This is a genomic window from Pseudonocardia alaniniphila, from assembly GCF_022524485.1.
In the GTDB taxonomy this organism is placed as follows: domain Bacteria; phylum Actinomycetota; class Actinomycetes; order Mycobacteriales; family Pseudonocardiaceae; genus Pseudonocardia; species Pseudonocardia alaniniphila.
On record NZ_JAKXMK010000036.1, the window covers coordinates 1 to 114,182 of the forward strand.

Below are 114,182 nucleotides of genomic sequence, written 5' to 3' on the forward strand. Positions count from 1 at the left end.
GGGGGGGGGGGGGGCGGGGCCGGGGCGCCCGGGGGGGGGGGGCCGCGCCCCCCCCGGCCGCGGGGGGGGGGGGGGGGGGGGCCCCCCCCGCCCCCCCCCCGGGGGGCCCCCCCCCCCGGGGGCGCCCCCCACCACGGTGGCGTTCAGCGGTCGAAGACCTCGCGCTTCCAGGCATCGCGGCTGGTGAGCTCCGGCAACGCGGCACGGTAGCGCCGGCGCAGCTCCGGCCACGCCTTGGCGATCTCACGGTGCTGTGCCACCGCGTGCTTGATCATCGAACGGAACAGCTCCGGGTTGCGGCGCCGGAACGTCACCCCGCGTCCGTCTGGCGTGGAGACGGTGGCCGAGTCGAGCTGGGACAGCACGAACCACTGCGCCTGCCGGGACGGGATGTTGCGCTGGGGCACCATCTGGTGCTCCGGGTTGGGCGTCCGCAGGTTGTGCAGGACGCTCCGCGCGAGGCCCTTGGCGATCGGGATCTTGCGTGTGGGCGGTGGCGGGAACACCTGCGCCGCGAGCGCGTCGAGCTCCGACAGCGGCACCTGGGTGGCCGAGTCGAGCGGCCTGCCGTCGTCGTACCTGGCGCGCTCGGCACGCACCTCGCCCAGCACCGTCGACAGCGTCGGGAACAGCGCCTCCGGGCCGGCCAGGAAGTCGCGCAGGGCCATCGCCTGCAGTGCGACCGCCGAGTACTCCATCAGCAACAGGTGGCGCAGCGTGCGCTTGAGCGTGTCGCGCAGCAGCGCCTTGGGGCTGTCAGGCCCGTGCAGCGCGGCCGCGACCAAGCGGTTGCGGTAGTGGAAGTAGGCCTGCCAGTCGCTCGTGTCGTCCTTCTCGAGGAACGACATGTGCCAGATCGCGATCCCCGGCACCGTGGCCGTGCGATAGCCGCGGCCGCGGGCCCGCAGGCCGTACTCGGCGTCGTCCCACTTGATGAACAGCGGGAGCGGCATCCCGAGGTCCTCGGCCACCACACGCGGGATCAGGCACATCCACCAGGCGTTGTAGTCGACGTCCGTGCGCCGGTGCAGCCACGGCGTCTGGCGCAGCGGGTACTCGGCCAGGTCGTGGTGCGGCTCGGTGCCGGGCGCGTTGCGCCACAGGAAGGCGTTGCGGTCGACGACCTCGCCCATGGTGGACAGCTGCGAGCGGGCCTGCAACGACAGCATCTGCCCGCCGACGAGCATCGGCTCGCGGGAGAAGCGGGAGAACGCGATGGCCCGCAGCACCGAGTCGGGTTCGAGCAGGATGTCGTCGTCCATGAAGAGGATCTGCTCGCAGTCGGTGTCGAGCGCCTCGTACATCGCGCGCGCGTAACCGCCGGACCCACCGAGGTTGGGCTGGTCGATGATCCGCAGCTTCTCGCCGAGCACCGCCGCGGCAGCCTCGAAGCCGGGCTCGTCACGCACCTTCTGCGTTCCCTGGTCGGCCAGTATCACCGCGGTGACGGCCTCCAGCACCAGGGGGTCCTCACCGATGGCGGTGAGGGTGGCGACGCAGTCGGCGGGCCTGTTGAACGTCGGCATGCCGATCGTGACCGCGGCCCGGCCCGCGGCCTTCTCCGCCGCGTACCAGCCGCCCGAGTGCAGCGTGAGGTCGTCGGTGTCGGTGGTGAGGTCGAACCAGTACCACCCACCGTCCTCGAACGGGCGCAGATCCAGGTCGAGGTCCAACTCCTGGCGCCTCGGCCCGGTGATGACGACGCCGCGCACGAAGATCTGCGAGCCGTCGGCCTTCGTCCGGTAGACGTCGACCCGGCCGCTGCCCTCGACCTCGAGGCGCAGGTGCACCTCGGTGAGCCGGCTCCAGCGCCGCCAGTAGCCGGCGGCGAAGGCGTTGAAGTAGGCCCCGAACGACACCTCGCTCTGCTCCGGCACCGTCAACGAGGTGCGCGAGACGACCCGTAGCCGCCGCGCGCTCACCGCCGATCCGGTGAGGTCCACCTTCCGGGTGGGCGCCGCTCCGACCGGCCCGGGCTGGGTGGTCAGGCGGATCCCGGTGCGTTCGTCCATGTAGAGCGAGCGGACGCTCATCGGGTCGCCGGAGCGCGGCATGATCACCCGCTGCAGCAGGCTGCCGGCGGCCGCCTCCCCGCTGGGCGTGGCGATCTCCTCGGCGGTCACGATCGTCTGGGTCATCGGTTCGGGCCCTGCATGCTCGTCGTCAGTCCTCAGTGCTCTCGGTGCCGGCAAGCGCCCGGCCGTCGGTGAAGTAAGGAGCGATGCGGTTGTCGAACATGGTGAGCGCCGACCCGATCGCCATGTGCATGTCGAGGTACTTGTACGTACCGAGCCGCCCACCGAACAGCACGTTCGCGTTGGCGGTCTCCTTGCGCGCGAGGTCGCGGTAGCGCTGCAGCTTGAGCCGGTTGTCCGGGGTGTTGATCGGGTAGTACGGCTCGTCGCCGGACTCGGCGGACCGGGAGTACTCCCGCACGATCACCGTCTTGTCCGTGGGGTAGTCCCGCTCCGGGTGGAAATGGCGGAACTCGTGGATCCGCGTGAACGGAACGTCCTCGTCGTTGTAGTTCATGACCGAGGTGCCCTGGAAATCGCCGGTGTCGTGGAGGACCTCCTGCTCGAAGTCCAGCGTGCGCCAGCCGAGCTCGCCCTCGGAGTAGTCGAAGTAACGGTCCAACGCTCCTGTGTAGACGACAGGGGTGCCGGCCGGGATCTGATCACGAACATCGAAGTAGTCGACGTCGAGGCGCACCTCGATGTTCGGGTGGTCGGCCATCTTCTCGAGCCACGCCGTGTATCCGTCGACCGGCAGGCCCTCGTACGTGTCATTGAAGTACCGGTTGTTGAACGTGTAGCGCACCGGTAGCCGAGTAATGATCGAGGGATCGAGCTGCGTGGGATCCGTCTGCCATTGCTTCGCCGTGTAGCCCTTGACGAACGCCTCGTAGAGCGGCCGCCCGACCAGCGAGATCGCCTTCTCCTCGAGGTTCGTCACGTTCTTCGGGTCGATCTCACCGGCCTGCTCGGCGATGAGCGCGCGGGCCTCGTCCGGGGTGTGCGACTTGCCGAAGAACTGGTTGATCAGCGCCAGGTTCATCGGGAACGCGTAAACCTGATCACTCACACGTGCGAACACGCGGTGCTGGTAGCCGGTGAAGTCGGTGAAGCGGTTGACGTAATCCCAGACGCGCTCGTTCGACGTGTGGAACAGATGTGCTCCGTAGCGGTGGATCTCAATGCCCGTCTCCGGCTCGGGCTCGGAGTAGGCGTTTCCACCGATGTGCGAACGCCGCTCGAGCATCAGGACGCGCTTGTCCAGCTCAGAGGCGACCCGCTCGGCCACGGTCAGGCCGAAAAAGCCCGATCCGACGATGACGAGGTCGTATCCCGCGTAACTCACGACTGCCGAGGGTAGCGGCGACCACACATGCGACGGGCGCCACCCTGCCCGCTGCGGGTCCGCTGCAGACACGCTGCTCCCGGCCTCACGCTCATGCGTACCCGTGCCTGCCCGCCCCCTGAGGGCCGGGCCGACTCGCCGTAACCGCGTATGACCTCGGTCACTCACGGCGAGTGCTGGGCAGGCACCTCAGGCGTACACCGCGAGGACGAGGGTGCCCACCCAGAGCAGCGCCAGCACCTGCAGGACACGGTCGGCGAGCGCGATCTCCTCCGGCTCGCCGCCGTTGCCCGAGTCGACGTCCACCGAGTAGCGCAGCACGGCGATCACGAACGGCACGATCGAGATCACCGACCAGACCGTGTTGTGCTGCTCCTCGCGGATCTCGAAGGCCCACAGGGAGTACGTCGTGATCAGCACGGTGGCCGAGAGCGCCCAGACGAACCGCAGGTACGACGAGGAGTAGCTCTCCAGCGACTTGCGGATCTTCGCGCCGGTGCGCTCCGCCAGCATCATCTCCGCGTAGCGCTTGCCGGCCACCATGAACAGCGACCCGAAGCCCGCCACCAGCAGGAACCACTGCGAGAGCGCGATGCCGGTGGCCGCGCCGCCCGCGATCGCCCTGAGCAGGAAGCCCGAGGCGACGATGCAGATGTCGAGCACCGGCTGGTGCTTGAGGTAGTAGCAGTACGCCAGCTGCACCGCGATGTAGACGGCGAGCACGATCACCAGCTGCACGCTGGCCAGGAAGCTCAACGCCAGCGCGCCCAGCAGCAGCACGACGGCCACCGACTGCGCCAGCCGGGGAGCCACGATCCCCGCGGCGATCGGCCGGTTGCGCTTGGTCGGGTGTGCCCGGTCGGCGGCCACGTCGTTGGCATCGTTGACGAGGTAGATGCCCGATGCGGCGATCGAGAAGGCCACGAACGCGATTGCGAGGTGGATCGCGATGCCCGTGGTGAACAGGTCGCCACCGACGAAGGGCGCCGCGAGCACCAGGACGTTCTTCACCCACTGGCGCGGCCGCATCGTCTTGAGCACGCCGCGGGTGACGCTCACCGGCGTGCGCGGCGGTACGGCCTGCTGCTCGGTTGGCGCGTCGGTGCTCGTCATCGGTTTCCCTTCCGGGGACGCTGTGCGGTGGAGCGGTTCGCCAGACGCCGGGCGCCGACCGCCACCGCGGCGCCTAGCACGGACCCCGCCACGACGTCGGTGGGGTAATGCACGCCGAGCACCATCCGGGACAGCGCCATCGGTGGCACCAGCGCTGCCACGAGCGGCTTGCGTAGCAGCGCCCCGAACACCACTGCCGCCGCCGTGGTGGACGTGGCATGAGCCGACGGGAAGCTCAGCCTGCTGGGCGTGCCGACGAGCACCTTCACCCGAGGGTGCTGTGGGCGAGGCCTGCGCACCACCCGCTTCACCCCGACGGACGCGCCGTGCGCGAGCGCAACGGCGGCGGTGGCCGTCACCCAGTCGCGGCGCCGGCGGCGGTCGAGCATCGCGCCCACGGCGCCGAACAGGAGCCATCCAGCGGCGTGCTCACCGAACAGCGACATGCCGCGCGCGACCCGCACGACCGGCGGACTGGCGATGTTGTCCTGCACGGCCTCCAGCAGGCGCACCTCGAATGAGGCGGGTGAGACGTCGTCGGTACCCCCGGGAATGACGGCCGGGGGGCGCGTCGGGCCAGGGCGGTCGAGGAGCTCGGCCACGGGCGGGGGCCTCCAGTGCGGCGTGGCGGGGCCTGGCCCGCGCCGGGTCAGTGCGTGTGACGGCGGCGCGGGGGTGGGCCGCCGATGCACAGGTGCGATGCGCTATCCGAGGCTGATGCTACGCCCGGTCACCTGGAGTAGCCGGGTGCGGTGTCCCCGGAGTGTCCTCGCTGCCGACTCCCGTGCTCAGAACCAGCGCTCGAGCACGAGCGCCAGGCCGTCGTCGCGGTTGCTCGCGGTGATCTCGTCCGCAATCTCCAGCAGTGCTGGATGCGCGTTCCCCATGGCCACGCCGTGGCCGGCCCAGCGCAGCATGTCCAGGTCGTTCGGCATGTCACCGAACGCGATGACGTCCGCCGCATCGACCGCGTCACGCTCCGCCACCTCCGCCAGCCCGGTGGCCTTGGTGACGTTCGGTGACGAAATCTCGACGAGCCCTCGTGGATGCGAGTAGGTGAGATCGGCCGCGTCCCCCACCACCGGGGCGAGCGCGGCCACCATGGCGTCGCTGGAGAGGCCCGGGCAGCGGACGAGCATCTTCACCGCAGGCCGCGAGACCACCTCCGAGCGGGTGACCACCGCGGCGTCGGACTCCGGCCAGGCATGGCGGTACTCGGGCTCGGCCACGAACGCCGAGGGCTCGTCGGACCCGGTGGCCCCGACCCGCTCGACGGCCAGCCCGCAACCCGGCAGGGCCACCGTGACCACCTCCGCGAGGTGCGCGAGGGCGTCCGGGCCGAGGGCGCGTGACCAGAGCACACGGTCCGCAGCGGCGTCGTAGAGCACGCCGCCGTTGGAGCACACCGCGAGACACGCCACCCCGAGCTCCGCCACGACCGGCGGGATCCAGCGCGGCGGCCGCCCGGTGACCAGTACGAAGCCCACTCCGCCTGACACCAGCCTCTTGATCACGGCGGCGGCGCGCGCCGAGACCCGATCGTCGGGATCCAGCAGCGTGCCGTCGACGTCGGTCGCGACCAGTCGGGGAGCCTGCACGACGTCCAGAGTACGGACACGGCGCCCACGGACCGCGTTTCTCGCCGGAGGAGCCCGGAAGGCGCAGACGGGGTGGAGCGGGTCAGGCCGGCCCCAGCTCGGTCCGCAACCGGACGACCCCGCCCCGGATCATGTCCGCGTAGCCGCCCGGGGGTAGATCCGGCAACGCGGCCTCCGCACCGGAGAGATGCTCCAGCGCCGCCTGCCGGTCCCCGAGCTTCGCGTGGTCGGCGGCGAGGTTCAGGTGCAGCGACGCGAGGAAGCCACGGACGGACAACCCCTCGTGGTAGCGCCGCGCCCGCTCGTCGGTGAGCCGCTCCGCCGCGCGCAGCGCCACCTCGTCCCAGGCCAGCTCCTCGCGCGGGTCGTCCTGGACATCGGCCGCGTAGTGCGCGAGCGAAACCACGTGCAGGGCGTCGCCCTCCTCCCCGAGGTCGGCCCAGACGGCGGCGAACGCCTCTCGCGCACCCTGCCGGTCGCCCGCCACCGCGCGCTCCTGCGCGGCGACGATCCGCGCCATGACCGGATCCGGAACGGGGTTTCCCCCGGTCACGACCGCACCGGCATCAGCAGCGACACCGACCGCGGGGAGCGGACCACCAGTGGGCTGATCGGGCCGTCCAGCGAGAGCAGGAGCTGCCCCTCTCCGCCCGCGTCGAGCGCCTCCAGCAGGAACTCGCGGTTCACAGCGACGCCCTCCCCGTCGGCGCCGACCGCGATCCCGTCCGGGCCGGGGCGCAGCACCGCGACCTCGTACTCCACGCCGTCCGCGTCACGGCGCAGCGTGCGCGTGGGGGCTGCGGCGAGGGCGGCGCGCAGAGCGGCGTCGACCGGCACCGCCCGGTCGTGCTCCGGGACGAGGCGGCGGTAGTCGGGGAACGCGTCGGGGATCAGGTGACCGGTCAGCTCCTCGGCACCGGCTCGCACACCGATCGTCGCGCCGTCCACGGTGATCACAACGGTCCCGGTCTCCGGGAACCGGTCGGAGAACGGAGCCGGAACGACGGCACCGACGGCAGGCCCGTCGAGCGCGATGACGGGCACGGAGGCGATGGCCAGCCGGTAGCGGTCGGTCGCCACGAGGGTCACGGCATCGGCGGTGACGTCCAGCAGCACACCGCCCAGCACGGGAAGATCGGGATCCGAGCCGACGGCGAACCGGACGGCGCGCAGCGCGGCGGCCAGCTCGGGGCCTGCGACGGTGACGGTGGTCGGGGACATGGGTCGCTCCTCCTGCTCGATCAGTGACCGGACCGAGGAGAGCGCGCGGCGGGCCTCGACGAGCCCCTGCTCCAGTTGGTGCAGGTGCGCGGCCAGCAGTTCGTCGACACCGGCGGGATCGTGCCGGCGGGCCAGCAGCTCGCGGATCCCGGCGATCGGCATCCCCACCCGGCGCAGCACGGCGACCAGCCGGGCGACGACCACCTGCTCGGGTGCGTAGGAGCGGTAGCCGGTCCGCTGATCGACGTGGGCCGGCACGAGCACCCCGGCACCGTCGTAGAACCGCAGGGCACTGACGCTGAGGCCGCTCTCCCGGGCCATCCGCCCGATCCCGCGCAAGCTCTCCACGATCAGCGACCCTCGTGTCTCGACATGGTCGAGAGTCAACCGCGCACGGCGTTCAGTTCCGGCATTCGCTCCACGAGCTCAGCAACGATGTTCGCTCCACAGGTTCCGCTCGGCAACGATGTTCGCTCCACAGGTTCCGCTCGGCAACGATGTTCGCTCCACAGGTTCCGCTCGGCAACGATGGTCGCTCCACAAGTTCCGCTCAGACCCGAACCACCTCCAGGCCCCCGATCCCCTCCACCGGACCGAAGTCGTCGTCCTGCGTCACGACGGGCAGGCCGCGCGAGGCGGCGACGGCTGCGATCCACAGATCGTTGACGTTCAGCCGGCGACCGCTCTGCGCGAGGTGAACCCGCATGCGCGCCCACATCAGCGCGGCACGCTCGTCGATGGCCAACAGTTCGATGTCGGCAACAGCATCGAGAGTGGCCAGCCGGCGCGCTCGCACGTCCACGTCGGCTGCGGCCAGCACGCCCGCCTGTAGTTCGGCGACCGTCACCACGGAAACCGCCGCCTCATCCGGGATCCGCTGTTCGTCCAGCGGGCGCCCACTCTCCGCCGCGATGAACACGCTGGTGTCCAGCAGCCCTCTCATCGGATCGGTCCGAGGTCGTCCGTCGTCTCTCCGGCGAGCCGCGCGAGATCGGCGCGTAGCCCCGGATCGGCCTGGGCACGCCGCAGTCTGGCCACCAGGTCGTCACGCCTGATCCAGGATCGCCGGGCGCGCTGGAGCGGCACGAGCTCGGCCACCGCTCTGCCGTTGACCGTGATCGTCAACCGCTCTCCGGCCTCGACCCTGCGCAGCAGACCCGCTGTGTCGTTCCGCAGCTCACGGGAGGCCACCATGTCGTCCGACATGCTACGACCGTAGCACTCGTGTAGCCGCATGTAGCCGCACGCCAGGGGGTACGCCGGGATCGTGAGCGACGCCCGTGCCACCGTCCGCGCGCTGCTCGGTCGCGCGGGCACCACCTACGCCGAGGACGCCGGGATCCGGCTGCACGACACCCCCGCGCCGCTCTACCGGCTCCTGGTCCTCTCGGTGCTGCTCTCCACCCGGATCCGCGCGGAGATCGCCATCAAGGCGGCGCGCGAGCTCGCTGTCGCCGGGATGGGAACGCCGGAGAAGATGCTCGCCGCGTCGTGGAAGCAACGGGTGGACGCGCTCGGGAGCGCGGGCTACAGGCGCTACGACGAGAGCACCGCCACGGCCCTCGGGAAGGGCGCGGAGCTGGTGCAGTCGCAGTACCGGGGCGACCTGCGGCGGCTACGCGACGCAGCGGAGGGCGATCCGGCGCGCGTCCGCACGGCCCTCACGACGTTTCCCCGGCTCGGGCCGGTCGGCGCCGACATCTTCTGCCGGGAGGCTCAAGACGTCTGGCCGTCGCTGCGGCCCGCCTTCGACGGGAAGGTGCTCGACGGGGCACGCGCACTCGGCCTGCCCACCGACCCGGATGAGCTCTCCCGGATCGCGCCGGGCGCCGAGCTCGCGCCGCTCGCCGCGGCGCTGGTGCGGGTGGCGCTCCACCGTGAGCTCGCCGAGGAGATCACCCGGGCGACCTGAGCACCGTTGGGGACTCGCGGGGTCAGAGGATCGCTACCGCCACCACCAGGCCCAGCGCGAGGTGCGCGGCACCCACCACGTACGCCTGGGGGCTGATGCGGTCGGCCGCCAGCACCGCACCGATGTCGATGCCCGTGATCCACTCCAGCAGCCGCACCCCGCCGACCTGGGCGATGATGCCCACCAGGCCGAAGATCAGCGATGCGAGCAGCCCCTCGACCAGCAGGCCGGAGGACGTGTAGATCGCGACCACCACGATGAACGCCATGCTCACCATGCCTGCGGCGGTGACGATCACCGCGTTCGGCTTGCCGTCACGCACGAGGCGGTTGAGCTTGCCCGGCGTGGTGATGTCCACGCCCCAGAAACCGACGAGCATGAGCAGCACGCCGATCACCGCATATAGCAGGATCGCGCCGATCCCCCGTCCGACCACCGAGAAGAACCCCGGATCGATCTGGGCCAGCGTCACGAGAACCTCCAGGGAGCGTCAGGATTCGGGGATGCGGTGCGGGACGAACGCGGCCCCGTCGTCGGTCACCAGACCGACGGTCTCTCGGATGCCGAGCCCGGCCGCGGAATCGCCGACGATCCAGGCACCCAGCGCGGGCCGGAAACCGTCGAACTCGGGGAGCGGGTCGAAGAGCTGGTAGACGTACCCTTCCTCGCCGTACACGCCGCCTGTCTGGTGCTCCATGCCCGGCGCGACGATCGAGATGTTGGCGCCCTCACGGCCGAGGCGGGGCTTGCGGACGTACTCGGTGAGAAGGCCCGGCTGGTCGAGGTGGGCCGGCAAGAGGTTGGGGTGCCCGGGGTACATCTCCCACAGCACGGCGAGCAGCGCCTTGTTCGACAGCAGCGTCTTCCACAAGGGCTCGACCCAGAGCGTCTCGGGGAGGCTGCGCAGAACGTGTTTGCCGAACTGGTCGGACAGCACCCACTCCCAGGGGTAGAGCTTGAACACCGCCCCCATCGGCGATTCCTCGAGGTCGACGAAGCGGTCGAGCGCGACGTCCCAGCCGATGTCCTCGATCGCGAGACCGACCGTGTCCAGACCCGCCTCGGCGGCCGTCTCCTGCAGGTAGCCGACCGTGACATGGTCCTCGCCCGTCGAGTCGCCACTCGACCAGGTGAAGTACACGTCGTCGGCGGGCAGGCGGCTCTTGATCATGCCCCAGCGCTCCACGAGCTTCTCGTGCAGCGAGTTCCACTGGTCGTCGCCCTCGTGGGTGTCCTTCAGCCAGTTCCACTGCAGGATCGACGCCTCGAGGAGCGTGGTGGGGGTGTCGGCGTTGTACTCCAGCAGCTTCGCCGGGCCGCCGCCGTCGTAGCGGAGATCGAACCGGCCGTAGACGTGCGGGTCGCTGCGCTTCCAGGACGCCGCGACGCCCTCCCACGCCCACTCCGGCAGCGCGAAGTCGCGGAACCGCTCCGTGGTGACGACGTGGTCGACGGCCTCGAGGCACATCGAGTGCATGACCTCGACGTCGGCCTCGAGGGAGAGGATCTCGTCCATCGAGAAGACGTAGTGCACCGACTCGTCCCAGTACGCCCGGGGTGCGCCGCCCTCGCCGCGGCCGGGCGTCCCGTACACCATTCCCTGGTCGCGGACCGTGGTCTCCCAGTCCGGCCGCGGCTTCCCCCTGCGCCGTTCCATGTGCGTCCGTTTCCGCCTATGAGCCGCTCGAGCCGCGGTTCGAGACGCCGAAGCCGCCGCGTGACACCGAATCGCTCCCCGAACCGGCAACGGTCTTCCCGGACGGCGTGGAGATCCGGGTGCCCGACTTCGGCACCGTCGCGGTGCCGCCGCTCACCGGTTGGCCGATGTTGCCGCTACCGCCGTAGTTGTAGCGGTACTGGCGGCCGCCGCCGCCGATGAAGATCGGGTACGGGATGATCCCGCCCCCGGCGTGGTAGTTGGTGCCGGAACTCGCCGGCGTCGCGCAGTTGGCGTCGTCGACGACGACGTTCGTCTCCTCGTCGACGCAACGGGCCTGCACGTCCTCGTCCGGCTGTGCGACCTGGTAGCCGATGGCGATCAGCGCGACGATCCCGACCGTGGCCCCCGCACCGATCAGGATGCGTTTGCGCTTCTTGCGCGAGCGCTCGGCCTCCTCGGCCTCGCGGCGCTCGGCCTCCTCCTTGCGGCGCGCGGCCTGCTCGCGCGCGCGGCGCTCGGCAAGCGTGGGTTCGCGCGGAGTGGTGGACTCGTCCTGGAAGCGCATGCGCCCGGTGGGTCGCTCGGGTGACCCCTCGGAGCGCTCGGGGGACTTCTCAGAGCGCTCGGGTGACTCGTCGGGCTCGCCGCCGCCGGGACTGTTGTCATTCGTCGACATGCGATCCCCCTCGGCCGTACCAGTCCGCCGTTCACAGTCTCCCCTGCGCGCGCACCGTACCGGGACCACGCTCAACGGCAAACGTTGACGTTCGCAGCACGCCACCGACCGATGGTCGCGCAGTGCCTTACGAGCTCTTGGTGTCACCAGAGGTAACGGCATGATGACGCCCGACATGGACCGACTCCTCGCCGCTCCCCACCGGCCCACGAACCATGGCGCCGGCGCCGTGCGTCCCGCGCCCCCCCGTACCAACGGTGGGCCGCGCGTCGCACCTTCGTGGAACCCGGGCCGACCCACTGTCCCCGCCCCGGGCGCAGGCGTTCCCCCGCGCGCTGTCCCCGGCCCGGCCGTCGGCGCTCCCCCGCGCGCCGTCCCTGCCCCGGGCATCGGTGCTCCCCCGCGCGCCGCCCGCCACGTCTTCCCCCCGCCGCAGCCCTCCGTGCCTCCCGTGCCCGCCGACCGGCGGCCGCCCCGCACACCGGCCGACCGGCCGCCGCCGCCCGCGGTGAACGCCTCCCGCCCCTTGAAGCAGCTGCCTGCGCGCCGGATCGTGATGGGCGTCCTCATCGGCGCGCTCACCATGTTCGGGGTGGCCACGCTGGACACCTTCGCCGGCGCCACGGTGCCCGTCCTCGGCACTCTCGCGGCGCTGCCCGGGGTCGCGGGCGAACGGGACATCGTGGAGGTGCCTGCTCCGCCTTCCACTCCCGGCACCTGCCTGATGTGGACCCGCTCGGACGCCGCCGACACCAAGGTCGTCGACTGCGCCCAGCCGCACCTCTTCGAGCAGGCGGGCTCGGTCGCTCTCGTCGACCAGGCCACGCTGCCCGACGACCGGCAGTGGCGTCAGCTCGTCAACGAGCGGTGCACCCAGCTCGTGCTCGACTACATGGGCGGGAAGTTCGATCCCGACGGGCGTTACCGGGTGGGCGCTCTCAAGCCGTCCCCCACGAAGTGGGCCGAGGGTGACCGCGAGCTGCGTTGCGGGCTGCAGAGCTCTTCGCGCTCCGGTGCGCTCTACCCCCTGGCCGGCCGGGCCGCCACGTCGGACCAGTCCGCGGTGCACGACCCCGGCACCTGCCTGGCCATCGACGGCCGCACGATCGGCGACCCTGTTGACTGCGCCGGGCCGCACGCGGTGGAGACGGTCGGCATCGTCGACCTCTCCCAGAAGTTCCCCGACGCCTTCCCCGCCGTGGGCGACCAGGACGCGTTCCTGCAGCCGGAGTGCGGGCGGATCGCCAACGAGTACGCCGGCAGCGCCGACGTCATCGCGGCCAAGAAGCTCACCGTGTACTGGGACAACCTCACCGAGGACTCCTGGAAGGCCGGCACCCGCAAGGTCAACTGCAACCTGGCCGCCCTGCTGCCCGACCGCAGCGGTTTCGCACCCGTCACCGGTCCGGTCCGGGGCGAGGTGGTGGTCGGCGAGAATCCCGCTCCACCGGCATCCCAGGTCCCCGGTCCCGGAGTTCCGGCACCCAGCACCACGGTCCCGGTCGAGCCGCCCATCGACGGGCCGCCCAACGAGCAGCCGCCACCCAACGGCGAGCCCAACGACGAGCAGCCGCCCGTCAGCCAGCCGCAGGCTCCGCCGCAGCCGACCGAGCAGCCCGACGTGAACACGCCGGCCCCGCCGGACCCACCGAGGGTCGACACGCCGACCCCGCCCAACCCGCCGGTCCCGACCACTCGGCCCGACACGGGGGCGTGAGGGCCCGCACCCGGATGGAGATGACGCGCCGGCGGTTCGAGGAAGCGGTCGCCGACGCGCTGGACTCGATTCCGCCACAGCTGACCGCCGCGATGGACAACGTCGTGGTGCTGGTGGAGGACCGCAACCCCGAGGAGCCCGAACTACTGGGGCTCTACGAGGGTGTGGCGCTCACCGAGCGCACCTCGTCGTACGGCGGGGTGCTGCCGGACCGGATCACGATCTACCGGGACGCGATCCTCGACGTGTGCGACGACGTCGACGAGGTGGTGCACGAGGTGGCGGTCACCGTGGTGCACGAGGTCGCCCACCACTTCGGGATCGACGAGGAGACGCTGCGCGAGCTCGGCTGGGGCTGACCTGCCCGGCCCGTGCGAAGAGCGAGCTTGCGAGCGAATCAAAGTCACGGCGCCCTCGCGAAACGCCGACCGAACACAGCCAGGGAGTGCGAAGAGCGAGCTTGCGAGCGAATCAGTGTCACAGCGCCTTCGCGAAACGCCGACCGAACACAGCCAGGGAGTGCGAAGAGCGAGCTTGCGAGCGAATCAGTGTCACAGCGCCTTCGCGAAGCGCCGACCGAGCGCAGCGAGGGAGTGCGAAGAGCGTCAGCGGGGCGCGCCGCCCGCGGTGACGTCGCCCGGCACGGGCGGAGCGCTGTCCCAGTGGTCCAGCGCCCAGCCCCCGGGCATCGCGGGGTCAGGGACCAGCACCACGAGGCCGGTGTTCGGGACGTACAACGTCTCCGCCGTGTCGCCGAGCAGCGCGGCGGCCGCCAGCCGGATCGCCGCGCCATGGCTCACGAGCACGACGTCACCGTGGGCGCCGTCGGTGATCCGCTCGACGACCGGCAGGTACCGGTCCCGCAGATCATGGGCCGACTCGCCGCCGGGCAGGCGCGCGTCCAGGTCGCCCTTCCACCACGCGCCGTAGACCACGTCGAACTGCTCACGGGCCTCCCGGTCCGACCGGCCCTCGAGGTCGCCGATGAAGATCTCGTGCACCCCGTCGTGGACCACGACGTCGAGACCGTGCGCGGCCGCGATCGGGGCGGCGGTCTGCTGGGCGCGGGTGGCGCGCGAGGCGTGCACGGCGGTGACCGGATGCGTCGCGAGCCGTTCCCCCGCCGCCTGGGCCTGGCTCAGGCCGAGGTCGTTGAGCGGCGCACCCGGAGGCACGGAGTCGAGCTCGCGGCGGACGTTGGCGTCGGTCTGCCCGTGCCGGACGAGCACGAGGCGTAGAGGGCCGGGGTTCACGCCACGTTCCCGGCGCGCAGACCGGCGAGCCAGCTCTCGGCGGCGGCGAAGGCCGCGGGGTCCGCCTCTCCCACAGGTCCGGGCGGTGATGTGGAGGCCGGTGCGGAGTTGCCGTTGGCCGCCCGCGGGTAGGAGCCGAGGAAGCGAACCTGGTCGCACCGGCGGTGCAGCGCGGCGAGCGCCTCGCCCATTGCCGGCTCGGCGACGTGCCCGGAACAGTCGAGGTGGAACCAGTACTCGGCGTGCCGGTGCTTGATCGGCCGCGACTCGATCCTGGTCAGGTCGATGCCCCGCACGGCCAGCTCGGTGAGCAGGCCCAGCAGCGCACCAGGCCGGTTCTGGGTGGTGGCCGCCAGCGTGGTGCGGTCGTGACCGGTGGGCGCGGGCGGTGGGCCGGGGGGCGCGACCAGCGCGAACCTGGTGACGGCACCGGGGTTGTCGGCGATGTCGTCGGCGAGCACCTCGAGCCCGTGCTGCTCCGCCGCGATCGGGGCGGCCACGGCCGCATCGAACTCCCCGCGGGCCACCTGCGCGGCAGCCTCGGCGGTGGAGGTGGACAGGAGCACCTCGGCGTCGGGCAGGTTCGCGGCGATCCACCCGCGCGTCTGAGCGATGCCATGGGTGTGGGAGGCGACGGTGCGGATGTCGCCCGCCTTCGTGCCCGAACGCACCATCAGCGCGAACCGGACCTCGACCAGCGCCTCACGGGCGATCACCAGCGGCGGGTCGGCGACCAGGCCGTCCAGCACTGCGGGCACCGCGCCTTCGACGGTGTTCTCGATCGGGACGCAGCCGGCGTCGACGGAGCCGTCGCGAACGGCTGCGAGCACGGCCGGACTTCCCGCGCAGGGCACCAGCACGGCGCCGACGGACTCAGGAAGTGACCGCAATGCCTGTTCGGTGAAGGTGGCGTGCGGTCCGAGGAACGCGAGTCGGGGCACGAGAGACCACCCTACTGTCCTTACGTGGGTGGGATCACGTCCGCCCGGTGCCGATCAGGCCAACAGGCCGAGACCGGCAAGCTGGACTCCGGGCACCGGTTCCGGGTCGGCCCCGCAGCGCCACAACAGCCCGCGCACAGCGGAGACGGACTTCTCGGACAGACCGCCGACCTCACCCGCCAGCGCGTCACCGTCGGTGCTCTCCAGCGCCGCACGGACGTCGCCACCGGTCAGCGCCCTGGCGACGGCGGCAACGAGGTTGAGCAGTCCGTGCTCAGCGGGCGTCGTCTCGCTGCGGACGACGTGCCGCACTCCGAGAGCGGTGAACCCGCGCCCGGTCTCGACGACGACGCGTACGAACTCCTCGATATCGGAGACGGACGGGATGTCGGAGGCGCGCGGTCCGCCGCAGCGCAGTTTCGGCGCGCAGCCGTGGGTGGCCACCCGGCGCACGGCGGTCAGCCACGCCCCGGTGCCCACCGGCTCGGCCACCGACGGCCGTCGCGGCTCGACGACCGCGACGACGTCCTCGGGCACGAACTCGGCCACCCGCTCGAGCCAGATCGCGTCGACGTCGGGCGGCGCGGCCGTCTCGACGGTGCGCGGGGTGAGCAGGCTCGACCGGGAGAAGACCGTGGACAGCGCCTTCGGAACCGCGCCGAGCCCGGTGTCCACCACCAGTGACAGCTCGACGGGCCGGGAGGGGGCCGATCGCGCCAGCTCGGCAACGAGCACAGAAAGTCGGGAGACCGGGCAGACCAGCTGCCCGACGAGCCCTCCGTAGCGACCATCCCTGGCACTCAGGTACCGCGACACCACCTCGTCGACACCGGGGGCAACCGACCGTGGCTGCAGCAGACTGGTGTCGTCGACGAGCTGGGCGAAGAGCGGTGGGATGGCCCATGGGGTAACACCAGCCGCCGTCGTCACGGGCACAGACGCTAACGGGTCGCCTCTTACGGCTTCACAACGGCTGCCGGTTCGCGCCTGCTGGACATCCACAACTCGCGAACGCTAGCTTAGGCTCACCTAACTCGGAGGTGACTTCGTTGGTATCCACCCGGCTGCGACGCCCACCGGCCCCCACTGATGCCGAGCGCGCTCGCAGCGTGGTCGCCCGCGGTGGCGTGGCCTTCCTCGTCGGCACCGGTGCACCGGAGACGGCACCCCTCGTGCACCACGTGCGCGCCGACGGATCCGCGGTGCTGCTGCTGCGCGACGACGACCCGGTGCTCGACCGGATCCGGGAGGCGCCCAGCGGGGAGAGCCCGGCGATGCTCGAACTCGCCGACCACGCGCCGGTCAACCTCCGCGAGCCGGTGCGCGCACTGCTCTGGATCACGGGACGGCTCCGGCTGCCGGATCCCTACTCGGCCCGCCGGATCGCGCTGCAGGTCGCCGACACACGCCCGCATCCCGACCTCCTGCTCCTCGGCCACGGCGCCACTCTGGTGCGGCTCAATCCCGGCTCCGCCGTCCTGTCCGACGCCGAGGGGAGCGCCGCGCTTGCCCCTGTCGAGCTGGCCGGGGCCCGTCCCGACCCGTTCTGTCGCTACGAGCGGCACTGGCTCGTCCACCTCGAAGAAGCGCATCCTGAGGTGCTCGCGATGCTCGCCCGCCACCTGCCGCCCTGGTTGCGCGACCTGCGCAGCTCGCGGCTCCGTCCGCTCGGGGTGGATCGCTGCGGCCTGCGGCTGCGGGTGGAGACCTCCGAGGACAACAGCCGCCGATCCGACCACGACGTGCGCCTGGCGTGGCGGGAAGAGGCCAAGACCGTGGACGACCTTCGCGTGCAGATGGGGTTGCTGATCAGCTGCCCGTTGCACGGCGACACGGACGCCGGCTCTAGCTGACCGGCGAGCGGCCCACCCGCACGCGCTGGGTGACCCGGTGCTCGGCAACGAACGAGGCGAACGGGATGGTGCCTGCCACGAGGATGAGCAGCGCGTCGAGCGGCTTCCACCGGCACCGCTCCGCCAGCAGCAGCGTGAGGACGATGTAGGCCATGTAGAAGAAGCCGTGCATCATGCCGACCACCGCGACGAGCTGCGGCTGACCGAAGAAGTACTTGAGCGGCATCGCGATGAGCACGAGCACGAGCAGTCCGACGCCCGTGACCCACGCGGCCACCCGGTAGTTCCGTAGAGCGGTCTCGATCGACACGAACGTCCTTCGTCAGTGGGGGTCAGTCGCCCGCGTCGCGGGCGGCCAGCTGAGCCAGCATCTGGTTGTACTCGGCCAACGCGCGGTCGTCCCGCTCGTCGTCCTCCGTGACCACGGGCGGGGGCACCGACGCGGGTCGCGGCGTGAACGGCGAGGGGCCGTCGGGGATGACGGGCCGGGGCTCGGGGCTGCGGAGCGCGGGGGCGTCGGGCACGACGGCACGCTGCTCCTCCGGAGCGGCGGGGGCGGTAGGGCCTTCCGCGGCCTCCTGCAGCCTCGTGGCCTCCATCCTGAGCATCCGCCACCACATGGCCCCGAAGAAAAGGGCGAACACCGGCCACTGCAGCCCGTAGCCGACGTTGAGCGCCGAGCCCATCGCCGAACCGGCGCGATGCCATTGCCAGGCCGACAGGAACCCGCACGTGACCATGGCGCCCAGGGTGAGCACGTGCCACAGCATCCAGCGGGGGGAGAGAGCCAGCTGTCGCACGCAGGTCAGCTTACTCGCCGGGTACCGTCCGCCATCGTGTCCAGCCTCAGCTCGACGGCAGCCGGGCGGTGGCTCTCGCCGCCGTCGCCGGTGACCGCGCCGATCACCGACCCGCGGCTGCGCCGCCTTGTCGGCACCGAGGTGCTCGTCGTCCTCACCGTGACGCTCGGGCTGTCGGCGCTTCGCAGTGCATTGAGCCTGATCGACGCGGTGCTGCAGCCGGTGCCACTCAACCAGCAAGAGGTGGCGCTGAACGCGCCGCAGGCCCAGGCCGGGCTCGTCGACCTCGCGCTGCAGCTCACGCGGGTGCTGCAGCTCGTGGGCTGGGGAGCGCTGGGCGCCTACCTGTTGATCCGGGCAGGCGTCGCACTCCGCGACGTCGGGCTGGACCGCCGCCGACCAGGACGGGACGCGCTCGGTGCCGCCGGGCTGGCCGCACTGATCGGCGTGCCCGGCCTGGGTCTGTACCTCGTGGCGCGCGCGATCGGAGTGAGTCTCACCGTCGAGCCGTCCACGCTGGGAGACACCTGGTGGCGGCTGCCCGTGCTGATTCTCTCGGCCGCTGCGAACGCCTGGGCCGAGGAGGTGGTCATGATCGGCTACCTCATCACGCGGCTGCGCCAGCTCGGCTGGTCGGAGAACCGCTCGCTCGTGGCCCAGGCGCTGCTGCGCGGCAGCTACCACCTCTACCAGGGGCTCGGCGGCTTCATCGGCAACATCGTCATGGGCCTGGTGTTCGGCCGGATCTGGCAGCGCACCAATCGGCTCTGGATGCAGATCGGCGCGCACACCCTGATCGACGTGGTCGCCTTCATCGGCTACGCCGCTCTGGCCGGCAAAGTGGGCTGGCTGCCGTGACGGCGGCCTAGCTGGGCATTACACCTAGCGCAGGGTGACCTGCTTGCCGGCCAGCGCATCGCGGGCCCGGCGCTCGGCGTCGGTCAGCGATGTCTCGTCGGCGAGCGCCTCGTCGAGCCGCACGGCGAACGCGGCCGCGGGTGCCGCCCACTCCTTGGGGTGCAGCTCCCGATCGAGGTCCCACACCGGCACGAGGATCCCGTGGGCACGGAAGACGCCGGCGAAGCGCGCGTCCTCGGTGAGTGCGAGCTCGCCGCGGGCGTGCAACCTGGCCATGGCCGCGAGCAGCTTCTCCTCGGGTTCCGGACGCACCCAGCGCAGGTGGGCCTTCGACCCGGTGTCCACCCAGTAGGCGGAGCGCACGCCGTCGGCGACCACCGCCTCCGTCGGCATGATGACCGAGTTGGCCCGCTCGAGCGCGGCCGTCACGTCGGCTGCGGGCTCCGTGCCGTCCTCGGACGGGACGACCCACCACCCGAAGTCGGTGTGCAGCGTGAGGTCCAGGGTGGCCTCGGGGTCGAGCAGATCCTGGAGCCGGACGAGCTCGCCTTCGCCGAGCCCGGGACCGACGACCGGGAGCGCGCTGCCCGGTTCGGCAGCCTGCGCCCAGCGCAGCGCCTTGCCGAGGTCGGCCGACAGGTCGCCCGAGCGGGTCTGCACCTGCATGCCCAGCATGATCGTGCCGTCCGGACGGACCAGCGCGGCCGACGCACCCGGCAGAACCGTCGTGAGCGTCACTGTGACGTCTGACGGCTCCCGCAGCGGCAGCGGCGCTGTGGCCGACGGCAGGAACTCCCGCATCGCCACCAGGTCGCACTCCGCAGCCAGGCCGTCGAACGGCCGCAGGACGATCACGTCGTCCCCTGCGCCGTGACATGCCTTGTAGCGCTTCCCGGAGCCGCAGGGGCAGGGACGGCGCGGGTTCTCGCCGGCCGGCGCGTCGGTGTTGTGCTGCGTGGTGCCCTCGCGAGAACGGGCACGTGTCTTCTTGGCCATGGTCCCCCTGACGCTAGCGAATACGCCCCACGCTGTCCGTTCGCCGTGCCGTCGCCGACGCTGCCACGGGTGGACGGTCATCGGCCACGCGATAGCTTCTCGCGCGACGGCCCGACGCCGGCCGCCGGGGCCGACTGGGAGGTTCTGCTGCATCCGTTCGATCCGGGCGACCCGCACTTCCTCGCCGACCCGTACCCGGCCTTCGCGGCGCTGCGCGCGCTCAGTCCCGTGCACGCCCATCCGCTGCTCGGCATGCCCGTCGCCGTCTCGCACGCCGCGTGCTCGGAGCTCCTGCGCAGCCGCAACCTCGGCCGCATCTGGGTCGACGCCAAGCCTGCCGACGATTTCCCGGCCTTCAACCTGCTGCACCGCAACTCGCTGCTCGAGCGGGAAGGCCCGGCGCACGACCGGCTCCGCACCCTCGTGGCAGGGGCGTTCAACCGAGGCCACACGGCCCGGCTCGAGCCGTGGGTGCGTGGGCTGGCGCACCGGCTGGTGGGTGAGCTCGCGCAGCGCATCGCGGCCGACGGCAGCGCGGACCTCATGTCGGGTGTGGCCGCCGCGCTCCCGGTCCAGGTGATCGCCGAGCTGCTCGGGGTGCCGGAGCCGGAGCGCGGGGCGCTGCGGGGCTGGTCGAACGCGATCGTCACGATGTACGAGCCGGATCCGGGGCAGCAACGCAGGATGGCCGCGGAGCAGGCCGCCGCCGACTTCGTCGACGCCTTGCGCGGGCTCGTGGCTCATCGCAGGACGCATCCGGGCGACGACCTCGTGACCGATCTCGTCGAGGCGGACGTCGACGCGGACGAGCTGGTGGGCACCGCGGCGTTGCTGCTCATGGCGGGCCACGAGGCAACCGTCAACGTGATCGGCAACGGGGTGTTGGCGCTGCTGCGCCACCCGGCCCAGTGGCAGCGGCTGCTGGAGGACCCGGGGCTCGATGCGACGGCCGTGGAGGAGCTGATCCGCTACGACCCGCCGCTGCAGCTGTTCGAGCGCACGGCAGTGGTCGACACGACTGTGGCCGGGCACCCCGTGCCGGCCGGCACCAAGATCGCCGCCCTGCTGGGGGCGGCGGCGCGTGATCCGCAGGCGTTCGACCGGCCCGACGAGCTGGACGTGGGCAGGCGACGCAACCCGCACCTGGGCTTCGGCGCCGGGGTGCACTACTGCCTCGGTGCCCCGCTGGCCAGGTTGGAGGTGATCGCCGCGCTCGACGCGCTCCGGGCACGGCTTCCCGGTATGCAACTCGCGAGCGAACCGGTGCGCCGCCCGGACTTCGTCATGCGCGGGCTGCGCGAGCTGCGGCTGGCGGCCTGACGCTCAGCACGAGCTCCCGGCGCCGGGGCCGGACCGGCGCCAGCAACCGCGTCAGCCTGGTGACCAGCCGGGCCGTGACGGCGGCGGTGACCGCGGCCAGCACGTCGAGCACGGCGTGCAGCACGACCCCGTCGGCGTCGGCCTGAACACCGCTGCGCAGCGACCACAGCAGCACCACGGCGGTGAGCACGACGCTGCCCACCCACAGGGCCCACCAGGCCAGCAGGAGCCGCGACGGGCGCGGGCGCAGGTCGGCGGGCAGCTCCAGCGCGCTGTGCTCGATCTCGCTGAGCACCGAACCCGGCACCGAGAGATTGATCCCGGGAATGAGCCAGCCGAGCACGATCGCCCTGGTCGAACGGGACGGGCGCACGCCGGCTCGTTCGGCGGCCGCCTGCGAGGCCCGCACCGACCAGAGAATGAGCAAGGCGCCCGCCACCACGGTGAGGATCGGCGCAACGGTGCCCGCGGACCCGACGAACGCGTCGGAGGCCGCCACGGCGTCCGCGGAGAGCGCCTCGTTCCGGCTGGCCAGCAACAGGATGTAGCGCCACACCTCGGCGCCCGCCGCGAGCAGCGCCACCGCGACGGTGGCCCACAGCAGCGGCACGAGGGTGCCGAACGCCGAGCGGGCGCGCTGCAGGGGACCGGGCCGCGGCGGCGTGTCCGGCACCGGCGGTTCCCACCTCCGCGGAGGGAATCCCCAGCGCGGCAACGACCGGTAGCGCGGCGGCCCGGAGTAGCGCGTGGGGATACGCGGGGGCGGAGCAGGCGCGGCGGGAGCCGGCGGCTCGGCCACCCATCGCAACGCGGCGAGATAACGACCGCAGTACGGACAGAACGGGCCGTCCCCCGCAGGCGCCCGGCGGCCGCACCGTGGGCACGGCGGCCCGAGTGCCTGTGGGGGCGCGGACGGAGGCACGGGGCTAGTGTCGCGGAAACGAGGTCGTCTTACCCGCCTCCGGAGCCCAGGCGGCGCCTCGCGGCGTTCTCGTCGGCGCCGATACAACAGCGGTATCGGCGCCTCCTCCGCCTTGCGAGGCATCCGCCTGGACGCCGGATCCGGGCAAGGAACCTCGTTTCCGCGACACTAGATGATCTCGGGATTGCCGTTGTCGGAGACGATCGTGCGACCCTGCGCCGCCCAGGACTGCATGCCGCCGTCGACGTTGACCACGGGGTAGCCCTGCCCCGCCAGGTAGGCGACCACGCGTGAGGAGCGCCCGCCCGAGCGGCACACGACGTAGAGCGGGTCGTCGTCGGGCAACTCGTTCAGGCGGGCTGTGAGCTCGGACATCGGCAGGTGCCGCGCGCCGGGCGCGTGCCCGGCAGCCCATTCGTCGTTCTCCCGGACGTCGAGCAGCGCGGCGTCGACGGGGAGATCCGCCACCGAGACCGCCGGGACGGCTGGACCAGTCATGACCCTCATCCTGCCACGCGCGGCGTGACGATCCGGTCAGGCGAACGGGACGAGGATGGCCCGATCGGGTGCGCGCACCCACTACGGTCGGATCTCGTGGAATACGCCGGTGTAACCGGGCAATGGGCGGTGTCCGTGGCGCGTCGCGTCCACCGCCGTGGCACCGGGGCATCCCCGCTGATCATCGAGGAGACCTGGGTCGGCACCGACCTCGCGCTCTATCTCCGGTACCGGGTGGACGCCCATAAGCTCGGGGCACGGTTTCGCCTGGATCTCGATCCAGGCACGGGCACCCACCCCACCGACGCTGATCACCTGGCGTCCGCCGTGTTCGAGGCGCTTCCCGATGAACCGCAGGCGGAGGCGTTCGTCGACGAGTTGGGCTACCACTGGTGGAGCACGGCAGTTCCGCACAGCGGGTGGACCGCCGCGGTGCGCTCGCTGAGGATCGTCACGATCTGCTGACGCGCGGACGGGGCGGGCCCGAAGGCCCGCCCCGTCCGGTAGTGCTGGGAGGAACGCCCAGTGCTAGTGCGAGATCGCCTTCTCGGAGCCGGCGCCGGTGAGCGACCGGACCTCCATCTCCGCGAACTTGCCCTCTTCCACGCGCCGGCCACCCACGTAGGTGCCGATGACGCCCAGGAGGAACGACGCCGGGATCGAGACCAGACCCGGGTTGTCCAGCGGGAACCAGTGGAAGTCCACGCCCTGGAGCATCGACGCGCTCCGGCCGGTGGCCGCGTTGACCGGCTTACCGGACACGGCGGGTGAGAACACGATCAGGATGATGCAGATCGCCAGACCGCCGTAGATGCTGAACAGCGCACCGGTGGTGTTGAACTTCTTCCAGAACAGCGAGTACAGGATCGTCGGCAGGTTCGCCGACGCCGCCACCGCGAACGCCAAGGCCACCAGGAAGGCGATGTTCTGCCCGTTCGCGACGATGCCGCCTGCGATGGCGACGACGCCGATCACCAGCGCGGTCATGCGGGCGACCCGGACCTCGGAGTCCGGACTGGCCTGACCGCGCTTGATCACGCTGGCGTACACGTCGTGTGCGAACGACGCCGACGCGGTGATCGTCAGGCCGGCGACCACCGCCAGGATCGTCGCGAACGCGATGGCCGAGATGATGCCGAGCAGAACCTCGCCGCCGAGCTGGTAGGCCAGGAGCGGCGCCGCGTTGTTCTGGTTGGCGCTCGTGATGGTGCCCGGGGGCAGCAGCGCCGCGGCGCCGTAACCCAGCACCAGCGTGAACAGGTAGAACAGCCCGATCAGCCAGATCGCCCACACCACGGAGCGACGGGCCTCCTTGGCCGTGGGCACCGTGTAGAACCGCATCAGGATGTGCGGCAGGCCCGCGGTGCCGAGCACCAGCGCAAGGCCGAGCGACACGAAGTCGATCGGGTTGGTGTACTGCAGGCCGGGCGCCAGCACGGCCTCGCCCTTCGGGCTGGCCGCGGCCGCGTCACCGAGCAGCGACGACAGGTTGAAGCCCGCGATCCCGAGCACCCACACCGTCATCACCGCGGCGCCGATGATCAGCAGCACCGCCTTGATGATCTGGACGTACGTGGTGCCCTTCATGCCGCCGACCAGCACGTAGATGATCATCAGAATGCCGACGACGGCGATCACGGCGCCCTGGCCGAACGTGTTGCTGGTGGGGATCTGCAGCAACAGCGCGATCAGGCCACCGGCTCCCGCCATCTGTGCGAGCAGGTAGAAGAACGAGACGACGAGCGTGGACGTCGCCGCCGCCGCTCGCACGGGACGCTGGCGCATCCGGAACGCGAGGACGTCGCCCATCGTGAACTTGCCGGTGTTGCGGAGCAGCTCGGCCACGAGCAGCAGTGCGACGAGCCACGCCACCAGGAAGCCGATGGAGTAGAGGAAGCCGTCGTACCCGTTCAGCGCGATGGCACCGGCGATCCCGAGGAAGGAGGCGGCGGAGAGGTAGTCACCCGCGATCGCCACGCCGTTCTGCGGACCCGTGAAAGCACGGCCTGCGGCGTAGTAGTCGGACGCGGTCCGGTTGGTGCGGCTCGCCCGGTAGACGAACACGAGCGTCACGGCCACGAACGCCAGGAAGATCCCGATGTTCAGGCCGACGTCACCGACGGCGGTCGCAGCGGGCGGCGTAGGCGCCTGGGCGAGGACGGTCATTCAGCACCCTCGATCTGCTGACGGAGCTTCTCGGCCGCCGGGTCGAGGTGCTTGTTGGCGTACCGAACGTAGATGGTGGTGATAACGAAGGTGCTGACGAACTGCAGCAGGCCGATGATCAGCCCGATGTTGATGTTGCCGAACACCTTGATCGCCATGAATCCCGGCGCGTACGAGGCCAGCACCACGTAGAGCAGGTACCACGCCAGGAACAACACGCTCATCGGGAACACGAATCGCCGTAGTCTTGAACGTAGGTCGGCGAACTCGGGACTTGCCTGCACCTGTTCGTATATGGTGTTTGTAGATCGCTCGCCTGTCGTGCTCACGGCGTCCTCCCCGCTCGTTTCCGGTTGCGCACCGCGTACCGTCACGCCACCCGGTTCCACAACGCAGCGAACGATAGATCAGTCACACTCTCCCGTCGGAATACTCCGGTGGGGTGAACGCGAGCGTCGCTCAACCGGCGCGACAAGGCCTCGATCAGCGGTCATTTCACCGAGACGAGCGGTCTACGAACGGTCGCCCAGCGACCGAGAGTCACCGACGTGACCTTGGGGAGACATCGCCGTTAGAGCTTTGGTATGTGTGTCGTCAACCACTTGCGCGTTTCACGCGCTCCTCGAGCCGGTCGCGGGTGAGCCCGAGCCGCTCCGGGGCGTGCAGCCGGAGCAGCAACTGGTCGACGTCGGCCGGCCGGTGCTTCTCGGTCAGCTTGCTCACCAGGACCATCGTGAGGAACGCCGCAGGCACGGTGACCAGCGCAGGCCGGTAGAGGAGCACGCCGACCGCGCCCGATCCGCCGTAGCCGGACAGGCTCACGGCCACCGCGCCCGCCGATGACAACCCGCCCACGAGCACACCCGCGATCGCGCCGACGTCGGTCAGTCCGCGCCACCAGACGCCCAGCACGAGCAGCGGGCAGAAGGTCGACGCGGCCACCGCGAACACCAGCGCGACGGCCTCGGAGAAGTCGAGGCGCGTGACGGCGACGGAGAGCGCCAGCGGTACCGCCCCCGCCACCACGGCGGACATCCGGAAGTCACGCACCCTGCTGCTGCCGAGGATGTCGGTGGAGAGCACACCGGCGACACTGACCACGAGCCCGGACGACGTGGACAGGAAGGCGGCCCACGCGCCCGCCGCCACCAGACCGCCGAGCAGGGCACCCGCCCAGCCGCTGCCGAGCACCGCCGTGGGCAGGAGCAGGACCGCGGCGTCGGTGTCACCGCTCACCAGGAGCTGCGGCGTGTACAGCCGCGACAGCGCCCCGAGCAACGTCACGACCGCGTAGAACCCACCGAGCAGGGCCAGCACGACCACCGCGCTGCGCCGCGCCGCGCGGCCGTCGGGGTTGGTGTAAAAGCGCACGAGCACGTGCGGCAGGCCCATCGTGCCCAGGAACAGCGCGATGATCAGCGAGTAGGTGCCCAGCAACCCGTCGTCGCGGTCCTCCGGGAACGGAGTGAGCCAGCTCGAGTCGGACGCGGGAGCGCCCGACGCCACCGGCACCGGCGACCCGGCCGGGAACTCGAGCTTCGTGCCGGCTTCCACGGTGTGGGTGCCGACTTCCCATCGGACGGGGAGGTCCCGCACGACAACCCCGTCGACCTCGCCGTCGGCGGTGAAGGTGACCGGCGAGGCGACGGTCAGCACGACATCGGTACGGATGTCGACCGTGGTGCGGTCGGGGAACTGGGGCGGGGCGGGGCGGTCGAAGGTGTGATCGTCGCTGAAGAAGAAGATCAGGGCGATGATGGCCGGCAACGCCAGCGCGGTGAGCTTGAGCCAGTACTGGAACGCCTGCACGAAGGTGATCGACCGCATCCCGCCCAGCACCACCGTGGCGACGACGACCACCGCCGCGACGACGACCCCGATCCAGGAGGGCAGTCCGGTGACCGTGGTGACGGTCAGTCCGGCGCCCTGTAGCTGGGGCAGCAGGTAGAGCCATCCGATGACGACCACGAAGATCGTGCAGACCTTGCGCAGCGCCGGGGAGCGCAGCCTGGCCTCCGCGAAGTCCGGCACCGTGTAGGCGCCCGACCTCCGCAGCGGCGCCGACACGAACAGCACCAGCGCGAGGTATCCCGCGGTGAAGCCGACCGGGTACCACAGCGCGTCCACACCGTCGCGCAGGATCAGCCCCGCGATCCCCAGGAACGACGCTGCGGACAGGTACTCACCCGAGATCGCGCCGGCGTTCGCGGCGGCACCGACGGTGCGGGAAGCCACGAGGAAGTCGGAGGTGCTGCGGACGACCCGGACGCCGAGCGAACCGATCACGGCTGACGCCACTGCCACAAGGCCCATTGCGAAGAGCGCGATCAGGCCGGTGGTTGTCACGCGCACCACTATGTCAACGGGTCGACTGCACTACCACATCGGCCGCGGCGCGCCGCGCACGGCATCGCGTGGCGAGTCGGGAGATCGCCCGGCTGTGAACCTCGTACGTCCCAGCGGTCACATATCAGGCCTGGCCTGCATCTGTCGGGATGCATCGAGATCCACCGCAGCGGCCACGGTCGCGATGTCCCCCCGGCGCTCCGCGAACTCAGTGAGCTCCGCGCGCGGAGCAAGCCGGGGGAACACCACCTCCACGACGACCTCGTCGTGGTCCGACGCCGTGGTGGTCACCCCTCGAATAGGGCTCGGTCGACGGCACCGAACGCCGATCGCCCGAGCCCTCGATCACCACGGACTCATCGAGCAGGGCGGCGAGCAGGCATTACTCGGGGGTGGGGTCGGCGTGCGCCAGGCTGCAGCGAGCTCGCTCGCTGATAGGGCGAACATCACTGACTTCACCGGACCTAAAGTAATCCGAACACTGACGATCGCCGCCCGAACGCGACGACGGTCACATGCGGCATCAGGGGCTCAGTCGTCGACCAGGCTCTCCCAGTGCTCCGTCAGCCTCAGAAGGCGCTTCAGCATCGCATCGGTCTCCGGGGCGTCATAACCCTCCATCAGCAGGAGGTGGAGCTCTCCGGCCTTGCGGCTGACCTCCTGGCGCGCCGCGTCGCCCGCCGTGGTGAGGCGCAGGAGCCGCTTGCGGCCGTCTTCCGGTGGCGTCTCACGGGTGATCAGCCCTCTGTCCTCCAGACGGCGGGCGATGCTCGCCATCGTGGAGCGATCGAGCGAGACAGCGCGGGCCAGCGAGCCCTGATCGGCGCCGGGATGGGCGTGGATCGCGACGAGCACGGCGCTCTGTGGCCCGGTCAGCACCGGGTCGACACGCCGGACCCAGGCGGCGACGTAGGCCTGGTGGAGTCGGCGGATCACGTAGCCGGGCGCAGCGAGGAGCTCCGGTGGCGCGGGCAGCGGCGGCGTGCCCGGTGACCCTGCCGCCTGACCCATGACCTCAATTTGACCACACCGGCGCGCCGGCACCGGCGTAAGCAGCGCTGCCATTTCGCGCCGGCGTCAGGGCCCCCGTTGGAGCCGGTCGCGAGTGAGCCCGAGCCGTTCCGGAGCGTGCAGGCGTAGCAACGCGTCGTCCACATCCGGCGGGATCTCCGCACGGGTCAGTTTGCTCACCAGCACCATCGTGAGGAACGCGGCCGGCACCGTGGCCGCCGCGGGCCGGTACATCAGCACTTCCAGCCAGCCGCCCGGCGCCGCCCCGATCATCGTGAAGCCGACCGCGACGCCGGAGAGCCCGCCGCCGACCAGCACACCGGCGACGGCCCCGCGGGCCGTGAGCCCACGCCACCAGATCCCGAGCACGAGCAGAGGGCAGAACGTCGACGCGGCCACAGCGAACACCAGCGGCACCGTCAGCGCGAAGTCCAGGCGGGTCACGAACAGGGCGAACGGCAACGGCACCACGGTCGCCAGCAGTGCGGCCAACCGGAAGTCGCTGAACCGCCCGCGGAGGAGGTCGGTGAAGAGCACCCCGGCCAGGCTCACCACGAGCCCGGACGAGGTGGAGAGGAACGCCGCGGCCGCGCCTGCCGCCACCAAGCCGCCCAGCAGCCATCCCGTCCACCCGTTGCCGAGCGCCGCCGTCGGCACCAGAAGCACCGCGGCGTCGGTCTGCCCGTTCACCAACAGCTGCGGCGTGTACAGCCGGGACACCAGCCCGATGAAGATCACCAGCACGTAGAACGACCCGATCATCGCGAGCACGACCACGGTGGTCCGCCGGGCGGCCCGGCCGTCCGGGTTCGTGTAGAAGCGCACCAGCACGTGCGGCAAGCCCATCGTGCCGAGGAAGCCCGCGAGCAGGATCGAGTAGATCTCCAGGAGTTGGTTGGAGGCATCACCCGACATCGGTTCCAGCCAGGCGCGGTCGGTGGCCGGGGTGCCGACCGCGGTCGGCACCGGCGAGCCGGCCGTGAAGGTCAGCGTGCTGTCCGCGGCGACCTCGTGCCGACCCGGCTCCCAGGTGATGCGGCCCTGCACCGCCTGGCCGTCCACCACACCGTCGGCCTCGAGGCGGATCCGCGTCGAGACCTCCAGGACCACGCCGGTGCGCACCTGGACCGTGGTGTTGTCCGCGAAGCTCGGCGGGGCGGGCCGGTCGAACGAGCGGGCGTCGGACAGGAACAGCCCCAGCACGACGAACGCGGGAACGGCCAGTGCGGTGAACTTGAGCCAGTACTGGAACGCCTGCACGAAGGTGATCGACCGCATACCGCCGCCGAGCACCGTGAGCAGCACGATCACCCCCGCTGCTGCCACCCCGGACCACGCGGGCAGCGCCGTGAGCGTGGTGAGCGCCAGGCCCGCTCCCTGCAGCTGCGGGAGCAGGTACAACCAGCCGATCACCAGCACGAACACGGTGCAGATGCGGCGCAGCGCCGGCGAGAAGAGCCGGGCCTCGGCGAAGTCGGGCACGGTGTACGCCCCGGACCTGCGCAGCGGTGCGGCGACGAACAGCACCAGCGCCAGGTACCCCGCGGCGAACGCGATCGGGTACCAGAGCGCGTCCGCCCCCTCCCGCAGGATCAGGCCGGCGATGCCCAGGAAGGACGCCGCGGACAGGTACTCCCCCGAGATCGCGCTGGCGTTGGCCACCGAACCGACGGTGCGCGACGCGACGAGGAAATCCGACGTACTGCGCGCGACCCGGACACCGAGCGAGCCGATCACGGCGGACGCGATACCGACGAGCGCGATCGCGACGAGCGCGACTAGCGCAGGGGTGTCCAACGTTCGTGCTCAGTCCTGCACGTGGTCGGCGAAGTTCTGTTCCACCCGCTCGGCCGTGCGGGTGTGCCACAGCCCGATCCCGAACAAGAACGGGTAGACCAGCACACCGAGGAGCAACCACGGCAGGCGAAGCCCGAACACCTCGATCCGGCCGATCTCGGGGAACATGGCGAACAGCAGCGGGAGCACCCCGAGGGTGATCCCGGCCACGACGGCGAAGCGGAGCGCGACGGCGAGCTGGGAGCCGATGAGGTTGCTGCGCAACAGCTCACCGACGCCCGTGCCCTCCTGGATGTCCACGACCGTGCGCACCGGCCGGGCCACACCCTTGCGCTCCGCGAGCACGACCCGGACCCGCCTGCTCTCGACGTCGTCCTGGACGCCCGTGGCCGCCTCCTCGGCGTCGCGGGCGTCGGGCGTCAACGTGGCAGAACGGCTGCGGGATCCGGGCGCCGGAGTGCGCGCGGTGAACAGCGGGTCGCCCGACAGCGAGGGATCGGGTTCGAGCGCCGGGGACGTGGGATCCGTGGCGGGCGTGGCCTCCGCGGGGGCCGTGGGGGACTCGATCACGGCGGGTGCCACGATAGGCGTGGTGGCAGTTGTCGTTGCAACGATGGACGGCGCAGGCGATGTGTCGGCGCGCAGCTCCACCCTGGCCGGAAGTTCAGGCAGCGCCGCTGGAAGGGCTGCGTCGGCGTCCGCCGCGGGCGGTTCGGGTTCCGGATCGGCCGTCTCGGCCTGCTGTGGTCGTGACCAGGCCAGCGGGGCGAACGGCGGCTCGGCACCGGTGCGCTCCTGCCGGAGCAGGCCGCTGGGCCGCGGACTCACCGCACCGATCGGTGGACCCGGCCGAGGCGCCCCGGGACCGGGCGTGGCCACGGAATGTCGGGGCACGTACCCCCAGGAGATGGTGGAGTCCACGCTCTCCCGGCGTGCGTGCCGCCCGCCGCTCGTGGAGTTGCCCTCGGCAATGCGGCGCTGGATCTCGTCACGCAGCCAGCCGGGACCGGCGTCCGTCCCGTCGTCCGCGTCGTCTTCTTCGCAGTGCTCCGCGGACTCCTCGGTGACGGGGTCGGGAGCGTCGTCCTCGACGGACGCGTCCTCCTCGACCGGCGCAGCCTCCGGTGCGGGGGAACCGGTCCCGTTCCCCGGGTTCACCGACGGCTGGACGCCGTCGGTGAATGTGGTCACCGCTGGCTCCACGCCTGCTTCGTCGCCCGGACGAGCCGGTCCTTCAGCTCACGGGTGTGGCGGCGGCTGACGGGTAGCTCCGCGCAGTCGGGGCCGTTGCCGACGCGGACGACGTAGCCCGACCCGGACAGCCGCAACTCGGTGACGAGCGGGAGCGACACCAGGAAAGAGCGGTGGATGCGCACGAAGCCGGCGTCGCGCCAACGGTCCTCGAGCACCGACAGCGGGATCCGGACGAGGTGGCTGCCCTCATGGGTGTGCAGGCGGGCGTAGTCGCCCTGCGCCTCGACGTAGCGCACGGCCGAGCGCGGCACGAGCTTGGTGGTGCCGGCGAGCTCGACGGGGATCACCTCGTCCTCGCCACCCTCCTCGCGCACCGGCTCCGGGGCTCCGGCGGCGCGGTTGGCGAGGATGCGGTCGATCGACGCGGCGAGCCGCTCGGCGCGCAGCGGCTTGAGCAGGTAGTCCACCGCGCCCACCTCGTAGGCGTCGACAGCACGGTCGTCGTGGGCGGTGACGAACACGACCGACGGCGGCACCGCCATCGACGAGAACACGCGCGCCAACTCCAGACCGTCGAGGCCCGGCATGCGGATGTCGAGGAAGACGACCTCGACGTCGGTGCGCTCCGCCACACGCGTGCCCGTCATCGGGTTGGAGAGGCCGCGGCTCATCTGGCCGGCTGTGGCTGCCTCACGCACGCCTTGTCTGCTGTTGAGGATCCGCAATGCGTCGGTGGCGTCGGAGGCCTTGAGCACGATCCCGACGCGTGAGTCCTCGCTGAGCAGGTAGGCGAGTTCTTCGAGAGCCGGCTCCTCGTCGTCCACCGCGAGAACGACCAGGCCGCCGGAGCTGTCGTTGCTGTCCACGATCTCCTCATCCTGCGTGTCCGGGACTCGCGCCGGGGCCGAGACGACCACGCCCCGGCTCCGCCGACCATGGTGACGGCGATTCCGTGTGAGTGCCAGGGGCCAGCACCAATCGGGATCGACCGGTCACACCGTGCTACAAACCGTACCGTGCCCATGTGGCCCGAATCTCGGCCGCCTGTGTGATGCCCAGCAGCTGATCAGCACCGAGCATCGAAGCGGCCGCCGGCGCGGGTCCGATGCCCAGCCGCGCGAGCAGAGGTCTGCGCCCTTCCACCGCCACCAGTTCGGCATCGGGGAAGCGCTTGCCGAGCACCCCGCGCGCCGTGCCGAGGCCATCGACGAGCCCGATCTCGACCGCTCGCGCACCTGTCCACACCTCGCCCGTGAACGGTTCCGCCTCGACCTTGAGGCGGTCGCCACGCCGCTCGGTTACCCACTTCTTGAACATCTCGTGCAACTCGCCCTGAAGATCGTGCAACCAGTCGACGTCCTCCTGCTTCTCCGGCAGGAACGGGTCGAGCCGGGCCTTCGAGGTGCCCGCGGTGTAGAGCCTGCGCTGCACTCCGAATCGCTCGATCAGGCCATCCAGACCGAAGCCCTGACTGATCACCCCGATCGATCCGACGATCGACGTGGCATGGGCGTAGATCTCGTCGGCAGCGCATGCCAGCCAGTACCCACCGGACGCGGCGACGTCCTCGCAGAAGGCGAGGACCGGCACGCCCTTCTCCTCCGCGAGACCGCGGATCCGGTCGGCTACCAGCGCCGACTGGGTGGGTGCGCCGCCCGGCGAGTTGACCAGCAGCGCGACCGCGGCCAGCCGCTCCGGTGCGAACGCCCGCTCGAGGGTCTTCTCGATGGCGTTCGCGTTGATCACCGATCTGGGCACAGGACCGACGGTCGCCGTGATGACTCCGTGGAGCCGGACCATCGAGACGACGGGCTGGTCAGTGCGCTCGCCCAGCCGCCCGGGCAGGCGGGAGGCGAACCGGTCGGGGAGGCGCAGCGCGTCCATACCGTTACGTTACGCGGTGGCCGCAACCCCCGCCGAACAAGATCCACAACTCCGCGGTGCGGTGCTCCGTCAGACGCGGATACCGGCGCGGAACTTCGGCACGCGCAGCGTGATCTTCATCCCGGCGCCCGGTGCGGTGTCCACCACCAGCCCGAAGTCGTCGCCGAAGGTGGAGCGCATCCGGTCGTCGACGTTGCCGAGCCCCACGTGTGCGCCGGACTGGTGCGCGTCGTCGAGGTCGTCGGTGAGCCGCGCGGGGTCCATGCCGATGCCGTCGTCCTCGACGATGATCACGCACTCGGCTCCGGCGTTCTCGGCCGTGATCGTGATCGTGCCGCCGTTGGGCTTGCTCGCCAGCCCGTGCCGCACGGCGTTCTCGACGAGCGGCTGCAGCGCGAGGAACGGCAGCACGACGGTGAGCACCTCGGGAGCGATCTGCAGCTTGATGTTGAGCCGGTTGCCGAAGCGGGCCTTCTCCAGCCGGATGTAGCGCTCGATGTTGGTGAGCTCGTCCGACAGGGTCGTGTACTCCCCCGCCGTACGGAACGAGTACCGGGTGAAGTCGGCGAACTCGATGAGCAGCTCGCGGGCCCGCACGGGGTCGGTGCGGATGAACGACGCGATCGTGGTGAGCGCGTTGTAGACGAAGTGCGGGGAGATCTGCGCCCGCAACGCCCGGACCTCGGCACGGTTGAGCCGGGCCCGCGACTCGTCGAGCTCGGCGAGCTCCAACTGGCTCGAGACGTACCGCGCGACCTCGGCGGTGGCGCGCAGGAGCACCGGCCCCGCCGTGGACGTGGTGAGCGCGGCCAGCGTGCCGACGATCGCACCGTCGGTCTCCAGCGGGACCACGACGATCCCGCGGACCACACAGTCGGGGTGGTCACAGATGATCGCCGTGTGCGACAGCACCTGCTGACGCCCGGTGGAGATCACCTGGTCGGCGAGCGAGCGGACGTCGGGTTCGTGCTGGTCGGCATCGCCGTCCCAGGCGAGCGTCTGACCGCGGTTGTCGGTCATCGTCAGCGCGCATGTGTCGAGCAGCTGGCGCAGGTAGGGCAGCGCGAACGCCGCCGAGTTGTGCGACAGGCCCTCGCGCAGGGCCGGCGCGGCCAGCGCGACGGTGTGCAGGGTGGCGAAGGTGGCCCGCTCCAGCGGGGTGGCGAACGTGTTGCGGCGGTTGCGCAGGATCAGCACGACGACCAGCACGATCATCACCACGATCACGCCGCCGGCGATGAGCAGCGCCGTGGAGCTGCCGAGCAGCTCGGTCACGTCCAAATCTTCCTACCTCACCAGCCGCGACAGCCGCCGGTCGGCGAGGGGCTTGCCGCCGGTCTGGCAGCCGGGACAGTACTGGAAGGACTTGCTGGCGAACGACACTTCCCGCACGGTGTCGCCGCAGACGGGGCACGGCAGGCCGGTGCGGGCGTGCACGCGCAGGCCAGAGCGCTTCTCCCCCTTCAGCTGTGCCGCACCCTGGCCCACCGAACGATCGACGGCGTCGGTGAGCACGGAGCGCATCGCCGCGTACAGCTCGTCGATCTGCTCGGCCTTCAGCCGGCCCGAGGGGGCGTAGGGCGAGAGCTTCGCGGTGTGCAGGATCTCGTCGCTGTAGGCGTTGCCGATGCCGGCGATCGCCTGCTGTTCCACGAGCAGCGTCTTGAGCCGCTCGCTGCGCCCGGTGAGCACCGCCGCGAACTCCTCGCGCGTGAGCGCGAGCGCGTCCGGGCCGAGCCGCGCGACGCCCGGGACCTCCTGGGGGTCGTGCACGAGGTACACCGAGAGCCGCTTCTGGGTGCCGGCCTCGGTGAGATCGAACCCCGGGCCGCCCACGGCGTCGAGGTGCACGCGCAGCTCGAGTGGCCCGCGGCCCGGCTTGGGCGGGGTGGTGGACGCGGAGTCGTGCCAGCGCATCCAGCCCGCCCGGGAGAGGTGCACCACGAGGTGCAAGGGGTCGTCCGGCCGGTCCTGGAACTCGACGGCGAGGAACTTCCCGTACCGGGCCGCGCCTGTGACAACGCGTCCGACCAGCGCCGACACCGGAGGGTCGAAGGTCTTGACCGCGCTCATGCTCGCCACGTCCACGCGGGCGACGGGCCGGTAGAGCGCGTGCTCGCGCAGATGGTGAGCCAGCGCCTCGACCTCGGGCAGCTCGGGCATCCGCTGGCTCCCGGGCGCCTAGTTCACCGGCTGCAGAGGGCTGTCGGCGTGCGCGGGCGTGCCCTGCATGCGCAGCCTGCGCACCACGATGCGCAGCTCCTCCTTGGCCTTCGACCCGCCCCGCACGAGCCCCGTCCACTTCTCGGCGGGGAGGTCGTAGTTGCCGGCCGTCTCGGCGACGACCGTCCACGGCCTGCGGAGATACCACCGCACCGGGAAGAACAACACCACGACGAGGCCGACCGCCCACAGGAACCAGGGGATGTGCACCTGTGCGGGAGCCCACACGATGACGACCACCCAGAAGAAGAACAATGCCGACAAGATCAGGACCGCGGCACCCCGGCCGCCGTCGACGTCGTGCTCGAAGTCGTCGCCTGTGGCCGGAAGCGACCACTCGATGTTGCGGCGGACGGACCACATTCGCCCGTCGACACCCGCCACCGTCCTACTCCCCATGTTCCCCGCCGTCGTGAGTCGGGCCCGTGCAACGTCCACTTTCCCACAACTTGGGGCCCGGATGTTGTCCCTCAGCAGGCGGGTGCGACAGGGGTTTGTGACGGCGCGCCCGGGGCGAGCAGGCTGGTGACCATCAGCTCCGCGGGTACGCGCCCGTCGTTGCGGATCAGATGTGGCTGGCCGTCGGGGAAGAACACGGCCTCCCCGGGTGAGTAGCGGGTCGGCTCACAGTCGTCCTCACGCAGCACCGTGATCTCGCCCGAGCGCACGGCCGTCAGCTCCGGGCCGTCATGACGGTGCCATCCCGTGGACTCGCCGGGACGCAGCACGATGGTGGCCACGGCGTACTCGGCCGGTGCGGTGGTCCGGATGTTCACCCGTTCCTCGACGCGCCCACTACCGATCAGAACCGGGCCCGTGGGTGGCGGGGGCACCGCCGGAGCGGACGGCGCCGCGAGCACCGTCGCAAGGGGTTCGGGGCCTGGGTGGCCCAGCTGCCCCGGTTGCGCACAGCCGGTCAGCACCACGGCGGCCAGCCCCACCGCCGCCGCGAGACGGGGCCCACTTCTACTCACCCGCGGAGGGTATCGGGATCGCCGGGACCTACCAGCGCAGCGGGAGGCTGGTGAGCCCGTTGATGAAGTTCGAGACCAGCCTGCGCGGCTCCCCGTCGAGCTCGACCTGCGGCAATCGCAGGAGCTCGCTGAAGAACTCACGCATCTGCAACCGCGCGAACGCCGCACCGAGGCACTGGTGCGGACCCTGTCCGAACGCGAGGTGATCGTTGTCGTCGCGCTCGATGTCGAACCGGAACGGATCCGGGAACCGGCGCTCGTCGAAGTTCGCCGAGACGTGATAGACGACCACCTTGTCGCCCGCCGCGATCCGGCGGCCGGACAGCTCCTGGTCACGGCTGGCCGTACGCCGGAACGTCAGCACCGGCGGGTGCACCCGCAACATCTCTTCGATCGCCGAGGGCAGCAACGACGGATCGGCCCGCAACCGCCGGTACGCCTCCGGATTGCGCACCAGCGCGAGCACCCCGCCGGGAAGCGCGCTGCGCACCGTGTCGTTTCCCGCGATCACCAGGAGGAAGAAGAACATCTTCAGCTCGGCGTCGGTCAGCCGCTCGCCCTCGACCTCGGCCTGCACCAGCGCCGTCATCACGTCATCGGCCGGCTCCCGGCGCTTGCGCTCGGCCAGTTCCTCCGCATAGCCGAACATGTCGGCGAGCATCGCCGGTGAGCGTGGGTTGATCGGACGCCCATCCGCATCCGTGACGACGTGCCCGTGCTCCGGATCCTGGTAGCCGATCACGCGGTTGGTCCACTCGAGCAGCAACGCCCGATCCGCGGCGGGCACGCCGAGCAGATCTGCGAGGTTCTGCAACGGCAGGTCGTCGGTGACCTCCCGGGGCAGGTCGCAGCGGCGCCGCTCGGCCACCGCACCCAGCAGCGCCGCGGCCCGCGCCCGGACCACCCCGGCCTGCTGCTCCAACCTGCGCCGGGTGAACGCACCGGTGACCAACCGGCGCAGGCGCAGCTGCTCGGGCGGGTCCATGTTGAGGATCATCTGGCGGATGAACGGCAGGTCCGCGGGATCGGGGTCGCGGATCTGGGTGGCGCCCAGCGACGAGGAGAAGTGCGCGGGAGAGCGCAGAACGTGCCGCACGTCCGCGTAACGGGTGACGGCCCAGTACCCCGGACCCGACGGCCAGATGCCGACCTCCGGCTCCTCCTGCCAGCTCACCGGGTCGGTGTCCCGCAACAGCTGCAGGTCCTTGTGGGGCACCCCACGCGCGAACGTCCGAGGGTCGAACACGTCGGCCATGGGTATCTGGATACACGGCCGCTGCTCCATACCCGCGCCGCCATCCACAGCGGGCCCGTGGTGTGCGGAATCACGGCAGCAGACCCGATATCGACTTGCCGATCTCGATCCGCCCGCGCATGCTTGGCCCAAGCAAGTTGTTGCTTGTTACAAACAACGCTTGGTAAAGCCAAGACAAACAGAAGGTCGAGGGCACGTGATGGGCGAGGAGGACCTCCTTGTCGCCGACCGCATCGCCCAGGAGGTCGGCGAGTTGAGCCGGATCGTCACCTCGCTGCGCAGGCACCGCGGTGACATCGCAGTGACTCACGTCCTCGTCCACCTGATCGAGCAGGGCCCCCAACGAGTGAGCGCCATCGCCGACGCCGTGGGCACGGACCAGTCGACGGTGAGCCGCAAGGTCGCCGAGCTCGTGGCCGCAGGCCTCGTCGAACGACGCCCCGACCCCCTCGACGGCCGCGCCCACCTGCTGGCAGTGACGCCGGCCGGGGCCCAGCTCTGTGAGCACGGACGACGCAAGCGCGTCGAGCTCGTCGCGTCGGTGCTGGCCGGCTGGCCGGTGGACTCCCGCCGACGCCTCGCCGAGCTACTCGGCCGCTTCGCCGACGACGTATTGGATGCGGGCCGGCGGGTCAGCCGCCGCCCAGGAGGAGAGAACTGATGTCCACCCAAGTTGCCGCCGAGCCCGTCCCCAGGGCCGAAACGGCACCATCGGGCGAGCTGAGTCACCGCCAGGTGCTGACGATCCTCACGGGCCTCGCCCTGGGGATGTTCCTGGCCGCCCTGGACCAGACGGTCGTCTCGACCGCGATCCGCACCATCGCCGACGACCTCGGCGGGCTGAGCCTCCAGGCGTGGGCGACCACCGCGTTCCTGATCACCAGCACGATCACCACGCCGCTGTACGGGAAGCTGTCGGACATCTACGGCCGCAAGCCGCTGTTCCTGACCGCCATCACGATCTTCATCGTCGGCTCGGTGATGTGCACCTTCGCCGGGTCGATGTACCAGCTCGCGGCCTTCCGCGCGGTGCAGGGCCTCGGCGCGGGCGGTCTCTTCTCGCTGGCGCTGACGATCCTCGGCGACATCGTGCCGCCCCGGGCACGCGCCCGCTACCAGGGCTACATCCTCGCGGTGTTCGGCACGTCCAGCGTGCTCGGGCCGGTGATCGGCGGCCTGTTCTCCGGCCAGGCCATGATCGCCGGAATCGACGGGTGGCGCTGGATCTTCCTGGTGAACGTGCCGATCGGTGCCATCGCGCTGATCGTCGTGGCGCGGGTGCTCACCCTGCCGCACACGTCGCGCCCGCACCGGATCGACTGGCCGGGCGCCGTGCTGCTCGCGGTCTTCCTCGTTCCGCTGCTGATCGTCGCCGAGCAGGGCCGCGAGTGGGGCTGGGGCTCCACGGACGCGCTCGTCTGCTACCTGATCGGCCTCGTCGGTCTCGTCCTGCTCCTCGTGGCCGAGCGGCACTACGGCGACGACGCGCTGCTGCCGCTGCGGCTGTTCCGCAACAACGTCTTCGCGTTGTCGAACATCGCCGGTGTCGTGATCGGCGCGGGCATGTTCGGCGGCATCTCGCTGCTGCCGCAGTTCCTGCAGATCGTGCGCGGGGCCAGCCCCACCGAGGCCGGCTTCCTCATGCTCCCGCTCGTCGGCGGGATCATGGTCTCGTCCATCGTCTCCGGCCAGATCACCTCACGCACGGGCCGCTACAAGATCTTCCCGATCATCGGCACCGCGCTGATGGTCGGCGCCACGGTGCTCCTGCACTTCCGCATCAGCGTCGACATCCCACTGTGGGAGTTCGACCTCTACATGTTGATGTTCGGCCTCGGGCTGGGCCTGTCGATGCAGACCCTGGTGCTCGCGGTGCAGAACGCGGTGCCCCCGCGGGACATGGGTGTCGCCACCGCCTCCACCACGTTCTTCCGCCAGATGGGCGGCACGGTCGGCGTGGCGGTCTTCCTGTCGGTCGTGTTCAGCACGGTCACCGGCAACATCGCCGACCAGTTCCGCAAGGCCGCCGGGACGGCGGAGTTCCAGCAGGCGCTCGCCGACCCCGCTGTGCGCGCCAACCCGGCCAACGGCCCGGTGATCGCCTCGCTGACCGGCGGCGGTGACGGCGGAGCGTCGAACGTCCTTGCCGACTCCTCGTTCCTGCAGACCATCGACCCGCGGCTCGCCCGGCCGTTCCTCGCCGGTTTCGCCGACTCGATGGCCTTCACCTTCAGCATCGTCGCGATCGTGCTGGCCATCGCCTTCTTCATCGTGTTGTTCGTCAAGGAGCTTCCGTTGCGCACCATGTCCGGTGCACAGGCCAGGGCGATGGAGGACGCGGCGCTGGCCGAGGCAGGGCCGGCCGCGGCTCCCCTGACCGCCGACGCCGCGCAGGAGCTGAACGAGAACCTCACCACCACCATCGCCGCCCGCAACGGGGGCGGCGGGCGGCACGCCCTGCTGACGCAGGAGACCAGCCCGCTCGCGGCCGTCGTCGCCGCGAACGGCAACGGCAACGGTCACGCGCAGCCCAACGGACACCACGCCGCCGACCCGCTGCCGCGCCGCGAGCCCGCGGCCTCCGCCTACCCCGCTGCCTACCCGGCCGCGGCTCCCGCCGAGCGTCCGGCCTATACCGCCGACAACGGCCCCGCCGTGTACGGCACGGTCGCCCGCGCCGACGGGATGGGTCTGCCGCAGGTCGTCGTCACCGTCGCCGACCCCGCCGGCCGCCAGGAGGCGCGCACCACGACGGGCCAGGACGGGTACTACCGCGTGGACCTGCGCACCGGCGGCACCTTCCTCGTGGTCGCCGCGGGGGGCACCTACCAGCCGCACGCGGCCATGGTCGCCGTCGGCGGCACGCCGACCCGCCACGACGTGGCGCTCAGCGGCGCCAGCGCCGTGGTCGGCACCGTGAGCACCCCCGACCCGGCCACGGGCAGCCGCATGGTGGCCGGAGCGGCGGTCACGCTGATCGACGTGCGCGGCGACGTGGCCGCGGCGCGGGTCACCGACGCCGACGGCCGCTTCCAGCTGATCGGTGTTCCCGACGGCAGCTACACGCTGACGGCCGCGAGCCCCGGCCACCAGCCGGTCGCCGTGAGCGTGCGCCTCGACGTGGGTGCGACGGTGGAGTGCGACCTCGAACTACCGCGACGTTCACGCCTACTCGGCACCGTCACCGCGGCGAGCAACGGGCGCGGCGTGCCCGAGGCGATCGCCACGCTCGTGGACGGCTCCGGCATGGTCGTCGGCTCGACGGTGACCGGTCCCGACGGCTCGTTCGTGTTCGAGGACCTCGCCGAGGGCGTCTACACCCTCACCGCGAGCGGTTACGCGCCGGTCGCGCAGATGGTGCAGGTCACGGCGGGCACGCAGGCTTCCACGGTGGTGGAGCTCGGTGCACCGAACCCGGCCGCCACCCCGCCCGCCGAGCCGCTCTTCGAGCCCTTCGACGCGGGAGGTGTGCGGTGAGCACGGTGACGGGTCAGCTGACCACCCTCGACGGCTGGCCGGTGGCCGGGGGCACGCTCACAGCGGTCGACGCGGGCGGTGTGCAGCGCGCTCGGGGCACGAGCGGTCCTGACGGGCGGATCGTCCTCGACGGCGTGCCCGCCGGGCCGTACACGTTGATCGTCGCCGCTCCGGGGCACGACCCGCTGGCCCGTACCGTCTCCGTCGGGGCCGAGCCGGTCACCGCGCTCGGGGTCCTGGAACTCAACCGAGCGGGGCTGGCGGTCCTGCCCGCCCCGGGCACGTGGGTGATCGACCCCGTGCACTCGAGCATCCAGGCCACCGCGCTGCACATCGGAATGAGCCGGATCCACGGTCGGCTGCGCCGCTTCAGCGGTCAGGTGCAGATCGCCGACCCGCTGGAGAACAGCTCGGTCGAGGTGCTCATCGACCCCACGGGCGTGGACACCGCCGACGAGATGCGCGACGAGCACCTGCGCAGCGCCGACTTCCTCGACGCGCTGCGCTACCCCGAGATCCGCTACAAGAGCGATGGTCTGCGGCGGGTCGACCACACGCACTGGATCGTCGACGGTGTCCTCACGATCAAGGGCGTGAGCGCGCCGGTGCCACTGCAGGTCGAGTTCCACGGCACGGGGCCCGACCTCATGGGCGGCGTGCGGGCGGCGTTCTCGGCGACCGCCGAGGTGTCGCGCGACGACTTCGCCATCGACTGGAACCAGTCGGTGCTCGCCGGGCTGCTGGCCGTTGGCCGCACGCTGCGGATCGACATCGACATCCAGGCAGTACGCAGCTGAGCGGTGCTCACCCCGGCCCGAAGTCGAGGGCCGGGGTGAGCACCCCCTCCAGTGCAAGCAACCATTCCTTGGTGGCCCGGCCGCCGCCGAAGCCGCCCAGGGAGTCCGACCCGAGCACCCGGTGGCACGGCACCACCACCGGCAGCGGGTTCGACCCCATGATCGACCCGACACCCCGAGCGGCCGTGTGCCCCTGCCCGCCGCTGCGCGAGGCCAGCTCCCCATAGGTCACCGTGCTGCCGAACCGCACGGTCTCGTACAACGTCTGCAACACCTGCCGCTGCCACCCGCGGGTGAGGCTCCAGTCCAGCGGCACGTCGAACGTCCGCCGGCTCCCGCCGAGGTACTCGGTGAGCTGCTCGCCCGCCGGCCCCCCGTCACCGTCCACCACCGGCTCCCCGAGCCGGGCGGCCATCCGCTCCACCGTCTCCGGATGATCGCCGAACACCACCACCGCGAGACCGGCCGTGGTGGCGCCGAGCGTGAGCGCACCGATCGGCCCGGGCGCGGGGACGATGCTGCGGACGACGGTCATGACGTCAGTGTGGCACCGGCTCCGCACCGACGGTGGGGAAGAGATCGGCCGCCAGGTGCCGGCACACCCACTCCGCCCAGTCCGGGGGCGCCCAGCCCTGCCCCACGACGAGCAGCCCGTAGGTCTCCGGCGACAGTAACGCGGCGATCACGTCGGTGGCCCGCTGCAGCGAGATCCGGTCGGTGAAGCCCGGCTTCTCGGCGAGCTCGTCGACGGCCTGCGCATGCTGGGTGAGCACCGCATGCCGCGTGCGGCCGAGCAGCTCGGCCAGCTCCGGGTCGGCGGCCGCGGCACGCAACACCACGTCGAGTGGGTGTCGCCGCTCGATGACCGCCACCGTGGCCGCCACGTAGCGCCCCAGCGCGACGATCCCGTCGGGCTCGGCCCGCAGCAGCTCCACGGACTCGGCGGGCGGTTCCTCGGGCCCGTAGCCCAACGCCGCCTCCAAGACGGCCACCTTGCTGCCGAAGGACAGGTACAGCGTCTGCACCGCCACGCCGGCCGCACGAGCGATGCCCGCCATCGTGGTCTCGAGGTAGCCGTCGCGTACGAACAGCGGGCCTGCCGCGTCGACGACGCGCGAACGGGTTGCCATCGCCCGCTCGGCGCGGACGGAGTTACGCCTGCGTGTGACGATGGAATCCTCCACTGGAACGACGTTCCAGTGAGACGTTACAACATCACGTTAACTCGCCTCGTGATCGTTCCCAGATCCGGATTTCCGCCCCCACAAGGGCGCATAAGCGGATCTCGCGGCGATCTTGCCGGCTACCGGGTGGGGGGAAGCTCCACGTCGGGCCGGTCGCTGAGACACACACCCGTGCCGCCGATGCCGCAGTAGCCGTCGGGAACCTTGGCGAGGTACTGCTGGTGGTAGTCCTCGGCGTAGTAGAACTGCATGAGCGGAGCGATCTCGGTGGTGATCTCCCCGTGGCGGGAGGCTTTGAGGGCGTCGCCGTAGGTCTTGGCGGTGCTCTCGGCGAGCTCACGCTGCGCGTCGTCCACGTAGTACAGAGCCGAGCGGTACTGGGTGCCGCGGTCGTTGCCCTGTCGCATGCCTTGTGTGGGGTTGTGGCCCTCCCAGAACAGCTTGAGCAGCGTCTCGTAGCTGATCTGCGCGGGGTCGAACACGACGAGCACGACCTCGGCGTGCCCGGTAAGGCCCGAGCACACCTCCTCGTACGTCGGGTTCTCGGTGAACCCGCCCGCGTACCCGACGGCCGTGGAGTACACGCCGGGCGTCTGCCAGAAGATGCGCTCCGCGCCCCAGAAACAACCCATGCCGAACACCGCTGTCCGCAGGCCGTCCGGGAACGGTTGCTGGATGCGATGGCGGTTCACGAAGTGCTCCGCCGGCACGCGCAACGGTGTAGAGCGGCCCTGCAACGCCTGGTCGGCGGTGATCATCTGCGACTTGTCACGTCCGAACAGGGCCATGTGGTCCAGATTACGCCCGGATGCGACCGCCGGACCGCGCCGAAAGTCAGGCTCGGCTGTTCCGATCGAACTCGTCCTGCGTGGACAGAATCTCGACCGCGTGCTCCTGGATCCACCCGAACATGCTCGCGAGAGGCTCGCTGGTGCCCCGCCCGAGCGGGGTCAGCCCGTACGTCACGCGAGGTGGCGTGGACGGCTCGACGGCCCGCCAGAGCAAGCCGTCGCGGACGAGCGTGCGCAGCGTCTGCGAGAGCATCTTCTCGCTCACACCCTCGATGCGCTCACGCAGCTCGTAGAACCGCAGATCCTTCTCGCGCAGGGCCATCAGGACCCACACGCCCCAGCGGCTGGTGACGTGGTCGAGCACGGTGCGCGCCGGGCAGTCGGAGTGGAACACGTCACTCAGCGCGTACGCCGACCAGTCCGCGATCTGCTTTCCACCCTCCACGTCGGGAGCTTACGTTCAGGTACGTCCTTACCGGAAGTAAGTCCTTTTCCTAGCGTTCGTCTCCCCAGTTCCGGAACGTGCAGGAGAAGAACATGATCGTGGTGACGGGAGCGACCGGAAACGTCGGCCGGCCCCTCGTGGAAGTGCTCGCCGCGGCGGGTGAGCGGGTGACAGCGGTGTCGCGCCGACCTGCGGAGCTGCCGAAGGGCGTGGCGCACAGGCAGGCCGACCTGGCCGAGCCGAAGAGCCTGCGCCCGGCGCTCGACGGCGCCGAGGCGCTCTTCCTCCTCGTCGCCGGCAGCGGCGAGAAGATCGACCCGCATGCGATCGTCGACGTCGCGAAGGCAGCCGGTGTCCGTCGCGTCGTGCTGCTGTCCTCGCAGGGCGCCGGGACCCGCCCGGAGTCGGTGGCGCATTCCCACCTCCGGGCGTTCGAGGACGTCATCCGGGAGTCGACCATGACCTCCACCGTCCTGCGGCCGGGAGGCTTCGCCTCGAACGCCTTCGCATGGGCGGCGACGGTCCGCGCGGAACGCGCACTCGCCGCGCCGTTCGGAGACGTCGGGCTGCCCATGATCGACCCGGTCGACATCGCCGAGGTCGCGGCCGTGGCACTGCGCGACCGGAGTCATGCCGGCCGGACGTACGAGCTCACCGGACCGGCACCGGTCTCACCGCGGCAGGCCGCTCAGGCGATCGGCGCCGCGCTGGGCGTGCCGGTGCGGTTCGCCGAGCAGAGCCGGGACGAGGCACGGGCGCAGATGCTGCGGTTCATGCCCGAGGTGGTGGTGGACGCCACCCTCTCGATCCTGGGCGAACCGTCGCCCACCGAGCAGCAGGTGAGCCCGGCCGTCGAGCAGGTGCTCGGCCGCGGGCCCCGCACCTTCGCGGAGTGGGCGGTGCGGAACGCCGCGGCCTTCAGGTGATCGCCCGGCGGGTCAGAACGCCGCCGCGGCGCCGACCCCGCTGCGGCGGTCGCCACCGGCACGCATCAGCGGCCCGTCGCCCCGGCCGACCGCGCACATCCGGCCCAGCGCCCACTCACCCGCGTCGGTGATGACGTGACCGCGGCGACGCAGCTCCTCCAGGGTGTCCTCCCCGAGCCGCGACTCGACGGAGATCCCGCCCGGCTGCCAGCCCCGGGGCGCGAACGACGACGGGAACGACGTGGTGTGCCACGCCGGGGAGTCGATCGCGGCCTGCAGGTCGAGACCACCGACGGTGTGCGCGAGCCAGAAGCACAGCTGCCACTGGTCCTGCTGGTCGCCACCGGGCGTGCCGAACGCGAGCCGCGGCTCACCGTCGCGCAGGCCGAGGGACGGGCTCAGCGTCGTGCGCGGCCGCTTTCCGGGCACGAGCGACGACGGCAGGCGGTCCTCCAGCCAGAACATCTGCGCCCGCGTACCGAGGCAGAACCCGAGTGCGGGGATGGTGGGTGAGGACTGCAGCCAGCCGCCGGACGGCGTCGCGGAGATCATGTTGCCTGCGGCGTCTACGACGTCGACGTGCACGGTGTCGCCGCGCATGACGCCCTCGCGGCTGACCGTCGGCTCGCCGAGCCCTGCCCAGCTGGTGCCGTCACCGGAACGGCCGCCCGGCTGCGCCGCGTACTCCGCGAGCCGCGGCTCGCGCCCGTCCGGTGAGCCGGGGCGCAGCTCGAGGGACGCTTTGTCGTCGATCAGAGCGCGCCGGGCGGCGGCGTACTCCGCGGACACCAGCGTCTCCAGCGGGACGGGCGCGCTGTCGCCGTACCACGCCTCGCGGTCGGCGAAAGCGAGCTTGATCGCCTCGACCGCCTGGTGCACCGTCTCGGCCGAGGCCACGCCGTCGACGTAGCGCAGGTCGCTGTCGCGAAGCAGCTGCAACGTCTGCGGCAGCACCGGACCCTGCGACCACGGGCCTACCTTCGCCACCGTCCAGCCGCCGCCGACCTCCACGGTGAGGGCGTCCTCGTAGGTGGCCGACCAGCGGGCGAGGTCGTCGGCCGTGAGCAACCCTGCGTGATCCTGACCGGTCTCGTCACGCACCGGCGTGCGGGAGAACGCCTCGATCTCCTCGGCGACGAAGCCGCGGTACCAGGCGTCCCGGGCCGCGTCGATCTGCCGCTCACGGTTGCCGCCCGCTGCCGCGGCCGCGTCGAGAAGCCGCTGCCAGGTGGCAGCGAGGGCCGGCAGGCGGTGGACGGACGTCGGCACCTGGCCACCGGGCATCCAGGTGGCGGCCGAGGTCGGCCAGAACTCGCGGAAGTGGTCGGCGATCGTCGCGATCGTGGTGGGGATCCGCGGCACCAGCGGGAACCCGGACGCCGCATATCCCAGCGCGGGTTCGAGCACATCGGCCAGCGACATCGTGCCGTGGTCGCGCAGCAGGAGGAGCCATCCGTCCCACGACCCGGGCACGCACGGGGCCAGCAGCCCGGTGCCCGGCACGATCGTCAGGCCCAGCTCGTCGCGCAGATGTGCGGTGGTGGCGGCGGCCGGCGCCACGCCCTGCGCGCACAGCACGCGGGGCGTGGTGTCGCCCGCGGTGACGAAGACCGCGGGAAGGTCGCCCCCTGGTCCACATAGGTGCGGCTCGACGACCTGTAGCACGAAGCCTGCGGCGACCGCCGCGTCGAACGCATTGCCGCCGCGCGCGAGCACGGCCATCGCTGTGGCCGTGCCGAGGTAGTGGGTGCTGGACGCGGCGCCATTGGCGCCTCTCTGCTCGTGCTTGATCGGCGACATGTCTGAATCATCGCTCCTGTGACGCGATGACGGGTGCCGAGAGCGGCGGGGATCACGCCCGCAGCAAGATCGTGGCTGGTCAGAGCTCTGACGCGAGCGGAACTTCATTTATCGCCGGGGACGTCATCCACTCCCGCAGCGCACGGGTGGCGGCCACGTCGTCGGCGTTGTACTCGAGAAGCCGCCTGCGCTGACCCTCGTCGGGGGGTGCGCCGTCCATGCCCACGGCGTCGCGGTACCAACGCATCGAGTTCTCCCCGCCGGCCTCGGGATCATGCCACGCGAAGCCCGCCGCCGGGGCGATGCGCTTGAGGCCCTTGCCGTGGGCGCAGAGGAACCACTCGCTCACCACCGCGAACAGGTCGACCCAGCACGGGTCGGCGATGAACGCCTCGACCTCGGCGACCGGAGGGATGCCGGGCATCCCGGCGAACCGCCGCGCCGATGCCAGCAGCCAGCGGTTCTCGGCCTGCTCGTTGTAGCAGTAGGCGGCGAAGCTGCGGCCGCTCTCACGGGCAGCGGCCCGGACGCCCGTGAGCCAGGACCAGAACTCCGCGAAGGAACGGGCCTCGTCGTCGGTGGGCACGGGCTCCCAGGTGGCGAAGGCGCGGTAGCCCGCGGGCTCGTCGCCGGGTAAGGCGCCGCCGGGGTGGTGGAGCAGCGCACCCCACAAGTAGGCCCCGGACTCGCCGAAGCTCTCCATGTCGACGTCGACCTCGACGTCGGCGCGGGGCACCGGCGTCTGCGGCACCCGCCGCACCACCGACAGCCCGCGCTGGCGCGCGCGAGCCAGGGCGATCATGTCGGCGAAGGTGACACCTACGGGCGGGATCGGCGGCTCGGCGGAAGGATCGAGCGCAGCGAGATCCCCGACGGTGCGCACGCCCAGGTGGCGCAGGGCGACAGCCGGCTCCCCGCGCACCACCAGGCTGACGTCCTCGGTGCGCTCCAGTTCGGCCTCGCAGGTGGGCCACCAGGGGCAGTGGCGACACTCCGTGACGCGGGACGGGGCGGCCAGCGCGGGTGCGCCGGTGGCAGCGGCCACGGCGACGGCCATGCGGTCGCCGAAGCGGGCGTCGTACTCGGCCAGGGTGGAACGGCCACCGGGCCAGTGGCCCGCCCGGAGGTCGTGCCAGACGACCACGTCGGCGTCCATGCCGATCACGCCACCGTGGTCGTGGTGGAGCAGTTCGGGCGCAGGCGCCCAGCCCGCGGCGTGCAGCATGCGGTTGAGGTGGGCGAGCCGGAGCAGGTCGCGCGGCTGGGACCGCACCTTGCGCTCCTGGTCGAGCCGGGCCCGCCGGGGTGTGGGCTCGTGGAGCGGGGTGGTGAGCGCACCGCTGCCTGGGTCGGTGATGCGGTGGCGGACCACGATGACCGGCACGTAACCGCCGCCGGGCACCCGGACGAGCAGTTCGGCGCCACCACGGCGACCTGCCGCGCCGACGTCGGACAGCACGGCACCCCAGATGAACGGGGCCTCCATGGCGACGGCCGCTGCGGTGGCCGCGATCCGCTCCCGCGTGGACGCCGGCGCGGGCACCGCGTGCCAGGCCGCCCCGGCCGCAGCTGCGAGCTCCTCGCCGATGCGGTTGCGGTGGGCGACCGCATCGGCCCGGCGCTGCTCCAGCGACGGATCGGGCAGGGATCGCGGCGATCCGACGGCGGTGGGGTCGTGGTCGAGGTGCACACGCCGACGGCAACGCGTGGTGACGGCAGCGTCGAGGGACACCCCGCCGATGGGCGTTCCATCGGCGGGCACCGGAGATAGCCGGTTCTCGATTGCCGTCACGAGGTTGAGGGTAGTGACCGCCACCGACAGTCGACGGATCCACCACGACCACCCGAACCGGTGATCCTCTTCCGGACGCGCCGGGTGGCACGGCGGAGCGGGTGCAGACGGGGAGCCCTAAGCTGCTGGCCACCGCCTTCTGATCACTCGGGCGGGCACGAGGAGGGTGAGCGGATGGGGCTCCGGCGACGGTCCGGTGACGAAGCGCGCTCCGCGGACCCCACGGCGACATCGGTCCCGGACGAGGAAGCAGCGGCTCCCGCGAAGGCGAAGAAGGAGAAGGAGAAGGAGAAAGGACGGAGGCGCAAGGCCAAGGACGACGAGGCCGAGATGGACCACGGCCGCCGCCCCCTGACCGCCGCGCGAGCCAAGCGGCTCATCGGCGTCAGCAAGGCCGTCGCTCCGCTCCTGGCCCCCTACGCGCTCGCCATCGCCGGAGTGGCGAGGGCCCGTTGGGACGCCCACCGCGCAGCACGTCTCGGGGTCGACCCGGGCCAGCTGTCCGCCTATGCCGGTCCGGGCGGCGCTCTGCACGCCCGGCTCTCGCGCGTGGCCGAGGCGCTGAACGAGCTGGAGTCGTCGTCGCAGCTGCACCCCACGCCTGCGGCCCGCACGTTCGCCGCGGAGACCCGCCCCCGGCTGGCTGATCTGTCCGTCGCCGTGCGAGCCGCCGAACAGATGCCCTCCGCTCGCCGGCGCACCGCCTACCGGGCCATCGCAGGCGAGCTCGACCGTATCGAGACCGACCTGCTCACCCACCTGGGCATCACAACCTGACGCAGGGCGGGCTACGGTCCGTACCCATGAGCGGCGGTACTGCGGGCACGCGCCGCCCGCTGCGCGGCGCGGCGCTGGCCGTGCTGAGCACGCTGCTCACCGCAGTGGGGCACGTCGCAGGCGGTGGCTCCGTGCCCGACCTCGCGCTGCTGGTGGTGCTGTTCCCGCTGCTGGCCGCCGTGTTCATGTCGCTGGCAGAGCGCGGGCGCAGCATCGTCGGCACGGTCACCACGCTCGCCGCAGGCCAGCTGGTCCTGCACCAGCTGATGGTGCTGCTGCATCCGGGCCAACTCCCCATGGGGCCCGCCACGGTGTCGGGCGTGGGGATGTTCGGCATGCACGCGGCGGTCACAGCCGTCCTGACCGCCGTGCTGATGTACGCGGACGCGGCCTCGGCCGGGCTCCTCGCCGCAGTGCGGCGCGTGGTGCCCCGGCACCTGCGCCCGCTCCCGGCCGATCGGCCGCTGCCCGCGCGGCCGGTGCCCGGCCCCGCGGTTCCCGCACGGCTCGCCCGTGCCCTCTCCGTCACGCATGTCCGGCGCGGTCCTCCGGTGTGGTGCGCAGCAGCCCCTTCACCGAACCCACACCGGAGACACCCATGTCCTCGTCCACCCGCCGGTCCGCGCTGCGTGCCGGCACCATCACCGCGGTAGCCGCGGCCGCCATCGTCATCAGCGCCGCGCCCGCATTCGCTCACGTCACCGCCCAGCCCGGCCAGGCCGAGCAGGGCAGCTACAGCGTCATCTCCCTACGTGTGCCCAACGAGTCCGACACCGCGGGCACCGTGAAGCTCGAGGTGACCCTGCCCGCCGACCACCCGATCACCTCGGTGCGCACCACTCCGAGGCCCGGCTGGACGGCCACGATGACCAAGGCCCCGGTGAACCCGCCCGTCGAGAGCCACGGGCGGTCGATCACGGAAGCCGTCCGGACGGTCACGTGGACCGCTGACCCGGGCGTCCGGATCGCGCCGGGCGAATTCGTCGACTTCCCCTTGTCGCTGGGTCCGTTGCCGACAACCACCGACCAGCTCGTGCTCCCCGCCGTGCAGACGTACGACAACGGCGAGGTCGTCGCGTGGGACCAGCCACCCGCTGCTGACGGGTCGGAGCCGGAACGACCCGCTCCCTCCATCACCTTGACGCCCGCGTCCGACGAGGGCGGCCCGACCGGCGCGGCAGCGAGCACGGCCGCCGGCCCACCGGCGTCGGGCAGCGACACCACGGCCCGCTGGCTGGGCGGCGCGGGCCTGCTCGTCGGGGCGCTCGGACTTGGCGTCGGTGCCGGCGCCGTCCTGCGATCGCGGCGGACGACAGGAGGAGACCGATGACCTCACGGATGCTGCGCGCGCTGGCCGTCAGCGTGCTGTGCGGGCTCGCGCTGCTGCTCGGGGCGGGCCAGGCGTTCGCCCACACCCGGCTGGAGAGCAGCGACCCGGCGGACGGCACGAGCCTGGCTGCACCGCCCCAGCGCGTGTCCCTGACGTTCAACGAGCCGATGCAGGCCGGTTTCACCGCGCTGACCGTGGTCGGGCCGGACCAGGCGCAGTACCAGACAGGGGATGTCACTGCGAACGGCGGCACGGTGAGCATCGGCGTGCGCCCGCTCGGCCCAGCGGGACGCTACGAGATCGGCTACCGGGTGGTGTCCGAGGACGGCCACCCGGTGAGCGGCAGCGTCGCCTTCACCCTCACCACGCCCGGTCCCGGCGGTGCCGCGGTCGCCACCCCGTCGCCTCCCGGTGGCGCCCCCACCGCGCCGAGCCCGACGACCGCCGCGGCCGAGAGCGCCCCGAACCCGCCCGACGAGGGCGGCGGTATGCCGGTGTGGCCGTGGATCGTCGGCGCGGTCGTGCTCGTCGGTGGCGGTGTGTTCGCGGCGATGCGGCTGGCCAAGGGATGAGACCACCGGCCGTGGGTCCACGCGCGGGCGGCCGGCAGCTGCTGCCGGCCGCCTGGGCGGGACTCGCGGTCGCGGCGGCGGTCCTGGCCAGCGTGCTGTCCGGGGCGCTGGCCGGCTCCACGCTGCCGTTGGTGGTCGGCACGTCCGTCACGCGCTCGGGTATGGACGTCGTCGGGGTGGCGTGCGTGGGCCTGACCTTGCTCGGCACGCTCCTTCCACAGCCTCGATCCCTGCCGGGGGCCGCGGTGCGCGACCTGTCCCGGGTGCACGCCGCGTCCGACCGGTGGCTCGTGCCACTGGCCGGAGCCTGGCTCGTACTCGTCATCCTCGGGATCATGTTCCGGGTCGCGTCCGCGTTCGGCCGTCCGGTGTCGCAGCTGAACTCCGCCGAGCTCGTGGAATGGTCGACGGACCTCGCCGCAGGCCGGGGGATGCTGCTGACCGCCGGCTGCGCTGCCGCCGTCCTCGTCTGCGGCGTCATCCGGCTGTACGACGCTGATCGCATCGAGGTGCGGATTCCCATGGTCGCCGCACTGCTCGGCATGATCACCCCCGCGGTGACGGGGCACGCAGGCTCCGCGCCCGACCACCAGCTCGCCATCATCACGGTGGGGGCGCACGTGGGTGCGGCGGCACTGTGGGTCGGCGGGCTCGCCGCGATGCTCGTGCTCGTGGCGCGCCACCGCGCCCTGCTGGAGGTGGTGCTCCCGCGGTTCTCACGGCTGGCGACCGGATGCCTCATCGCGATCACGCTGACCGGCGTGGTGACCGCGCAGATCCGGCTGCAGAGCTGGGACGCGCTCGTCACCACCGGCTACGGCTGGCTCGTCCTCACCAAGACCGCCTGCCTGGTGGGGCTCGCCTGCCTCGGCGGCCTGGCCAGGCGCCGGCTCGCGGCCGGGCGCAGCCCGGTGCTGCGATGGGCCGGGTTCGAGACGGCGCTGATGGCCGCGACCCTCGGGATCGCCGCTGCCCTTTCCCAGTCGGCCTGATCTCAGGACGGCGTGCGGTAGGCCTCCAGCAGACGCAGCCAGACCTCACTGATCGTCGGGAACGACGGCACGGCGTGCCAGAGCCGGTCCATCGGCACCTCGCCCACGATCGCGATGGTCGCCGAGTGGATCAACTCGGCCACGTCCTGACCCACGAACGTCGCACCGATCACAACGCGCCTGGTCTCGTCGACCACGAGCCGCGCCTCGCCGTCGTAGCCGTCGGCGTGCAAGGCCGCGCCCGATACGGCGATCGGGATGTCGACCACGCGGATGTCCAGCCCGGCGGCGCGGGCCTGCGACTCCGTGCGCCCCACGAACGCCACCTCGGGATCGGTGAACACCACCTGGGGCACCGCCACGTGGTCGGCGGTGGTGACGTGCTCACCCCACGGCCGGGTGTCGAGCTCCTCACCGATGGAGCGCGCCGCGATCACGCCTCCGACGATTCGCCCCTGGTACTTGCCCTGGTGGGTGAGCAGCACCCGGCCGGTGACATCGCCCGCGGCATAGAGCCATTCCCCGTCGACACCCTCGACCAGCCCGGTGTCGTCCACCGCGAGCGGCTTACCCGGCTCGAGCCCGACGGTCTCGACCCCGACCGACCCGCTGTTCGGACGACGGCCGGTGGCGAGAAGCAGTTCATCGACGATGATCGAGTCGCCCTCGACGTGCATCGTGATCGCGTCGCCCGCCGGAGAGACCGAGTCGAGAGGCCGGCTCAGACGCACGTCGACACCCTCGCTGCGCAGCGCGGCCACCACCCGCTCGCCTGCGAACGGCTCGGCGGCCGGCAGCAGCCGGGGCCCCCGCTGCACGAGCGTGACCTGCGAACCGAGCCGCTGGAACGCCTGAGCGATCTCGGTGCCCACGACACCGCCGCCGAGCACACCGAGGCGGGCCGGGATCTCCTTGGCCGCCGTCGCGTCACGGGAGCTCCACGTGCGGACGGAGTCCAGGCCCGGAACGGGCGGTCTGATCGGGACGCTCCCGGTGCACACCACCACGGCACGGCGAGCGGTGAGCGTCTCCGGGCCGGCGGGTGCATCGTCGACGACGACCGTCTTCTCGCCCGCGAGCCGGCCGTGCCCGCGCAGGACGGCGATGCCGGCGCTCCTGGCCCATCCCAGCTGGCCCTCGTCGTTCCAGTTGCCGGTGAAGTAGTCGCGGCGGGCGAGCACGGCGGCCGGGTCGAAGTCGACGGTGGTGCCGGGCAGGCGCCGGACGGCTGCCACCGCATTACCGGTGCGCAGCAGCGTCTTGGACGGAACGCAGGCCCAGTACGAGCATTCTCCCCCGAGCAGCTCGCCCTCCACGATCACGGTCGAGAGCCCGGACCGCGTGGCGAAGTCGGCGACGTTCTCACCGACCGGTCCACCGCCGATGACGACCACGTCGAAGGTCGAGCTCATCGGGACACCGCCGCCACGGCCTCGTGCACCTCGTCCTCGCCCTCGCGCAACTCCAGCACCTTCCCGATGCTGCCCGGGGAATCGAGCAGCGCCGCCAGCACGGCGGCAGTGTCGTCACGCGTGACGTCGGCGCGCTCGACGGGCGGTGGGGCGAGCAGCACCCGCCCGGTGCCCGGATCGTCGGTCAGCCGGCCGGGCCGCAGGATCGTCCAGTCCAGGTCGGTGGCGCGCAGCGCCTCCTCGGCGGCCTTCTTGGCCTTCACGTAGGCCGCCCACACCTCGTCCCTCCCGGGATCGAGCGGCTCGTCCACACCGGTCGACGAGACGAGCAGGTAGCGCTGCACCTCGGCCAACCTCGCGGCCTCGGCCAGCAGCTCTGCAGCCGCCCGGTCGACGGTGTCCTTGCGGGCCACACCGCTGCCCGGCCCCGCGCCTGCCGTGAACACCACGGCGTCCGCGTCCGTCAGGTGGACGGCTAGCTCCTCGGCGGTCGCGGACTCCAGGTCGACCACGGCGACGGTGCCACCCGCCTGCTCAACATCGCCGCGGTGATCCGGGTTGCGCACCACCCCCGTCACCACGTCGCCGCGGCCGGCCAGCAAGGCCACGAGCCGCAGTCCGATCTTGCCGTGGGCTCCTGCGATCACCACCTGCACCGCGGAAACGGTAGTCGCGCCACACCGTGGCTGCCCGGCGAGTGCCCCGTCCCGGGGACCGAGCCACCCCGTTCGGCCCCTAGGAGCGGTTCGCCTGCCGGTTCGGCCGCAAGGTCCAGACCACGGACAGGTGTGTGGTCTCGCGGCCCTCGGCGTCGGTGACCACGACGGACACCGCGAACTCCGGCCGCGTGCCGGCGTCGAGCTCGGCGAGGACATCGGCCGATGGGCGTCCGAGCACGGCCGTGGCGGTGAGTGGACCGCGGGCCAGCCGCAGGTATCGGACCTCGCTGCTGACGACGAGCGGCGTCGCGCGCTCCAGGAGAGCGCCGAATGCCGCCATCGTGATCGCTCCGGAGGCGGTCTCGCCCAACCCGAAGATCATCGCGGCGTGCGGTCCGCCCACGTGGTTGTGCACGGCGGCGTCATCCGGGAGGCGCACCACCGCACGCTCCGGCGTGACCTCTGCGAACTCCAGGCCCATGCTGCGGACCCACGGGACCGACTGCGCCATCGCCTGACCGACCCAGCCCGTGTCCGTCGCCACGGCGGTGACCCTACTCGTCGGTAGCCCCACCGGACAGTCGGTGTTCGACGGCACGCCGGACAAGGCGTCCTGCCGCCTCCACCCTAGGTCAACCCCGCCATCCGTGACCGGGCCGCGTCCGAGGTGTCCGTTTTATCGCTCCGTGGAATAGGGGTGGTTGTGACGGCCACTACCCCGGATTGGAATCGAGATGCGGGCTGGATTCGAGGACAGACACCCACGGAGGTATGCCGGTGAAGGCCGTCCGGGTACACGAGTACCACGTCGATCCGTCGATCGACGACATCCCCGAACCGAAGCTCGCGGGACCCCTCGACGTGATCGTGAAGATCGGTGGTGCCGGGGTCTGCCGCACCGATCTGCACATCCTTGAGGGGCAGTGGGCCGAGGCCATGAACCCCGCGCTCCCCTACGTCATCGGCCACGAGAACGCGGGCTGGGTGCACGAGGTGGGCGAGGGCGTCACGAACGTCGCCGTCGGCGACACGGTGATCCTGCACCCGCAGCCCTCCTGCGGGCTGTGCCTGGCCTGCCGGGCGGGCCGGGACATGCAGTGCGAGAACGCGTTCTTCCCCGGTCTGTCCGACAACGACGGTGGCATGGCCGAGTACCTGCGCACCACCGCCCGGGCATGCGTGAAGCTCAACCCCGACACGAACCCCGCCGACGTCGCCGCGCTCGCCGACGCCGGCATCACCGCCTACCACGCCGTACGCAAGGCCGTGCCGTCGCTCTACCCCGGGACGACGGCCGTGGTGCAGGGCGCGGGCGGGCTCGGGCACATCGGCATCCAGGCGCTGGCGGCCCTCACCGCCACGCGCATCATCGTGGTCGACCGCAACCCCGACGCGCTGGCGCTGGCCAAGCAGATCGGCGCGGACGAGACCGTGCAGGCCGACGGCAACCACGTCGAGGCGGTCAAGGACCTCACCGACGGCAAGGGCGCGGACGTCGTGTTCGACTTCGTGGCCGAGCAGGGCGCCGAGAACGACGCGTGGCAGATGACCGCGCCCGCGGGTTCGCAGTACATCATCGGCTACGGCGGTGAGGTGCGAATTCCGACACTGGACTTCGTGGCCGGCGAGAAGAACATCATCGGAAACATCGTCGGCACCTACAACGACCTGGCCGAGCTGATGGTCCTGGCGCAGGCCGGAAAGGTCACGCTGCACACCAAGCAGTACCCCCTCGACGCAGCTCTCGACGCCCTCCACGATCTCGACGCCGGCCGAGTACGCGGTCGCGCGATTCTCGTCCCGTAGTACCGATTTCCAGCTGGTTCCGCACCGACGCGAAAGAGGCCACCACATGTACGAGAAGGACGGCGAGAAATACTTCATCGTCGACTCACACAGCCATTTCTGGGATGCGAGCCGGGAGAACTGGAAGCCGGGAGCCGAGGAGTACGCAAAGGGTTGGATCGACTGCTTCTACGGCTACCACCAGCTCGGCCCGCCCGAGACCCACTGGGACTACGAGAAGTACCTGAAGGTCACGCCCGAGGACTTCGAGCGCGACATGTTCACCGAGGGGCACGTCGACTACGCGATCTTCCAGTCGACCTACCTCAAGGAGTGGTACACCACCGGCTTCAACACCGCAGCGAAGAACGCCGAGCTGCTCGAACGGTGGGGTGACCGGCTCATCGTGAACGGCCGTTTCGACCCACGCGACGGCGATGCCGGCATGGCCGAACTCGAGGCCGACGCCGAGAAGTACAACCTCAAGGGCGTGAAGCTCTACACCGCGGAGTGGAACGGCGCCTCCCGGGGCTGGAAGCTCACCGACCCCGAGTCGTACCGGTTCCTGGAGAAGTGCCAGGAGCTCGGCATCAAGAACATCCACGTCCACAAGGGCCCCACGATCTGGCCGCTGAACAAGGACGCGTTCGACGTCGCCGACGTGGACCAGACCGCCACCGACTTCACCGACCTGAACTTCATCGTGGAGCACGTGGGCCTGCCGCGTATCGAGGACTTCTGCTTCATGGCGGTTCAGGAACCCAATGTGTACGCGGGTCTGTCCGTGGTGATCGGCGGCCTGATGCACGCCAGGCCGAAGTTCTTCGCCAAGGTCATCGGTGAGCTCATGTTCTGGGTCGGCGAGGACAAGATGCTCTTCGGCGGCGACTACAACATCTGGGTGCCGAAGTGGCAGGTCGAAGGTTTCGTCGACTGGCAGATGCCCGACGACGAGGCATTCACCGACTACGCGAAGCTCACCACGGAGACGAAGAAGAAGATCCTCGGGCTCAACGCGGCGAAGCTCTACGACATCCCGGTTCCCGAGGAGCTCCGGATCCGCACCACGGCCGGAGCCGACCTTCAGCCGGGCGAGGAGCTCGTCAAGGACGCCGCGGGGGCGCAGGCGTGATGCAGTGCCCACCCGGTTCCGAGCTTCGGGACGCGGTGTGGGCCGCGCTGGGGACGGTGCTCGACCCGGAACTGGACGAGCCCATCACCGAGCTCGACTTCGTCGAGTCGTGCACCGTCTCCGAGAGCGGCGCCACCGGCGCTGCCGAAGTCGTGGCGACCGTCGTCCTGCGGCTGCCCACCTTCTTCTGCGCGCCGAACTTCTCGTTCCTGATGGTCGCCGACGCCTTCGACGCCGTTTCCGCGGTGCCGGGAGTTGCGCGGGCCGACGTGACGCTGGCCGACCACCACGCCTCAGCGGAGATCAACAGCGGGGTGGCCGCCCAGGCGGGGTTCGTCGGGTCGTTCGGGGAGGAGGCCGGCGCGGAGCTCGACGAGCTGCGCGCACAGTTCCTCCGCAAGGCAGCGCTCGCAGGCCAGGACCGCGTCGCCCGGCCTCTGGTCGACGCCGGCGCCGGTCCCGACGAGCTCGCCGAGCTGACTCTCGGCTCGGTGCCGCCGTCACCGGAGCTGGATCGGCTCCGGGAGCGGCGCGCGGCGATCGGGATGGCACACGGCGACGACTCGCCGCTGCTCGTCCACGCCGACGGCAGCCGGGTCACCACCGCCGAGGTGCCGCTGCACCTGCGGCGGGCGCGGCTGCAGCGGATCGGGATCGAGACCAACGGCGAGTACTGCAAGAGCCTGCTCAAGACGAGGTACGCCGACGCAGTGCGTTAGCACGGCGGGGTGACACCACCGGCGTTCGACGTCGGGGGGTCACCCCGCTCTCGTCAGCTCACCGTCACCCGCAGCGTCCGGAAGCCGCGAAGGATGTTGTGCAGGACGGGCTCGGCCTCCAGGATCTCGAACCGCTGCACCCGCTCCGCCAGTGCGGTGAACAGCGCGAGCATCTCCATGCGGGCGAGGTTCATGCCGACGCACGCGTGCGGGCCCGCCCCGAACGCGAGGTGGTCGCCAGGGCAGCGCCGCACGTCGAACCGGTCGGGATCCGGGAATTTGCGCTCGTCGCGGTTGCCCGATCCGTAGAACACGATGGCCCGGGAACCTGCGGGCAGCACCACGCCATCGATGTCCACGTCGCGCGCCACATAGCGGGAGAAATCCTGGATCGGCGATTCCATCCGCAGCACCTCGCTCATCGCGCTGGCCATCAACCGCGGATCCTCGCGCACCAGATCCCACTGGTCCGGATTCGTGGCGAACAGATACACCGCGCTGCTGATGGCGAAGATCGTGGTGTCCAGGCTCGGACCCATGTAGTCGATCATCATGACCGGGCACGCCTCGGCGGGCACCTCGCCCCGTTCGACCGCGTCGTGAATTCCCTCGGCCCAGCTTCCGGGCTTCACCCTGCCGGGCACGGCCTCGTTGGTGGCGTACGCCATCATCTCCTTCAGGACCGGAAAGGAGTGGGTCGTCCGGTCGTTCATCGGGCCGAAGCAGTTGAACATCTCCTCGGCCCACTCCAGCATCCGTTCCCGGCCTGCCTCCGGAAGCCCGATCAGCTCGGAGACGACGGTCACCGGGAGATGGTTCGCCAGTTCGGACGCCGCGTCGAAGGTGCCCTGCGCCACCAGCCGGTCCACCACGCTCCCGGCTTCCGCCGTGATCCGCTCCCGGGCATCTCGCAGCGCCCGGGGCATCAACGGGCGGATGAGCACGTTCCGCAGCGCGCTGTGCTCGGGGCCGTCGGTGCACAGCGTGTTCCCCCGCAGAACCTCGTTCATGTCGTCGTTCATCATCACGCCGTAGCGCGACGGAAAGGTCTCCCAGTCCTCGAGCGCCCGCCGGACGGATTCGTACCGGGCGAGCGCGAACATCTCGTACTCGGGAAGCCAGACAGCAGGACCCGCATTGCGTAGTTCCCGGTATCCAGGCCATGGATTCAGCAGCGCGTCGTCGCTGTATGGATCATAGTTCGACCACGGGGCCGAATCGATCAGGCTGCCGTTCTGCATGTTTACTCTCCTCGTCGCCAGGCGCCATGGCGACAATATTTGCGGCGATCGAGAAACTATCCGTGGAGCGCGGGCAGCAGGCCAGAAAGCGCGCCCGCCGGTTTACGGCGAACGAGCAAAACCCGCGAATCGTTCGATCGGGGACTTCAGGCAGTTACCGTATAGATCCGGAACAAGTTCTCCAGCCGATACCCGCCGTCGGCCAGGCGGTGGGCCGCGAGCCGATCGAGGAGTGCCCGGCGAACCGCCTCGGGGCCGGCGGCGGCAGCCGCTCGCCGTCCGATCCCCGAGCCGAGCACGGGCGCGACCAGCTCGTCGGCATCGGCGTAGTCGAACGGGCACGCCAACTCGCGCAGCGCAGCAACCTGCAGGCCGGCCAGCGCGACGAGCTTCCGCAGCCGGTCGGGGTCGGTCAGCGGCGGCGGACCACCTGCAGCACGGCGCGGCGGGAGCCATCGAGCAAGGGCCTCACCGAACGCGCGGACGTCACACTCCTCGTCACGTCCCCACACCGTGACCACGACCGTGGCGCCGACCGACGCAGCCCTGCGCAGCACCAGGACCGGGTTGGTGACGTGTGAGAGCAACTGCACGGCGGCGACGACGTCGAACGGACCCGGCGGCGGGTCGTGGGCGTCGCCGAGACGGAACTCGGCCCCGGGCACCGCCGCGGCCGCGACCGAGACGGCCGAGCGGTCCGAGTCGATCCCCGTGACGCGCGCGCCCCGCTCGACGGCCGCCCTCGCGAACTCGCCGGATCCGCAGCCGAGCTCCAGCAGGGTGGTGCCGGGAACGACCCCGGCCGCGTCGAGCGCCCGCTCGTACAGCGGCCGGGCCCACCCTCTGGGGCCGTCGTCCACCGTGGCGACCCTAGTGCCGAGGAAACGAGGCCGTCTTGCCCTGTTTTCCGCGACATTGGGCTCGGCGCGTCCCTACCGACGGCACGCGGCTCGGCCGCGCCGGGCCATAGTCTCGATCCGTGGACGTTCGCGCTCTTGTGTTCGATGTGTTCGGCACCGTCGTCGACTGGCGCACCGGGGTGGCACGCGAGGCGAGCCGGCTGCTCGGTGACGTCGTGGACGCCGAGGCGTTCGCCGACGCCTGGCGCGGGCGCTACGTCCCGTCCATGAACCGGGTGCGCCGCGGGGAGCAGCCCTGGACGAACCTCGACGGGCTGCATCGGGCTTCCCTCGACGAGCTGCTCACCGAGTTCTGGGTGCCGGACACCCCGTCCGACGTGCGTGCTGAGCTGGTGCGCGCCTGGCACCGGCTCGACCCCTGGCCCGACTCCGTCGAGGGTCTGACGCGACTGAAGCGACAGCACGTGATCGCGACGCTCTCGAACGGGAACGTCGCGCTTCTCGTCGACATGGCCAAGCACGGCGGCCTGCCGTGGGACACCGTGCTCTCCGCCGAGCTGTTCCGGCACTACAAGCCCGACGCCGAGGCGTACCTCGGCGCGGCGCAGTTGCTGGGACTGCCACCGGAGCAGGTGCTGATGGTCGCCGCCCACATCGACGACCTGGCGGCTGCTCGCGCGGCCGGCCTGCGCACGGCGTACGTGCACCGGCCACGCGAACGCGGCGACGAGGCCCCGCCCCCTCCGGCCACGGACCCGGAGGCGGACCTCACCGTGGATTCGCTGACGGAGCTGGCCGAGCGCCTCGGGGCGTGACCTGCGCCCTCGATCAGCCCCAGACGTCCTGCGCCACCTGGACGATCAGGCGCAGCTTCGCCACCTGCTCCTCCTGCGTGATGGCGTTGCCCTCCACCGTGGAGGAGAAGCCGCACTGCGGGGACAGGCAGAGCTGCTCGAGCGGCACGTACTTCGCCGCCTCGTCGATGCGGCGCTTGAGGTCGTCGGCGTTCTCGAGCTTGCCGGTCTTGGTGGTGACGAGTCCGAGCACCACCTGCTTGCCCGGCGGCACGAACCGCAGGGGCGCGAACCCGCCCGAGCGCTCGTCGTCGAACTCGCAGAAGAAACCGTCGACGTCGAGCTCGCCGAACAGGGCCTCGGCCACGAAGTCGTAGCCGCCCTCCGCCGCCCATGACGAGCGGAAGTTGCCACGGCACATGTGCGTGGTGATCTTCATGTCCGCCGGGCGTCCCGCGATGGCCGCATTGATCTGCTTGATGTAGCGGATGTGCTGGTGGTCGGCGTCCTCGCCCTTGGCGGTCATCTCCGCCCGCTGCGCGGGGTCGTTGAGGTACGCGAGGCTGGTGTCGTCCAGCTGGAGGTAGCGGCAGCCGAGGTCGGCGAGCGCGCGCACCTCGTCGGCGTAGGCCGCGGAGAGGTCCGCCCAGAACTCCTCGACGTCCGGGTAGACGCCCTTGTCGATCGCCGCCGTGCCGCCGCGGTAGTGCACCATGCTCGGCGACGGGATCGTCAGCTTCGGCACGGCGGTGGTGGTCTGCTCCGCCAGGAAGCGGTAGGCGTCGGCGAAGATCGGCTTCTCGAGTCGCACCTTCCCGGTGACGGCGAGCCCTGCCGAGGTGAACGCGCCCTCGCCCTCCGCGTTGATCATCCGGACGCGGATCTGCTCATCGGTCTTCGTGACGCCGCCGAGCTGGTAGATGAAGTCCATGTGCCACGACGTGCGGCGGTACTCGCCGTCGGTGGCCGCCTGCAGGCCGATCTCCTCCTGCATGGCCACGGCGTCGCGGATGGCGTTGTCCTCGACCTCGCGCAACCCGTCGGCATCCAAGGCGCCTGCGGCGAAGCGTTCCCGCGCCTCGAGCAGGGCTTTGGGGCGGAGCAGGCTCCCGACGTGGTCGGCGCGGAACGGCGGCTCACTACGTCGATGCATGGTCGGCAATGTATCGCCGAGATGACCTTCCGAGGACCGTGACATTCCACATGATGGAAGGGGGCTTTACAGCGCCGCGTGTAACGCTTGCGAGATGGAGCATGGCGTTGTCACCTTCCTGACCGACTACGGCATCGACGGCCCGACGCTCGCCAGAGCCGTGGAGGAGCGCGACCTCGATGCCGTCTTCCTCTGCGAGCACACCCACATCCCGACCAGCCGGCAGTCGGCGTGGCACGGCGGTGCCGAGCTGCCGCGGCGCTACTCGCACACGTTCGACCCGTTCGTCGCGCTCGCGGCGATGGCGACCGTGACCGAGCGGATCGCGCTGGGCACGGCCGTGTCGCTGGTGCTGCAGCACAACCCGATCGGGCTGGCGAAGACCGTCGCGAGCGTGGACCGCCTCGCGAACGGCCGGTTCGAGTTCGGGGTGGGGCCCGGGTGGAACCGCGAGGAGATGGCCAACCACGGCATCGACCCGAGCGCCCGCACGGCCCGGATGCTGGAGCACATCGCGGCGATGCGGGAGATCTGGGAGAACGACGAGGCCGAGTTCCACGGCCGCTTCGTCGACTTCGACCCGATCTGGTCGTGGCCCAAGCCGGCGAGCGCGCCTCCGATCCTCATCGGCGGCGAGGGCCCGACGGTGCTCGACCGGGTGCTGGAGCACGGCGACGCCTGGCTCCCTCGCGGCAGCACACCCGACGAGGTCGAGGCGCTCGCGCCACGGCTCGCCGAGCTGCGCAGCCGGGCCGGCGACGCGGGACGCGAGGACATCACGGTCACGCTGTTCGCAGGCGACGTCGACAAGCTGGTGCTGGAGGCCGCCGAGCGCGCCGGCATCCACCGCGTGCTGTTCCTGCTGCCGGACGGTGGCACCGACGTGGTGCTGCCCTACCTCGACCAGTACGTCGCCGCGCGGGTCTGACCCACCTCACTCGGGACGGGGTGCGACGGCCGCCACCCGTGCGGCCGCGTGGCGCACCACCCGTTCGAGCTCCCACCGCCTGTCGGTGAAGTCCGCACGCGTGACCGACACGCCGAGCGCCGCGGTGACCTCACCTCCGGGGCCGCAGACGGGGGCGGCGACCCCGGCCACACCGGGCTGGTATTCCTCAACCTCCACGGCGGCGCCGTCGGACCGGATCCGCATCAGCTCGCGGTCCAGGGCCCTGCGATCGCCCACCGTCTGCGGGGCGAGCCGAGGCATCCCGCGGCGGCCGATGAGCTCCGCCAGCCGTCCGGGGCGCATGTCGGCCAGCATCACCTTCCCTGCGGCGATGGCGTGCGGCTCGGTCGGCTCGCCGACGCGCATCGGCGCGGGGCGCGGGTGGTCGGTGCAGTCGTCGATGTGCGCCACCACGACGTCGACGTCGCGGAACACGGCGAGATACGCCGCGGCCCCGGTGGTGGCGTGCACCTCGTGGAGCACGGCCCGCACCGGCGCGGGCGGGCGGACCTGCTCGGTGAGGCCGCGGTGCAGCTCCGCGACGCGGTAGCCGAGGCCGTAGCCGCGCACGTCGTGCAGCCGGACGAGGTAGCCCTCCTCGACGAGCGTGCCGAGCGCCCGGTAGACGGTGGGGAGCGGCGCACCGAGGCGCCGGGCGATGGCCTTGGCCGTGACGCCGTCGCCCGCGGCGGCGACCGCCTCGACGACCCGCAGCGCCCGGGTGATCGAGGACCCGGTGGTGTGCCCCGGTGTCACGGGCACCAGTGTCGGGTAGAACGTGCGTCACGCGCACCTCATCTATGGACGGGGACCCCCTGATGAACGACGACGACCTGCACCGCCGGATCGACGAGCTGGTTGCCGAGGAGCACCGGCTGGAGCGCGCCCACGTCGGCCAGGCGCTCTCGGACACCGAGCAGAAACGCATGGAAGAGCTCGGCGTGCAGCTGGACCGCTACTGGGACCTGCTGCGCCAGCGTGACGCCCGTCGCCGCGCCGGTCTCGACCCCGACCAGGCCCAGGAGCGGTCCGGGGACGTCGTGGAGGGCTACCGCCAGTAGGTGGTGGAAGCCCAGACCGCGTACCGGCACGGCCTGGGCGCACTGCACCTTTCCGGCTGCACGCTCAGCGGTCGGGCTCCGTCACCACGAGCAGCACGACGAGCTGTGACCGCGTCGGGTGCCGGGCGATCTCGACGTCAGCAGCCCAGCACGCCGCCGCGAGCAGCGACCGGTTGGCGTGGAACGCGTGCACGTCCACACCTGCCGGACACCACAAGAGCACCCGCACACCGCGTGGGCGCGGGCTGGACAACAGGATCGCGGGCATCCGACCCGACCACGACATGATGTTGGCCTGCACCATCCCCACCCGCAGACGATGTTGCACCAGCACCACCCGCGTGCCCTCGGCCACGACCCGGCGCCCCGGCGGCCACCAGCCACACCAGATCCCCGCCGCAAGCGCGAGGCCCACGGCGGCAATCGGGTGCGTCGCGTCGGCGAGGACGCTGAAGCCGTAGGGAATGCCGAGCCCGAGTGCGAGCTCGTACCTCCAGCGCCAGACGACGAGGAGGGGGTTGAGCTTGCGGCGGCGCGGAACGAGCCGCCGCACGAGCTCGTCGAACTCCCAACGGTCATCGTCGCGCTTCATCGTGGCTCCCCCGCTTGAGGCGCCGGAGCCAGCGTGATCACCCCGGTCCCCTCACAGACCGGGCAGGAGGCGGCCCCGTCGAGGCCCGATCCGGCACAGTCGGCGCACTCCTGCCTCAGGTCCCACCGGCTGTCGCGGTAGACCTGGGTGCGGGTACCGGGGATGCGGGAGATCTGAAGACCCATCTCCCGGGCGCGGCGGTCGGCCCGCGCCGTTACGTGATCGTCGATCTTGTCGAATATGGCGGCAATTGCTCCTCGCCGCCGAGGCCGTGCGGGCGTACCTTCCACGTCGGGTGCCTCGATTCCGTGCCTGCGGATCCATCGAGCGCTCGCTGAACCGGATTGCCGTCCGGTCGGCACTGGCCGACAGCGCGAGCTCGTGCTGTCGGTCGCCAGCAGGGGTGCGCCGTGCGCGCTGGAACGTTCGCGGCGCGCCCCTGTTTCACATGCACATCCAGCCGCTGGATGTGGCGCCCCCGAACAAGGGGGCGCGCGGCTGGATCTCCGTCCCGGGAAAAGCCCATGAGGGCATGCCGGACTCACTGCAAGGCCTGCGGGGCCCCCGTGCCCACGTGCGGTAAGGTTCATCTAGCCTACCTACCTAACCCAGTAGGTAACACAGGCGTGCTCTTTACCTACTTGTAGGCTAACGGACTTGAGCGTGATCCGCACCGCGAAGATCGGGGATCAACCGTGGCACCGCGACTCGGCGAAGAGCTGAAGTCCCGGCGAGAGCGACTGGGGCTCACCCAACGGGCTGTCGCGGAGCAGCTCGGGGTGCAGCGAGCCAGCCTCGCCCAGTGGGAGGGCGGCCGGCATCTGCCCTCTGCCGAGCACACGCAGCGACTGGACGAGATCTACGGCGCGCGCGGGGCTCTCGTCGCATTGGCGGACGGGGCTCGCCGGGGCGGCATGATGGCGAGCCCGCGCGCCTTCCGTTCGGTCGGCGACGTCTTCGCTGACGTGGCGCGAGCGCTGGTCGACAAGATGCACAAGGACCCGGAAGGCCGCCCGCTCGGCTGGGCGCACAACCTCGTCGGCAACCGGCCCACCCCGCTCAGCACGGCGTTCGTGATCCGCACGCTGCAGCAGATCGACGACGCCCAGGTCGATCTGCACGCCCTTGGCCGGGCACTCGTGGAGCGCAGGAAGGACGGCGGCTGGACGAACCGGGTCGTCCTTCAGGGTCGCCCCGAGGTCACGGCGGTGATCCTGTCGGCGCTCGCGCGCCTCGGGATGCTGACCGACGTCGACTCCGAGATCGAGAAGCTGGGGCAGAGCGTCGACGACCTCGCGCGCTCCCGGCCCTACGTCCTGAGCGCGGTACTCGAGGCAGTGCTCGCGATCCGGCCCGGTGCGCGCGTCATCGACGACCTGGTCGACGCCCTGCTCGAAGCGCGCATGCCGGTCGGCGACGCTCTGCTCTGGCCGGCGAACGCGGCGGCACCTGCCGAGCTGCTGGAGCCATCGCTGGCTCACACCGCACGGGCCACCACGGTGCTCCGCCTCGCCAGAGGGGCTCGGTCACGCCCCGACGTGGACGAGGCGGTCGACATGGGGACGCGGTGGATCGTCGCCCGCTCCAAGGAGGACGACGGCACCACCGAGCTGCTGGAACCGGATCCGGGCAACAAGGCGGCCGACATCTCGGTCAACCACTTCACCGCGGCCTGGGTGGTCCGGGCGCTGGCCGGCCGAGACGGCGTCCCTCCGCAGCGTCTCAACGCCGCGGTGAAGACGGTCTGGAACACCTATTCCGCGAGCCGTCATCTGTGGGTCTGGCGTGCCGACGGCCGGCTCCCGAGCTGGATGACCCACGACGCGGTCGCCGCCCTGCGAGCGCTCGCAGAAGCAGCGGTCAGTTCCCCCGTCCCCCTGGACACCGGCGCACCAGACACTGGGACAGCTACCCCCGCTGCCTCGGGGGAGCAACGAAGATCACTAAGGTAGGCGTGCGTCCGTTGCTAGCTCGTCATCGCGTGCTCGGCCACGCGCAGGACACCCTCACCGGGGTTCCGATCCACCGTCGCCCCAGCCCACCGGCCAGGCGCCTTCCTCCTTTCGACTGGACCTTGCCCGGCTGGCCTTCACTCACACGGCGTGTTTGGTCGACCACCGGCTGTGCGGAGAGTGCGTTGACTCCTATCCCGGTGGCGTCGCCAATGCCGCCGCTCGATGCTGTGACCGAGTTGCTGGCCGGTCGCGCCGCGGATGCCACGCTGCTCCGCGCGGCCCTCACGGCCGTCCTCGATGACACTCCGGCTCTCGCGGCGTGGCTGAGTTCGTTCGACGACGAGGAGCGGGCGGCACGCTGCGCCGCCCGCTCGTACTGGCATCCCAACGGCTTCGCCAAGCTCGTGCTGCACGCCACCCCGGACTTCCGCATCAGGCTGCACGTCTGGCCGGAAGGAACGAGCCGGCGTGGTGAGCCGAACCCACACAGCCACCGCTGGGACTTCGCCTCCTCCGTACTGTGCGGCGACGGACTCGCCAGCGCCGAGTACGAAGAATCCACCGACGGCGCACCGTTCCACCGCCATCGCTACACGGGTGGGGGGATCGACGCCGTTCTGATCTCGGAAGTCCCCACCGGGTTGACGGTCACGGACGAACGGACGATCGCGAGACACGAGAGCTACAACGTCACCACCGACGTGATCCACACGATCGAGCCGCTCGGCACCTCGCTCGTCGCCACCCTGCTCGTCCAGGGGCCACCCAAGCTGGACTCGACGCTCGTCTACTGCGCCCCCGGGCAACAGGCCGATCAGCAGGGCATCCCGATCAGCTCCGATGACGTGCGGAAACTCGTGCGCGACATCCTGAACACACCGGACGGGCCGGGGAGGCATCTGTGAGTGCACCGGGCCTCGGGATCCTCTCCGACCGCGAGATACGTGCCGCCTACGACAGCCGCGAGCTGAGGATCGATCCTTTCGACCCCGAACTTCTGCGACCCGCCGCGTTGAGCCTGCGTTTGGGGTTCGAGGCCGCGGTACTCGATTCGCACACCGATGTGGACGTGGCTGACGCCACCACCTACCCCACGCTCGTCCCGAGGGATCCGGACGGACAGGGACGGCTTCGCCTCAACCCTGGCGAGGTGATGCTCGCCCCCACCCTGGAGCGGATCTCATTGCCCGCCGGGATCGCCGGCCTGGTCGACGGCACGTCGGACTATGCCCGGCTCGGCATCAGCGTGGTCCTCTCCCACCAGGTCAGCCCCGGCTACGGGTCGGACATCGACAGCGGCGCCATCCTCACCCTGGAGATCGTCTCGCACCTTTCGCGAGCGGTCTTCCTCCGGCCGGGAACACGCATCGGGAACCTGATGCTGTTGCGATGCAGTCCCGTCGAGCGCCTGTACCCCGAGATGCCCGCCAACTATTCGCGAGACGTGTTGGTCCGGGCGTCCCGCTTGGCTGAGCACCATGTCGGCTGACAGCGCGTCAGGCGCGATCTCAGCCGTTACGCGGGGTATCGATTCCTCTGATCCGGAGGTCGTGGTCGACACCGAGGCGACGATCTCGCTGGCAGACCTGGGGGAACGCCGGATCTACGACGAGGTGATCGAACCGCGGTACCGCGACGTCCCCTCTTTCGGAGACGACTGCGCGGACTTCGGCCACGGCCTCGTGGTCACCACGGATTCGTGCCCCACCCCACTCCTGGAGCGGATCGGCGAGCGCGACCTCTACTACTCGGGGTGGCTCCTCGCGACGATCAACCTGTCCGACCTCGCGGCAGCAGGCGCGCTCCCCGAGGGGCTCGTCGTGAACTACACCCTTCCGTCGGAGACCTCTGTCGGCGATCTCAAGAGGATCATCGAGGGAGTCGACGCGTGCGCGAAGTTCCACGGCACGCGTGTGCTGGGAGGCGACATCCGGGACGGCAAAGTGCGCCAGCTGTCCGCCACCGCGATCGGCCGGACCCTCCCGCGCAACTTCATGCGCGGCCGGTGGAGCAGCGGAAAGCTGAGCCGCCGGGGCGCGAGGGCCAAGGACGCGCTGATCTTGGTCGGAAACCCCGGCTACCTGTGGGGCGCCGCGCTCGTCAGTCGCGGCCACGCCGACGTCCCCGTCGACGTTCGGCTGCAGATCTTGGAGCGCGCACGTCGGCCGGTCGCACAGTTGAAGGCGGCGCGGCTGCTGGCCCGGCATGGCCTCGCGAAGGCCGCTATCGACGTCTCTGACGGCCTTTTCGCCGCCGTCCGCCTCCTCGCAGCCGCCAACGGTCTCGGGGCCGTCATGGAGCCTGAGATCGAGCTCGACGACGTTCTGAAGGACGTCTGCGAGAAGTCCGGCGTGAGCAGCCTTCAGCTCGGACAGAACTGGGGTGACTGGTGTCTCCTGGTCGCCGTCGGACACCGGCAGGCGGCGTACGCGCTGCGGGCTCTGCGCAAACGGAATCTCAGCGCCCGCCGCGTCGGAACGCTCACCTCCGATCCCGAGAAGCTCCTGGTGAGGTCGGAGAACGGCCCGATGGCATGGCAGGGCATCGACCAGGAGCGGTTCACGGCGCGCTCCTGGCAGGGCGACGGCATCGACGCGCACATCAGCTGGATGAAGGAGCAGAGCCAAGCCGTGGGACGCACTTGAGAGCCGGCTGAGGGCACGGGGCCCACAGGGTGCGCTGTCTCGTCTGCTCGGGGAACATCGACAGGTGCAGATCACTCCGGTCAGCCCCGACGTGCTCGTCGAGGAAGTGGCACAGCTCGTCGCGGACCGGCCCGGACGGGTTCGGCTCGCTCTCGACGGACCGCCGCCGGCCCGGCCGATCGTGTTGGCCGAGCGGGTGGCCGTCCGGTTGCGGGAGCTCGGCCGGGCCGTGGTGGTGGTGTCGGCCGACGATTTCCTGCGGCCCGCTTCTGTGCGGCTGGAGTACGGCCGCGAGGACCCCGACGAGTTTCTCGACGGCTGGCTGGACGTGGGTGGGTTGCGGCGCGAGGTGCTGGACCCCGCCGGCCCGGAGGGCTCTGGACGGGTGCTGCCGCGGCTGTGGGACGCCGCTGCGGACCGCGCTTACCGGGATGGGTACACCCAGCTCCCGCCGGACGGCGTGGTGGTGCTTGCGGGCGCCTTGCTACTCGGGCGCGGGCTGCCGTTCGACATGAGCGTGCACCTGCGAATGAACCCTGCGGCTCTGGCGCGCGTGATCACTGACGAGGAGCGGTGGACACTTCCGGCTTACACGCGGTACTCCGCCGAACGTGATCCAGAGGGATCGGCGGACCTTCTGGTGCTGGCCGACCATCCGGACCGGCCAGCGGTACGACGGGTATGAAGGAGGTGTTGTGGGCGAGGAGGGAGTTGAACCCTCACGTCCTTACGGACACACGGACCTGAACCGTGCGCGTCTGCCATTCCGCCACTCGCCCTGGCAGAACTGAAACTAGCACGCCCTCCGAGGGGTCTGATCAGGGGCCCGGGTCGGGGGTCGTGGCGCCGCTGGCTAGCACAGATACGATCTGCGCTGCCAGCAACACGCCGATGCGAACGGAGGAAGATCGGGTGGGCCGCGTAGACAGGTTCGAACGCCGTCTCCAGGGACTGGTGGGCGATGCCTTCGCGCGGGTCTTCGGTGGCAGCGTCGTTCCCCAAGAAGTTGTGCAAGCGCTGCTCAGGGAAGCCGAAGGCCATATCGAGGAGCTCGCCGGAGGGCGCCTGCTGGCGCCCAACCGGTTCACTGTGCTGCTCAGCCCTTCCGATCTCGATCGCATGGCCGGCGACCGAGCGGAGATCGTGAACTCGCTGTCCGCCTCGGTCACCGAACAACTCGCCGACCAGGGATGGGACACCTACGGCGACGTCGTAGTCTTTCTGGAGCGCTCCGATGCGCTGCACACGGGACAGTTCCGCACCCGCTCGTCCGTGGACCCCGACGCTTCCCGCCGGGACGCCATCCGAGCACGCGACGCAGGAGAAGCACCCATGAGCCAGCAACCGGGCCACCCCGAGGAGAACGGGCAGTACGGCTACGACCGTGGTGCCCCCGGCGGATACGGGCAGCAGACCTACGCCCCGCCCGCCTACGACCAGCGCCAGGGGGGCTACGACCAAGGCGAGCAGCAGCAGCAGCCCGGCTACGGGCAGCAGCCGGGCTACCCGCAGCAGGGCGGCCACCCCCAGCAGGGCGGCTACGGCCAGCAGCCCGGTGGCGGCGGCTACCCGCAGCAGGGCGGCGGCTACGGCGGCCCCCAGCAGGGCGGCTACGACCAGGGCGGCTACGGCCAGCAGCCCGGTGGTGGCGGCTACCCCCCGCAGGGTGGTTACGACCAGGGCGGCTACGGCCAGCAGGGCTACGCCCAGCCCGGGTACGGCGGTCAGCAGCAGGGCTATGACCCCGGCTACCAGCAGGGCGGCTACCAGCAGGGCGGCTACGGCCAGCAGCAGCAGTACGAGCAGGGCTACGACGGCGGCTACGACCAGGGCGGCTACGGCCAGCAGGGCGGCGGCTACGGCGGCTACGGCCAGCAGGGTCTGTCGGCCTCGCTCAGCCTCGACGACGGCTCGGGTCGCACCTACGACCTCACCCAGGGCAGCCACGTCATCGGGCGTGGCCAGGACTCAGCGTTCCGCCTGCCCGACACCGGCGTGTCGCGTCGACACCTGGAGATCAACTGGGATGGTCAGTCCGCCACACTGACCGACCTCGGTTCCACCAACGGAACCACTGTCAACGGCAACCCTGTCCAGACCTGGCAGCTCAACGACGGCGACGTCATCCGGGTCGGGCACTCGAGCCTCATCTTCCGCACGCAGTAACCGCGGCGAGCTCGAGAAACAGCAAACCGGAGAGAACGGAGTTCGCCGCGAGTGCCGGAGTTGGTGCTGCAGCTGACCAGGGCGGGCTTCCTCGCCCTCCTCTGGCTGTTCGTGCTGGTCGCGCTCCGGGTGGTGCGCTCCGATCTGTACGCCGCGTCCGGCCTTCGGGCCCTGGTCCCCGGCGGGCGGACCATCACCCGGACCGGGCGTGGACGCACGGCCCGCCAGCTGCTCGTGACGCAGGGAGCGCTGGCGGGAACGCGCGTGTCGCTGGACTCCCGGCCGATCCTCATCGGCCGGGCCGACGACTCGACGCTGGTGCTGGACGACGACTATGCGTCCACCCGGCATGCGCGCATCGCCATGCAGGGAGAAGAGTGGTACGTCGAAGACCTCGGGTCGACGAACGGCACCTACCTTGATCGGGCTAAGGTCACCGGACCTACCCGGGTTCCCCTGGGAGTCCCTGTCCGCATCGGCAAGACGGTGATCGAGCTTCGGTCATGAGCCGGCCCACGCTGCACCCGCGCACTCCGGTGTCCGACCGGGGTGAGCTTCGCCGGTCGATCTGCCCTGAACGTATTGGCGGAGCGCTGAGATGACGCTTGTCCTGCGCTACTCCGCCCGCAGCGACCGCGGGCTCGTCCGGCAGAACAACCAGGACGCCGTCTACGCCGGACCCCGTCTGCTGGCGCTCGCCGACGGCATGGGCGGACACGCCGCGGGCGAGGTCGCATCGTCGCTGGTGATCTCCGCGCTGGCTCCCCTCGACGAGGACGACCCCGGCGACGATCTGCTCGCCGAGCTGCGCGACGCCACCGTCGAAGGCAACGCCGCGATCACCCGGCACGTCGCCGACGCGCCCGACCTCGACGGCATGGGCACCACCCTGACGGCCATCCTGTTCGCGGGATCGCGCCTCGGCCTGGTGCACATCGGCGACTCGCGCGCCTACCAGCTGCGCGAAGGTGTCTTCACCCAGATCACCAAGGACGACACGTTCGTCCAGTCGCTCATCGACGAGGGCCGGATCACCGAGGAGGAGGCGCACACGCACCCGCAGCGCTCGCTGCTGCTGCGCGCCATCACCGGTCAGGACGTCGACCCGTCGCTCACGATCCGCGAAGCCCGCGCCGGCGATCGCTACCTGCTCTGCTCCGACGGACTGTCGGGTGTGGTGAGCGACGAGACGCTGGCCGACACCCTGCAGGCCTACCGCGACCCACGCGAGTGCGCCGATCGCATGATCGAGCTGGCACTACGTGGTGGCGGCCCGGACAACATCACGTGCATCGTCGCCGACGTCGTCGACATCGAGTTCGGGGAGGACGCCCCGATCATCGGCGGGTCGGTGGGCGACGGCACCGAGGACGGCCCACCCCCCGACTCCGCGGCGGCGCGCGCGTCGGCCACCACTCTGACCCGCGTCGCCCCCCAGCGCGTGCTGGCCACCACGAAGGCACCGCCGCGTCGCTCCCGCGTAAGACTCGTGGTGGGTCTCGTCACGGTTGTCGCCGTACTCGTCGGCGGGGCCGTGTTAGCCCGTATGTGGGTTCTTCAGCAGTACTACGTGAGTGCGGACGCGCAGCTGGTATCGATCTTCCAGGGAGTGCGCGGGGAAGTGCTCGGGTTCCCCCTTCACAAGGTGGCCGAGCACACCGACATCAAGCTCGACGACCTGCCCGAGGCGGACCGGAGCTCGGTCCGCGCCGGGATCACCGCCCTTGACGGGCTCCCCGGCGCCCGCGGCGTCGTCGACCGGCTGCGTTCCCGAATGCTGGAACCCTGCCCGCCGCCCGCGCCCCCGCCGCCCCCTCCCGCGCCGCCTGCCCCTCCCGGGCCGCCCGTTGTGGTGGGGGCCCCTGAAGCGCCTCCGCCGCCCGTCGACACCACCCCGCTGCCGACACCGGCACCCGAACCGGGAACAACCTGCCGGTCGGTGAGCTGATGGCAGCACCCGACCTGCGTACCGACGCGGCACCGCCCACCCCGGCGCCGCTGCCCACCGGTCGCGGCATCGAGCTCGTGCTGTTGGCGTTCGCGGCGGTACTGGTGACGAGTGCGCTCGTGCTGGTCGAGGCGAACCAGGAGCAGGAACTCACCCGGGTGCTGGTGTTCGTCGGCCTCGCATACCTGGGGTTGTTCACGATCGCGCACTTCGCGGTGCGCAAGTTCGCCCCGTACGCCGACCCGCTGATCCTGCCCTGCGTCGCGCTGCTCAACGGGCTGGGTCTGGTGATGATCCACCGGCTCGACCTGGCCGAGATCGACCAGGCGCTCGCGTTGGGCAGGAGCGCACCCACGGAGCTCATCGGCAGGCAGATCGCCTGGACCGCGGTCGGTCTCGCGCTCTTCGTCGCCGTCCTGTGGACCGTGCGCGACCACCGCACGCTGGCGCGCTATGGCTACACCGCCGGTTTCGTCGGCATCGTGCTGCTGGCGCTGCCCGGGCTTCTGCCGTCGTCGATCTCCGAGGTCAACGGGGCGAAGCTGTGGATCAGGATCGGTCCGGTCGGCATCCAGCCCGGTGAGTTCGCCAAGATCCTGCTGATCGTCTTCTTCGCCGCGTTCCTCGTGCAGAAGCGGGACCTGTTCACCACGGCAGGGCGCCGGTTCGTGGGCATGGAACTGCCGCGCGCCCGCGACCTCGCTCCGCTGCTGCTCGCGTGGGGCCTGTCGGTGGGCGTGCTCGTGCTCGAGCGCGACCTCGGCACGTCGCTGCTGTTCTTCGGCATCCTGCTGGTGCTTCTCTACGTGACCACCGAACGTGTGTCGTGGATGCTCATCGGCCTGGCGTTCTTCTTCGCCGGGTGTGTGATCGCCTACCAGCTGTTCGGCCACGTCCGCGTGCGCGTGCAGGTCTGGATGGACCCCTTCGCCGACTTCGACAACACCGGGTTCCAGATCGGGCAGGCGTTGTTCAGCCTCGGCACGGGTGGGGTCGGTGGCACGGGCCTCGGCGCGGGCCGTCCCGATCTCGTGCCGTTCGCGGAGAGCGACTTCATGCTCTCCTCGCTGGGTGAGGAGCTGGGTCTGATCGGGCTGGCCGCGATCCTCGTGGTCTACCTCGTGCTGATCACCCGGGGGCTGCGCAGCGCGCTGGCCGTGCGCGACAGCTTCGGCAAGCTGCTCGCCACCGGCCTGGCGTTCGCGCTCGCGCTGCAGATCTTCATCGTCATCGGCGGGGCGTCGAAGCTCATCCCGCTGACCGGTCTGACCTTGCCCTTCCTGTCCTACGGAGGGTCCTCGCTCGTCGCCAACTACGCGCTGGTGGCGCTCCTGCTGAGGATCTCCCACGCCGCACGGGCACCGCTGCCCCGCCGCCCGGCCACCCCGCTACCGCCCATCGCGGAGGCCGGCACCGAGCTGGTGGAGCGTCCGCGATGAACACTCCCGTCCGCCGCGTCGCCATCGCGGTGATGGTGATGATCCTGCTGCTGATGTCCAACCTGACGTACGTGCAGGTGGTCAAGGCAGGCGACTACCGCAACGACCCGCGCAACCAGCGTGTGCTGCTCGCCGAGTACTCCCGCAAGCGCGGGCAGATCCAGGCCAACGGCCAGATCCTCGCCAGCAGTGTCGAGACCGACGACAGGCTGCGCTACCAGCGTCAGTACGCCGACGGTCCGGTCTACGCGCCCGTCACCGGCTACTACTCGGTCATCTTCGGCTCGAGCGGTATCGAGCGTGCGTCCGACTCCGTGCTCAACGGCAGCGACGACCGGCTGTTCGGCCGCAGGCTCTCCGACCTGATCACCGGCCGCGACCCGAGTGGCGGCAACGTCGTGCTCACGATCGACCCCAACGTCCAGCAGACCGCCTACGACCAGTTGGAGCGCAAGGGCTACACCGGCTCCGTGGTGGCGATCCGCCCGCAGACCGGCGAGATCCTCGCCATGGCCTCCACCCCGTCGTTCGATCCGAACCCGCTGGCGAGCCACAACTCGGATCAGCAGACCGCGGCCTGGAAGGCCGACAACAACGCCGAGCCGTCGCCGCTGATCAACCGGGCGATCTCCGAGACCTATCCGCCGGGCTCCACGTTCAAGCTCATCGACACCGCCGCGGCGCTCAGCAGCGGTCGCTTCACTCCCGACAGCCAGCTCACCGCGGCGCCGCGGATCACGCTGCAGGGCACCAACACCACGCTGGAGAACTTCAACGGCAACGCGTGCGGCACGTCGGCCACGGCGAGCCTGCGCGACGCACTCCAGCGTTCCTGCAACACCGCCTTCGCCCAGTTGGGCGCCGACCTGGGCGAGCAGGCCATCCGCGACCAGGCCAACGCGTTCGGGATCGGCCAGAGCCTCTCGATCCCGATGCAGGTGGCGCCGTCCACGATCGGCGACATCCCCGACACGGCCGCGCTGCAGCAGTCCTCGATCGGACAGCGGGACGTGGCGCTCACCCCGCTGCAGAACGCGATGATCGTGGCCACCATCGCCAACGGTGGCCAGGTCATGGCCCCCTACCTGGTCAAGGAAGTCCAGAGCCAGGAGCTCGACCCCGTCGCCACCACGGAGCCGGACCGGCTCGGGCGTGCGATCGATCCGTCGGTGGCGCGCACGCTCACCGAGCTCATGGTCAACAACGAGAACAGTTACTCGGGTGCTGGCAAGATCACCGGAGTGCAGATCGCGGCCAAGACCGGCACGGCGGAGCACGGCAACGACCCCAAGAACACGCCGCCCCACGTCTGGTACGTCGGGTTCGCGCCCGCCGACAACCCCCAGGTCGCGGTGGCCGTGCTCGTGGAGTCCGGTGGCGACCCGAACGACCTGGCAGCCACCGGCGGCGCTGTCGCCGCCCCCATCGGCCGTGCTGTGATCCGCGCCGCGCTCGGGGGTGGGCAATGAGGCGATGTGGGTACGCATACGTCACCATGTCGGCGGTCGTCCCGACCCACGGGGCGACCTCCGGCCCTACTTCGCCGACGAGCGCCCGCGAGGAGCATCTGTGACGGTTCTCGCCGCCGGGCAGAAGATCGCCGACCGTTACCAGCTCGACCGCCGCATCGCCGTCGGCGGAATGGGTGAGGTCTGGGAGGCCTCCGACACCCGCCTGGGCCGCAGCGTCGCCGTCAAGGTGCTGCGCCCGGAGCTCTCCGATGATCCGGAGTTCCTGCACCGCTTCCGTATCGAGGCCCGCACCGTCGCGTCGCTCGACCACACCGGCATCGCCGCAGTTCACGACTACGGCGAGGACGACGGGCCCGGCGGCCGGCGCACCGCGTACCTGGTGATGGAACTGGTGCGCGGCGAGCCGCTGTCCACGCTCATCTCGCGCGGCCCCATCGAGCCCGACGAGACGCTGCGCCTCCTCGAGGAGGCGGCGTGGGCGCTGCAGGCGGCCCACGAGCGGGGTTTCGTGCACCGGGACGTGAAGCCGGGCAACATCCTCGTCCGCAACGACGGCCTGGTGAAGCTCACCGACTTCGGCATCGCGAAGGCCGCGGACGCCGTGCCGGTCACCCGGTCCGGGATGGTGATGGGCACCGCCCACTACATCGCGCCGGAGCAGGCCAGCGGTTCCGAGGCCGGCCCCGCCGGCGACGTCTACTCGCTGGGGATCGTCGGGTACGAGTGTCTCGCCGGCCACCGGCCGTTCCGCGCGGAGAGCGCGGTCGCGGTGGCGATGATGCAGGTCAGGGAGCAGCCGCCGCCGCTTCCCGCCACGGTTCCGCGAGCCGCGCGCGAGCTCATCGAGTCGGTGCTCGTCAAGGACCCGAAGCTGCGCTACGGCACCGGCGGTGAGCTGGCCCTTGCCGTCGGCGCCGTCCGGCGTGGCGAGCCGTTGCCGGAGCCGGCCTCGGTGAGCGGTGCCACGCCGGTCATCACCACGAGATCGCCCTCCACTCCGTCGCGCGCGCGGCCGGCGGTCACGCTCGCCACACCGAGCCCGAAGGCCAAGTCCGGGCAGGACCGCAAGTCGCGCAAGCCGGCGCGCCGCCCGAAGTCCACGCGGTCGACGCCGTCGCCCGCCGCGCCGTCTCCGGGGCCTGCGCCACGCACCGAGCCACTACGACTTCAGCCCAAGGCCCGTTCCGGGCGGACATTGCTGCTCGTGCTCTTCGTACTCCTCACCATGGCCGCTGTGGCGATCGGGATCTTCATCGTTCGTGGCCTTCGCGACCAACAGTTACCGGATCCCGACCCGTTGGGCCGCTCGACCGGTACGGTGTCGAGCCGGGAGGGCGTCCTGGCCGGACCGGCGGTGGCCGACCGGGCGTTCAACCCGGAGATTCTCCGGTGAACCCGTCAAATCGACGGCCTGGCGCTCAGGTGGCCCGCAACGCACCCCGTCGGGCTAATGGGCCCGGCATGATGTCCGAATCACACATGACTCCCAGGAACCGGCAGCGATGACCACCCCCCGACTGTTGTCCGAGCGCTATGAGCTGGGCGAGGTGCTCGGTTACGGCGGCATGTCCGAGGTACATCGCGGGCTCGACACCCGGCTGGGCCGCGATGTGGCCGTCAAGGTGCTCCGCGCAGACCTCGCGCGCGACCCTCAGTTCCAGATGCGCTTCCGCCGTGAGGCGCAGAACGCTGCCGCGCTCAACCACCCGGCCATCGTGGCCGTCTACGACACCGGTGAGGTTGCCGGCGAGTCCGGCCCTCTGCCTTACATCGTCATGGAGTACGTCGACGGGCAGACGCTCCGCGAGATCGTCAAGACCACCGGACCGATGACGCAGCAGCGGGTCATCGAGGTGATGGCCGACGTGTGCGCGGCCCTCGACTTCAGCCACCGCCACAACATCATCCACCGCGACGTGAAGCCGGCCAACATCATGATCAACCGCGCCGGCGCGGTGAAGGTGATGGACTTCGGTATCGCCCGCGCGCTCGGCGAGGGCCAGAACGTCACCCAGACCGCCGCCGTCATCGGCACGGCGCAGTACCTGTCGCCGGAGCAGGCGCGCGGCGAGGCCGTCGACGCCCGAAGCGACGTCTACGCCGCCGGCTGCGTGTTGTTCGAGCTGCTCACCGGGGATCCGCCGTTCACCGGCGACACGCCCGTCGCGGTGGCCTACCAGCACGTGCGTGAGGATCCGCGGCGCCCGTCGGAGGTCAACCCGAGCGTTCCCGCCGCACTCGACGCCGTGGTGCTCAAGGCGCTGTCGAAGAACCCGCTCAACCGCTACCAGTCGGCCGCCGAGATGCGGTCCGACCTCGTCCGTGTGCGCAGCGGGCAGAGCCCGATGGCGCCGCTGGTGATGAGCGAGGACGAGCGCACGGCGATGCTCGCCGCCGGCCCGTCCACCGGCCCCACCCGCCGGCTCAACGGCGGCGGCCGCCACACGATGCCGCCTGCGGCTCCGATCGACTACGACGACTACTACGACGACGCGCCGCGCCGCAGCACCGCCCGCACCGTCGGGATCGTCGTGGCGGTGCTGGTCGCGCTCGGCCTCGTGGGGTTCGTGGCCTACCAGATCTTCAGCCCACCGCCGCCCACCCCGCAGGTGGCCGTCCCCAACGTGGTCGGGCAGAGCCAGCAGGATGCCCGCAACCAGATCCTGGCGGCGAGGCTCAGTGTGAGTTCGGTGGTCGAGGTCCCGTCGCAGGCCAGCCAGATCGACCAGGTTCTCTCCACCGACCCCCCGGTCGGCACGGAGGTCGCGGAACGCAGCAGCGTCACCCTTCAGATCGGCCGCGGCCCCGACACGGTGTCGGTGCCTGCGCTCACGGGCAAGACCGTCGAGGAGGCCACCGCTCTGCTCAAGGACCGTGGCCTCGAGATGGGCACGCAGACCACCAGAGAGACCAACGACCCCAACCAGGTCGGGAAGATCATTTCGTCCACCCCGGGCCCGGGTGAGGATGCCCGCGGGCGCAGCCAGGTCGCGGTGGTCGTTGGAGCGGAGCAGACCACCGTCCAGGTGCCCGACGTCTCCGGTCGCGACCCCGACGACGCGGAGCAGCAGCTCACCCAGGCCGGGTTCCGCGTCGGGCAGCACCAGGAGGTCGACGGCGGTGGCGACGAGGGCTCGGTGGCGGGCACCAACCCGCCGGCGGGCTCGCGAGTGGCGCGCGGCTCTCAGATCAACCTGCTGATCTCACGCGGCAACGAGATCCAGGTGCCCAACGTCGTCGGCGAGAGCGCTTCCGACGCCGTGGACGCATTGCGCCGGGCCGGCTTCCGCAGCATCGACCAGGAGACCGTCGATGTGAACAGCCAGGACCAGGACGGCGTGATCGTGCAGCAGTCGATCCGGGCCGGCTCCACGGCCGAGCCGGACGACAGCATCACGATCTCGCGCGGGCGGTTCTCACCCACCGGCAATGGCGGTGTCTTCGGCAACAACTAGTGCGACGCGCCCCGGGGTGCTCAGGAACACTGGGCACATGCGCGTGCTGGTTATCGACAACTACGACAGCTTCGTCTACAACCTCGTGCAGTATCTGGCCCAGCTCGGGGCCGACTGCACGGTGCGTCGCAACGACGAGGTCGACCTCGACGAACTGGACACCGCCGACGGTGTGCTGATCAGCCCCGGCCCCGGCACGCCTGAGCGCGCGGGTGCCAGCGTCGACGTGATCCGGCGCAGCGCCGACCGCGGTCTCCCCGTGCTCGGGGTGTGCCTGGGTCACCAGGCGATCGGCGTGGCGTGGGGCGGGATCGTCGAGCGCGCTCCGGAGCTGTTGCACGGCAAGACGTCGCTGGTGCACCACTCGGGCGACCCTCTGTTCGCCGGTCTGCCCGATCCGTTCGTCGCCACCCGCTACCACTCACTCTCGATCCGCCCCGACTCGCTTCCGGCTGCGCTGGAGGTCACGGGGCGCACCGAGGGCGGTGTCATCATGGGCGTGCGCCACCGTGAGCTGCCGGTCGTCGGGGTGCAGTTCCACCCCGAGTCCGTCCTGACCGAGGGCGGCCACCGGCTGCTGGCCAACTGGATGGCCGAGACCGGTCATCCGGCCCCCGAGGCCACGGTGGAGGCGCTCACCGCGGAGACGGCGGCCGTGAGCGCAAGCGCCTGATTCCGCCGGCCCGGGTGCCGGCAGTGCAGGTCCAGGTGTACCGCGCGCTACCGTTGTGTGACGCACCCGAACATCTCGCGAGGTCAGACATGCCGAAGTCGAAGGTCCGGAAGAAGGCGGTCTACACGCCGCCCGCCAGTGAGCGCCGCTCTCCGGTGAAGGTGGCCGGCCCGACGCACCCCGTGTACGTCGCGGTGATGCTCGGCCTGATGCTCGTCGGCCTGGCCTGGCTCGTGGTCAACTACCTGGCCGGCGACGCGATCTCGTTCATGGTGACGCTCGGGCCCTGGAACTTCTTCATCGGTTTCTCACTCATCGTGGTCGGCCTCCTGATGACGATGAGATGGCGCTGACCTGCGGAATTACACCTCTGTAAGCAATCCCCAATGTGGACTGCTGCTGTGGACAACTTCACGCTGAGTGATCATGCGTGAACGTTTCAAGGAGTGGAGCCCGGCCCCCGGCCTGGTCGTCTTCGCCTGGTTACTGACCCTTGCCGCTGCCGCATGGTTCGTGGCGCTGACGATCGCCGGCTCCGACCCGGCCGGTCGGCTGCTGGCCGGCGTCGCCACGGTCGGCGCGGCCGTCGCGGCATTCTTCGGCACGCGGGCCCGTCCGCGCCTACGTGCCGATGCGGACGGGCTCACCGTCAGCGGCATGTTCCGCACCCGCCACCACCCATGGCCGCTCGTACAGAACGTGCGGGTGCTACAGGTGCGCAGGCTCGGCCGCCGCACCTCACTGCTGGAGATCGACACCGTCACCACGGACGGAGATGAGCACCTGCTCGTCTTCGGGCGGCTCGAACTCGCCGCCGATCCGGAGGACGTGGCACCGGAGCTTCTCGCGCTTCGGCCCTGATCGTCCCGAACCCTGCTCCATGATCACCCACACGTCGCAGCGCAGGCACGCCCTGTCACACGTCGCCCCCCGGAAGAGCGGTCGTGCCGGGCATCCGGATCTGTTTACGATCACGGAAGTCGACGAAGGGAGTCTGCATGGCCGCCACGACACCGATGCGGGGCACGGACGGCTGCACCACCGGTTGCGGCTGCGGTACGCCCGCCTGATCGACCCATCCCGACGAGCCACGGCGGGGCGGCCCCTGAGGGGCCGCCCCGCCGTCGTCATGCGCGCCGCTGCTAGGCGAGCGAGGTGATCGCGATCAGGAACAGCAGCACGATCGTCAGCCCACCGAGCGCGGCGGCCTGCACCGCCGTCCGGTTGCGCACAGGGGAGTAGACCAAGGCCGCCGTGGCCACGGCCCCGATGACGAGCCCGCCGAGGTGGCCCAGCAACGAGATGCCGGGGATGAGCACGCTGATCACAAGGTTGACCACGATCAGCCCGACCACCTGGCCCGCCGGCACTCGGAGCCTGCGCAGGACGACGGCGAGCCCGCCCATCAATCCGAACACGGCACCGGACGCACCGGCCACCGCCTGGTTCGGCGCCGAGAAGAGCATCACGGCGGCCGAACCTCCGAGCAGGGAGATCAGGTACACGGCCAGGAACCTGCCACGGCCGAGCACGATCTCCAGGTCCCTGCCGAGCACCCACAGCGCGATCATGTTGAACAGCAGGTGGATCGGCCCGATGTGCAGGAAGCCCGAGGTGAGCACCCGCCACCACTCGCCGTCCTGCACCAGCACGGGAACGAGGGCCCACTCGCCGAACAACGACGCCGCAGAGTTGCCGTTGATGCTTCCGGCCTGCACCACGGTCCAGATGAAGATGACCGTGTTGATCCCGATCAGCGCGGGCACCACCAGCGGGCGCCCACCCGGCTCGGCCCCCGCCACCGTGGTGGCGCGGCGACCACGCCGTACCCCGCGGCTCACGCAATCGACGCACTGGTGGCCCACCGATGCCTCGCGCAGGCACTCCGGACATGCCGGCCGCTCGCAGCGGGTGCAGGTCAGTCCGGTGACGCGATCCGGGTGCCGTACGCAGACGGCCGGCGCCCCCGGCGGCTGGCTCCCGGGGTGCGGCGGGGGCGACGGGGGCCCGGCAGGGTAGGTCACAGCTCGTTCAGTCCGAGATCTCGACGCGCTCGATCACGACCTCGTTGATCGGCCGGTCAGAGCGGTCCGTGCTGGCGGTGGCGATCGCGTCGACGACCGCGCGGGACTCGGCGTCGGCCACCTCACCGAAAATGGTGTGCCGCCGGTTCAGGTGGGGCGTGGGGCCCACGGTGATGAAGAACTGAGAGCCGTTGGTGCCGGGCCCGGCGTTGGCCATCGCCAGCAGGTAGGGGCGGTCGAAGCGCAGATCGGGGTGGAACTCGTCGGCGAACTGGTAGCCGGGGCCGCCCCGGCCGGTGCCGGTGGGGTCACCGCCCTGGATCATGAAGCCGCTGATCACCCGGTGGAAGACCGAGCCGTCGTAGAAGGGGCCGGAGTCACCGCCGCTCGCGTTGGGCTGCGTGTAGTTCTTGCCGCCCGTCGCCAGCCCGACGAAGTTGTCCACGGTCTTCGGGGCATGGTCCGGAAAGAGGGTGATCCGGATGTCGCCCTGGTTCGTCCGCAACGTCGCGGTGTGCTTGGGGTTACCTGGTTCCGTCACGACTACATGGTGCCAGCCTTGCCAGGGAGCGCCAGTGCAGCACCGCGGGGCGTCACCTCAGAGAACGTCGGAGAGGAACGACGTGACGGCTTGCTCGTACGCGTCCGGGTCGGCGTTCCAGGAGCCGGTGTGCTCCACGCCCGGCACCTCGAGGTAGCGCATCGGCCAGCCGAGGGCGGGTGCGGCGGCCACGAGGGCACGGCTCGGCGCCACCGGAACGGCCGTGTCCTCGGTGCTGTGGACGATGAGCGTCGGCGGACGGTGGCTCGGCGGGCACAGGAGCAGGTCGAACCGGTCGAAGTCGATACCGATGCGCCGGCTGGTCATCGCCATCGCGACGTGTGTCAGCACGGGCGGCAGGCGCCGGTTGCCGGCCTGCTGGCGAAGAGTCGCGCGCCAGTCCACCAGTGGCGCGTCCCATACGACCGCCGCCACCGCAGACGCCTCGGGAGACCGGTCCAGCATCGCCGCGATGATCGCTCCACCCATCGACCAGCCGAACAGCACGACTCGACGAGCGCCCCGCTCCCGGGCGAACCGGACGGCGGCCCCGATGTCCTCCCACTCCGTGTCGCCGAGGTGGTAGTAGCCGTCCGGGCTGGGCGGCGCGCCGTCGTCGTTGCGATACGTCACGACGAGCGCCGGGTAGCCGCGCTCGTGGAGGGCCGGCAGGACGCGCAGGGCCTCCCGGCGGGAGCCCCCACGGCCGTGCACCAGCACCACCCAGGTGTCGCCGGTGGCCGGAACGAGCCACGCGGGACAGTGACCGAGCGGGCCGGGTACCGCCACCTCGTCGAACGGCAGGCCGCGCGCACCGGGGTCGGGGTCGTACGGACCGGCGTCGAGCACCGCGGCGGTGCCGGGCGGGGGGATCGGGCCGCTGCGCACCGTGCGGACCACCGCACCGGGCCGCGTCGCCGTGACGGGCCCGAGCACGGCCAGCCCGTCGGGGCGCCCTTCGGGACCGTTCCACCGCAGACCCCACGTCCCCGGCTGCGCCGTCAGCCGTGTGGCCGCCAGGGTGACCGTGGCGCCGTCGGCCGTGAGGACGCGCTCCGGGTACTGCGGGCGCTCGGACGTATCGAGCAACAGCGAGGAGTAGAACCAGCCGATTCCGGCGGCACCGGCGCCGGCGCCGAGACCCAGACCGAGCCCGATTCCGGCTCCCACACGTGCGAGCAGCGCCATTCCGATGATGATGCCGAATCCTGGTCGTGATCGTTCACTCGCGTCACAACATCAAGCGTCGGAGCGTCATCGGCCGAGGTGACGGTTGCGCAAATCGGAGCAGCAAGATCACCGGATGGTGTGAACCGTGATAACTGAGCGATCACGAAGCGCAACCACTTCCGATGGTCTTCGTTGACCGTGTTGATCATCGTCATAGCGACGTCATCAGCACGAGAGGAACCACCACACATGAGCAGCTTCGCTCGGCGCACCATCCGGACGACCGCCGCGGCAGCCGGTATCGCCGCACTCGGGGTCGGATTCGCCGGTCAGGCCTTCGCCGCCGACACCCCCGAGCTGCCGACGCTTCCCGACGTCGACGCTCTCGGTGCCCTGGCCGACGCGGACCTTCCGGTGGACGTCCTCGGCAGCCTGCCGGAGGCCCCGACCGCCGACCTGGCGGCCCTGCCGGACGCGTTCTCGTTCGACGCCGCGTCCTTCGTCACCGACGGCGTCGACGCCTCGGCACTGTCGGCCGTGTCGGCGGTCGAGCTGCCGGCGCTGCCGGACGCCGCGGCTCTCCCCGAGCTCCCCGCTCTCGCCGATGCTGGTCTCCCGGGTCTTCCCGAGCTGCCGGCGCTCCCCGTCGACCTGCCCGAACTGCCCGAACTGCCGGCGGCCCCCAGCGCCGATGTCCTGAGCTCGATCACCGACGCCGCCCCCGACGTCACCGACCTGGGCGCCCCGCAGTTCGATGCGGCCTCCCTCGCCGGTGACATCCTTGCCGGCTGACATACCCCACCGGCCGCCTGTGCCGCGCGATCTTCGGTTGCCGCGGCACAGGCGGCCGGTTTCAATCCTCTGACCTGCAGTCTTACCTCCGGCGTCATCGACGCCGTCACCTCCTTTCGCGCAGAGTCGATCCCGTCAGACGAACGTGATCGACACGCCAGGAGGCGACGATGACCGCACTTCCCTTCGCCCTCGCCACCACTTCCGATGGCGGCCGCCTGCTGCGGTTCGCCCTGCGCCTGGATGCCGCCGGATCCGGTGCGCTCGGTGTCGTCGGGCTCGCGGCAGCCCCGCTGCTGACCGACCTACTCGGGGTGACGGCGAACGTCCTCCGCGGCACGGGCGCGTTCCTCGTCGTATATGCGGTGGCACTGGTCGTCCTCGGGGCGATGATAACGATTCCACGCCCAGCCGCGTGGACGGTGGTGGTCGGCAACCTCGCCTGGTCGGCCGGCAGCATCGCCTCCGTGGTGGCAGCCCGCGAGTCCCTCACCGCGCTCGGGGTGGGAGTCGTGCTCGTGCAGGCGGCCGCAGTGGCGGTGTTCGCCGAGCTCCAGTGGATGGGCCTGCGCCGAGCTCGCTCGCGGGACCCCGAGGACGGGTGTTCCACGTGAAACACCCACGTCCCTGCTAGTCGCGCGGCCCGGTCTCGGCCATCGTCCCCCAGCCCTCACCAGGGACGTTCTGGACGTTGATGATCTCGGGGGTGGTCTCGACGAAGTCCGGTATGTAGGCCATCGCTGCCCTGAAGTGGTCGGAGCTCAGGTGCGCCTCTGCCGCGTCGTCCTGGAACGCCTCGACGAAGACGAACTGATTCGGGTCGTCCACACTTCTCGACCGCTCGAAGAAGATGTTGCCCGGCTCCGCCCGCGTGGCCTTGGCGAACTCGTCCGTGCGCGACAGCCAGTCGTCGATGCGCTCCGGCCGGACCGTGAACTTGACGACGATGAAGATCATCGATTCCCCTCGAATTCAGCTCCGGGCCCTTTCGCGAAGCTACCTGCCGCCTCGGGGCTCCGTAGGCCGGTGAGGTGAACATCAGGGGGAAAGAAAGCCGCATACGAGGCAGATCGCCCGGTACCGTCCAGGCGTGATCGAGTCTGCGGGGGAGATCGTCGTCGATAGCGGCCGTCCTGCCCGCGAACCGGCGGCGTGGCCATGGCTCGGCGCGATCGCCGGAGCCGTCACGGTGCTGTTGATCGCCGTGGCGGACCGGTACGGATATCACCGCGACGAGCTGTACTTCATCCGGGCAGGGTCGGAGCCTGCCTTCGGATACACCGACCAGCCGCCGCTCACCCCCTTGCTCGCGCACGCCCTCCACACCCTCTTCGACGGTTCGCTGGTAGGGCTGCGGTTCCCGTCGGCGGTGATGGCCGGGTTCGTCGTGCTGCTCACCGGCCTGCTCGCACGCGAGCTCGGGGCGGGCCGGGGCGCACAGGTGCTCGCCGCCGGGTGCATGGCCGTCTCGGCAGTGCTTCCGGCGGTGAGTCACATGCTTTCCACGACCACGGTCGACCTGCTGGTGTGGACCGCGATCTCGTGGCTCGTGGTGCGGGCGCTGCGTGATGGCGGGCCCCTGTGGCTCGCCGTCGGAGCGGTCGCCGGTGTCGGGTTGGAGAACAAGATGCTGCCCGCGTTCCTGCTGGCTGCGCTGCTCGTCGGCGTGGTGGTGGCCGGGCCACGCTCGGCGCTGCGGTCAGCGTGGCCGTGGGTCGGCGGCCTGCTCGCGCTGCTGCTGTGGATGCCGAACCTCGTGTGGCAGGCCGCCAACGGGTTTCCGCAGATCGAGCTCTCCGCCGCGATCGCTGCGGGCAGCTCGGGCACCAGCGAGCCCTGGTACGTGTTCCTCCCGTTCCAGCTGCTCCTGGTGAGCCCGCTGCTCGTCCCCGTCTGGGCCGTGGGCTGGTGGCGCCTTGCCCGTGATCCCGCGTTGCGCACCTGGCGCGCGTTCGCGGTGACGTACGTGGTGCTGGTGGTGGTCTTCATCGCCACCGGCGGCAAGCCGTACTACCTCGCGGGCCTCTACCCCGTGCTCCTCGCCGCCGGAGCGGCACCGGTGCTGGCCTGGGCACGCGCACGGGGCTGGCGCTCGGTCGTCCTGGGCACGGCGCTCGTGCTCAGCGCGGCCACGTCGAGCGTCCTCATGCTGCCACTCGTGCCGGTGGAACGGCTGGCCGAGACCCCGATCGTGGACATCAACTACGACGCCGGTGAGACCGTCGGCTGGCCACAGTTCGCCGCCACCGTGGCCGCGGCTCGGTCGACCGTCCCCGCCGCCGACCATGTGGCCGTCCTGACCCGGAACTACGGGGAGGCCGGCGCCGTCGACCGGTATCTGCCCGCGCTCGCCCCGGCCTACAGCGGTCACAACGCCTACTGGGACTGGGGCCCGCCCTCGGACGACGTCACCACCGTGATCGCGGTCGCGTTCACCGAGGAGCAGCTGCGCAGCTGGTTCAGCCGGGTGGAGCTCGCCGGGCGGATCGACAACGGAGTCGGCCTGGAGAACGAGGAGCAGGGCACTCCGGTCTGGGTGGCGAGCGGCCGGCTGGTGCCGTGGCACCAGATCTGGCCGCAACTACGCAGCCTCGGCTGAGGACGCCCCACGCGATCCGCCGCTGTGGTCAGGCAGTGGGCGCGAGCCGGCGGAGGCCGTCGAGTACGGCCTGCTCGACCTCGATGCCGCCGGCCGCGCTCCGTTCCGCGCGCACGGCCGCCGACCGCTCGAACGGCATGCGCACGGCAACATCCGGATCGGCAGGTCGCGTCGCGCGAACGGCGGCCGCGAACTCCACGGTCCGTTGCTCGAACTCCGCGGCCGAGCCGAAGAGATCCGGACGCAGCGCGAGCACGAGCATTCCGAAATCCTCGAGCTGGGGCGGTTGCGCCGGGGATCCGGCCAGGACGCCGAGCAGTTGGACGACGATCCCGAGCCCGCTGCCCCGGTGGCCGCCCCACGAGGTGAAGGCACCGGACAGTGCCGCCACCGGGTCGTCGGTCGGCCGGCCCGCGGAGTCGTAGGCCGAGCCGGGCGGCAGTCGACGGCCGGTGCGGTTCGCCAGCACGGCCTGCGCGTGGATGATCTCCGAGATCCCGATGTCCCAGATCACAGGCACGTCGCCTGCCGACGGGAATCCGAAGCAGATCGGGTTGGTGCCGAAACGCGGCTCGGTGCCCCCGTAGGGCGCCACCCATGGCGTCGCGTTCGATGCGAGCATCGCCACCATGCCCGCCGACGTGATCATCTCCGCGTAGTAGGAGAGCATCCCCGTGTACCAGGTGTGGTTCGCACCCACCACGGCCAGGCCGGACACCTGTGCCTTCTCGACGGCGATCTCGGTCGCCCGGCGTCCGACGAGGTAGCCGATGCGGTCGGCGCCGTCGAGTTGGGCCGACACCGGCGACTCGCGCGTGATCCGCATGGCGGCGTCGGTCATCGGGGTGTGGGCGAACCGGTCGGCGATGCTGAGGATCCGCGCGAGCCCGGCGTAGGAGAGCCCGCGCAGTTCACAGTCCATGAGGTGGTCGAGCACGAGCGCGGCCTCCGCCTCGGCGAACCCGAGGACGCGCAGCGCGTCGGTGCCGAGGCGTTCCGCTTCGTCGAACGCAACGAACACCATCGCTCAGCGCCGCAGATCGACGGGCGCCCCGCCGGCCGTCCGGCAGGAAGATGGTCCAGCGGACGTGACGTGCTGGTCGATCGGGTTCACCATGCACCCGATTCTGCCTGCGTGCCGGCACAGCGCCTCTGCGATGGCTCGCGACCTGCTCTTACGACCGTCCTCGTACGACATTCCCGCATTTTCGGGCATATCGGAGTGGCACCTTCCAAACGGACCGCATATTCATTGGATTATGGTGCGGGCGAGCGACGATTCGCAGCGAGGAGAGCACCGCGGTGGGCACCTTGAGTTGGCTGGAAGCGATCGTGATCGGTGGCCTGCAAGGGGTCGCGGAGCTCTTTCCGGTTTCGAGTCTCGGGCACAGCGTGCTGATTCCCGCCGTGGTCGGCGGCAGCTGGGCTCAAGATCTCGACGTCACCTCGCCCGAGTCGCCGTACCTGGCGTTCGTGGTCGGGCTGCACGTGGCCACTGCCATCGGGTTGATCGTCTATTTCTGGCGCGACTGGGTGCGCATCGTCCGGGGTCTCGTCACGAGCATCGTCCGGCGCGAGGTGGTCGAGCCCGAGCAGCGGCTGGGATGGCTTCTGGTACTCGCCACGATCCCGGTGGGAATCGCCGGGCTCGTACTCGAGCACGTGTTCCGCGTCTACCTGAGCAGACCCGAGCCCACCGCGGCCTTCCTCGTCCTCAATGGAGTGCTCCTACTCGTCGCGGAACGGATGCGTCGACGCTCCGAGCTGCGCGAGCCCGAGCCGGTGACCGTTCCCCTCTCCCCGGTCCGGGTATCCGCCGGCCCCGCCGGAGCTGCTCATCGCGCGGCGGCCGTGCCGACCGCCGAGGAGTTGGCCGATCGCCGGCTCGCCCAGCTTCCGGTGGGGCGCGCGATGCTGATCGGGGCCGCGCAGATCGCAGCACTCGCGCCGGGCATCAGCCGGTCCGGTTCCGCCATGGTGGCCGGCCTGGGAAAGGGCCTGTCCCACACCGACGCAGCACGATTCTCCTTCCTGCTCGCCACGCCGGTGATCCTCGCCGCGGGAGTGCTCAAGGTCGGCGACCTCGCAGGCCCACTCGGCGACGGCATCCGGCCACAGATCCTCGTAGGCAGCATCCTCTCCGGGGTGGGCGCCTACGTATCGGTGCGATTTCTCACGCGGTACTTCGAAACCCGCTCCCTGCGCCCGTTCGGGATCTACTGCATCGTCGCAGGTCTCGCCTGCCTCGCGTGGTTCCAGCTGCGCTGACGCAGGGACTCGCCGGCGGCACCCGGCCAGATCTCCTCGACCGTTATGAATGGTTTGCGCGGTCGAGTTTCAGCAGCGCAACAAAGGATTACCGACGGAAATCATTCACCACATTTCGGACATTGCCGCCAGGCATGTATGGGAAGAGTCGCCACAGCCTTTCGTCACAGGTACTCTGCACGTATTATTCGGAACCCGTGGCCGATCAGGCAAAGCAGAATCAACTCACGGTCACGATAGTCTGTCCCACTCCACCATTTCGGGAGTTTATTCACGATGACCGACATATCGACCGGCCGTGGAACTGCGCCCACGTCCAGCTTCCGTCGCGAGGTCGGGCCGATCCCGTTGATGTTCATCTCGCTCGGTTCGATCATCGGCTCGGGCTGGCTACTGGGTGCGCTCACCGCGGCATCTGCGGCCGGCGGTGCGTCGGTCCTGTCGTGGCTGCTAGCGGGCGCGGTGATGGTGCTGCTCGCTCTCGTCCACGCCGAACTCGCCGCCGCCTACCCCTTCGCCGGTGGCACCGCCCGCTACCCGAAGCTCGCATTCGGCACGCTGGCAGGCTTCGCAGCGGGGTGGGTGGGCTGGCTGCAGGCGGCCACTCTCGCCCCGATCGAGGTGGAGGCGGCGCTCAGCTATCTGGATCACATCTGGCCAGGGCTGGTCAATACCGACGGCGCGCTCACCGGGCGCGGGCTGGGCATCGGCATCGCGCTGATCGCGGTGTTCACGATCGTGAATATCTTGGGGGTGCAGTGGCTGGCCGAGTCCAACCGGGTCACGATGCTGTGGAAGACAGCCGTTCCGGTCCTCACCGTCATCGTGCTGCTCGCGGTGTCGTTCCACGCCGGCAACTTCACCGCAGGCGGCGGCTTCGCACCCTTCGGTGCGCACGGTGTCTTCGCAGCGTTGCCGCTGGGTGTGATATTCGCTCTGCAGGGCTTCGAGCAGGCCGTGCAGTTGGGGAGCGAGTCGCGCAACCCGCAGCGTGACCTCCCGCGCGCGGTGATCGGCGCGGTGCTGATCGGCACGGTGATCTACATCGGGCTGGAGATCGCGTTCATCGGTGCGCTCAATCCGGCGAACCTGCTCCACGGCTGGTCGGCACCGGTCGGCAAGGGCGACTTCGGCCCGTACGCGACGCTGGCCACCACACTCGGGCTGGGCTGGCTCGCGATCATCCTCTACATCGACGCGTTCGTCTCGCCCGCCGGAACGGGTCTGGTCTACGCGGGCACCTCCGCGAGGCTGGCCTACGCCCTCGGCCACTCCGGGCAGGTGCCGCGGTCGGTCGCGAAGATCAGCAAGCGGGGTGTGCCCTGGGTGGCGCTGCTGCTCGCCTTCGTGGTCGGGATCGTCTGCTTCCTGCCGTTCCCGAGCTGGCAGGGCTTCGTCAGCCTGGTCACCTCGGCCGTGGTGATGATGTACGGGTTCGCGCCGGTCACGCTGATGGCGCTGCGCCGCTCCGATCCCGACCGGGTGCGGCCCTACCGCCTCAAGCGCGCCTCGGTCATCTCGCCGCTGGCGTTCATCGCGGCCAGCGAGATCATCTACTGGACGTCGTGGCCCACGGTTGAGAAGCTGCTGATCCTGATCGCCATCGGCCTGGTGATCTTCGGTCTCTACTACCTGTTCGGCAACAACACCCGGCGCCAGCCCCTCGACGCCCGCGCCATGCTCTGGGTGCTGCCCTGGTTCATCGGGCTCGGCGTCATCTCCTACCTCGGTCAGTACGGCGGCATCGGTGTCATCCCGCCCTGGGTCGACCTCATCGTGGTCGCGGCGTTCGCTCTGGCGGTCTTCTACGTCGGCGTGCGGCTCGCACTCCCGCCGGAGCGGGTGGCCGAGGAGCTGATGATCGAAGAGATAGACGCCGCCACCCAGCCGGCAACGATCTGATCTGGCGGACGGCGTCAGATCCCGCCGGCGAGCAGCCGCTCGAGCGCGGCACAGGCGGCTGCGTCGCGGGCGGCGACCTTGGTGAGGTCCTCGGCGAGGGCCTGCAGCCACTGTTCGATGGTGACGGTGCGGCGACTGATCACGACGTCCCGCACGACCTGGCGCACCTCGGCCTCCACAGCGCCGTGAGGCCCCTCGCGCAGCGCCAGCTGACGGCCGTCGCCGTGCACGACCACCGCGACCGCGCGCCCCTCCCGCCCCGCCATCCGGTCGCCCAGCCCTCGCCGCCGGTCCACCTTGACCATCCCGGGTGGGAGGGCGTCGTGCAGAGCGCCGGTCAGCACCCTCGCGTACGAGGCGACGTCGGCACGGTCGGTGCGCAGGGAGGCAGCCAGAAGCTGCACGTCACCCATCGGCCCGAGGCCACTCGGTTCCATGGTCATCGCCGGTCACCGGTCCGTCAGCGGCAACACGAGCTGAGGGGTCGGGATGCGGTGGTCGGGACGCAGCGGGCGCACCGCCGTGCCGATGGCGAAGAACTCCGTGGTGTGCCCGCCCCAGCGGTGCCCGTGGGAGAGCAGCTGCACCCCGACGATCCCCTCCGCGTGCATTTCCTCGGCCTCCGCCTGCATCCGGCTCATCGCGAGCTCGCGGGCGTCGTAGAGCGCCTCGGTGAACTGCGGCAGCTCGACGTTCTGGCCGACGTTGCCCATCGCCTGCCAGAACCGCTGGTGGGCGATGTGGTACACGCACGAGCCCATCACCATGCCCAGCGGCGCGTACCCGGCTTGGACGAGCGTCCAGAAGTCTTGGCCGGACAGGTCGGAGGTGAAGGGCTGGTTGCGGTTGTTGCGCCAGGACATCCCTTCGTGACGCGGGTCGTCGGCCGTCACGGCGGTGCCGACGGCGATGAACTCGGCGAGGTCGGCGCCGAACTCCTTGAACTCGATCTGCAGCCGCACCCCGACGATCCCGTCGGCTCCGAGCTGGTCGGCCTCCGCCTCCATCCTGGTCATCGCCAGTTCGCGGGCGTGGTACATCGCCTGCGAGAGGGTGGTGAGCTCCTGGTTGCGATTCCACCTGCCCATCTGGAAGCCCACGTGGTAGATGCTCGAGCCGAGCACCAGGCCCACCGGTCGGAACCCGGCCTCGCGCACGAGCAGGAACTCGTTGACGGAGAGGTCGGAGGTGAACAGGCTGGTTGCCTGCCCGGGCCGCATCTCGGCGAGGCGACGCATGGCGTCCGCTGGGATACCCAGCTCTGTCGGGTCGGCGGTCACGGAATCTCCAGGGTGGTTCGGTCCGGTCAGCGAAGCGGCAGGAACGTCAGAGTTCGCGTCGGGGGCGCGCTGTCGGCGTGGAAGCGCACCAGCGCTGTGCCGAAGACCGTTGCCTCGGCGACGTGGTCGATGTGGTTCTCACCCGGTTCGATCTCCCAGACCCGAAGGTCCATCGACGACACGATCGCCCCGTCGGCGCCGGACTCGTGCACGTGGCCGCCGAGCCGCCCTCGCGCGTCGGCCCGGGCGTAGGTGATCAGCTCGGTGTAGCCGGCCACCTCGGTGTTGCCCGAGCCCCAGGCTGCCTGCTGCCGGGTGCGCCAGTCGTCGTGGCGGATGGCGACCGAGATGCCGTAGACGAGGTCGGTGGGCATCCACCCGGCCGTCACGAGCTTGGCGACGTCCTGCCCGGGGAGGTGCGTGCTGAAGACGCGGTGCGGCCTGATGTCACCGCCTGCCCGTACGGCGGTGCCCAGTGCGGTGAACTCCCGCGGCCCTCCAGGCAGCGGCGACATCGTGAGCCCGACGCCGACGACGCCATCAGCGCCGATCGTCGCGGCCTCCTGGACCATCCGGCCCAGCGCCGTGCCGTAGCCGCGGTACAGCGCGTCGACGTAGGGACCGAAGCCCCCGAACCGCATCGAATCCGACGACGTGATCGTTGGGGACGCCCATCCTCCGAGGCCCCCGAGCCCTCCGTAGATGCCGCAGCCGCCGTACCCGGACCAGCCGATCTGCTGGACGATCGAGCCCATCACCTCGCCGACGGGCTCGAACCCGGCCACCTTCAGCCCAGCCGCCGCCGGTGCCGAGAGCAGCGACGTCCATGCTCCGCCCGCAGCCGCCCGGCGCGCCCGTTCGGCAGCAACCGGCGGCAACCCACGCCCGTCCCAGTCGGCCACGTCGCTCCTCCGCGCTTACTCGCTTCCGGACACTAGTCCTCCTGAGAGAGCGCGGTGGGTCGCAAAACAGCACGTCAGGGACGGTTCGGTCAATGCAGGACGATTCCAGGCCCACGAAGACGGGACCGCGCGGTCACGTCAGGAGACACGCCCCAGGTCGGATGACAGCCAACGCTCAGGGCGAAGGTAGATGACCATCTGCTCGCCGTGCTCGGCCTTGGCGACCTCGACGTAGCCCGGCACGGCTTCCGCCGGCAGGTAGCGCCTGCTCAACTCCAAGAGATGCTCATCGGTGCCCGGCTCCGTGCGGGTGACCGACCCCTCGACCATGACGTACCGCAGCGTCGGATCGACGCGATCCACCATCAACGTGAAGCGGCCCGCCTCTTGGATGAGCTTCGCCTTGATGGACGCGACCCCGGTGAGCACCCAGGCCTCACCACCCGGCGTGTACTGGTACCACATCGGCACCGTCAGCGGCGCGCGCTCCGCGCCGCCTGCGACGGACAGTGCGGCGATGTGAGGTTCGGCAAGGAACAGCTGGCGCTCTTCGATTGTCAGCGGCATGGGGCGAGCGTAGGGGCACACCCCGACAATTCGGACACCGACGATCGGCCCGGGTCTGAAGTCAAGCTCCGGCTATCCCTTGCGAAGGTTCGGCACCGGAGTATCGAGCAGCGCCAGACGTGCCGCGTTCCACGCCGTTCTCAGCGCCGCCTGCACCGACGCGGAGGTCGGTCCGAGCAGTTTGACGACTGCGCCGCAGCTGTTGGGCAGCTCGCTCACGCCGACGAGAACATCGGGGCAGGCGACGAGCGCCGACCGCAACAGGTCGACCGTGCTGGGCGCATCGATCCGGTCCGTGACGATGTACAGAGTGGCGATGACGTCATGGCGGCCGAGCAGTCCGGCCGACCGCGGGTTCCCGCCGTCCGCGCATGTCAGGCGCAGGGTTTCGGCGAAGAGCAGCGATCCATCGGGGCGGCGGACCTCGGTCTCCGCCCAGTACAGGTCGTAGACGTGGGCCTCGTCGTGCGCGACCCGCCCTGGCAACAGAGTCTCGCCGAGAATCACCGTGGACTCCCGGTCGGCGGTCACACTCGTTCGCTGGAAGAGCCGCGACCCGCGACACGGCACGACCGGGTCGGGCAGGTACTCCACCACGGCACCGGCGCCCACACGCAGGTTGACCAGCTGGGTGGCGAAGTTCTGGCGCATTCCGAAGACCTTGGTGGCGGCCTGGGTGGTGAGGTGCACCGCGGAGCCGGGCGCACAGTCGAGATCGATACGGCACCGGTCGCCTTGGACGAAGCCGTCGCCGGACTGCTGCATGAACAGGAACGCCATATCCGGTCGACCGGCGTCGAGGTAGATCGGCCGGTAGATGTGCAGCGGCGCCCGCTGATACTGGCGCTGCACACGTGTCGCACCCGCACAGGGCGCCAACGTCAGGTCGAGCAGACCGACCTTGCCCGAGGCGCCGACCCCCAGCCCGCCTTGCACGGGACTGCCGATGGCAAGCACCTCCGCGGGCAGGTCAGCGGGGGTGTACCACGCGGGGTCCTGCCGGGAGGTCACCGCTCGGGTCATGGGGAACCGCCGGCCGGAGCCGCGAACTGCCGGCTGATGACCTCCGAGATCCGGCCGGTGACCTCGTTCAGGCCGTGGCCGGTGAAACAGTTCGTGAGCACGAAGGGGCGCTCGCCGCGTACGGCCCGTGCGTCCCTGCCCATCACCTCGATGTCCGCCCGCACGTACGGGGCCAGGTCGATCTTGTTGATGACCAGCAGATCGGAGTGGGTGACACCGGGCCCCCGCTTGCGCGGGATCTTGTCGCCCTCCGCCACGTCGATGACGAAGACGAAGTAGTCGGCGAGCGCTCTGCTGAACGTCAGGGTCAGGTTGTCGCCACCCGATTCGACCAGCACGACATCCGCGTCGGGAAACCGGCGAGTGAGGTCGCCGACCGCATCGAGATTCATGCTCGGGTCGTCACGCACCGCAGAGTGCGGGCACGAGCCGGTCTCCACTCCGACGACCCGTTCAGGATCCAGCACGCCGGACAGAGCCGCCCGTACATGATGGGCATCTTCCGAGGTGAAGATGTCATTGGTCACGACCACCGGGCGATGGCCCCTGTCGAGCAACATCGGCACGAGTGCCTCGATGAGAGCAGTCTTCCCCGATCCGACCGGCCCGCCGATGCCGATACGAGCGATGCCAGGCGCACGGGCACTACCGAACGCATCGTCGTCCGGCGTCGGAGATCCGTGCACGTGAGCGTGCGGGTGTCGAAAGTGCTCGTCCATTCAGGACCGTCCTCTCTCAGCTGGCGAACATTCGGAGCTCGGCTGTCTCATGACGCATCGCCATCACGTCCAGCAAGGGCGTGCACCCGCCGATGTGCGCGACGTCCCGATCCACCGCCGTCAGCGCGGCGTCGGCGGTCACCGCACGCACGTGGAACAGCACGCCTTGAGCGGTGCGGTGATCCGTCAGGGCCAGGCGCACTGCTGCGGCGACCCAGCCGGCTGCGAAGGCGTACAGCTCACCGGCCACGGCCTCCGGGCACGGCACACCCAATGAGGCGCTGAGCATGCCGAGGACAACCGCATGGTTCCCCGGCGTGCGTCCCGCTTCGACGAGCTCCGCGTAGTCGCGCCCCACCGTTCCGCGAAACGCGACAGCGGCGGTGCTCAGCAACGCCCGGCCGGTGCGCGTCGAGGCCTCCCGGGCCTCACGGGGGAGCTTGACGGCGGTCAGCCTGTGATCGGCGCGCATCACCAGGTCCAGATCGAGCACACCGTCCGGGCTGGTGGCGCGATGGGCGCAGGCCAGCGCGACTCCGTCCGAGGGCGCGACTCCGAAGCGCACGCAGTCGGTCAGAAGCGCCACCAGCATGGACGGGCGGATGGGCCCGGCCGGCTCGTCGCTCTGCGCGAAGCTCTCGAGGCCGTAGGAGAGGGTGTAGCGCCCGGTCGGGAAAGCGGAGTCGCTCAGCTGCAGGACCGACAGATGGCTCGTGAGTCGCGCCTGGCTGCCGGAACGCGATGCGTGCGCCGTGTGGGCCATCAGACGATGAAATACAGCTGAGACATCGACACCTCGTCGACCGCATCGACCGTGGCCGGTCGACCGTCGACGCACACCTGGTAGGTCTCCGGGTCGACGGTGATCTCCGGCGTGGCGTCGTTGCGCACCATCTGGGCTTTGCCGACCGTGCGGCAGTCCCGTACCGGTTCGACCCATCGCTGCAGGCCCAACTGATCCGCCACCCCGGCGTCCGCCGCGGCCTGCGAGATGAACGTCATCGACGTGCGCGCGACGGCGCGTCCCTGAGCGCCGAACATCGGCCGCAACTGCACCGGCTCGGGAGTAGGGATCGAAGCATTCGGATCGCCCATCACCGCCCAGGCGACGAAACCTCCCTTGACGACGTACTTCGGCTTGACGCCGAATGTGCTCGTCGGCCACAGCACGATGTCCGCGACCTTGCCGGGTTCGAGCGAGCCGACCAGATGACCGACCCCGTGGGCCACTGCCGGATTGATCGTGAGCTTGGCGAGATAACGCAGGATGCGCTGGTTGTCGTTCTCCGCGGGATCGCCGTCGAGGCTGCCCGTCATCTTCTTCATCTTGTCGGCAGTGCGCCAGCAGGTGGTCACGGTGTCCCCGATCCGGCCCATCGCCTGCGAGTCCGACGAGTACATGCTCAGCACTCCCATGTCGTGCAGGACATCCTCGGCCGCTTCCGTCTCGGCCCGGATACGGGACTGGGCGAAAGCCATGTCCTCGGGATTGTCGGGATTGAGATTGTGAGTGGCGACGGTCATGTAATAGAGGTTGTCGGCCGTGTCCGTCGTATAAGGCCGGGTGGGGTTCGTCGAGGACGGCAGCACGTTCGGAAGCGACGCGATCGCCATGATGTCCGGCGCGTGGCCGCCACCGGCACCTTCCGTGTGATAGCTGTGGATGGTGCGTCCGTCGATCGCCGCGATGGTGTCGGCGAGGTAGCCGCTCTCGTTCAACGTGTCGGCATGCAGGGCGACCTGCACGTCGTACTCGTCGGCGACGCGGAGGGCGCAGTCGAGCACTGCGGGCGTGGCACCCCAGTCCTCGTGGACCTTCAGCCCGAACGCGCCGGCCTGTAACTGTTCCACCAGGCTCTCGGGCCGGCTGCTGTTGCCTTTTCCCAGAAGCCCGATGTTCACCGGCAGAACTGCTGTCGCCTCGAGCATTCGAGCGATGTTCCACGGCCCCGGTGTGCAGGTGGTGCCCTTCGAACCGTCCGCGGGGCCGGTACCTCCACCGATCAGCGTGGTGACGCCGCTGGACAGGGCGTGCGGTATCTGTGCCGGAGTCAGGAAATGCACATGGGTGTCGACAGCGCCTGCCGTGGCGACCAGCCCCTCACCGCAGATCACTTCCGTACCTGCGCCGACGATCAAGTTCGGATCGACGCCGTCCTGGATATCGGGGTTTCCGGCCTGGCCCACACCGACGATCCGCCCGTCCTTGATCCCGATGTCGGCCTTGACGATTCCCAGCATCGGATCCATCACGATGACGGCCGTGATCACCAGGTCGAGCGCCCCGTCGGCGTTGCGCAGGCCTGGCGTCTGCCCCATGCCGTCACGCAGCGCCTTGCCACCTCCGTAGATGGCTTCCTCTCCGGGAAGCAGCAGGCTCCGCTCGACCTGGGCGACCAGTTCCGTATCTGCCAGGCGGAACCGGTCGCCCACCGTCGGGCCGTAGAGCGAGGCGTAGTGCTGACGCGAGACGACGCTCACGACCGCTTCACCCGCCTGCCCGCGTCCGGCCGGTCCTGCGTTCCGAGGAACCCCAGATCGCCGGCGCGCCGGATCGCCCGCTCCACGCTGCGCTGCGACGACGTCCCGCCGTCGAGCAGGGCGTTGAATCCGATCACCCGTCCGAGGCCGCCGAACTCGACCAGCCCGACATCGCGCTCGTCGCCCGCTTCGAAACGGATCGACGTGCCCGACGGGACATCGAGCCGCATCCCCAACGTCGCCGGTCGGTCGAACTCCAACGCACGGTTGACCTCGAAGAAGTGGAAATGCGAGCCGATCTGTATCGGCCGATCTCCGGTGTTGCGGACCGACACTCTCGAGGTCCGCCTGCCGGCGTTGATCTCGATCGGCTCGGCGGAGAGCAACCACTCGCCTGGAATCACCATTGCCTCATCCCTTCCGCGCGCGGCGGCGACGTCCTCAGGAGATCGGGTTGGACACCGACACGAGCTGGGTTCCCGTGCGGAAGGTCGCCTCGACCTGCACGAGATTCATCAGCTCCGGGACTCCCTCCATCACGTCGGCACGCGTCAGGATGTGCTTCCCGAGCTCCATGACGTCCGCGACCGACATCCCGTCCCGAGCCGCCTCCATCACGCCCTCGGCGATCAGGGCGATCGACTCCGGCAGGTTGAGCTTGACTCCTCGGTCCCGGCGTCGGCGGGCCAGCCCGGCGACCTGGTAGATCACCAGCTTCTCGCTCTCGCGGGGGCTCAGCATCAACGAGGAGACCGACTTCTCGATGCGCGGCGTTGCAGGGCCGTTGGTACTCATCGAAACCTCCGATGGCCGAATGTTCGGCAGATCAGAATCCGGCCAGGCCCTGTGGGCTGTTGTACGGAATGCTCGCGCTGGTGACCTCGTCCAGCGAGCCGTCCGGTTGAACGGCGTAGCCGACGAGCTTCGAGGCATTCCCGTAGATCTGGTACAGGTAGACACCGTCAGGAGTCATCCAGTTGTCGCTCGGGCCGCTGCTGACAGTTCCGTTGAGCGCCCTGAACGTGCCGTCGCCAGTGACCTTCGGGCACGCAGGATCCTGCGCAATCGAGAGCACGTTGCCGTCGATCCGGAAGCTGCTGATGTTGCTGTAACCGAAGTTCGTCGCGAAAACGAACTGGTCATCCGGGGACACGGCCAGCCAACACAGCTCGGAGGGCCGGCCCGCGCTGGTGTCGATCTGCACGAGTGGGCCGACGCTGAGCCGTCCGTCCGGGTCGATGCTGCCCATGACGAGCCCGTCGCCGACGGCCTCGCCGATGACGAGGTGATCCGGCCGGCTGTGGAGGAAGGCGGGATAGAACGGAGAACCGCCTCCGGCATCGTGGAACGAGGGCCGGTCGAGCGTGCCGTGCGCGTCCACGCGAAATATGACGAGGCCGTCGGGATCCGGCGCATTCGACGCGATCGACTTCGGGGTGCCGTCCGGGCGCCGGACCCAGAGAATCGGTGAGCCGTCCGGGTTCGCCGTGGGCAGCTCGTCGAACGTGGTGCCGACCAGGAGGAACTTCTCGTCGGGCGACAGCACCACCATCGTCGACACGCGGTCGGCCTTGTCCGGAGTATTCGCCGTGTAGCGCTCCGGGCGCGCGGTGAGCCTGCCTTCGCGGTCGACCGACATCAGCCGGACGTGGTCGGGGCCGAACGCGTGAAGCACGAAAAGCGTCCCGGACGACGGCGCGTACGCAAGGGACTTGGCGGTGCCGCTCGGCCCGGTCACGATATTGCCCGTCCGCTTGACGTCGACGAGCGAGAGCTTGCCGTCATCGCCGACGCTGAAGCTGGAGACCGAGTTGTCACCGCCGTTGGTGGTGAACAGGAACCGTCGGTCCGGCGAGAGGATGACGCTACCCGCGCCCTCGAACGCATTCGGTGCGCTGGCCTGCCCACTGATCGGCTTGAACACCCCGGAACCGGCACCACCCGTGGGGATCCGCTCCACCTCGGTGATCCTGCCGCTTCCCGACCGCAGATAGTGGATCACGGCATTCTGGTTCTCGTTCGTCTGCATGTAGAGATGTCCACCATGCATCGCATCACCGCGACCGGCTTGTGGTGCCGCGGATAGCTCGTTCGACATACTCATCGCTCCCACATCAGTTGTCCTGGCCTGCCACTCCGGTATCCGCTTCGTGCGGGTCGCAGCTCGGTCGGATCGCCGGCTCGTCGAGTGCCGATCGCGCGGACCCGGGGCCGATGTCGGCCCGGTTGGCATGTCCGGCCGCCGCCGGAGCGCGCGGTGCGTCGTGTTTTCGCTGTTCGGAGCCCTACGGTCGCGGTGTGCACCGCGGCTCGAACCAGTGAAAAACACCGGCAGCACTCCGACGACACCGGCACTGATGCGTGGAACTCCGGGACATACCCGGCGAATCTCGGCTGATGAAGCCGGAAGGATGGCCTCAGCTACGGGGGCGGCGACCGAGAATGTTCATGACTCGGAACCTGATCGGGAGCTGATCGTTCTGGTTGAACAACTCGGCCAATGTGACGACCATGCCTCGGTCATCCTTCGAGCGCGACAGCCGGGCTTCCACGATCGTCGTCCGCAGGCGAACGGAGTCACCGGGGCGCAGCGGCACCTGCCAGCGCACTTCGTCGACTCCGGGGGAGGCGAGGCTGGCGACCCGGGACAGGTAGTGGTCGGCGAACAGGCGCATCGCCAGTCCTGCGGAATGCCATCCGCTGGCGATGAGTCCGTTGAACGGACCGGTCGCAGCAAACCTCTCGTCGGTATGAATCGGCTGTGGGTCGAACTGTTCAGCGAAGTCGATGATCGCTTCCTCACTCACGGCGAGGTGGCCGTACTCGTAGACCGCGCCGAGTTGGTAGTCCTCGAAGTAACGATCATCAGTGGGTGCGCTGAAGTCGGTCTCACTGAGGGTCCGGGATTTCGTAGCGGTGCGTGCCATGCAGCGGATGATCCCACCGCAACAGTTCAGTCTGGCCTGAACAGTTGAGCTATGGTCCGGTGGTGATCGGCGCCGACCTCGACCTCGCTGCCACAGCGCGGGCCATCGCTGAGCCACCCCGGGCGGCGATGCTGCTGCGTTTGATGGACGGGCAGGCACATACCGCGAGGGACCTGGCCGAGGCCGCCGGAATCTCGCCGCCGGCCGCGAGTCCGCACCTGCGCCAGCTGGTCGACGCCGGTTTGGTCGACGTCACCGTCACCGGTCGGCGCCGGCTGCACACGATCGCTTCTCCTGAGGTTGCCACTGCGATCGAGGCACTCGCGGCGATCTCCCCTCTGCTCCCGGTGGAATCGCTGCGTGAGGCCCACACGGGGAGTCGGCTGCAGACCGCGCGGGTCTGCTACAGCCATCTCGGAGGTTCCCTTGCCGTTGCCGTCGCCCGCCGCATCACCGCGGACGGTGTGGTCTATGACGTGGACACGAGTGGGGGTGGAACGGTCGGGGCGCTCGACCATCCGCTGCTCACCGCGCTGTCGATCATCGACCTGTCGAGTTTCACGGGCCCGATGGTGCGCGGCTGCATGGACTGGACAGAACGCCGAGTCCACCTCGCTGGGCGGCTGGGCACTGCCCTGCTGGTCGCCATGCTCGAGCACGGATGGCTCCTGCGCCGCCAGGGGGATCGCGCACTCAACATCAGCTCGACGGGTACGGGTCATCTCACCGAGCTCGGTATCTGGCCGCTCGACGCCATCGCTGAAACCACGTCCACCGGGTAGCGCGCCCGTACACGTTCGACAGCCGCGCGGCGTACCGGGACCGCAGCCTGGTCGCCCCCGTGCAGCAGCTACCAACTAGAGCGCCGCCGCGTCGCGATGGAGCCGCAGCAGGCCGTCGATCGCCTCGGCCGGCTCACGGCCCATCCCGCACTCCGTGGCCACGCCGAAGTCGGTGACGTGCTTCGCGGCGATCGCGATCCGGCGCGCCGCGCCATCCATCCCGTCCTCCTTGTGGAGCAGGCCGAGGTAGAGCTGCGTCTGCGGCTTCAGCTTCAGCCCGGCGAGCGGCGCGAAGTACGCATCGTCGTCACGTTCGATCGGCACCGGCATGTGGACCCAGTCGAGGCGGCGCGTGGTCAGCGTGGCGATGTTGTTGGCGAAGTCGACCGGGACCGCGAGGTCGCGCGGCTCGATCATGTGCGTGCCTTCGGGGTCGCCGTAACAGAGGTGGACCCCGAGCAGAACGGCCTCGGGAATCGGACCGGAAACGCGCGCTATCGACGCCGTCGCCACCTCCAGCGACCAGTTCCTGGTGTCGCCCCACGGGACCGCGGAGTACCGAACCTGCTCCTCCATGATGATCTCGCCGGAGACGTCCCACTGCACCGCCAGGTCGTCAGCTGGGATCTCGGCGAGCAGCGCAGCGACCTCTGCGGCGAGGTCACGCTCGAACACCCCCAGCACCTCCGCTTGGTGCTCGGGGAAGACCATCGCGAACATCATCGGCGTCGGGATGGACACCTGAAAGCGGGTCTCGGGCGAGAATCTCCCGGCCGCGCGCAACTCCGTGAAGTGATCATAGGAAGCGACCGCCTCCCTCACGTAGTTGAAAGGGCCGAAAGTCACCTCTGCGAGGTCGACGCCCTCAGCCGGCACCAGGACCGGATTGCTGAACTCCCCGATGACCGGGCTGGTGAAGGTCACCTCATCGACAACGTTGACCTGCAGCAGCTTGCCGATCCGGTTCAGCTCCCACGAGACCCAGACGCCCCGGTCGCCCGTCTCACCGTCCGGCACCGAGCGCAGACCACCTGTCAGGTGCTCGGCGACCGCTTCGAAGACGTCGTCGCGAGTGGGCATGTTCACGCTCCCCACCAGCAGAACGGGGCGACCTTGTCCGGTCACGGTGCAGCTCCTCTTGTCACTCCGTCACCACGACTTCGCCGGACACGAATCTCGCCCCTCGACCGGGCCGGTCGGAGGCCCTCCCTGCGCGGCGGGACGAGGCGCGACAAGACCGACCGACCCATGGTCGTGCCGCCGGCTGATGCTGGTCCAATGCCGCTTCCGGGCGCTGGTATGCCCGTTCCGGAATGTCAGGTCGGGGCGCAGTCCCGATCGCCGAGAGAGCGAGGAATGTGCCGTCGTCGCGCGGCGCTGAGGCCGACGCACCGAAGCCATTGACGTAGACCTGCACGCGGGCGTCTGCACGTCGAGGAAGAACTCGCGAAGCCGCCCGAAAACGAAGACGGACGGCCCACCATGGCGATACCACCAACGATCCGCTCGGCGCACGGCCACACCGACATGCGCTCGACGAGCGCCGGGCGCAATGGCGGCACGTCGGCAACCATCTGGCCGCCGTGACCGGCGCGAGCACAGAAGAGCTGATGACGCGAACGGGCCACAGCAGTGTCACGGCGGCTGCGATGATCTACCAGCACGCGACGCGCGACCGTGACCGTGAGATCACGCGAACGATGCGCGTCGAGCAGGAAGCGGAGCCCGAACCAATCGCAGACGAGCACGATCGGCCCGCGCGGCCCGGACGGGCCTATCGCATGATCAAGTTTCGCCGCGCTGACCAGCGCATACGCCGCTGGTCAGTGTGGTGGAGACGAGGGGAATCGAACCCCTAACCCCCGCCTTGCAAAGGCGGTGCTCTGCCAATTGAGCTACGTCCCCGTGCTGAGCGAGGACGTTACCCGCTCGGGTGCGGGCGGGGGTACGCCACCCTCAGTTCTTGGTGGCGTCGTGCCAAAGGTCGTTCTCCGAACGCGAGGCACGGACCTTCGAGAACACAAGCGCGCCGGCCGCGATGGCAACGAGAGCTGCAATGATCTTCTTCATGGGTTCACGTCCTGCCTGTCCCAGAGGGGATGGGGAGTGGGCCCAGCTGGATTTGAACCAGCGACCTCGTCGTTATCAGCGACGCGCTCTAACCAACTGAGCTATGGGCCCCTGCGGCGCGAATGAGGTTACCTCAGCCCCTCCCGCGCCTTCCCACCGGCTCCCCCTATCGAGGGGGAGCCGGAAGGGTGGTCAGTCTCGCTCGGAGAGTGTGACTTCGATGCCGCCGACGAGGTCGGCCGAGACGTTGTAGACAAATGCCCCGATCGTGACGGCGACAGCGAACAGCAGGCTGTTGATCGCACCGATCACCGCGGCCAGACCGAAAACGCGCCCTGCGCTGATCAGCGGGCTGCCGGTGGGCGCCTCTCCCGAGACGAGGTCGGCGTAGGTGCCGTTGAGCCGGTCCCAGACCCCCATCCCGTCGAGGACGCCGTACAGGACCCCGACAGCGACCATCCAGATGAAGAACAGGACCACGGCCAGCACGAGGGCGAGCTTCAGCACCGACCACGGATCGAGCCGCTTCAGCTGCAGTGCTGCCTGACGCGGCGGGCGGCTGCGCCGTGGCCTGCCGGGTGACGCTCCCTCACCTTCGGCGCCGGACGTCTCGGTGTCCGACGAGCCGCCGGGCAGGGCCGGGGGCTCGAGGAAAGTGGTGGGCGCGTCCTCCAGCAGGCCGCCCGCCGGCCGGTCGTTGCCGGCGCGCTCGAACCGCTCAGGAGCGGCCTTGCCGGGAATCCGGTTCCACGGCGGAGGGCTGCCCGGTGCGGCCGGCGCTTGAGGCGGCGGTGCCTGGGTGGGAGGCACCCGAGTGGGCGCCGCCGGAGCCGCCGCAGGTCGTCGGTTGGGCGGACCAGGAGGTGGGGCGGCCGCCGCCTTGGGGGCAGGCGCGCCGTTCTCCACGGGACGCGCGGAATCCACCTTGTCGGGCTTGGTGGGGGCCGGACCGTCCCCCGGCGCACCCGGGGCCGGGCGCCCGGCCGATCCATTGGCCGACGTCGGCAGCCGGAGCTCCGTCGTGACGGCCTCCGGTCCTTCCGGATCGGGCCGAGCAAGAACGTCCGATTTATCGTCACTGGTCCGAGAAGCGGCCGTGCCGTCGTCCGCGGCCCCGGCGGACTCGGGAACCGACGAGCCCGCGGACGCGGCTACACCGTTCGTGACCTGTGGATCCGCGGGGGCGGCGCCACCCTTGGTCTCGGCGCCGCCCGCCGCAGCGGACTCTCCGGTGGCCACCCGGCTGCGGCCGTCGGGCTCGTTCGGTTTTCTCGTCTTGTCGTTCACGAGGTGAACGTCTCCTCGGGGCCAGGTGGGGTGGTGCCGGCTCGACGGATCGCCAGGTCAGCTGGTGGGGCCGTTCAGCTGCCCGTCCTCCGCGTCGTCCTCCGCGTTGCGCGCGACCGCCAGCAGGGTGGCGCTCTCGCCGAGATTCATCAGGCGCACCCCCTTCGTCTGGCGACCGGCCTTGCGAACCTCGCGGGCCGACGTGCGGATCACCCCTCCGGTCGAGGTGATCGCGTACAGCTCATCGTCGATGCCGACGATGAGCGCGCCAACCAGAGTGCCACGGCGGCGGTCGTACTGAAGCGTGAGAACACCCTTACCCCCGCGACCCTGAACGGGATAGTCCTCGATGGGCGTACGTTTCGCGTACCCGCCTGCCGTGGCCACGAGCACGAAGGTGTCCTGGCGGACGACGCCGAGCGAGAGCAGCCGGTCGCCGGAGTTGAAGCGCATCCCGAGCACGCCGGACGTGGCACGGCCCATCGGGCGCAGCACCTCGTCGCTCGCCGTGAACCGGATGGACTGGCCCTCGGCGGACACGAGGAGCAGGTCGTCCTCCGCGGAGCAGAGCACCGCGCCCACCAGCTCGTCCTCCTCGCGCAGGTTGATGCCGATCAGACCGCCCGACCGCGGCGAGTCGAAGTCGGTGAGCCGCGACTTCTTCACCAGCCCGGTGCGGGTGGCGAGCACCAGGTACGGCGCTGCCTGGTAGTCGCTGATCTGCATGACCTGGGCGATGTGCTCGTCGGGCTGGAACGCGAGCAGGTTGGCGACGTGCTGGCCCCGCGCGCTCCGATTGGCTTCGGGCAGCTCGTAGGCCTTGAGCCGGTAGACCCGTCCCTTGTTGGTGAAGAACAGCATCCAGTCGTGGGTGGAGCACACGAAGAAGTGGGCGACGATGTCGTCCTGCTTCAGCGCAGCGCCCTGCACGCCCTTGCCGCCACGCTTCTGAGCCCGGTACAGGTCGGTCTTGGTGCGCTTGGCGTAGCCGGTCTGGGTGATCGTGACGACGACGTCCTCGACGGCGATGAGGTCCTCGTTGGTGACGTCCCCGTCGTCGGCGACGATCCGGGTGCGCCGGTCGTCGCCGTGCTTCTCGACGATCTCGGTGAGCTCGTCGCGCACGATCTGCCGCTGCCGCTCGGGCCTGGCCAGGATGTCCTGCAGGTCGGCGATCTCCCGCTCGATCTCGGCGAGCTCGTCGATGATCTTCTGGCGCTCGAGGGCGGCGAGGCGCCGCAGCTGCATGTCGAGGATGGCCTGCGCCTGGATCTCGTCGACGTCCAGGAGCTGGATCAGGCCGTCACGGGCGACCTCGACGGTCTCCGACGCCCGGATCAGGGCGATGACCTCGTCGAGCGCATCGAGCGCCTTGACGTAACCACGCAGGATGTGGGCCCGCTCCTCCTTCTTGCGGAGGCGGTAGCGGGTGCGCCGGACGATGACCTCGATCTGGTGGCGGACGTAGTTGCGCACCACCTGGTCGAGCCGCAGGGTGCGCGGCACCCCGTCGACGATCGCCAGCATGTTGACGCCGAAGCCGTACTGCAGCTGGGTGTGCTTGTAGAGGTTGTTCAGCACGACCTTCGCGACGGCGTCGCGCTTGAGCGTGATGACGATCCGCATGCCCACGCGGTCGGAGGACTCGTCGTTGATCTCGGCGATCCCGGCGAGCTTCCCGTCGCGGTGCTGCGCGGCGATCGACTCGATGAGGTTGTCGGGATTCACCTGGTAGGGCAGCTCGGTGACGACGAGGATGGCGCGCCCCTTGGCGTCCTCCTCCACCTCCACCACGGCGCGCATCCGCACCGAACCGCGGCCGGTGCGGTAGGCCTGCTCGATGCCGTCGCGCCCGACGATCAGGCCGGAGGTGGGGAAGTCCGGGCCCTTGATGCGCTCCATGAGGGCCGCGAGCAGCTCCTCGTCGGTGGCCTCCCAGTTGTCCAGCGCCCACACGACCCCCGCGCCGACCTCGCGCAGGTTGTGCGGGGGGACGTTGGTGGCCATGCCGACCGCGATGCCGGCACTGCCGTTGATCAGCAGGTTGGGCACTCGCGACGGCAGGACGAGGGGCTCCTGCGTCTTGCCGTCGTAGTTGTCGGCGAAGTCGACGGTCTCCTCGTCGATGTCCTGCAGCATCGCCATGGCGAGTGGCGACAGGCGGCATTCCGTGTACCGCATCGCCGCGGCCGGGTCGTTGCCGCGCGAGCCGAAGTTGCCCTGGCCGTCGATCAGCGGGTAGCGCATCGCCCAGGGCTGGGCGAGCCGCACGAGCGCGTCGTAGATCGACGTGTCGCCGTGCGGGTGGTAGTTCCCCATCACCTCGCCGACCACGCGGGCGCACTTGACATAGCTGCGGTCGGGGCGGAAACCGTTCTCGCCCATCGAGTACAGAACACGCCGGTGCACCGGCTTGAGCCCGTCCTCGACCAGCGGCAGCGCGCGGCCGACGATCACGCTCATCGCGTAGTCGATGTAGGAGCGCTGCATCTCCTGCTGGATGTCGACCGGCTCGGTGCGGTCGCCACCGCCGGGCGGCGGGGGCAGCGTGGGGTCGAGGGTGTCTGTCACGTGGTCCTTCTCGTGATCACAGTGCGGTTTGGGTCAGACGTCCGGACTGTCAGACGTCCAGGAAGCGCACGTCCTTGGCGTTGCGCGTGATGAACGAGCGGCGCGACTCGACGTCCTCGCCCATGAGGATCGAGAACAGCTCGTCGGCGGTAGCGGCGTCGTCGAGCGTGACCTGCGACAACAGCCGGTTGGTCGGGTCCATCGTGGTCTCCCACAGCTCCTTGGCGTTCATCTCGCCGAGTCCCTTGTAGCGCTGGATGCCCTCGTCCTTCGGCACCTTCTTGCCCGCCGCCCGGCCCGCCTCGAGGAGGCCTTGGAGCTCGCGGTCCGTGTAGGCGAACTCGGGCTCCGCCCCCCGGCCGCCCCACTTGATCTTGTACAGCGGGGGGTTTGCCAGGTACACGTGGCCGGCTTCGACGAGCGGTCGCATGAAACGGAACAGCAGGGTGAGCAGCAGCGTGCGGATGTGCTGGCCGTCGACGTCGGCGTCGGCCATCAGTACGACCTTGTGGTAGCGCAACTTGGCCAGGTCGAACTCGTCGTGGATACCGGTGCCCAGCGCCGTGATGATGGCCTGGACCTCGGTGTTCTTGAGAACGCGGTCGATGCGCGCCTTCTCGACGTTGATGATCTTGCCGCGGATGGGCAGGATCGCCTGGAACATCGAGTCGCGGCCCGACTTCGCCGAGCCTCCCGCGGAGTCGCCCTCCACGATGTAGACCTCGGACTTCGACGGGTCTGTGGACCGGCAGTCGGCCAGCTTGCCCGGCAGGCCGCCGATGTCGCCGGCGCTCTTGCGTCGCACCAGCTCCCTGGCCTTGCGCGCCGCAGCCCGCGCCTGCGCCGACTGAACCGCCTTGTTGACGATCAACTTGGCCTCGGTGGGGTTGCGCTCGAACCAGTCGGCCAGCCACTCGTTGCTGACCCGCTGCACGAACGACTTGACCTCGGTGTTGCCCAGCTTCGTCTTGGTCTGCCCCTCGAACTGGGGCTCCTTGACCTTCACCGACACGATCGCCGCGAGACCCTCACGGATGTCGTCGCCGGACAGGGCCGCGTCCTTCTCCTTGAGCAGCTTCTTGTCGCGCGCGTACCGGTTGACCGTGGTGGTGAGCGCCGAGCGGAAGCCCTCCTCGTGGGTGCCGCCCTCGTGGGTGTTGATCGTGTTAGCGAATGTGTAGACCGACTCCGTGTAGCCGGAGTTCCACTGCATCGCCACCTCGACGGCGTGGCCCTCACCCTCGGCGGTGTAGGCCACGAGCCTCTTGTGGATCGGGTCCTTCGACTTGTTCAGGTGGGCGACGAAGTCCTCGAGCCCGTTCGGGTAGCAGAAGGTGTACTCCTTGACCTTCGCCACGTAGCCCTCGGCGTCGGGCTCCTCCGCCTCGCCGTTGTCGCCGTTGCGCTCGTCCCGCAGGACGATCGTGAGGCCCTTGTTGAGGAAGGCCATCTCCTGCAGGCGGCGGCGGATCGTCTCGATGTTGAACGTGAGCGTCTCGAAGATGTCGCCGTCCGGCCAGAACGTGACCGAGCTACCGGTGCGTTTCGTGGGCTCGCCCTTGCGCAGCGGGCCGGGCACCGAACGCGCGTAGTGCTGGCGCCACACGAACCCGTCGGTGTGGATCTCGACGTCCAGCGCCACGGACAGCGCGTTGACCACGGAGACACCGACGCCGTGCAGACCGCCCGACACGGCGTAGGACTCGCCGTCGAACTTGCCGCCGGCGTGCAGCATCGTGAGGACCATCTCGACGGCGGGCCGCTTCTCCACCGGGTGGATGCCGACCGGGATGCCACGCCCGTCGTCGACGACGCGCACGCCGCCGTCATCCTGCAGCGTGACCTCGACGCGCGTGGCGTAGCCGGCCATCGCCTCGTCGACGGCGTTGTCCACAACCTCCCAGATCAGGTGGTGCAGACCGCGTTCGCCCGTGGACCCGATGTACATGCCGGGGCGCTTGCGAACCGCCTCCAGCCCCTCGAGCACAGTGATGGATGACGCGCTGTAGGCGTTGTTCTTCTTCTCCGGCACGGGCTGCCTGTCTCCTCGCCACGAGGGCCCGTCCACCGAGAACGCGCGGGGAAGCGCCGTCCGGCGTCGGGGCCTTTCGACCGGGCGATCGGGGAGCGCCCGGAACACGTCTCCCATCATACCGGTGCGCCACTACAGAAACGCGCCTAGGAGACCCCTCAAATCGTCTCAGACAGCCGATCGTGGACTTCGACGGGTCAAGAGCGCGGCCCGGGGGTTACGAACGGGCTCCGGCGCAGTCACGTGGCGCTGAGCGGCCGCCTGCCGCTCGGGCGCCTCCGATGCGCCTCGCGCCCTGGTCAGCCGTAGGTGTCGCGCGGTCCGCGTCCGCGCACGTGCCGGGGACCGTGTCGCCAGCTCGGCCCCGACGGCGCCACGACGCGGATCCGGCGGACGACGTCCTTGCCCACCGCGCCCGCGAGACGGACCAGGAGCTGGCGTTGCAACGTGCGCAGCTGAGTGGCCCACGCCGTTGACTCCGCCTGGAGCACCAACTCACCGTCGCGCAGCGACAACGGCGTGCAGTGGTCGGCTATCTCCGCGCCCACGAGGTGCGGCCAGCGACCGAGGACGGTGGCATCCGTGAGCCGGGGCGACCACCCACGGTCCAGCGCCACCCGGGACACCAGCCGGCCGAACGGCTGCGGGTCGCGGTCGTCGGGGCCGGGGCCCGACCAGCGCCTGCGCCTGCCCCGGGACGCGACCGGTTTGCGCCCCTGCCGCTCCGTCGCGCGCTGCGCCGCCCGTTCCGCCGACGCTGCACGCGCGGCACGGAGGGCCTCGCGGGCGATGTCGGCACCATGCCCCGCCTCTCCCGAGCGCCCAACGGTTCCCCCCGATTCATCCCCAAGGCTGGGGACAACTGACCTCGAAGGGGGTGCGACGGGCGGTTCCTGATGCACGCCGGGCGGTCGTTTCCGCTCGTCATCACCAGTGAGGGCAGAGTTATCCACAGTATCCACAACCTTGTTCACAGGTGTTGGAGATCACACGGACGGCGCTGACGTGGCCTCTTGCGGAAGGCGATCGACAGTACCGCCGCCCACCGCAAAGCGAACGCCCGACAGACCGGCAGGAACGTCTTCCGGAACGGCCGCCGTGATGAGCACCTGCTCGGCCCGGAGCGCCACATCGGCGAGCGCGGTGCGGCGGCGCGAGTCCAGCTCGGCGAACACGTCGTCGAGCACGAGGACCGGCTCGACGTCGTCGTCGCGGAGCAGCCGGTAGGAGGCGAGCCGCAGGGCGAGCGCGATCGCCCACGACTCCCCGTGGCTGGCGTACCCCTTCGCAGGCCCGTCGCCCAGGCGTAACTCCAGGTCGTCGCGATGGGGACCGACCAGGCAGACGCCGCGCTCCACCTCCTGACGGCGCACCGCGGCCAGCGCGTCGAGGAGCCGGACCTCGAGCTCGGCGGCCGAGCCTGGCAGGTCCCCGTCGAGGCTGGAGCGGTACACCAGGTCGATCGGATCCGATGTCGGGGCGACGTCGGCGAACGCCTCGACGGCGAGGGGAGCGATCGCGGCCACCAGTTCCAGCCGGCCGGCCAGCAACACCGACCCGTTCCGGGCGAGGTGTCCGTCCCACACGTCGAGCGTGCTGAGGTCGGCCCGCCCGTTGCGCGCGGTCTTGAGCAGCGCCGACCGTTGGCGCAGCACCCGGTCGTAGTCGCCACGCACGGCGGCGTACCTCGGATACCGCGACACGAGTAGGTCGTCGAGGAAACGCCTGCGCTCCCCGGGATCGCCGCGCACCAGTGCAAGGTCCTCCGGTGCGAACAGCACGGTGCGCAGGATCCCCAGCACGTCACGCGGCCGGGGCACCGGCGCCCGGTTCACCCGCGCGCGGTTGGCCTTACCTGCCGTGATCTCCAGCTCGACGCTCAGCTCGCGGCCGTGGTGCACCACCAACCCACGCACCACGGCACGGTCCGCGCCGCGGCGGATCAACGGCGCATCGGTGGCGACACGGTGCGAACCGAGGGTGGCCAGATACCCGGCGGCCTCGACGAGGTTCGTCTTGCCCACCCCGTTGGGGCCGACGAGCACCGTGACGCCGGGCTCCAGCTCGAGCTCGGCCGTCTCCCACGACCGGAAGTCGGCGACGGCAAGTCGCCGCAGGTGCATCAGCTCTGGGTCGAGCCCGGGCCCGAGCTCGGACCCGCGTGCTCGCCGGGTGTGCCGGACGGCCCGGCGGCCGACTTCACCGCGTGCCCACCGAACTGATGGCGCAGCGCGGCGACGGCCTTGAGGGCGGGAGAGACCTCCTGGCGTGAGGCGAACCGGGCGAACAGCGCCGCGGAGATGACGGGAAGCGGTACCGCGTGCCGGATCGCCTCCTCGATCGTCCAGCGACCTTCACCCGAGTCCTCGACGTAGTCGTCGAGCTCAGCGAGGGTGGGATCGTCCTTGAGCGCGTTGACCAGCAGGTCGAGCAGCCACGAGCGCACGACCGTGCCGCGCGACCACGCCTGCAACACTCCCGGCACGTTCGTGACCAGCTCGGCGGCCGACAGCAGTTCGAAACCCTCGGCGTAGGCCTGCATCAGGCCGTACTCGATGCCGTTGTGCACCATCTTCGAGAAGTGCCCGGCCCCGACGGGACCGGCATGCACGAAGCCCTCCTCGCGTGGCCCCTCCGGCCGCAGCGCGTCGAAGATCGGCATCGCACGCTCGACGTCCTCCGCCGATCCACCTGCCATCAGCCCGTAGCCGTTGGCCTTGCCCCAGATGCCGCCGGACACCCCGACGTCGAGGTAGCCGATCTGCTCGGCGCCGAGCAGATCGGCGTTCGGCCCGTCGTCGGTGTAGCGGGAGTTGCCGCCGTCGATCACCAGGTCGCCTGGTTCGAGAACCTCGGCGAGTGCGCGCACCGTGCTCCGCGTCGGTTCGCCGGAGGGGACCATCACCCACACCACGCGGGGGGCTTGCAGCGTCTTGACCAGCGCGGCGAGCGATTCGACGTCGCTGACGTCCGGCCGGGGGTCGTACCCGACGACCTCGTGGCCGGAGGCCCGAAGCCGGTCGCGCATGTTGCCACCCATCCGGCCCAGACCGATCAATCCGAGTTGCACGGTTCCACTCCTGGTGTCGGTGTCGGGGAGCTCGCCCGCGCTCGGACCGGTCAGCCGGGGAGGCGGACGGGCATCAGGAGGTGCAGGTAGCCGGGCAGGGGCTCTGCAGTCTCCTGCCCCGCATTGTCCTCCGCAGGCGGGGCAGGGACAGGGCGGACCAGCGCGGGTCGGTTCGGAGTGGTGAACGTCAACTGGGCGCGGGGCGTGTGCAGGGCGCCGAGCGAGTCGAGCAGATAGCCGGGGTTGAACGCGATCGTGAGCGGAGCCCCGTCGAGCTCGCAGGGCAGCTCTTCCTCGGCGCTCCCCACGTCGTCGCCGCCTGCGGCGAGACGCAGTCCGTCCTCACCGAACTCCATCCGGACCTGGGCCACGCGGTCGGTGACGAGTGCCACGCGCTTGATCGCCTCGACCAGGGACGCCACCTCGATGACGGCGGCGCTCGTGTGCTCGGCCGGGATCAGCTGGCGGAACCGCGGGAACTCCGCGTCGAGCAACCGGGTGGTGGCGCGCCGGCCGGCACCGGTGATGCCGAGCATCCCGTCACCCGCCGACAGCGCCAGCTCGACCGTGCCCGCGCCGGCGAGCGTCTTGGCGACCTCCGCGAGCGTGCGTGCCGGGATCAGCACGGCGCTGG

Annotated in this window: 117 protein-coding genes and 3 tRNA genes (1 of these 120 running past the window's edge); 43 read left to right on the top strand and 77 right to left on the bottom strand. The window is 70.4% G+C overall.

Translation table 11 applies throughout. The features are described from left to right. Positions 1-143: 143 nt before the first annotated feature. The 9 genes from MMF94_RS33755 to MMF94_RS33795 form a co-directional block, all read right to left on the bottom strand. Positions 144-2,138 carry a glycosyltransferase gene (locus MMF94_RS33755; protein ID WP_241041506.1) on the bottom strand — a complete coding sequence of 665 codons (1,995 nt, stop codon included), beginning with the start codon at positions 2,136-2,138 and terminating at the stop codon, positions 144-146. Positions 2,139-2,163: 25 nt separating this feature from the next. Next, positions 2,164-3,360 (bottom strand): UDP-galactopyranose mutase, encoded by a 1,197-nt coding sequence (gene glf, locus MMF94_RS33760; protein ID WP_241041507.1) that lies wholly within the window; start codon positions 3,358-3,360, stop codon positions 2,164-2,166. Positions 3,361-3,549: 189 nt separating this feature from the next. Then, positions 3,550-4,473 carry a decaprenyl-phosphate phosphoribosyltransferase gene (locus MMF94_RS33765; protein ID WP_241041508.1) on the bottom strand — a complete coding sequence of 308 codons (924 nt, stop codon included), beginning with the start codon at positions 4,471-4,473 and terminating at the stop codon, positions 3,550-3,552. Next, positions 4,470-5,075 (bottom strand): phosphatase PAP2 family protein, encoded by a 606-nt coding sequence (locus MMF94_RS33770; protein WP_241041509.1) that lies wholly within the window; start codon positions 5,073-5,075, stop codon positions 4,470-4,472. The genes MMF94_RS33765 and MMF94_RS33770 overlap by 4 nt, the downstream gene beginning before the upstream one ends. A gap of 186 nt (positions 5,076-5,261) precedes the next feature. Next, positions 5,262-6,071: an HAD family hydrolase gene (locus tag MMF94_RS33775; protein ID WP_241041510.1), complete on the bottom strand. Its 810-nt coding sequence runs from the start codon at positions 6,069-6,071 to the stop codon at positions 5,262-5,264. Between the two features lie 82 nt (positions 6,072-6,153). After that, entirely contained in the window at positions 6,154-6,591 is a 438-nt protein-coding gene (locus tag MMF94_RS33780) for a hypothetical protein (RefSeq protein WP_241041511.1), read from the bottom strand. A 29-nt stretch (positions 6,592-6,620) separates the two neighbouring features. Further along, positions 6,621-7,679, bottom strand: a complete 1,059-nt coding sequence (locus MMF94_RS33785) for a DNA polymerase III subunit beta family protein (RefSeq protein WP_241041512.1) — start codon at positions 7,677-7,679, stop codon at positions 6,621-6,623. 163 nt (positions 7,680-7,842) lie between these two features. Continuing rightward, the gene (locus MMF94_RS33790) at positions 7,843-8,235 is read right to left on the bottom strand and encodes a type II toxin-antitoxin system VapC family toxin (RefSeq protein WP_241041513.1); all 393 of its coding nucleotides are present in this window, start codon (positions 8,233-8,235) and stop codon (positions 7,843-7,845) included. After that, positions 8,232-8,498: a type II toxin-antitoxin system Phd/YefM family antitoxin gene (locus MMF94_RS33795; RefSeq protein WP_241041514.1), complete on the bottom strand. Its 267-nt coding sequence runs from the start codon at positions 8,496-8,498 to the stop codon at positions 8,232-8,234. The genes MMF94_RS33790 and MMF94_RS33795 overlap by 4 nt, the downstream gene beginning before the upstream one ends. A 61-nt stretch (positions 8,499-8,559) precedes the next feature. Here MMF94_RS33795 and MMF94_RS33800 point away from each other — a divergent pair, with 61 nt between their 5' ends. After that, positions 8,560-9,204: an endonuclease gene (locus tag MMF94_RS33800; protein ID WP_241041515.1), complete on the top strand. Its 645-nt coding sequence runs from the start codon at positions 8,560-8,562 to the stop codon at positions 9,202-9,204. A gap of 22 nt (positions 9,205-9,226) precedes the next feature. On the opposite strand, the gene MMF94_RS33805 is transcribed toward MMF94_RS33800, so the two are convergent. Genes MMF94_RS33805 through MMF94_RS33815 form a run of 3 tightly spaced genes read right to left on the bottom strand, consistent with a single transcriptional unit; the run spans position 9,227 to position 11,540 of the window. After that, positions 9,227-9,676 (bottom strand): DUF350 domain-containing protein, encoded by a 450-nt coding sequence (locus tag MMF94_RS33805; RefSeq protein ID WP_241041516.1) that lies wholly within the window; start codon positions 9,674-9,676, stop codon positions 9,227-9,229. Positions 9,677-9,694: 18 nt separating this feature from the next. Further along, positions 9,695-10,861, bottom strand: coding sequence for a glutathionylspermidine synthase family protein (locus tag MMF94_RS33810; RefSeq protein WP_241041517.1), 1,167 nt, complete (start codon positions 10,859-10,861; stop codon positions 9,695-9,697). A 16-nt stretch (positions 10,862-10,877) separates the two neighbouring features. Further along, positions 10,878-11,540 (bottom strand): hypothetical protein, encoded by a 663-nt coding sequence (locus MMF94_RS33815; RefSeq protein WP_241041518.1) that lies wholly within the window; start codon positions 11,538-11,540, stop codon positions 10,878-10,880. Between the two features lie 451 nt (positions 11,541-11,991). Between MMF94_RS33815 and MMF94_RS33820 the strand changes: the two genes are divergently transcribed. Together MMF94_RS33820 and MMF94_RS33825 are read left to right on the top strand one after the other, a co-directional pair. Next, positions 11,992-13,257 carry a septum formation family protein gene (locus MMF94_RS33820; RefSeq protein WP_241041519.1) on the top strand — a complete coding sequence of 422 codons (1,266 nt, stop codon included), beginning with the start codon at positions 11,992-11,994 and terminating at the stop codon, positions 13,255-13,257. A gap of 14 nt (positions 13,258-13,271) precedes the next feature. Beyond that, positions 13,272-13,616, top strand: coding sequence for a metallopeptidase family protein (locus MMF94_RS33825; protein ID WP_241041520.1), 345 nt, complete (start codon positions 13,272-13,274; stop codon positions 13,614-13,616). A 246-nt stretch (positions 13,617-13,862) separates the two neighbouring features. Here the strand turns inward: MMF94_RS33825 and MMF94_RS33830 are convergent, their stop codons facing one another. The 3 genes from MMF94_RS33830 to MMF94_RS33840 are packed head-to-tail and all read right to left on the bottom strand — an operon-like array spanning position 13,863 to position 16,381. Then, entirely contained in the window at positions 13,863-14,510 is a 648-nt protein-coding gene (locus MMF94_RS33830; protein WP_241041521.1) for a histidine phosphatase family protein, read from the bottom strand. Continuing rightward, complete coding sequence (gene pheA / locus MMF94_RS33835) at positions 14,507-15,451, bottom strand: prephenate dehydratase (protein ID WP_241041522.1); 945 nt, start codon at positions 15,449-15,451, stop codon at positions 14,507-14,509. The genes MMF94_RS33830 and pheA overlap by 4 nt, the downstream gene beginning before the upstream one ends. Before the next feature lie 54 nt (positions 15,452-15,505). Further along, a complete protein-coding gene (locus MMF94_RS33840) occupies positions 15,506-16,381 on the bottom strand; it encodes a hypothetical protein (RefSeq protein ID WP_241041523.1) in 876 nt (291 codons plus the stop codon). Positions 16,382-16,500: 119 nt separating this feature from the next. Between MMF94_RS33840 and MMF94_RS33845 the strand changes: the two genes are divergently transcribed. Next, positions 16,501-17,304, top strand: a complete 804-nt coding sequence (locus MMF94_RS33845; RefSeq protein WP_241041524.1) for a DUF2470 domain-containing protein — start codon at positions 16,501-16,503, stop codon at positions 17,302-17,304. Here MMF94_RS33845 and MMF94_RS33850 read toward each other — a convergent pair. Beyond that, a complete protein-coding gene (locus tag MMF94_RS33850; RefSeq protein ID WP_241041525.1) occupies positions 17,297-17,614 on the bottom strand; it encodes a DUF3817 domain-containing protein in 318 nt (105 codons plus the stop codon). The two genes, MMF94_RS33845 and MMF94_RS33850, sit on opposite strands and share 8 nt — an antisense overlap. Before the next feature lie 22 nt (positions 17,615-17,636). Beyond that, entirely contained in the window at positions 17,637-18,104 is a 468-nt protein-coding gene (locus MMF94_RS33855) for a hypothetical protein (RefSeq protein ID WP_241041526.1), read from the bottom strand. Positions 18,105-18,140: 36 nt separating this feature from the next. On the opposite strand from MMF94_RS33855, the gene MMF94_RS33860 reads away from it, so the two are divergent. Further along, positions 18,141-18,962: a CPBP family intramembrane glutamic endopeptidase gene (locus MMF94_RS33860; RefSeq protein ID WP_379660340.1), complete on the top strand. Its 822-nt coding sequence runs from the start codon at positions 18,141-18,143 to the stop codon at positions 18,960-18,962. A 24-nt stretch (positions 18,963-18,986) separates the two neighbouring features. On the opposite strand, the gene MMF94_RS33865 is transcribed toward MMF94_RS33860, so the two are convergent. Continuing rightward, positions 18,987-19,958: a DUF5926 family protein gene (locus MMF94_RS33865; RefSeq protein WP_241041527.1), complete on the bottom strand. Its 972-nt coding sequence runs from the start codon at positions 19,956-19,958 to the stop codon at positions 18,987-18,989. Positions 19,959-20,105: 147 nt separating this feature from the next. Between MMF94_RS33865 and MMF94_RS33870 the strand changes: the two genes are divergently transcribed. Next, positions 20,106-21,278: a cytochrome P450 gene (locus MMF94_RS33870; protein WP_379660347.1), complete on the top strand. Its 1,173-nt coding sequence runs from the start codon at positions 20,106-20,108 to the stop codon at positions 21,276-21,278. On the opposite strand, the gene MMF94_RS33875 is transcribed toward MMF94_RS33870, so the two are convergent. Together MMF94_RS33875 and MMF94_RS33880 are read right to left on the bottom strand one after the other, a co-directional pair. Further along, positions 21,241-21,951, bottom strand: a complete 711-nt coding sequence (locus tag MMF94_RS33875) for a DUF4328 domain-containing protein (protein ID WP_241041528.1) — start codon at positions 21,949-21,951, stop codon at positions 21,241-21,243. The genes MMF94_RS33870 and MMF94_RS33875 overlap by 38 nt on opposite strands. Positions 21,952-22,368: 417 nt before the next feature. Beyond that, positions 22,369-22,698, bottom strand: a complete 330-nt coding sequence (locus MMF94_RS33880) for a rhodanese-like domain-containing protein (RefSeq protein WP_241041529.1) — start codon at positions 22,696-22,698, stop codon at positions 22,369-22,371. 96 nt (positions 22,699-22,794) lie between these two features. Here MMF94_RS33880 and MMF94_RS33885 point away from each other — a divergent pair, with 96 nt between their 5' ends. Next, on the top strand, positions 22,795-23,163 hold the full coding sequence (locus tag MMF94_RS33885; RefSeq protein ID WP_241041530.1) for a hypothetical protein: 369 nt from the start codon (positions 22,795-22,797) through the stop codon (positions 23,161-23,163). A 63-nt stretch (positions 23,164-23,226) separates the two neighbouring features. Here the strand turns inward: MMF94_RS33885 and MMF94_RS33890 are convergent, their stop codons facing one another. From MMF94_RS33890 to MMF94_RS33955, 14 genes are all read right to left on the bottom strand, one after another. Then, positions 23,227-24,864: a solute symporter family protein gene (locus tag MMF94_RS33890; RefSeq protein WP_241041531.1), complete on the bottom strand. Its 1,638-nt coding sequence runs from the start codon at positions 24,862-24,864 to the stop codon at positions 23,227-23,229. Continuing rightward, positions 24,861-25,193 carry a DUF485 domain-containing protein gene (locus MMF94_RS33895; RefSeq protein WP_241041532.1) on the bottom strand — a complete coding sequence of 111 codons (333 nt, stop codon included), beginning with the start codon at positions 25,191-25,193 and terminating at the stop codon, positions 24,861-24,863. Before MMF94_RS33895 ends, MMF94_RS33890 begins: the two co-directional genes overlap by 4 nt. A 265-nt stretch (positions 25,194-25,458) precedes the next feature. Further along, complete coding sequence (locus MMF94_RS33900) at positions 25,459-27,177, bottom strand: sodium/solute symporter (RefSeq protein ID WP_379660346.1); 1,719 nt, start codon at positions 27,175-27,177, stop codon at positions 25,459-25,461. Positions 27,178-27,327: 150 nt separating this feature from the next. Beyond that, complete coding sequence (locus MMF94_RS33905; RefSeq protein WP_241041534.1) at positions 27,328-27,501, bottom strand: hypothetical protein; 174 nt, start codon at positions 27,499-27,501, stop codon at positions 27,328-27,330. Positions 27,502-27,741: 240 nt separating this feature from the next. Then, complete coding sequence (locus MMF94_RS33910; RefSeq protein ID WP_241041535.1) at positions 27,742-28,221, bottom strand: MarR family winged helix-turn-helix transcriptional regulator; 480 nt, start codon at positions 28,219-28,221, stop codon at positions 27,742-27,744. Between the two features lie 66 nt (positions 28,222-28,287). Continuing rightward, positions 28,288-30,018 (bottom strand): sodium/solute symporter, encoded by a 1,731-nt coding sequence (locus MMF94_RS33915; protein ID WP_241041536.1) that lies wholly within the window; start codon positions 30,016-30,018, stop codon positions 28,288-28,290. 9 nt (positions 30,019-30,027) lie between these two features. Further along, the gene (locus tag MMF94_RS33920) at positions 30,028-31,209 is read right to left on the bottom strand and encodes a hypothetical protein (RefSeq protein WP_241041537.1); all 1,182 of its coding nucleotides are present in this window, start codon (positions 31,207-31,209) and stop codon (positions 30,028-30,030) included. After that, entirely contained in the window at positions 31,206-32,078 is an 873-nt protein-coding gene (locus MMF94_RS33925) for a LytR/AlgR family response regulator transcription factor (RefSeq protein WP_241041538.1), read from the bottom strand. The genes MMF94_RS33920 and MMF94_RS33925 overlap by 4 nt, the downstream gene beginning before the upstream one ends. A 136-nt stretch (positions 32,079-32,214) precedes the next feature. Next, positions 32,215-33,087, bottom strand: coding sequence for a S49 family peptidase (locus MMF94_RS33930; protein WP_241041625.1), 873 nt, complete (start codon positions 33,085-33,087; stop codon positions 32,215-32,217). Between the two features lie 78 nt (positions 33,088-33,165). Beyond that, complete coding sequence (locus MMF94_RS33935) at positions 33,166-34,371, bottom strand: sensor histidine kinase (protein WP_241041539.1); 1,206 nt, start codon at positions 34,369-34,371, stop codon at positions 33,166-33,168. Between the two features lie 12 nt (positions 34,372-34,383). After that, positions 34,384-35,259, bottom strand: coding sequence for an Fpg/Nei family DNA glycosylase (locus MMF94_RS33940; RefSeq protein WP_241041540.1), 876 nt, complete (start codon positions 35,257-35,259; stop codon positions 34,384-34,386). A gap of 18 nt (positions 35,260-35,277) precedes the next feature. Next, positions 35,278-35,703 carry a hypothetical protein gene (locus MMF94_RS33945; RefSeq protein ID WP_241041541.1) on the bottom strand — a complete coding sequence of 142 codons (426 nt, stop codon included), beginning with the start codon at positions 35,701-35,703 and terminating at the stop codon, positions 35,278-35,280. An 86-nt stretch (positions 35,704-35,789) separates the two neighbouring features. Beyond that, complete coding sequence (locus tag MMF94_RS33950) at positions 35,790-36,293, bottom strand: cupin domain-containing protein (RefSeq protein WP_241041542.1); 504 nt, start codon at positions 36,291-36,293, stop codon at positions 35,790-35,792. 28 nt (positions 36,294-36,321) lie between these two features. After that, positions 36,322-37,548, bottom strand: coding sequence for a cytochrome P450 (locus MMF94_RS33955; RefSeq protein ID WP_241041543.1), 1,227 nt, complete (start codon positions 37,546-37,548; stop codon positions 36,322-36,324). 199 nt (positions 37,549-37,747) lie between these two features. On the opposite strand from MMF94_RS33955, the gene MMF94_RS33960 reads away from it, so the two are divergent. Genes MMF94_RS33960 through MMF94_RS33970 form a run of 3 tightly spaced genes read left to right on the top strand, consistent with a single transcriptional unit; the run spans position 37,748 to position 41,822 of the window. Next, on the top strand, positions 37,748-38,209 hold the full coding sequence (locus MMF94_RS33960; RefSeq protein ID WP_241041544.1) for a MarR family winged helix-turn-helix transcriptional regulator: 462 nt from the start codon (positions 37,748-37,750) through the stop codon (positions 38,207-38,209). Next, on the top strand, positions 38,209-41,025 hold the full coding sequence (locus tag MMF94_RS33965) for an MFS transporter (protein WP_241041545.1): 2,817 nt from the start codon (positions 38,209-38,211) through the stop codon (positions 41,023-41,025). Before MMF94_RS33960 ends, MMF94_RS33965 begins: the two co-directional genes overlap by 1 nt. Continuing rightward, on the top strand, positions 41,022-41,822 hold the full coding sequence (locus MMF94_RS33970) for a YceI family protein (RefSeq protein ID WP_241041546.1): 801 nt from the start codon (positions 41,022-41,024) through the stop codon (positions 41,820-41,822). The genes MMF94_RS33965 and MMF94_RS33970 overlap by 4 nt, the downstream gene beginning before the upstream one ends. Positions 41,823-41,829: 7 nt before the next feature. Here MMF94_RS33970 and MMF94_RS33975 read toward each other — a convergent pair whose 3' ends face one another. From MMF94_RS33975 to MMF94_RS33990, 4 genes are all read right to left on the bottom strand, one after another. Continuing rightward, a complete protein-coding gene (locus MMF94_RS33975; RefSeq protein ID WP_241041547.1) occupies positions 41,830-42,357 on the bottom strand; it encodes a methylated-DNA--[protein]-cysteine S-methyltransferase in 528 nt (175 codons plus the stop codon). A 4-nt stretch (positions 42,358-42,361) separates the two neighbouring features. Beyond that, the gene (locus MMF94_RS33980; protein WP_241041548.1) at positions 42,362-43,006 is read right to left on the bottom strand and encodes a TetR/AcrR family transcriptional regulator; all 645 of its coding nucleotides are present in this window, start codon (positions 43,004-43,006) and stop codon (positions 42,362-42,364) included. 119 nt (positions 43,007-43,125) lie between these two features. Continuing rightward, entirely contained in the window at positions 43,126-43,794 is a 669-nt protein-coding gene (msrA, locus tag MMF94_RS33985) for a peptide-methionine (S)-S-oxide reductase MsrA (protein WP_241041549.1), read from the bottom strand. Between the two features lie 46 nt (positions 43,795-43,840). Next, entirely contained in the window at positions 43,841-44,242 is a 402-nt protein-coding gene (locus MMF94_RS33990; protein WP_241041550.1) for a winged helix-turn-helix transcriptional regulator, read from the bottom strand. A gap of 92 nt (positions 44,243-44,334) precedes the next feature. Here MMF94_RS33990 and MMF94_RS33995 point away from each other — a divergent pair, with 92 nt between their 5' ends. Then, positions 44,335-45,168, top strand: a complete 834-nt coding sequence (locus tag MMF94_RS33995) for an NAD(P)H-binding protein (protein ID WP_241041551.1) — start codon at positions 44,335-44,337, stop codon at positions 45,166-45,168. A gap of 12 nt (positions 45,169-45,180) precedes the next feature. Here MMF94_RS33995 and MMF94_RS34000 read toward each other — a convergent pair whose 3' ends face one another. Together MMF94_RS34000 and MMF94_RS34005 are read right to left on the bottom strand one after the other, a co-directional pair. Next, positions 45,181-46,968 (bottom strand): gamma-glutamyltransferase family protein, encoded by a 1,788-nt coding sequence (locus MMF94_RS34000; RefSeq protein WP_241041552.1) that lies wholly within the window; start codon positions 46,966-46,968, stop codon positions 45,181-45,183. 79 nt (positions 46,969-47,047) lie between these two features. Next, the gene (locus tag MMF94_RS34005; RefSeq protein WP_241041553.1) at positions 47,048-48,760 is read right to left on the bottom strand and encodes a TM0106 family RecB-like putative nuclease; all 1,713 of its coding nucleotides are present in this window, start codon (positions 48,758-48,760) and stop codon (positions 47,048-47,050) included. 174 nt (positions 48,761-48,934) lie between these two features. On the opposite strand from MMF94_RS34005, the gene MMF94_RS34010 reads away from it, so the two are divergent. The 5 genes from MMF94_RS34010 to MMF94_RS34030 are packed head-to-tail and all read left to right on the top strand — an operon-like array spanning position 48,935 to position 52,431. After that, positions 48,935-49,537, top strand: a complete 603-nt coding sequence (locus tag MMF94_RS34010; protein WP_241041554.1) for a DUF6474 family protein — start codon at positions 48,935-48,937, stop codon at positions 49,535-49,537. Between the two features lie 26 nt (positions 49,538-49,563). Next, positions 49,564-50,190, top strand: a complete 627-nt coding sequence (locus MMF94_RS34015; RefSeq protein ID WP_241041555.1) for a hypothetical protein — start codon at positions 49,564-49,566, stop codon at positions 50,188-50,190. Further along, a complete protein-coding gene (locus tag MMF94_RS34020; RefSeq protein ID WP_241041556.1) occupies positions 50,136-50,867 on the top strand; it encodes a YcnI family copper-binding membrane protein in 732 nt (243 codons plus the stop codon). The genes MMF94_RS34015 and MMF94_RS34020 overlap by 55 nt, the downstream gene beginning before the upstream one ends. Beyond that, positions 50,864-51,439, top strand: coding sequence for a copper resistance CopC family protein (locus MMF94_RS34025; protein WP_241041557.1), 576 nt, complete (start codon positions 50,864-50,866; stop codon positions 51,437-51,439). The genes MMF94_RS34020 and MMF94_RS34025 overlap by 4 nt, the downstream gene beginning before the upstream one ends. Before the next feature lie 11 nt (positions 51,440-51,450). Continuing rightward, a complete protein-coding gene (locus MMF94_RS34030) occupies positions 51,451-52,431 on the top strand; it encodes a copper resistance D family protein (protein ID WP_241041558.1) in 981 nt (326 codons plus the stop codon). 2 nt (positions 52,432-52,433) lie between these two features. On the opposite strand, the gene MMF94_RS34035 is transcribed toward MMF94_RS34030, so the two are convergent. The 3 genes from MMF94_RS34035 to MMF94_RS34045 form a co-directional block, all read right to left on the bottom strand. Continuing rightward, positions 52,434-53,843 carry a dihydrolipoyl dehydrogenase family protein gene (locus MMF94_RS34035; protein WP_241041559.1) on the bottom strand — a complete coding sequence of 470 codons (1,410 nt, stop codon included), beginning with the start codon at positions 53,841-53,843 and terminating at the stop codon, positions 52,434-52,436. After that, positions 53,840-54,499, bottom strand: a complete 660-nt coding sequence (locus tag MMF94_RS34040; protein ID WP_241041560.1) for an NAD(P)H-binding protein — start codon at positions 54,497-54,499, stop codon at positions 53,840-53,842. The genes MMF94_RS34035 and MMF94_RS34040 overlap by 4 nt, the downstream gene beginning before the upstream one ends. Positions 54,500-54,578: 79 nt before the next feature. After that, complete coding sequence (locus MMF94_RS34045; RefSeq protein WP_241041561.1) at positions 54,579-55,046, bottom strand: DUF4442 domain-containing protein; 468 nt, start codon at positions 55,044-55,046, stop codon at positions 54,579-54,581. Between the two features lie 233 nt (positions 55,047-55,279). Between MMF94_RS34045 and MMF94_RS34050 the strand changes: the two genes are divergently transcribed. The 3 genes from MMF94_RS34050 to MMF94_RS34060 are packed head-to-tail and all read left to right on the top strand — an operon-like array spanning position 55,280 to position 58,138. Beyond that, positions 55,280-56,308 carry an NAD(P)-dependent alcohol dehydrogenase gene (locus tag MMF94_RS34050; RefSeq protein ID WP_241041562.1) on the top strand — a complete coding sequence of 343 codons (1,029 nt, stop codon included), beginning with the start codon at positions 55,280-55,282 and terminating at the stop codon, positions 56,306-56,308. Between the two features lie 46 nt (positions 56,309-56,354). Beyond that, on the top strand, positions 56,355-57,419 hold the full coding sequence (locus tag MMF94_RS34055; RefSeq protein WP_241041563.1) for an amidohydrolase family protein: 1,065 nt from the start codon (positions 56,355-56,357) through the stop codon (positions 57,417-57,419). Next, a complete protein-coding gene (locus tag MMF94_RS34060; RefSeq protein WP_241041564.1) occupies positions 57,419-58,138 on the top strand; it encodes an iron-sulfur cluster assembly protein in 720 nt (239 codons plus the stop codon). Before MMF94_RS34055 ends, MMF94_RS34060 begins: the two co-directional genes overlap by 1 nt. Before the next feature lie 53 nt (positions 58,139-58,191). On the opposite strand, the gene MMF94_RS34065 is transcribed toward MMF94_RS34060, so the two are convergent. Next, positions 58,192-59,379: a cytochrome P450 gene (locus MMF94_RS34065; RefSeq protein WP_241041565.1), complete on the bottom strand. Its 1,188-nt coding sequence runs from the start codon at positions 59,377-59,379 to the stop codon at positions 58,192-58,194. Positions 59,380-59,525: 146 nt separating this feature from the next. Further along, positions 59,526-60,239 carry a class I SAM-dependent methyltransferase gene (locus tag MMF94_RS34070; RefSeq protein WP_241041566.1) on the bottom strand — a complete coding sequence of 238 codons (714 nt, stop codon included), beginning with the start codon at positions 60,237-60,239 and terminating at the stop codon, positions 59,526-59,528. 119 nt (positions 60,240-60,358) lie between these two features. On the opposite strand from MMF94_RS34070, the gene MMF94_RS34075 reads away from it, so the two are divergent. After that, a complete protein-coding gene (locus MMF94_RS34075; protein WP_241041567.1) occupies positions 60,359-61,054 on the top strand; it encodes a haloacid dehalogenase type II in 696 nt (231 codons plus the stop codon). 13 nt (positions 61,055-61,067) lie between these two features. Here the strand turns inward: MMF94_RS34075 and MMF94_RS34080 are convergent, their stop codons facing one another. Next, positions 61,068-62,186 (bottom strand): 5-methyltetrahydropteroyltriglutamate--homocysteine S-methyltransferase, encoded by a 1,119-nt coding sequence (locus tag MMF94_RS34080; protein WP_241041568.1) that lies wholly within the window; start codon positions 62,184-62,186, stop codon positions 61,068-61,070. A gap of 94 nt (positions 62,187-62,280) precedes the next feature. Between MMF94_RS34080 and MMF94_RS34085 the strand changes: the two genes are divergently transcribed. Beyond that, positions 62,281-63,114: an LLM class F420-dependent oxidoreductase gene (locus MMF94_RS34085; RefSeq protein WP_241041569.1), complete on the top strand. Its 834-nt coding sequence runs from the start codon at positions 62,281-62,283 to the stop codon at positions 63,112-63,114. A gap of 6 nt (positions 63,115-63,120) precedes the next feature. On the opposite strand, the gene MMF94_RS34090 is transcribed toward MMF94_RS34085, so the two are convergent. Continuing rightward, positions 63,121-63,897 carry an IclR family transcriptional regulator gene (locus MMF94_RS34090; protein ID WP_241041570.1) on the bottom strand — a complete coding sequence of 259 codons (777 nt, stop codon included), beginning with the start codon at positions 63,895-63,897 and terminating at the stop codon, positions 63,121-63,123. Positions 63,898-63,953: 56 nt separating this feature from the next. On the opposite strand from MMF94_RS34090, the gene MMF94_RS34095 reads away from it, so the two are divergent. Continuing rightward, positions 63,954-64,196, top strand: a complete 243-nt coding sequence (locus MMF94_RS34095; RefSeq protein ID WP_241041571.1) for a DUF2630 family protein — start codon at positions 63,954-63,956, stop codon at positions 64,194-64,196. A 64-nt stretch (positions 64,197-64,260) separates the two neighbouring features. Here MMF94_RS34095 and MMF94_RS34100 read toward each other — a convergent pair whose 3' ends face one another. Further along, entirely contained in the window at positions 64,261-64,788 is a 528-nt protein-coding gene (locus MMF94_RS34100) for a hypothetical protein (RefSeq protein ID WP_241041572.1), read from the bottom strand. Between the two features lie 695 nt (positions 64,789-65,483). Between MMF94_RS34100 and MMF94_RS34105 the strand changes: the two genes are divergently transcribed. The 5 genes from MMF94_RS34105 (at position 65,484) to MMF94_RS34125 (ending at position 70,073) form a co-directional block, all read left to right on the top strand. After that, on the top strand, positions 65,484-66,740 hold the full coding sequence (locus MMF94_RS34105; protein ID WP_241041573.1) for a helix-turn-helix domain-containing protein: 1,257 nt from the start codon (positions 65,484-65,486) through the stop codon (positions 66,738-66,740). 230 nt (positions 66,741-66,970) lie between these two features. Next, complete coding sequence (locus MMF94_RS34110) at positions 66,971-67,648, top strand: hypothetical protein (RefSeq protein ID WP_241041574.1); 678 nt, start codon at positions 66,971-66,973, stop codon at positions 67,646-67,648. Continuing rightward, positions 67,645-68,232, top strand: a complete 588-nt coding sequence (locus MMF94_RS34115) for a dCTP deaminase (protein WP_241041575.1) — start codon at positions 67,645-67,647, stop codon at positions 68,230-68,232. Before MMF94_RS34110 ends, MMF94_RS34115 begins: the two co-directional genes overlap by 4 nt. Before the next feature lie 61 nt (positions 68,233-68,293). Beyond that, on the top strand, positions 68,294-69,388 hold the full coding sequence (locus MMF94_RS34120) for a thiamine-phosphate kinase (RefSeq protein WP_241041576.1): 1,095 nt from the start codon (positions 68,294-68,296) through the stop codon (positions 69,386-69,388). A gap of 64 nt (positions 69,389-69,452) precedes the next feature. Continuing rightward, positions 69,453-70,073, top strand: coding sequence for a nucleoside/nucleotide kinase family protein (locus MMF94_RS34125; protein WP_241041577.1), 621 nt, complete (start codon positions 69,453-69,455; stop codon positions 70,071-70,073). An 11-nt stretch (positions 70,074-70,084) separates the two neighbouring features. Here MMF94_RS34125 and MMF94_RS34130 read toward each other — a convergent pair. Beyond that, positions 70,085-70,167: transfer RNA gene (locus MMF94_RS34130), tRNA-Leu, on the bottom strand. Between the two features lie 133 nt (positions 70,168-70,300). On the opposite strand from MMF94_RS34130, the gene MMF94_RS34135 reads away from it, so the two are divergent. From MMF94_RS34135 to MMF94_RS34180, 10 genes are all read left to right on the top strand, one after another. After that, complete coding sequence (locus MMF94_RS34135) at positions 70,301-71,554, top strand: DUF3662 and FHA domain-containing protein (RefSeq protein WP_277398878.1); 1,254 nt, start codon at positions 70,301-70,303, stop codon at positions 71,552-71,554. 51 nt (positions 71,555-71,605) lie between these two features. Next, on the top strand, positions 71,606-72,061 hold the full coding sequence (locus MMF94_RS34140) for an FHA domain-containing protein FhaB/FipA (RefSeq protein ID WP_241041579.1): 456 nt from the start codon (positions 71,606-71,608) through the stop codon (positions 72,059-72,061). A 91-nt stretch (positions 72,062-72,152) separates the two neighbouring features. Further along, a complete protein-coding gene (locus MMF94_RS34145; RefSeq protein WP_241041580.1) occupies positions 72,153-73,502 on the top strand; it encodes a PP2C family protein-serine/threonine phosphatase in 1,350 nt (449 codons plus the stop codon). Next, complete coding sequence (locus tag MMF94_RS34150; RefSeq protein WP_241041581.1) at positions 73,502-74,941, top strand: FtsW/RodA/SpoVE family cell cycle protein; 1,440 nt, start codon at positions 73,502-73,504, stop codon at positions 74,939-74,941. The genes MMF94_RS34145 and MMF94_RS34150 overlap by 1 nt, the downstream gene beginning before the upstream one ends. Beyond that, entirely contained in the window at positions 74,938-76,410 is a 1,473-nt protein-coding gene (locus MMF94_RS34155) for a peptidoglycan D,D-transpeptidase FtsI family protein (RefSeq protein ID WP_241041582.1), read from the top strand. The genes MMF94_RS34150 and MMF94_RS34155 overlap by 4 nt, the downstream gene beginning before the upstream one ends. Before the next feature lie 100 nt (positions 76,411-76,510). Beyond that, a complete protein-coding gene (locus MMF94_RS34160; protein ID WP_241041583.1) occupies positions 76,511-77,806 on the top strand; it encodes a serine/threonine-protein kinase in 1,296 nt (431 codons plus the stop codon). A gap of 109 nt (positions 77,807-77,915) precedes the next feature. Continuing rightward, positions 77,916-79,868, top strand: a complete 1,953-nt coding sequence (gene pknB / locus MMF94_RS34165) for a Stk1 family PASTA domain-containing Ser/Thr kinase (RefSeq protein ID WP_241041584.1) — start codon at positions 77,916-77,918, stop codon at positions 79,866-79,868. Positions 79,869-79,905: 37 nt separating this feature from the next. Beyond that, entirely contained in the window at positions 79,906-80,541 is a 636-nt protein-coding gene (locus MMF94_RS34170) for an aminodeoxychorismate/anthranilate synthase component II (RefSeq protein WP_241041585.1), read from the top strand. An 89-nt stretch (positions 80,542-80,630) separates the two neighbouring features. Continuing rightward, positions 80,631-80,894, top strand: a complete 264-nt coding sequence (gene crgA / locus MMF94_RS34175) for a cell division protein CrgA (protein ID WP_241041586.1) — start codon at positions 80,631-80,633, stop codon at positions 80,892-80,894. 73 nt (positions 80,895-80,967) lie between these two features. Then, positions 80,968-81,402 carry a PH domain-containing protein gene (locus MMF94_RS34180; protein ID WP_241041587.1) on the top strand — a complete coding sequence of 145 codons (435 nt, stop codon included), beginning with the start codon at positions 80,968-80,970 and terminating at the stop codon, positions 81,400-81,402. A 281-nt stretch (positions 81,403-81,683) separates the two neighbouring features. Here the strand turns inward: MMF94_RS34180 and MMF94_RS34185 are convergent, their stop codons facing one another. The 3 genes from MMF94_RS34185 to MMF94_RS34195 all read right to left on the bottom strand — a co-directional run bounded on the left by MMF94_RS34185 (position 81,684) and on the right by MMF94_RS34195 (position 84,294). Further along, positions 81,684-82,382, bottom strand: coding sequence for a rhomboid family intramembrane serine protease (locus MMF94_RS34185; RefSeq protein ID WP_241041588.1), 699 nt, complete (start codon positions 82,380-82,382; stop codon positions 81,684-81,686). A 190-nt stretch (positions 82,383-82,572) separates the two neighbouring features. Then, positions 82,573-83,106, bottom strand: a complete 534-nt coding sequence (locus MMF94_RS34190; RefSeq protein WP_241041589.1) for a peptidylprolyl isomerase — start codon at positions 83,104-83,106, stop codon at positions 82,573-82,575. A gap of 57 nt (positions 83,107-83,163) precedes the next feature. Beyond that, complete coding sequence (locus tag MMF94_RS34195; RefSeq protein ID WP_241041590.1) at positions 83,164-84,294, bottom strand: alpha/beta hydrolase family protein; 1,131 nt, start codon at positions 84,292-84,294, stop codon at positions 83,164-83,166. 231 nt (positions 84,295-84,525) lie between these two features. Here MMF94_RS34195 and MMF94_RS34200 point away from each other — a divergent pair, with 231 nt between their 5' ends. Both MMF94_RS34200 and MMF94_RS34205 read left to right on the top strand, forming a co-directional pair. Beyond that, positions 84,526-85,068 carry a hypothetical protein gene (locus MMF94_RS34200; RefSeq protein WP_241041591.1) on the top strand — a complete coding sequence of 181 codons (543 nt, stop codon included), beginning with the start codon at positions 84,526-84,528 and terminating at the stop codon, positions 85,066-85,068. Between the two features lie 170 nt (positions 85,069-85,238). After that, positions 85,239-85,682, top strand: a complete 444-nt coding sequence (locus tag MMF94_RS34205; protein WP_241041592.1) for a hypothetical protein — start codon at positions 85,239-85,241, stop codon at positions 85,680-85,682. Between the two features lie 16 nt (positions 85,683-85,698). On the opposite strand, the gene MMF94_RS34210 is transcribed toward MMF94_RS34205, so the two are convergent. Continuing rightward, a complete protein-coding gene (locus tag MMF94_RS34210) occupies positions 85,699-86,025 on the bottom strand; it encodes a putative quinol monooxygenase (RefSeq protein WP_241041593.1) in 327 nt (108 codons plus the stop codon). A 133-nt stretch (positions 86,026-86,158) separates the two neighbouring features. On the opposite strand from MMF94_RS34210, the gene MMF94_RS34215 reads away from it, so the two are divergent. Then, on the top strand, positions 86,159-87,667 hold the full coding sequence (locus MMF94_RS34215; RefSeq protein ID WP_241041594.1) for a glycosyltransferase family 39 protein: 1,509 nt from the start codon (positions 86,159-86,161) through the stop codon (positions 87,665-87,667). Positions 87,668-87,695: 28 nt separating this feature from the next. Here the strand turns inward: MMF94_RS34215 and MMF94_RS34220 are convergent, their stop codons facing one another. Beyond that, positions 87,696-88,691: an Ldh family oxidoreductase gene (locus tag MMF94_RS34220; RefSeq protein WP_241041595.1), complete on the bottom strand. Its 996-nt coding sequence runs from the start codon at positions 88,689-88,691 to the stop codon at positions 87,696-87,698. Between the two features lie 278 nt (positions 88,692-88,969). Between MMF94_RS34220 and MMF94_RS34225 the strand changes: the two genes are divergently transcribed. Then, a complete protein-coding gene (locus MMF94_RS34225) occupies positions 88,970-89,935 on the top strand; it encodes an undecaprenyl-diphosphate phosphatase (protein ID WP_241041596.1) in 966 nt (321 codons plus the stop codon). Between the two features lie 276 nt (positions 89,936-90,211). Then, positions 90,212-91,837, top strand: coding sequence for an APC family permease (locus MMF94_RS34230; protein ID WP_241041597.1), 1,626 nt, complete (start codon positions 90,212-90,214; stop codon positions 91,835-91,837). A 14-nt stretch (positions 91,838-91,851) separates the two neighbouring features. Here MMF94_RS34230 and MMF94_RS34235 read toward each other — a convergent pair whose 3' ends face one another. The 12 genes from MMF94_RS34235 to MMF94_RS34290 all read right to left on the bottom strand — a co-directional run bounded on the left by MMF94_RS34235 (position 91,852) and on the right by MMF94_RS34290 (position 101,616). Then, positions 91,852-92,280, bottom strand: a complete 429-nt coding sequence (locus tag MMF94_RS34235) for a hypothetical protein (protein WP_241041598.1) — start codon at positions 92,278-92,280, stop codon at positions 91,852-91,854. 6 nt (positions 92,281-92,286) lie between these two features. Further along, entirely contained in the window at positions 92,287-93,117 is an 831-nt protein-coding gene (locus MMF94_RS34240; protein WP_241041599.1) for a heavy metal-binding domain-containing protein, read from the bottom strand. A gap of 26 nt (positions 93,118-93,143) precedes the next feature. After that, the gene (locus tag MMF94_RS34245) at positions 93,144-94,019 is read right to left on the bottom strand and encodes a heavy metal-binding domain-containing protein (RefSeq protein WP_241041600.1); all 876 of its coding nucleotides are present in this window, start codon (positions 94,017-94,019) and stop codon (positions 93,144-93,146) included. Positions 94,020-94,157: 138 nt separating this feature from the next. Next, entirely contained in the window at positions 94,158-94,586 is a 429-nt protein-coding gene (locus MMF94_RS34250) for a pyridoxamine 5'-phosphate oxidase family protein (RefSeq protein ID WP_241041601.1), read from the bottom strand. 72 nt (positions 94,587-94,658) lie between these two features. After that, a complete protein-coding gene (locus MMF94_RS34255; RefSeq protein ID WP_241041602.1) occupies positions 94,659-95,609 on the bottom strand; it encodes an urease accessory protein UreD in 951 nt (316 codons plus the stop codon). After that, positions 95,606-96,328, bottom strand: coding sequence for an urease accessory protein UreG (ureG, locus tag MMF94_RS34260; protein ID WP_241041603.1), 723 nt, complete (start codon positions 96,326-96,328; stop codon positions 95,606-95,608). Before ureG ends, MMF94_RS34255 begins: the two co-directional genes overlap by 4 nt. 16 nt (positions 96,329-96,344) lie before the next feature. Beyond that, entirely contained in the window at positions 96,345-97,091 is a 747-nt protein-coding gene (locus tag MMF94_RS34265; RefSeq protein ID WP_241041604.1) for an urease accessory protein UreF, read from the bottom strand. Further along, a complete protein-coding gene (gene ureC, locus MMF94_RS34270; RefSeq protein WP_241041605.1) occupies positions 97,091-98,809 on the bottom strand; it encodes an urease subunit alpha in 1,719 nt (572 codons plus the stop codon). The genes MMF94_RS34265 and ureC overlap by 1 nt, the downstream gene beginning before the upstream one ends. Continuing rightward, entirely contained in the window at positions 98,806-99,216 is a 411-nt protein-coding gene (gene ureB / locus MMF94_RS34275) for an urease subunit beta (protein WP_241041606.1), read from the bottom strand. The genes ureC and ureB overlap by 4 nt, the downstream gene beginning before the upstream one ends. Positions 99,217-99,250: 34 nt before the next feature. Further along, the gene (locus MMF94_RS34280; protein ID WP_425564020.1) at positions 99,251-99,604 is read right to left on the bottom strand and encodes an urease subunit gamma; all 354 of its coding nucleotides are present in this window, start codon (positions 99,602-99,604) and stop codon (positions 99,251-99,253) included. A 31-nt stretch (positions 99,605-99,635) separates the two neighbouring features. Beyond that, a complete protein-coding gene (locus MMF94_RS34285; protein ID WP_241041607.1) occupies positions 99,636-100,838 on the bottom strand; it encodes a lactonase family protein in 1,203 nt (400 codons plus the stop codon). Between the two features lie 388 nt (positions 100,839-101,226). Continuing rightward, positions 101,227-101,616 (bottom strand): MaoC/PaaZ C-terminal domain-containing protein, encoded by a 390-nt coding sequence (locus MMF94_RS34290; protein ID WP_338104390.1) that lies wholly within the window; start codon positions 101,614-101,616, stop codon positions 101,227-101,229. 164 nt (positions 101,617-101,780) lie between these two features. Here MMF94_RS34290 and MMF94_RS34295 point away from each other — a divergent pair, with 164 nt between their 5' ends. Beyond that, positions 101,781-102,518, top strand: a complete 738-nt coding sequence (locus tag MMF94_RS34295) for an ArsR/SmtB family transcription factor (protein WP_241041609.1) — start codon at positions 101,781-101,783, stop codon at positions 102,516-102,518. A gap of 75 nt (positions 102,519-102,593) precedes the next feature. On the opposite strand, the gene MMF94_RS34300 is transcribed toward MMF94_RS34295, so the two are convergent. The 11 genes from MMF94_RS34300 to dnaN all read right to left on the bottom strand — a co-directional run. After that, the gene (locus MMF94_RS34300) at positions 102,594-103,643 is read right to left on the bottom strand and encodes a hypothetical protein (protein WP_241041610.1); all 1,050 of its coding nucleotides are present in this window, start codon (positions 103,641-103,643) and stop codon (positions 102,594-102,596) included. A gap of 704 nt (positions 103,644-104,347) precedes the next feature. Next, positions 104,348-104,423: transfer RNA gene (locus tag MMF94_RS34305), tRNA-Ala, on the bottom strand. Positions 104,424-104,474: 51 nt separating this feature from the next. After that, positions 104,475-104,588, bottom strand: coding sequence for a DLW-39 family protein (locus tag MMF94_RS34310; protein ID WP_241041611.1), 114 nt, complete (start codon positions 104,586-104,588; stop codon positions 104,475-104,477). A 37-nt stretch (positions 104,589-104,625) separates the two neighbouring features. Beyond that, positions 104,626-104,699, bottom strand: a tRNA-Ile gene (locus tag MMF94_RS34315). An 81-nt stretch (positions 104,700-104,780) separates the two neighbouring features. Further along, a complete protein-coding gene (locus MMF94_RS43860) occupies positions 104,781-105,875 on the bottom strand; it encodes a DUF3566 domain-containing protein (protein ID WP_379660338.1) in 1,095 nt (364 codons plus the stop codon). A gap of 57 nt (positions 105,876-105,932) precedes the next feature. Beyond that, positions 105,933-108,446 (bottom strand): DNA gyrase subunit A, encoded by a 2,514-nt coding sequence (gyrA, locus tag MMF94_RS34325; RefSeq protein WP_277398879.1) that lies wholly within the window; start codon positions 108,444-108,446, stop codon positions 105,933-105,935. Positions 108,447-108,495: 49 nt separating this feature from the next. Beyond that, positions 108,496-110,478, bottom strand: coding sequence for a DNA topoisomerase (ATP-hydrolyzing) subunit B (gene gyrB, locus MMF94_RS34330; RefSeq protein ID WP_241041612.1), 1,983 nt, complete (start codon positions 110,476-110,478; stop codon positions 108,496-108,498). A 299-nt stretch (positions 110,479-110,777) separates the two neighbouring features. Next, the gene (locus MMF94_RS34335) at positions 110,778-111,452 is read right to left on the bottom strand and encodes a DciA family protein (RefSeq protein ID WP_338104391.1); all 675 of its coding nucleotides are present in this window, start codon (positions 111,450-111,452) and stop codon (positions 110,778-110,780) included. A 12-nt stretch (positions 111,453-111,464) separates the two neighbouring features. Next, positions 111,465-112,601, bottom strand: coding sequence for a DNA replication/repair protein RecF (gene recF, locus MMF94_RS34340; RefSeq protein ID WP_241041613.1), 1,137 nt, complete (start codon positions 112,599-112,601; stop codon positions 111,465-111,467). Further along, positions 112,601-113,548 (bottom strand): phosphogluconate dehydrogenase (NAD(+)-dependent, decarboxylating), encoded by a 948-nt coding sequence (gene gnd / locus MMF94_RS34345; RefSeq protein WP_277398880.1) that lies wholly within the window; start codon positions 113,546-113,548, stop codon positions 112,601-112,603. Before gnd ends, recF begins: the two co-directional genes overlap by 1 nt. Positions 113,549-113,598: 50 nt before the next feature. Continuing rightward, positions 113,599-114,182 carry the 3' portion of a DNA polymerase III subunit beta gene (dnaN, locus tag MMF94_RS34350; RefSeq protein WP_241041614.1) on the bottom strand. Its footprint extends 577 nt past the window's final position, so 584 of the gene's 1,161 nt are visible here — the last part of the coding sequence; its start codon lies off the right edge, out of view; it ends in the stop codon at positions 113,599-113,601.

Bases quoted from the DNA above. Each gene is read 5' to 3' on its own strand.
- MMF94_RS33755 (WP_241041506.1), bottom strand. From the start codon at position 2,138: ATGACCCAGACGATCGTGACCGCCGAGGAGATCGCCACGCCCAGCGGG.
- MMF94_RS33765 (WP_241041508.1), bottom strand. From the start codon at position 4,473: ATGACGAGCACCGACGCGCCAACCGAGCAGCAGGCCGTACCGCCGCGC.
- MMF94_RS33780 (WP_241041511.1), bottom strand. From the start codon at position 6,591: ATGGCGCGGATCGTCGCCGCGCAGGAGCGCGCGGTGGCGGGCGACCGG.
- MMF94_RS33790 (WP_241041513.1), bottom strand. From the start codon at position 8,235: ATGAGAGGGCTGCTGGACACCAGCGTGTTCATCGCGGCGGAGAGTGGG.
- MMF94_RS33795 (WP_241041514.1), bottom strand. From the start codon at position 8,498: ATGTCGGACGACATGGTGGCCTCCCGTGAGCTGCGGAACGACACAGCG.
- MMF94_RS33810 (WP_241041517.1), bottom strand. From the start codon at position 10,861: ATGGAACGGCGCAGGGGGAAGCCGCGGCCGGACTGGGAGACCACGGTC.
- MMF94_RS33815 (WP_241041518.1), bottom strand. From the start codon at position 11,540: ATGTCGACGAATGACAACAGTCCCGGCGGCGGCGAGCCCGACGAGTCA.
- MMF94_RS33825 (WP_241041520.1), top strand. From the start codon at position 13,272: ATGGAGATGACGCGCCGGCGGTTCGAGGAAGCGGTCGCCGACGCGCTG.
- MMF94_RS33865 (WP_241041527.1), bottom strand. From the start codon at position 19,958: ATGGCCAAGAAGACACGTGCCCGTTCTCGCGAGGGCACCACGCAGCAC.
- MMF94_RS33880 (WP_241041529.1), bottom strand. From the start codon at position 22,698: ATGACTGGTCCAGCCGTCCCGGCGGTCTCGGTGGCGGATCTCCCCGTC.
- MMF94_RS33890 (WP_241041531.1), bottom strand. From the start codon at position 24,864: ATGACCGTCCTCGCCCAGGCGCCTACGCCGCCCGCTGCGACCGCCGTC.
- MMF94_RS33900 (WP_379660346.1), bottom strand. From the start codon at position 27,177: ATGGGCCTTGTGGCAGTGGCGTCAGCCGTGATCGGTTCGCTCGGCGTC.
- MMF94_RS33910 (WP_241041535.1), bottom strand. From the start codon at position 28,221: ATGGGTCAGGCGGCAGGGTCACCGGGCACGCCGCCGCTGCCCGCGCCA.
- MMF94_RS33940 (WP_241041540.1), bottom strand. From the start codon at position 35,259: ATGCCCGAGCTGCCCGAGGTCGAGGCGCTGGCTCACCATCTGCGCGAG.
- MMF94_RS33955 (WP_241041543.1), bottom strand. From the start codon at position 37,548: ATGGCCGACGTGTTCGACCCTCGGACGTTCGCGCGTGGGGTGCCCCAC.
- MMF94_RS33960 (WP_241041544.1), top strand. From the start codon at position 37,748: ATGGGCGAGGAGGACCTCCTTGTCGCCGACCGCATCGCCCAGGAGGTC.
- MMF94_RS33965 (WP_241041545.1), top strand. From the start codon at position 38,209: ATGTCCACCCAAGTTGCCGCCGAGCCCGTCCCCAGGGCCGAAACGGCA.
- MMF94_RS33975 (WP_241041547.1), bottom strand. From the start codon at position 42,357: ATGACCGTCGTCCGCAGCATCGTCCCCGCGCCCGGGCCGATCGGTGCG.
- msrA (WP_241041549.1), bottom strand. From the start codon at position 43,794: ATGGCCCTGTTCGGACGTGACAAGTCGCAGATGATCACCGCCGACCAG.
- MMF94_RS33995 (WP_241041551.1), top strand. From the start codon at position 44,335: ATGATCGTGGTGACGGGAGCGACCGGAAACGTCGGCCGGCCCCTCGTG.
- MMF94_RS34000 (WP_241041552.1), bottom strand. From the start codon at position 46,968: ATGTCGCCGATCAAGCACGAGCAGAGAGGCGCCAATGGCGCCGCGTCC.
- MMF94_RS34010 (WP_241041554.1), top strand. From the start codon at position 48,935: ATGGGGCTCCGGCGACGGTCCGGTGACGAAGCGCGCTCCGCGGACCCC.
- MMF94_RS34015 (WP_241041555.1), top strand. From the start codon at position 49,564: ATGAGCGGCGGTACTGCGGGCACGCGCCGCCCGCTGCGCGGCGCGGCG.
- MMF94_RS34020 (WP_241041556.1), top strand. From the start codon at position 50,136: ATGTCCTCGTCCACCCGCCGGTCCGCGCTGCGTGCCGGCACCATCACC.
- MMF94_RS34025 (WP_241041557.1), top strand. From the start codon at position 50,864: ATGACCTCACGGATGCTGCGCGCGCTGGCCGTCAGCGTGCTGTGCGGG.
- MMF94_RS34035 (WP_241041559.1), bottom strand. From the start codon at position 53,843: ATGAGCTCGACCTTCGACGTGGTCGTCATCGGCGGTGGACCGGTCGGT.
- MMF94_RS34055 (WP_241041563.1), top strand. From the start codon at position 56,355: ATGTACGAGAAGGACGGCGAGAAATACTTCATCGTCGACTCACACAGC.
- MMF94_RS34060 (WP_241041564.1), top strand. From the start codon at position 57,419: ATGCAGTGCCCACCCGGTTCCGAGCTTCGGGACGCGGTGTGGGCCGCG.
- MMF94_RS34065 (WP_241041565.1), bottom strand. From the start codon at position 59,379: ATGCAGAACGGCAGCCTGATCGATTCGGCCCCGTGGTCGAACTATGAT.
- MMF94_RS34080 (WP_241041568.1), bottom strand. From the start codon at position 62,186: ATGCATCGACGTAGTGAGCCGCCGTTCCGCGCCGACCACGTCGGGAGC.
- MMF94_RS34085 (WP_241041569.1), top strand. From the start codon at position 62,281: ATGGAGCATGGCGTTGTCACCTTCCTGACCGACTACGGCATCGACGGC.
- MMF94_RS34095 (WP_241041571.1), top strand. From the start codon at position 63,954: ATGAACGACGACGACCTGCACCGCCGGATCGACGAGCTGGTTGCCGAG.
- MMF94_RS34100 (WP_241041572.1), bottom strand. From the start codon at position 64,788: ATGAAGCGCGACGATGACCGTTGGGAGTTCGACGAGCTCGTGCGGCGG.
- MMF94_RS34145 (WP_241041580.1), top strand. From the start codon at position 72,153: ATGACGCTTGTCCTGCGCTACTCCGCCCGCAGCGACCGCGGGCTCGTC.
- MMF94_RS34150 (WP_241041581.1), top strand. From the start codon at position 73,502: ATGGCAGCACCCGACCTGCGTACCGACGCGGCACCGCCCACCCCGGCG.
- MMF94_RS34155 (WP_241041582.1), top strand. From the start codon at position 74,938: ATGAACACTCCCGTCCGCCGCGTCGCCATCGCGGTGATGGTGATGATC.
- pknB (WP_241041584.1), top strand. From the start codon at position 77,916: ATGACCACCCCCCGACTGTTGTCCGAGCGCTATGAGCTGGGCGAGGTG.
- MMF94_RS34170 (WP_241041585.1), top strand. From the start codon at position 79,906: ATGCGCGTGCTGGTTATCGACAACTACGACAGCTTCGTCTACAACCTC.
- crgA (WP_241041586.1), top strand. From the start codon at position 80,631: ATGCCGAAGTCGAAGGTCCGGAAGAAGGCGGTCTACACGCCGCCCGCC.
- MMF94_RS34180 (WP_241041587.1), top strand. From the start codon at position 80,968: ATGCGTGAACGTTTCAAGGAGTGGAGCCCGGCCCCCGGCCTGGTCGTC.
- MMF94_RS34195 (WP_241041590.1), bottom strand. From the start codon at position 84,294: ATGGCGCTGCTCGCACGTGTGGGAGCCGGAATCGGGCTCGGTCTGGGT.
- MMF94_RS34200 (WP_241041591.1), top strand. From the start codon at position 84,526: ATGAGCAGCTTCGCTCGGCGCACCATCCGGACGACCGCCGCGGCAGCC.
- MMF94_RS34205 (WP_241041592.1), top strand. From the start codon at position 85,239: ATGACCGCACTTCCCTTCGCCCTCGCCACCACTTCCGATGGCGGCCGC.
- MMF94_RS34210 (WP_241041593.1), bottom strand. From the start codon at position 86,025: ATGATCTTCATCGTCGTCAAGTTCACGGTCCGGCCGGAGCGCATCGAC.
- MMF94_RS34220 (WP_241041595.1), bottom strand. From the start codon at position 88,691: ATGGTGTTCGTTGCGTTCGACGAAGCGGAACGCCTCGGCACCGACGCG.
- MMF94_RS34230 (WP_241041597.1), top strand. From the start codon at position 90,212: ATGACCGACATATCGACCGGCCGTGGAACTGCGCCCACGTCCAGCTTC.
- MMF94_RS34235 (WP_241041598.1), bottom strand. From the start codon at position 92,280: ATGACCATGGAACCGAGTGGCCTCGGGCCGATGGGTGACGTGCAGCTT.
- MMF94_RS34250 (WP_241041601.1), bottom strand. From the start codon at position 94,586: ATGCCGCTGACAATCGAAGAGCGCCAGCTGTTCCTTGCCGAACCTCAC.
- MMF94_RS34255 (WP_241041602.1), bottom strand. From the start codon at position 95,609: ATGACCCGAGCGGTGACCTCCCGGCAGGACCCCGCGTGGTACACCCCC.
- ureG (WP_241041603.1), bottom strand. From the start codon at position 96,328: ATGGACGAGCACTTTCGACACCCGCACGCTCACGTGCACGGATCTCCG.
- MMF94_RS34265 (WP_241041604.1), bottom strand. From the start codon at position 97,091: ATGGCCCACACGGCGCACGCATCGCGTTCCGGCAGCCAGGCGCGACTC.
- ureB (WP_241041606.1), bottom strand. From the start codon at position 99,216: ATGGTGATTCCAGGCGAGTGGTTGCTCTCCGCCGAGCCGATCGAGATC.
- MMF94_RS34280 (WP_425564020.1), bottom strand. From the start codon at position 99,604: ATGAGTACCAACGGCCCTGCAACGCCGCGCATCGAGAAGTCGGTCTCC.
- MMF94_RS34285 (WP_241041607.1), bottom strand. From the start codon at position 100,838: ATGCAGACGAACGAGAACCAGAATGCCGTGATCCACTATCTGCGGTCG.
- MMF94_RS34310 (WP_241041611.1), bottom strand. From the start codon at position 104,588: ATGAAGAAGATCATTGCAGCTCTCGTTGCCATCGCGGCCGGCGCGCTT.
- recF (WP_241041613.1), bottom strand. From the start codon at position 112,601: ATGCACCTGCGGCGACTTGCCGTCGCCGACTTCCGGTCGTGGGAGACG.